Source organism: Cryobacterium sp. AP27, assembly GCF_056680495.1.
Genome location: NZ_CM155285.1, coordinates 859,536 through 972,286, shown reverse-complemented (window position 1 = coordinate 972,286; position 112,751 = coordinate 859,536). Strand labels below are relative to the sequence as shown.

Genomic DNA, 112,751 nt, shown 5'->3' with positions numbered 1-112,751 from the left:
GCTTCGACTGGCGGTGGTCGTCGCTGTCGGCTTTCTGCTCATCCTGCTGGCGTTCCCGCTGCTTCTGGCCTGGGTGCCCGGCATGGACGAGGCCACGTTTCTCGGGGTGCCCTTCGGATGGCTGTTGCTCGGCGTCGGAGTTTACCCGCTGATCGGGCTGAGCGCGTGGCTGTATGTGCGCACCGCGTCGCGTAACGAGGCCCGGTACCTCGATCTGGTTGAGGACGAATGAACCCGGCGGTGGGCTACGCGGGCCTGATCGGCGTCTTCGTCGTGACCGCGGCGATCGGCTTCTACGGCCTCCGGATCTCTCGCACCACCGAGGACTTCTATGTCGCCTCGCGCACGGTGCGGCCGTGGTGGAACGCGTCCGCCATCGGCGGCGAATACCTGTCCGCCGCGAGTTTCCTCGGGGTCGCCGGGTTGATCCTCATCTCCGGCGCGGACGCGCTCTGGTTCCCGATCGGCTACACGGCCGGGTACCTGATGCTGCTGCTCTTCGTGGCCGCGCCGCTGCGCCGCTCGGGCGCGTACACGGTTCCCGATTTCACCGAGGGGCGCCTGGAGTCGGTGGCGGCACGCCGAGTCACGAGCCTGCTCGTGGTGCTCGTCGGCTGGTTCTACATCGTGCCGCAGCTGCAGGGCGCCGCCCTCACGATCCGCATCGCCACCGGACTTCCTTCGTGGGTGGGGTCCGTGGCCGTGGCCGTCGTCGTCTGTGTCACCGTGCTGATGGGTGGGATGAGGGCGATCACCTTCGTGCAGGCCTTCCAGTTCTGGCTCAAGCTCACCGCGATCGCCGTGCCGATCGTTTTCGTGCTGATCGTGATGGCCAACAACGGACTGGCCATTCCCGCCGTCGCCGAGCCGTTTGCGTCCAACCCGGTCGGTTCTCCCCCGTCCGGCACCTACCGGAACATCTCGCTGGTCATCGCCCTGCTGTTCGGCACGCTGGGCCTGCCGCACGTTCTGGTGCGCTTCTACACCAACCCGGACGGCACGTCCGCCAGACGCACGACCCTCATCGTCCTGGCGCTGCTGTCGGTCTTCTACATTTTCCCGACGCTCTATGGCGTTGTGGGGCGGGCGTTCGCGCCGGACCTCGCGGTGGCTGGCACGGCCGATGCCCTGGTGCTGTTGCTGCCGGGACGGCTGATCCCCGGGCCGGCGGGCGACATGCTCACCGCCCTCGTGATCGCCGGGGCGTTCGCCGCCTTCCTGTCGACCACCTCCGGGCTTGTGGTCTCCGTCGCGGGCGTGATCAGCCAGGACGTGCTCGGCGGCCGGGTGCGCGGCTTCCGGATCGCGGCGGTGTTCTCCTCCATCGCGCCGCTGGGGGTGGCCCTGATGACGGACTCGATGCAACTGGCCGGCAGTGTGGGCCTGGTGTTCGCGTTCACCGCCTCGACCCTGTGCCCGCTGTTGTTGCTCGGCATCTGGTGGCGCGGCCTGACGGACGCCGGCGCGATAGCGGGGATGCTCGCGGGCGGCGCCTTGTGCGGCGGGTCCATCGTGCTGGGCCGGGTGCTCGGGTCCGGCACGGGTCTGCTGGGCGAGTTGCTGGCGCAACCGGCGGCCTGGACCGTTCCCACGGCCTTCGCGGTGATGATCGCGGTATCGCTTGCCACGAAGAGCCGACGTCCGGGCGGCATCACGAAGATTATGACCCGCCTGCACACCCCGGAACGCCGGTCGGCCGCTGCGACCCGCTGACACGTCCCGCAACGGCGGGGAAACGCGAAACGCGCGCGCCCCGAAGGACGCGCGCGTTTGTGCAGGCCGGCTGCTTAGCGCTTGCGCTTCTCGCGCACGCGCATCGACAGGTTGATCGGGCTTCCCTCGAAGCCGTAGAGCTCGCGCAGGCGACGCTGGATGTAGCGACGGTAACCCGGGTCCAGGAAGCCCGTGGTGAACACCACGAACGTCGGAGGGCGGCTGGATGCCTGCGTACCGAAGAGGATCCGCGGCTGCTTGCCACCGCGCACGGGGTGCGGGTGGGCCGAGGCGAGCTCGGCCAGGAAGGCGTTGAACTTGCCGGTGGCGATGCGGGTGTCCCACGACTCGAGCGCGAGCTCGAGGGCCGGAACCAGCTTCTCCATGTGACGACCGGTGAGCGCCGAGATGTTCACGCGCGGGGCCCAGGACACGTGTGCCAGGTCCTGCTCGATTTCACGCTCGAGGTAACGGCGACGGTCGTCGTCGATCTGGTCCCACTTGTTGAACGCGAGCACGAGGGCGCGGCCCGACTCGATCACGAGGTCGATCACGCGGATGTCCTGCTCGCTGATGACCTCGGTCACGTCGAGCAGCACAATGGCGACCTCGGCCTTTTCGAGGGCGGCGCTCGTACGCAGCGAGGCGTAGAAGTCAGCGCCCTGCGCGAGGTGCACGCGACGGCGGATTCCAGCGGTGTCGACGAAACGCCACACCTTGCCGCCGAGCTCAACCTGCTCGTCGACCGGGTCGCGGGTGGTTCCGGCGAGGTCGTTGACGACCACGCGCTCTTCACCGACGACCTTGTTCAGCAGGCTCGACTTGCCGACGTTCGGGCGGCCGAGGATGGCCACGCGGCGGGGTCCGCCGACTTCCTGCTTGGCGACGTTGGAAATCTCGGGGAGAACCTCGAGGATCGCGTCGAGCAGGTCGGCGACGCCGCGACCGTGCAGGGCGGAGACCGGCCACGGCTGGCCGAGTCCGAGCGCCCAGAGGCTGGCCGCTTCGGGCTCCTGGCGAACGTCGTCGACCTTGTTGGCGATCAGGAAGACCGGCTTGCCGCTCTTGCGCAGCATCCGCACCACGGCTTCGTCGGTCGAGGTGGGCCCGACGTTCGAGTCAACGACGAACATCACGAGGTCGGAGAGGTCGATGGCGATTTCGGCCTGGGCGGCAACGGATGCGTCGATGCCCTTGGCGTCGGGCTCCCAACCGCCGGTGTCGACGAGGCTGAACGTGCGTGCGTTCCATTCGCCCTTGTACGCGACGCGGTCACGCGTCACGCCGGGAGTGTCTTCGACGACGGCCTCGCGGCGGCCGAGAATACGGTTGACGAGCGCCGACTTGCCCACGTTGGGGCGGCCGACGATCGCGATCACCGGAACGGCCGGCAGGTACTGAATCGCGCTCGGGTCGTTGGTGACCGTCGACAGTACGTCGAAGTCTTCCTCGTCGAGATCGTAGTCATCGAGGCCGGTGCGCAGCGCTTCGGCTCGCTTGGCGGCCAGCTCCTCGTCGAGGTTCGCCAGCCTTTCCGCCAGCTCGTTATCGAGCGCGGAGCCCGTGTCGTCGTATTCCTCAGTCATTTGCCCTAGCCGTACGTGTGTGGATGACGTCGATGACCGCGGTAATGGTCTGTTCTAAGTCAAGGTGGGTGGAGTCAACGGTGGTGACACCGTCTGCGGCGCTCATAAAATCGACGACCTGTGAGTCAGCGCGATCTCTCGATCGCAGCTGATCTGCCACGGTTTTGGCCGACTGGGTAGTTATTTCCGCAGAGCGCCTAGCCATTCTAGCCTCCTCGGATGCGGTGAGTAGAATGCGCACGTCTGCGTCGGGTGCCACGACGGTCGTAATGTCGCGTCCTTCCACCACCACGCCGGGCCGATCCACGTTGCTCGCGAGGCTCTGGAACAGCTCCGTGAGGTGTGTGCGTACCTCGGGAACGCGGGCGACGGCGCTCACTGCAGCCGATACGGCGGGCGAACGGATGGCGTCGGTCACGTCGGTCTCCCCCACGAGCACGTAGTACTCGTCGGGGTCGGTTCCGATGGAGTAGTCGAACTCGACCAGCGCGGCCTTGACCGCGTCGGCGCTCTCGGTGTCGACCTTGCGGTCGAGCACGAGCCAGGCGAGCGCACGATAGGCGGCGCCGGTGTCGAGGTAGGCGAAGCCGAGCCGGCGGGCCGCGGCGCGGCTGACGCTCGACTTTCCGCTTCCGGCCGGACCGTCGATGGCGACGACGGTGGGGAGAGAATGACGAGCCATGCGTTTAACCAGCAATCCGCCAGCCGCGGGCGGCCAGCTCAGTCGTGAGGCGCGAAATGGCCTCGGGCAGAACAGAAATTTCAGCAAGTCCGATTTGGGCGCCCGGCGAGTGCTCCAGCCGGAGGTCTTCGAGGTTCACCCCGAGGTCACCGATGTCGTTGAGCAGCGCCGCGATCTGGCCCGGCCGGTCACTGACCATGACGGTCATCGATGTGAAGCGGCGGTCCTGGCCGTGCTTGCCGGGCAGCCGTGCCACCCCGGCGTTGCCGCCGGCGAGTTCCTCGGCGACCCGGCGCTGAGCGCCGGGAGCGGTGGGGTCGGCGAGGGCGTCAATGAAGCGGTCGAGGTCGTCGCGGTAGGCGACGAGGATCTCCCGCACCGGTGCCGCGTTGGCGCCGAGGATCTGCACCCACAGGTCCGGGTCGCTCGCGGCGACACGCGTCACGTCGCGCAGGCCCTGGCCCGTGAGGTTCAAGGAGGAGTTGGCGGCACCGGTCAGGCGCCGGGCCATCAGCGTGGAGATCACCTGTGGCACGTGGGACACCAGCGCCACGCCGCGGTCGTGTTCCTCGGGGGTCATTTCCACGAGAATGGCGCCGAGGTCGAGAATGAGGTCATCGATCGCCCCGGCCTGCTGGTAGCTGATCGCGTCGTGGGCGGCGACCACCCAGGGGCGTCCGATGAACAGGTCGGCCCGGCCCGAGAGCGGCCCGCTTTTCTCGCGGCCGGCGAGCGGATGCGAGCCGATGTAGCGACTGACGTCGGCTCCCCGGGCGCGCAGCTCGGCCAGCGGCGCGAGCTTGACGCTCGCGACATCGGTCACGATCGCGGTCGGGTACGCCTCGAGCTCGCGGGCGACGACCTCCGCGGTGACGTCCGGCGGAACGCACACGACGATGAGCTGCGGGGTGTCGCCGGGCGCGGCCGCCCGGCCGGCTCCGTAGTCGATCGCGATGCTCAGGTGCGTCGGCGACGCATCGGCGAGGATCACTTCGATGCCGCGGTTGCGCAGGCCGAGGCCCACGCTTGTGCCGAGCAGGCCAACGCCCACGACGCGCACCGGGCCGACGAGTCGGCTCTCGATGGGCGTGCTCGCGGTCGGGCGCGCGTCGGCGTCGGCCGACGTGCTCCCGGTGGCGCCGGTGGCGCGCTCGGCAGGTGCGGTCATCAGCGAGCGTCGCGGCGATCGTCGCGCGAGTCGCGGCGATCGTCACGGTCGTCGCGTGCGTCGCGCTGGTCTCCGGCGGGCTGGTCCGTCTCCGGCCGCTTGCTCGGCGCCTGACGCGACACGGTGAGGAGCTGTCCGAGTTCTTCGCGGGTCAGTTCGCGCACGGCGCCCTGGCGCAATGTGCCGAGGTGCAGCGGGCCGAACTGGCGGCGCACCAGGTCGATGACGGGATGTCCGACGGACTCCAGCATCCGTCGCACGATGCGGTTGCGGCCGGAGTGCAGCGTCACCTCGACCAGGCTCACACCGTCGCCGGGAGGGCTCGTGAGGAGACGGGCCTTGTCCGCCTTGATGGGGCCGTCGTCGAGTTCGATGCCGCTCTGCAGCTGGCCGATGGTCTGCGCCGAGACGCGGCCCTCCACCTTGGCGATGTAGGTCTTCATCACACCGAACGAGGGGTGCGCGAGCACGTGGGCCATGTCGCCGTCGTTGGTGAGGATGAGCAGCCCGCTGGTCTGGGCGTCGAGGCGCCCCACGTTGAACAGGCGCTCGTCGAACTGGTCCGTGAACTCGCGCAGGTCGGGGCGGCCGTTCTCGTCCATCATCGACGAAACCACGCCGACGGGCTTGTTGAGCATGATGTACCGACGGCTCGTGTCGAGCTGCACGGCCACGTTGTCCACGGCCACCTGGTCGGTTTCGGGGTGTACTCGACGACCGAGCTCCGTGACGACCTTGCCGTTCACCCGCACGCGACCCGAGGTGATCAGCTCTTCGGACACCCGACGCGACGCGACGCCGGCCCCGGCGAGCACCTTCTGCAGGCGGATGCCGTCGGCCGCGGCCTCCGGATTCGTGCCCGCATCGGGGTTGTTGGTGGTTTCATGATGGTCGTTCGTCATCGCAGATCCTCGAATCCGTCGGAGCCGTCGTCGAGCAACGGCGATATGTGTGGCAACTCGTCGAGCGAGTTGATTCCGAGCTGGGTCAGCAGCAAGTCTGTGGTGGCGTAGTTGATCGCGCCGGTTTCGGCGTCGGTGAACGCCTCGGTGATGAGTCCGCGGCCGAGCAGCGTGCGCACGACGGAGTCGACGTTCACCGCACGAATCGACGCAACCGCGCCGCGGCCGATCGGCTGCTTGTAGGCGATCACGGCGAGCGTCTCGAGCGCGGCCTGCGAGAGGCGGCTCGGGTTCTGGGTGAGCACAAAATCGGCCACGAGCGGGTCGTGGGCGGCGCGCACGTAGATGCGCCAGCCGCCGGCCACGGCGCGCAGCTCGAAGCCGCGGCGCACGGTGTCGAATTTTCCGTCGAAGTCGTCGACGAGCCGCGACACGGACGCCGCGACGTCCTCGGCCGGGCGGCCCACCGCCGTCGCGAGGTGCACGATGCTCTGCGGCTCGTCCGCCACCATGAGCAGCGCCTCAAGCTCACGGTCGAGGGCGAACGCGGCGGCATCCGGTGCGTGCACGCGCGGCGCGGCGCCGGTCGGTACGGGCTGCTCCACGGGCGGGTGGGTCTGGGTGTCAGTTGTCATAATCGGCTCCGAGATTCGCGAGGTTCTCGTCGGACCAATTGGAGGCGCTCCAGCGCAGGGTGAGCTCACCGAGCGGTTCGATCTGGTCGAAGGAAATGGCACCGTAGCGGTACAGCTCGAGCACCGCGAGAAAGCGCGCGATCACGATGCCCTTCTCGCCTGCGCCCGTGATGAGGTGGCGGAACGAGAGCGGGTCCCCCGGCATGAGCATGGCCACGATGTACGCGGCCTGTTCGCGGATGCTCACGAGCGGCGCGTGCAGATGGTCCAGGCCTACCGTCGGCAGCTCACGGGGCGTGAGTGCGAGGGCGGCGAGGGCACCGAAGTCCTGCAGCGACAGCGTCCACATGAGTTCGGGGGTCTGCTGGCGGTATTTCTCCTCCAGCCGCACCGACCGGCTGTGCCGGGCCGACTCGGTGTCGAGGCGGTCGCCGAACCAGGCGGACGCCTGCTTGAACGCTCGGTATTGCAGCAGCCGGGCGAAGAGCAGGTCCCTGGCCTCGAGCAGTGCCACGTCGTCGGCGTCGACGAGTTCGCCCTGCGGCAACAGGCCGGCCACCTTGAGGTCGAGCAGCGTCGCGGCGACGACCAGAAACTCGGTCGCCTGGTCGAGTTCTTCCGGGCCGGTGAGGCCGCGTAGGTACCCGATGAATTCGTCGGTCACCTGGCTCAGGGAGATCTCGGTGATGTCGAGCTCATGGCGCGAAATCAGGTTGAGCAGCAGGTCGAACGGGCCCTCGAAATTGCCGAGGGCGACCGAAAAAGCGGGCTTCTCGGCCGCGCTAGGCGACGGCGCCACGCTGAATCAGTTCCCGAGCCACGGAGAGGTAGGCCTTGGCGGCCGGGTGCTCCGGGGCGAATTCGGTGATCGGTATCCCGGCGACGCTCGCGTCGGGGAATTTGACGGTGCGACCGACCACGGTGTCGAGCACGCGGTCGCCGAACGCGTCGACGACCCGCTCGAGAACCTCACGCGAGTGCAGCGTGCGGGAGTCGTACATGGTCGCGAGGATGCCGTCGAGCTCGATGGCCGGGTTGAGCCGGTCCCGCACCTTGTCGATGGTTTCAATGAGCAGGGCGACGCCGCGCAGGGCGAAGAACTCGCACTCGAGCGGGATCAGCACGCCGTGGGCGGCGGTGAGCGCGTTCACGGTGAGGATTCCGAGGGAGGGCTGGCAGTCGATGAGAATGACGTCGTACTCGGGCGTGAGCTTGCGCAGCACCCGGGTGAGGATTTGTTCGCGGGCGACCTCGTTCACGAGGTGCACCTCGGCGGCCGAGAGGTCGATGTTGGCCGGGATCACGTCAAGACCCTCGACGGAGGTCTGCTGTACGGCATCCAACGGGTTGACCTTGCTGCTCAGCAGCAGATCGTAAATGGTGGTGACATCGTGCGTGGGAACGCCGAGGCCGGCGGAGAGGGCGCCCTGCGGGTCGAAGTCGATCGCGAGCACGCGTCGGCCGTAGCCGGCCAGGGCCGCACCGAGGTTGATGGTGGTCGTGGTCTTGCCCACGCCGCCCTTCTGGTTGCAGAGCGCGATGACGCGAGCGGGACCGTGACTGCTCAGCGGTTCGGGCGCCGCAAACTCCTGTTTCTCACGCCCCGTGGGACCAACGGGAGTCTCTTCCAATCCGGGTAGAGATATCCGTTCACCCTGCCGACGCGCCACTGATGTCCTCGATCCGCTTTTTGCCACCTGCCGATTCTACCGACAGCGCGGGCCGCGCGGGGCTCGCCGTGCCGCGCGCCCCGTATTCCGGCCCGCCACAGCCCGCAAAGGTGGCCGCTGCGGTCAAGTGTTGCCCGCGCTTCAGGCACTATCGTCCGGTTCGGCCACCTTTGCGCGGCGAACCTGGAAGCGGATGTTGTCCGCGCACAGGCGAGGCGGGCGCCAGTTCTGCACAGATCCCGCAGGGGTCCCCCGTTCTCGCGCTCCCCGCGCCCATGATTGCAGCATGATCGACAACCGCCTCGACCCCGAGACAGGACTTTTTCTCGTGAAGAGTCCGACATCGACCGAATCAGACAGCCGGCAATTTCGTCGCGAAAGTCACCACGGCACCGCGCGTTTTCTGCGGAGGGGTGTCGCCGTCACCAGCAGAGACTGGGCGGTGTGGACGCCCCGGGAGCGCTACCTGGCTCGCGTTCGGGCCGTCGTGGAGACCCGACAGAACCGGCCGGTGATCAGTCACGAGTCGGCCGCCGCGCTCTGGGAGTTCCCCGTCATCGACGACGTGTTTCCGGCATCCGTGCACGTACTGGCCCCACGCGCGACGAATCTGCGCAGCAAGAACGGCGTGATCGTGCACCGCGGGGACTTCGGCACCGCCGACGTCGCGGCGACCGGCGGCATCCTCTCGACAACGCCGGAGCGCACCCTGCTCGACATCGCCCGCGCGACCCCCTTCGTGAGCGCCGTGGCCGCTCTCGACCACGCCTTGAACTCAGATCGTGCCCAGCCGCCGGTGTGGACCACGCAGGCGGCGCTGCTCGAATTGCTGCAGACGTGTGGCTCGCATCGTGGGGTTGTGAGGGCCACGAAGGCGATTCTGTTTGCCCGACCGAACGCCGCCAACGTGGGCGAATCGGTCAGTCGGGTCGCGATCGCTCAGCTCGGATTCCCCCGCCCCGAGCTACAGACCCGTCACCGCAATCCTCGCGGGGGTTCCTACTACACCGACTTCGAGTGGCCGGAATTCCACGTTGTCGGGGAACTCGATGGCCTCAGCAAGTACGTGAAACCTGAGTATCTGCATGGAATGACGCCCGGCGACGCGGTCGTGAAAGAGAAAGTACGCGAAGACGACCTTCGAGCCGAAGGAAACACCGTGGCTCGATGGATTCCCGACGACGTGCGCAACCCTCGGCAGTTGTTTCGCATCCTCAGTGCGGCGGGGCTGCCCACCGTGCGCTGAAGCATTCTGCGTTCAGCGGCGGCCTATTCCTGAACGTGTCGAAGGTTCGACAGCGCGCGGACGAAGCACACCACGGCGGCGAAGGCAGCGGCGCTCGCGGTGACGATCGTGTACAGGTCGAAGGCGCCGAGGAAGAGAACCACGCTCGCGAGTGCAAGCGCCACCGCGCCGACCACCCACATCAAGGCGAATGTCTTGTGGCGGTTACGGGTCGGTTTCTCTGTTGCCATACTTCAACGGTATCGGGTCGGCGCTCCGCGCGCCGCTCGGATCCCGTCAGCCGCCTCCGAATCGGACAGCTGTTGCCCGCGCACCAGACACTGATGTCCGCAACTGGCACCAATGCGGGCGGGCGGGGCGGGCGGGGGTCAGCGAGCCCGGGGGTGCGCCGTCGTGTACATGTCGCGGAGGGTGTCCACGGTGACGAGCGTATAGATCTGTGTGGTGGCCACCGAGGAATGGCCGAGCAGTTCCTGCACCACGCGCACATCCGCGCCTCCGGCGAGCAGGTGCGTGGCGAACGAGTGGCGCAGCGTGTGCGGCGACACGGGAACGGTCAGCCCGGCCCGTTCCGCTGCCGCGCGAATGATCAGCCAGGCATTCTGCCGGCTCACCCGCTGCCCGCGCGCACCGAGAAACAGCGCCGGTGTGGCCTTTCCCCGGCCCGACAGCGTCGGCCGGGCACGCACGATGTAGGCGTTCACGGCGGCCCGGGCGTAGCTGCCAACGGGCACAACGCGCTGTTTCTCACCCTTGCCGGTGAGCCGCACCATTTCCTCATCGAGCACCTCGGCGAGCACGTCGTCCACGTTGAGACTCACCACCTCGGAGACACGCGCACCGGTCGCGTAGAGCAACTCCAGCAGAGCCTTGTCGCGCAGCTGCAGCACGTCGTCGCCATCCGTGGCCGCGAGCAGTGCCGTGACCTCCTCAATCGAAATGGCTTTGGGCAGTCGCATAGCGAGCTTGGGCGGCTTGGTCTCGTGCGCCACGTCCGTGTCGACGAGCGCCTCTTCGAGCAGGAACCGGTGCCAGCCGCGCACGGTCGAGAGCACCCGCGCGATCGACGCCGCGGTCAGCGGCGTCTCGTGGCGCGTGCCCAGAAACTGCACGAACGAGGAGATGTGCGCCGCCGTGATGCCGCGCGGCTCGGTCACCGGCACATCGTCGAGCCACGCCGCGTACACGGTGAGGTCACGCCGATACGCGGCGACGGTGTTCGCGGCCAGGCCGCGTTCAATCGAGACGTGCCGCAGGTACGAGTCCACAGCCGCCTCGATCGCGCGGTTCACTCCGCGTGCTTCCAATTGAGTGGATGCCCGGGCCACGGCGCATCACTTTCCGCGAGGGTGCTCCAGTCGCGGGAGCGCGACACCTGGGCGGCGAGCACACCGATGACGAGCGACGGGTTCTGCACCCGCCGGGCGAGAACCGCGTCGACGCACTCGTCGAGCGGCACCCAGCGAATCTCAATATCGGCCTCTTCCTCGGTGCGCGCGAAGACTTCGGCGCTGGCCGAGATACCGCGGGCGAGGTAGATGCGAATGGCTTCGCTGCTGCCGCCGGGCGAGGTGTAGAAGTCACTCAGCACGTTCCACCGGGTCGCGACCACGTCGGCTTCCTCCGCCAGTTCACGCCGGGCGCCGACGAGGGGATCTTCCCCCGTGATGTCGAGCAGGCCGGCGGGCAGCTCCCATTCGCGCATGCGCACGGGGTGCCTGTACTGCTTGATCAGCAGCACCCGATCCTGCTCGTCGAGCGCGAGCACGACGACGGCACCGGTGTGGTCCACGAATTCGCGCACGATCGAGGCACCGTTGTAGTCGAAATCATCCCGACGGATGCTCCACACCTTGCCGGTGAAAACCTGCTCGGAGTCCGTGACGGTGAAGTCGGCGGTATCGTCCTGCAGTGGTTCGCCGACCGGCGTGGTGGCGGTCGACGGGTCGACGCTCACGACGAGTCTCTCGACGGCTCGGTTCGGCGTGCCTCGACGGCGGCGGAATCGGCACTATGGTCAGCGTCAGCGTCAGCGCCGCCGGAGTCAGCGTCGGATTCGTCGGACTCGTCGGCCTCGTCGGCCTCGTCGGTCTCCTCCGGCCCTGTCACGGCGGCGCGCGTCGCCGCGACACCCGACCAGTCCGTGCGTGACAGCGGCGAGGTCCAGGGGTCGGGGCCCCCGAACGGCGGCATGCTGAGCAGGCTCGCGGAGAGGTCAGACATCCGCGTCCTCTTTCACCTCAAACAGGCGAGTCGACTGCTGGCGATCGAGCGCCGCGGCGATAAGACCACGGAACAGCGGGTGCGCGTGGTTGGGACGCGAACGCAGCTCCGGGTGAGCCTGCGTGCCCACGTAGAACGGGTGCACCTCGCGGGGAAGCTCCACGTACTCCACGAGCTTGCGGTCCGGCGAGACGCCGGAGAACCAGAGCCCGGCGAGGGCGATCTGATCGCGGTACGCGTTGTTGACCTCGTAGCGGTGACGGTGACGCTCGGAGGCGACATTGGCGCCGTAGAGCTCGGCGACGATGGAGCCCTCCGCGAGGTCCGCCGCGTAGAGTCCGAGACGCATGGTGCCGCCGAGATCTCCGCCGGCGATGATCTCGACCTGTTCCTCCATGGTGGCGATCACGGGGAACTCGGTCTCGGGGTCGAACTCGCTCGACGACGCGCCTGGCAGGCCGGCCTTGTCGCGGGCGAATTCCACGACCATGCACTGCAGGCCGAGGCACAGGCCGAGCGTCGGAATGCCGTTTTCGCGAGCGAATTTGAGCGCGCCGAGCTTGCCCTCGATGCCACGGATGCCGAAACCGCCGGGAACGCAGATTCCGTCGAGTTCGCCGAGCAGACGCGCCGCGCCCTCTTCGGTTTCGCAGTCGTCGGAGCCGATCCAGACGATCTTCACCTTCGCCTGGTTTGCGAAGCCCCCCGCACGCAGCGCCTCGGTCACCGAGAGGTAGGCGTCCGGAAGGTCGATGTACTTGCCGACGAGACCGATGGTCACCTCGTGCTTGGGGTGACGCACCGCTTCGAGCAGGTTCTCCCACGCCGACCAGTCCACGGTGGAGGCGGTGAGGCCGAGGGCGTTGACGATGTAGCGGTCGAGGTTCTGGTCATGCAACATCGTCGGGATCTCGTAGATGCTGGCCACATCGACGGCGTTGACGACCGCGTCCTCGTCAACATCGCACATCAGGGCGATCTTGCGCTTGTTCGACTCGGAGACCGGGCGGTCGCTTCGCAGGACCAGCGCATCGGGCTGAATGCCGATGGAACGCAGCATGGCGACGGAGTGCTGCGTGGGCTTCGTCTTCTGCTCGCCGGCCGCGCCGAGGAACGGTACGAGCGACACGTGCACGAAGAAAACGTTGTTGCGACCAAGCTCGTGGCGCACCTGACGCGCGGCTTCGATGAACGGCTGCGATTCGATGTCACCGACGGTGCCGCCGATCTCGGTGATGATCACGTCGGGGCGCACGTCGTCGTCGGCCTGCAGACGCATACGGCGTTTGATCTCATCGGTGATGTGCGGGATGACCTGCACCGTGTCGCCGAGGTACTCGCCGCGGCGTTCCTTGGCGATCACCTGCGAGTACACCTGGCCGGTGGTCACGTTCGCGCTCTGACCCAGGTTGATGTCGAGGAATCGTTCGTAGTGACCGATGTCGAGGTCGGTTTCGGCGCCGTCGTCGGTGACGAACACTTCACCGTGCTGGAACGGGTTCATCGTTCCCGGATCCACGTTGAGATAAGGGTCCAGCTTCTGCATGACGACGCGTACGCCGCGAGCAGTGAGCAGGTTGCCGAGGCTTGCCGCCGTCAGGCCCTTGCCGAGGGAAGAAACAACACCACCCGTCACAAAAATGTGCTTCACAGTTTTGTCGAGTTGGCTGTTGTCTGAATTGTCCGCGTTAATTTTATCCACCACGGGCTTCAATGCTATCAGGTCATTTCGACGCCCTGAGCGAGCTCCATCAGCTCCCGCGCGTGCACGAGCCCGCTGTGCGAGTCGGGCAGTCCCGACAGCAGCCGGGCCATTTCGGCGGCGCGGTCGTCTCCGTGCAGCTGGCGCACGCTGCTCGCGGTGACCGAGCCGTCGCTGTCTTTCACGACGCTCAGGTGGTTGCCGGCGAACGCGGCGACCTGCGCCAGGTGGGTGACAACGATCACCTGGGCGGTTTCGGCGAGCCTCGCGAGGCGTCGTCCGATCTCAATCGCGGCCGCACCACCCACTCCGGCGTCAACCTCATCGAACACGAAGGTGGGCACCGGGTCGGTGGCGTTGATGACGACCTCGATCGCGAGCATCACCCGGGAGAGCTCTCCACCCGACGCGCCTCGGCCGAGGGACCGGGGTTCCGCGCCGGCATGAGGCTGCAACAGGATCTTCACCAGGTCCTGGCCGCTGGCGCTGAAGTCATCGCGGGTCTCCACCTGCACGAGCAGACGGGCATCCGGCATCGCCAGGGCTGCCAGTTCCGCCGTCACGAGCGTGCCGAGCGATGCCGCGGCGCGCCCACGCAGGGCAGTCACGGTGCCGGCAAGAGTGGTCACGAGGGTGTGGTCGGCCTGCGCATCGGCGCCGAGCTGTTCGATGCGCTCCGAGTCGCCGTCGAGCTCCAGCAGTCGGATGCTGCCGCTTTCGAGAAACGCGATCGCCTCGTCGATCCCGCCCGCGTATTTGCGGGCGAGTGAACCCAGCTCGGCGCGGCGTTCCTGAACGATCTCGAGTTCCCGCGCCCCGTCCACGTCGACGCCGGCGAGGTACGTGGAGAGTTCGGCGGCGATATCGGCAACGACAAAGCCGGCGTTGGCGAGGGAAGCGACGAGCGGCGGCAGGGCGGCGTCGTGTGCGGCCACGCGATCGAGGGCGCGCCGGGCTCCCTCGAGCAGGGCCACCACGTCGGGGGCGTCGTCGGGGTTCTCCTCGGCGGAGAGCATCTCGCGGGACTGCGCCGCGGCGAGCCGCAGCTCCTCCAGGTTTCCGAGACGTTCGGCGCGCTCGGCGAGTTCGGCGTCTTCACCGGGCTGCGGGGCCACCGTTTCGATCAGGGCGAGGGCCACGCGCAGGTCTTCGGCTTCGCGTTCGCGAAGGTCGTGCTCGGCGGTGAGCCGGTCGAGTTCGAGCTGGTTGGCCTGCCAGCGGTGGAACGCGTGCTGGTACAGGCCGAGCGCCTCCGTCAGGTCGGGTCCGGCGAAACGGTCGAGGGCGTCGCGCTGGGCGACGGCTGAGCGCAGGCGCACCTGGTCGGATTGACCGTGCACGACCACAAGCGCGCTGCGCAGGTCGCTCAAGACTCCGGCGGGCGCGCTGCGTCCGCCGACGACGGCGCGGCTGCGGCCCTCCGACGACACGGTTCGTCCCAGGATGAGCTCGGGCCCGTCGAGGTCTCCCCCGGCTTCGCGTACCCGTTCCGCCACGGGACCGCTGGGGTCGATGACCCAGCGTCCCTCGACGGAACTCTGCGGCTGACCCTGGCGCACCGTTCCGGCATCTGCTCGGTCTCCCAGCAGCAGGCCAAGCGCGGTGACGACCATCGTCTTGCCCGCACCCGTTTCACCGGTGACGGCCGTGAAACCGGGGCCGAGCGGGAGGGTGGCTTCGGCAATCACTCCCAGGTCGCGGATGACTATTTCCTCGATCATGCGGATGCCTCACTCACGCCCGACCGGGCCTCGCCAGCCGGTCACGGGCAGATTGAACTTGTTGACCAGTCGGTCGGTGAACACCCCGCTGTGCAACCGGGCGAGTCGCACGGGCACGGGGGAACGGCGCACGATCACGCGCGATCCCGGCGGAAGATCGAACGTCCGTCGGCCATCGGCACACAGTACCGCCGAAACACCGGTGCGGGCCAGAACCTCCACGGCGAGCGACGAATCCGGCGCGACGACGAGTGGGCGGGCGAACAGGGCGTGCGCGCTCAGCGGCACGAGCATGAGGGCGTCGAGGGTCGGCCACACGATGGGGCCTCCGGCCGAGAAGGCATAGGCCGTTGAGCCGGTGGGGGTGGACATGACCACGCCGTCGCAGCCGAAGGAGGACAGCGGCCGGCCGTCGACCTCGACGACCACCTCGATCATCCGCTCGCGGCTGGCCTTCTCCACGGTGACTTCGTTGAGCGCCCAGGATTCGTAGACGACCTCGTCGAAGGCCTTCACCCGCACGCTGAGAGTCATGCGTTCTTCGACGACGTAGTCGCGCCGGAGCGCGCGGTGCACGGCCGCGCCGAGGTCGTCTCGTTCGCTTTCGGCCAGGAAACCCACGTGACCGAGGTTGATCCCGAGCAATGGCACCGGGTGCCCGCGCACGAGTTCCGCGGCGCGCAGAATCGTGCCGTCTCCGCCGAGCACGATCGCCAGCTCCACGTCGGTGGTCTGCACGGTGTCGCCGAGGATCTCGAGGTGTCCGTTCAGGTCGGGCCAGGACGCCAGCACGTCGTCGCGTTCATTCGACGCGAGCACGGGGATCGCACCGGCCGCGATGAGCTGCCCCGCCACGGTGACTGCCGCTTCGAGCGAGTCGGCCCGGCCGGTGTGAGCGACGATGAGGATGTGGCGCGGCGCCGGGGTCATCGGGTCACGCTCCGACCAGCGCGTCGATCCGGTCGATCCATTCGGTGGGGCTGCTGCCCTCGCCGACGTTCAGGTGGCAGAGGTACTCGCGGTTGCCCGCGGCGCCGGCGATCGGTGAGGCGATGAGGCCCTTGGTGCGTAGACCGAGATCCCAGGCTGCCCAGAGCACTCCGGCGACGGCGTCGGAACGCAAGGCGGCATCGTGCACGACGCCCTCCCGGATTCCGCCACGCCCCACTTCGAACTGCGGCTTGATGAGCAGCACGAAGTCTGCTCCTTCGGCGGCCGTGGCCAGAAGCGCCGGGAGCACGGTCGTGAGCGAGATGAACGAGAGGTCGGCGACGACGAGGTCGGCGCGGGTGGTGATTCCCGTTTCCCGCGCGAGCTTGTCCGCCGTCGAGTACCGCAGGTTGAATCCCTCGACCAGGGTGAGCTTCGGCTCGTCGGCGAGCTGGGGCGCCAACTGGCCGTGACCGACGTCGACGCCCAGCACCTGCGCGGCTCCGCGTTCGAGCACCACCTGGCTGAATCCACCGGTCGAGGCGCCCGCATCCAGCACCGTGCGTCCGGTCACCGGAATGTCAAAGGCGTCGAGCGCGGCGATGAGTTTGTGGGCGCCGCGGCTCACGTAATGGTCGGTGGCCGCGACCTCCAACACGGAGCCTTCGCTCACGCGGTGGGAGGACTTCACGACGGGAAGACCGTCAACGGTCACGAGTCCGCCGGTGATGAGTTTCGCGGCAACCGTGCGGGAACGCACGAGGCCGCGTTCGGTGAGCGCAGCGTCGAGGCGCAGCAGCTCGGGTGGCGCGATCGCGTGCAGTGCCGCTTCCGCGAGCTCCTCTTCGGTGAGGTCGTCGTCCTCGAACCCCGCCCGGTCCGGCGCGACGAGTTCGCTCTGCTCGGCCGCTCGTTCTTCATTTGATCGGTAGCCGCTCGTGCCGGTGTTGCTCATTCGTGGATGTCCTTCGTGGTCGCGATCGCGTCTGCGCCGAGGGGCGCGTCTGCATCCTCGAGGCGCGCGACCAGGTCCTCGTGCAGCTGCACGAAGGCCGCGGCGCGCGCCTCCAGGGGTTGTTCGTCAATCATGCTGAGGCGGGAACCGAGGTCGGTCTTGCCTTCAGCGTCGGAATTGCTGGTCTGGTAGGTCACCTACCTAGGCTACTGCGCGAGATACAACCGCTCGGGAACGTTGAGCCCATAAATCGGTCGGCCCGAGTTCCAGATGACGGCGCACGCCGCGCGCAACAGGTTGATTCCGTTGTCTCCGTCGCTCGTGACGACCACATCTGCTCCTCGGATGGCGACCGTGGCGCCGCCGACCGTGGCGGTGGTTCCGTCGTCGGAGAAGACCGTCGTCGGGTACGGCTCGTGCAGCTGGCGCAGGTCGTCGAGCAGGAAGGTCGGCCGCGAGTCGGCCTCGGCGGCCAGGGCCTGCTTCGCGCGGTCGATTCCGGTGAGCACCAGGACCGCCGGGATTCCGGCGCGGTTCGCGCCCAGAATATCGGTGTCGAGGCGGTCGCCGATGAAGAGGGCACGGTGCGCGCCGAAGCGACTGACTGCTTCGACGAAGATGGCCGCCTCGGGTTTGCCCGCCACGATCGGCAGGCGCCCCACAGCGGTGTGTACGGCGGAAACGAGGGTTCCGTTGCCGGGTGCGATCCCCCGGGCCACCGGAATGGTCCAGTCGGTGTTCGTCGCAATCCACGGGATGCCCGCGGTCGGTCCGGTGGGACTCAACGCGAAGGACGCCTCGGCCAGGTGTGCCCATCCGATGTCAGGCGCGAACCCCTGGATGACCGCGGCGGGGTTGTCGTCTGCGGATCGCGTCACGATGAATCCGGCCTTCTCGACCTCGGAGACGAGCCCGTCTCCGCCGATCACGAGAATGCGGGACCCCGCGGGTACCTCCGCGGCCAGCAGGCGCACGGCGGCCTGCGGCGATGTGACGACATCCGTTGCTTCCACCGACAGCCCGAGCTCGGTCAGATGATCGGCGACAGACTGGTCGGTACGCGAGGCGTTGTTGGTGATGTAACCGACCCGCACGGATTCCGCCGCGAGGTTGAGGCTCTCCACCGCGAACGGGATGGCTGCCGGGCCGGCGTATACGACCCCGTCCAAATCGGCCAGGAGAACGTCCACTCCGGTGAGCGGCGTAACCGGCGCGCGTTGATCCGCGGCTTCGCCGCTGACGGGACCCTCGCCGTTCGACTGGGTCAAGCCGGTCACGACGTCACCCGTCGCTTGCGTCGCGTCGGTCGACGCCACGCCCGACCCGAAGATGCCGCGCACGAAGCCTCCAACGCCGCCCCTAGTCGGCACGCTCGGAGCTGTCCTCGTCGTGCGCCTCAACAGGTTCCTCATCGGAGCGAGCCGCTTCGGCGATGCCGTCGGACTCGTCGTCGTCATCATCGCCGGCATCTGCGGCTTCCTCTGCCAGGGCGGCGTCATCGTCTTCTTCGATCTCGTGAATCTCGATCGTCTCGTCCACGTCACCGTTCGACGAGAGGGCAGCATCGGCACGCTCGGCGCGCTCCAGCCACTTCTCAGCCTCTTCGACGCGGCCGAGTTCGCCCAGAACCTCGGCATACGCCACGAACAGTTCCGGGCTGTAGGAGTAGGCCGTGTTCGGGTCGAGCTGCGGGATCTCAAGCTCGCCGAGCGCGGCATCCGTTTCACCGAGGTCAAGGCGGGCACCCGACATGGCGATGGCCAGTGACACCTGGACTCCGGCCGGCAGGGTGCTGCGGTCGACGGAACGGCCGAGCTCGAGGGCGCGGTCGGGGCGTCCGACGCCACGCTCGCTGTCCACCATGAGCGCGAGCTGGTCGTTGGAGCCCGAGATGCGTCGATAGGTCCGCAGTTCCCGAAGGGCCAACGCGAAGTCGCCCGTCGCGTACGCCGTGATCGCGAGGCTCTCACGAACAACGCCGATGCGCCCGGCTCGGCGCGCGGCGCTCATAACGTGGCGGTGCGCGAGCTCCGGATCCTCATCGATGACCCGAGCGGCCATGGCGAGGTGACGGCCCACGGTTTCGGCGTTCTCTTTGGTGAGCGTCTTGAGCTCGTTGCGCGCAATCCGATCGAGGTCCTGGCCCGAAATATCGTCAGGCAGTTCCGGGTCGTCATGACGTGGGCGAACGGAACGCAGCTCGCGCTGCATCCGCTGCTCTTCGGTCATCTCTTCTTCGACGACCCGTGCATCGCGGTCGTTGCGTGCGGGGGCGCCGTCGCGGGTCCAGAGCTTCTTGCCGTCCTCGCGCGGTGCGCCGGCGCGGTTCGGGCTTCCGCCGCGCTGCGTCGCCATGCCGCCGGGACGACGGTCGATGTCCTGACGGGGACGCTCGGAGCGCTCTCCGTCCTTGGCCCAGGGCTTACGCTCACCGGAACCGGACGGACGCTCGTTGTTGCCACGGTAGGGAGGACGCTCGCCGCCCGAAGACGGACGGTCGTTGTTGCCGCGGTAGGGAGGACGCTCGCCCTGCTGGGGACGGTCCGAGTTGCCACGGAACGGGGGACGCTCGCCACCCGAGGACGGACGGTCGTTGTTCCCACGAAACGGAGGACGGTCACCCTGCTGGGGACGGTCATTGTTCCCACGGAACGGAGCGCGGTCACCCTGCTGAGGACGGTCCGAATTGCCCCGGTACGGAGGACGGTCACCCTGCTGAGGACGGTCATTGTTCCCACGGAACGGAGCGCGGTCACCCTGCTGAGGACGGTCCGAATTGCCCCGGTACGGAGGACGGTCACCCTGCTGAGGACGGTCATTGTTCCCACGGAACGGAGCGCGGTCACCCTGCTGAGGACGGTCCGAATTGCCCCGGTACGGAGGACGGTCACCCTGCTGAGGACGGTCATTGTTCCCACGGAACGGAGCGCGGTCACCCTGCTGGGGACGGTCCGAGTTGCCCCGGTAGGGAGGACGCTCGCCACCCGACGACGGACGCTCGTTGTTCCCACGGTACGAAGGACGCTCGCCCTGCTGAGGACGCTCGTTGTTCCCACGGTACGAAGGACGCTCGCCCTGCTGAGGACGCTCGTTGTTCCCACGGTACGAAGGACGCTCGCCCTGCTGAGGACGCTCGTTGTTCCCACGGTACGAAGGACGCTCGCCCTGCTGGGGACGATCCGAATTGCCTCGGTAGGGAGGACGCTCGCCCTGCTGGGGACGATCCGAATTGCCTCGGTAGGGAGGACGCTCGCCACCCGAGGACGGGCGGTCGTTGTTGCCGCGGTAGGGAGGACGCTCACCGCCCTGGCTGGGACGCTGTGAGCGGCCTTCATTCCCGCCGGCTCGCGGGGCGCCCGTGGCGCCGTCGCGCGCACCGTGCGGGCGTCCGCTCTGGTTTCCGCCTGAATGGCGGTCGTCTCGGCCGCCGTTGCGCGCATCGTCGCCGTACGTTCCTGAAGGGCTCACTGTGTCTCCTGTGTAATTAATCCGTCATTTCGACGACTTTCAATAGCCTAAGCCTTAACGCAAAATGGCCACCCTTGAGGTGGCCATTTTGTGTTGTTTCTAAGTTAAGTCCGGCGGTGTCCTACTCTCCCACAGGGTCCCCCCTGCAGTACCATCGGCGCAAAGAGTCTTAGCTTCCGGGTTCGGAATGTGACCGGGCGTTTCCCTCTTGCTATAGCCGCCGAAACACCTGTGATGCGTGTTTCGAACCTATATTTTTTAGTTATAGTGCTTCCGTAGAAGCGGTTGTTCTCGACCGTACATCGAGAACCACATAGTGGACGCTAAAGCAGCTTCTTCAAACTGAGTGTTATCAAATTATCGGCTTATTAGTACCGGTCAGCTTCATGGGTCTTTAGTCCCCACTTCCACATCCGGCCTATCAACGCAGTAGTCTAGCTGCGAGCCTCTCCCCCGAAGGGATGGAAATCTCATCTCGAAGCTGGCTTCCCGCTTAGATGCTTTCAGCGGTTATCCATTCCGAACGTAGCTAATCAGCGGTGCTCCTGGCGGAACAACTGACACACCAGAGGTTCGTCCATCCCGGTCCTCTCGTACTAGGGATAGATCTTCTCAAATTTCCTGCGCGCGCAGCGGATAGGGACCGAACTGTCTCACGACGTTCTAAACCCAGCTCGCGTACCGCTTTAATGGGCGAACAGCCCAACCCTTGGGACCTACTCCAGCCCCAGGATGCGACGAGCCGACATCGAGGTGCCAAACCATGCCGTCGATATGGACTCTTGGGCAAGATCAGCCTGTTATCCCCGAGGTACCTTTTATCCGTTGAGCGACAGCGCTTCCACAAGCCACTGCCGGATCACTAGTCCCGACTTTCGTCCCTGCTCGACTTGTCAGTCTCACAGTCAAGCTCCCTTGTGCACTTACACTCGACACCTGATTGCCAACCAGGTTGAGGGAACCTTTGGGCGCCTCCGTTACTTTTTAGGAGGCAACCGCCCCAGTTAAACTACCCACCAGGCACTGTCCCTGAACCGGATCACGGTTCGAAGTTAGGTATCCAATATGACCAGAGTGGTATTTCAACGATGACTCCACCTGAACTAGCGTCCAAGCTTCAAAGTCTCCCACCTATCCTACACAAGCCACACCGAACACCAATACCAAGCTGTAGTAAAGGTCACGGGGTCTTTCCGTCCTGCTGCGCGTAACGAGCATCTTTACTCGTAATGCAATTTCGCCGAGTTCGCGGTTGAGACAGCTGGGAAGTCGTTACGCCATTCGTGCAGGTCGGAACTTACCCGACAAGGAATTTCGCTACCTTAGGATGGTTATAGTTACCACCGCCGTTTACTGGGGCTTAAATTCTCAGCTTCGCCTTGCGGCTAACCGTTCCTCTTGACCTTCCAGCACCGGGCAGGCGTCAGTCCGTATACATCGTCTTGCGACTTAGCACGGACCTGTGTTTTTAGTAAACAGTCGCTTCCCACTGGTCTCTGCGGCCTTCGAACGCTCCCGGAGCAAGTCCGTTCACGCCTCAGGCCCCCCTTCTCCCGAAGTTACGGGGGCATTTTGCCGAGTTCCTTAACCACGATTCTCTCGATCTCCTTAGTATTCTCTACCTGATCACCTGAGTCGGTTTGGGGTACGGGTGACTAAAACCTCGCGTCGATGCTTTTCTCGGCAGCATAGGATCACTGATTTCACCCTTACGGGCTACCCATCGGGTCTCAGGCTATATGAACGACGGATTTGCCTATCGTTCGCCCTACATCCTTAGACCGGGTCAACCATCGCCCGGCTCAGCTACCTTCCTGCGTCACACCTGTTAATACGCTAACCGCACCAGAATAGGGTCGTACGCTAGGCCCCACGCCTCACCCCGAAGGGATCGGTCTAGGGGATTCAGATACTTAGCATTACTGGATTAGCTTGGGCGGTTTTTCGTCAGTACGGGAATATCAACCCGTTGTCCATCGACTACGCCTGTCGGCCTCGCCTTAGGTCCCGACTTACCCAGGGCGGATTAGCCTGGCCCTGGAACCCTTGATCTTTCGGAGGACGGGTTTCTCACCCGTCTTTCGCTACTCATGCCTGCATTCTCACTCGTGTGGCCTCCACGGCTGGTTTACACCGCCGCTTCGCTGGCCACACGACGCTCTCCTACCCATCAACACGGCTGAACCAACACCACAAGGGTGCGGCTAACCAAAAATATCAATGCCACAACTTCGGTGGCGTGCTTGAGCCCCGTTACATTGTCGGCGCGGAATCACTTGACCAGTGAGCTATTACGCACTCTTTCAAGGGTGGCTGCTTCTAAGCCAACCTCCTGGTTGTCTGTGCAACTCCACATCCTTTCCCACTTAGCACGCGCTTTGGGACCTTAGTTGGTGGTCTGGGTTGTTTCCCTCTCGACGATGAAGCTTATCCCCCACCGTCTCACTGCTGCGCTCTCACTTACCGGCATTCGGAGTTTGGCTGACGTCAGTAAGCTTTTGGGCCCCATCGGCCATCCAGTAGCTCTACCTCCGGCAAGAAACACGCAACGCTGCACCTAAATGCATTTCGGAGAGAACCAGCTATCACGAAGTTTGATTGGCCTTTCACCCCTATCCACAGCTCATCCCCTCCATTTTCAACTGAAGTGGGTTCGGTCCTCCACGACGTCTTACCGTCGCTTCAACCTGGCCATGGATAGATCACTTCGCTTCGGGTCTAGGACATGCGACTGAATCGCCCTATTCAGACTCGCTTTCGCTACGCATTCCCCTCTCGGGTTAAGCTCGCCACATATCACTAACTCGCAGGCTCATTCTTCAAAAGGCACGCTGTCACCAGAATCAGACTGGCTCCAACGGATTGTAAGCAAACGGTTTCAGGTACTATTTCACTCCCCTCCCGGGGTACTTTTCACCTTTCCCTCACGGTACTTGTTCACTATCGGTCATGTAGGAGTATTTAGGCTTATCAGGTGGTCCTGACGGATTCACACGGGATTTCTCGGGCCCCGTGCTACTTGGGATACTCTTCGGGTGATTGCTGCATTTCGACTACGGGGTTCGCACCCTCTATGACCAGGCTTTCAATCCTGTTCGTCTATACAACGCTCTAACCCTTGCCATTCGGTAGAATCAGCTGAAAAGTCCCACAACCCCGACCATGCAACGCCTACCGGCTATCACACATGATCGGTTTAGCCTCATCCGGGTTCGCTCGCCACTACTAACGGAATCACTATTGTTTTCTCTTCCTGTGGGTACTGAGATGTTTCACTTCCCCACGTTCCCTCTACCCGCCCTATATATTCAGGCGGGAGTCACCAGGTCACCTCACGGGCCTGGCGGGGTTTCCCCATTCGGACATCCTCGGATCACAGTTCGTTTATCAACTCCCCGAGGCTTATCGCAGATTACTACGTCCTTCTTCGGCTCTACATGCCAAGGCATTCACCGTTTGCTCTTAAAAATTTGAAATCACATGAGTTTGAATCGATTGGTGCCACGAATAAATTCGCGGCAGAAATTGACCAATGATCTATAAATAGATCTTTGTAATTTGGGGACCGAAGTCCCACAAATTTAAGATGCTCGCGTCCACTGTGTAGTTCTCAAAGTACGGGCGGTACCCCTCGAAGCCGGCGATTAATGCCCACAACAAGAAGTCCAGAGGAAGGTCCAAACCACCGAAGTGATCCGTTCCGGTCCCTCAGGACCCAACAGCGTGCTCATGCAAGTCTCTCCACCCCAATCTTTTCCAACCTCCGAAGAAGCGTACTTGAACCGAACTGGCCGTTCTTACATCAATGTCAATGTTCCACCCATGAGCGCCATCCAAACCGTTCGGCCTGGTATGACTGGCAACCGTATTCCGCTGTATACAGACGGGATTGCACGTGCTCCTTAGAAAGGAGGTGATCCAGCCGCACCTTCCGGTACGGCTACCTTGTTACGACTTAGTCCTAATCACCGATCCCACCTTCGACAGCTCCATCCCTTACGGGTTTGGCCACCGGCTTCGGGTGTTACCGACTTTCATGACTTGACGGGCGGTGTGTACAAGGCCCGGGAACGTATTCACCGCAGCGTTGCTGATCTGCGATTACTAGCGACTCCGACTTCATGAGGTCGAGTTGCAGACCTCAATCCGAACTGAGACCGGCTTTTTGGGATTCGCTCCACCTTGCGGTATTGCAGCCCTTTGTACCGGCCATTGTAGCATGCGTGAAGCCCAAGACATAAGGGGCATGATGATTTGACGTCATCCCCACCTTCCTCCGAGTTGACCCCGGCAGTATCCCATGAGTTCCCACCATTACGTGCTGGCAACATAGGACGAGGGTTGCGCTCGTTGCGGGACTTAACCCAACATCTCACGACACGAGCTGACGACAACCATGCACCACCTGTATACCGACCTTGCGGGGCGACTGTTTCCAGCCGTTTCCGGTATATGTCAAGCCTTGGTAAGGTTCTTCGCGTTGCATCGAATTAATCCGCATGCTCCGCCGCTTGTGCGGGCCCCCGTCAATTCCTTTGAGTTTTAGCCTTGCGGCCGTACTCCCCAGGCGGGGAACTTAATGCGTTAGCTGCGACACGGAGACCGTGGAATGGTCCCCACATCTAGTTCCCAACGTTTACGGCATGGACTACCAGGGTATCTAATCCTGTTCGCTCCCCATGCTTTCGCTCCTCAGCGTCAGTTACGGCCCAGAGATCTGCCTTCGCCATTGGTGTTCCTCCTGATATCTGCGCATTCCACCGCTACACCAGGAATTCCAATCTCCCCTACCGCACTCTAGTCTGCCCGTACCCACTGCAGGCCCGAGGTTGAGCCTCGGGTTTTCACAGCAGACGCAACAAACCGCCTACGAGCTCTTTACGCCCAATAATTCCGGACAACGCTTGCACCCTACGTATTACCGCGGCTGCTGGCACGTAGTTAGCCGGTGCTTTTTCTGCAGGTACCGTCACTTCCAGGAAAACCCAGTCACTTCTTCCCTACTAAAAGAGGTTTACAACCCGAAGGCCTTCGTCCCTCACGCGGCGTTGCTGCATCAGGCTTGCGCCCATTGTGCAATATTCCCCACTGCTGCCTCCCGTAGGAGTCTGGGCCGTGTCTCAGTCCCAGTGTGGCCGGTCACCCTCTCAGGCCGGCTACCCGTCGTCGCCTTGGTGAGCCATTACCTCACCAACTAGCTGATAGGCCGCGAGCTCATCCTTGACCAAAATTCTTTCCACCCCAGAAGATGCCTTCCAAGGTCGTATCCGGTATTAGCTACAGTTTCCCGCAGTTATCCCAGAGTCAAGGGCAGATTGCTCACGTGTTACTCACCCGTTCGCCACTGATCAAAGAAGCAAGCTCCTCATCACCGTTCGACTTGCATGTGTTAAGCACGCCGCCAGCGTTCGTCCTGAGCCAGGATCAAACTCTCCGTAAATGTTTGAATAGCTACCCAACCGAAATCGAGTGCCCATCTAGTGCACCAAGCCGCCGGAATAGGCGAACAAGATGCAAGTTTGAAACTAGCAAGAACAAATCATTACTGACTTGCTTTTGTTATTTTGCGTGATCGAAACCACGACTTTCAATTCATATTCCAAAGGAATCTCCCGGCTGCGTACCCGCTAGAAACGGGACAACAACCACGAGGTATTTGGCATTTGACATTGTGCACGCTGTTGAGTTCTCAAGGATCGGACGCACCCAGCTTCACACCCTAACGGGCACTCTCGCTGAGGCACTTCACTTACCAGGCCAGAGACGCGACAGAACCGCGATATCTTGACCCAGAATTTGTCCCGCATGAGGCCGGGAAGCTGAGCAGCTTTCCGCACCTGTGGGGTGACTTAGATGACATTACGGTGAATCCCGGGGGGCTGCAACTCTCGCCCTCATCCCGGGCGTGTCGCGCCGGAAACTCGTCTGAAACCTGCCCGAAACGCGCCGGGGCGTGCCCCGGCGCGTTTCGACCGCGGTATTCCACGCCGCTATTCGACGAAGACGCCGGCGAGCGTCTTCTTGCCGCGACGCAACACCGCCACTCCCCCGGGCAGCACGTTGCCCTCAATCGTGGTGTCTTCGCCGGCCACCTTCACGTTATTGAGGTAGACCCCACCCTGCGCCACCGCGCGACGGCCCTCGCCGAGACTCTTAGTGAGTCCGGTGTCGAGCAGCAGCTGCACCACCGAGGCGTACGGGGCGGTTGTCGTGTTCGGCAGTTCGCGCAGGGCCGCCTCGAGAGTCGCCGGGTCCAGCTCCGCCAGCTCCCCCTGGCCGAACAGGGCCTGTGCCGCGTTGATCGCGGCATCCGTAGCGGGAACGCCATGCACGAGACTCGTCACCTCGAAGGCCAGGGTGCGCTGGGCCTCGCGCTTGAAGGGTGCCGTTGCCACGGCTTCGGCGAGACGCTCGATCTCAACCTTGCTGAGGAAGGTGAACACCTTGAGACGAAAGACCACGTCGGCATCGTCGGTGTTCAGCCAGAACTGGTAGAACGCATATGGGCTTGTGAGCGTGGGGTCGAGCCAGATCGCGTTGCCCTCGCTCTTGCCGAACTTGGTGCCGTCACTGTTGGTGATGAGAGGCGTGCCGATCGCGTGCACGCTGCCCCCCTCGGCGCGACGAATCAGGTCGGTGCCGCTGGTCAGGTTGCCCCACTGGTCGCTTCCCCCGGTCTGCAGTACGCACCCGTAGCTGCGGAAGAGCTCGAGGTAGTCGAGTCCCTGGAGAATCTGGTAGCTGAACTCGGTGTAGCTGATGCCGGCATCCGAGTTGAGGCGCGCGCTCACAGCATCCTTCTTGAGCATGGTGCCCACGCGGAAGTACTTGCCGATCTCGCGCAGGAAGTCGATTGCCGACAGCGGGGCCGTCCAGTCGAGGTTGTTCACCATGGTGACGGCATTCGTGCCTTCGGCGCTGAGGAAGCGCGATACCTGGGCCTGCAGGTATCCGACCCATTCGACGACCGTGTCGGCGGGGGTGAGCGTGCGTTCGGCGGTCGGCCGCGGGTCACCGATCAGGCCGGTGGACCCACCGACGAGCCCGAGGGGGCGGTGGCCGGCTAGCTGGAGTCGGCGCATGAGCAGCAGCTGCACCAGATTGCCGAGGTGCAGGCTGGGCGCCGTGGGGTCGAAGCCGCAGTAATACGTGATCGGGTCGCCCGAGAGCAGCGTGCGCAGCTCATCGTCGTTGGTCGACACGTGCACGAGGCCGCGCCAGTTGATCTCCTCCCATACGTTATCGAAGGAGGAATCGTTGGTCTGCTGGGTGAGGATCACGGGGTCTGACACAGGCCCCAGATTACCAGCGAGACCCGGCGCCACTTATTAAGGGTTATAACTTATTTTGGGTAAATTCATGCTGTAGCCTTGATTGTCTTGGATTAGGGGTGGAGACTTACGACATGTTCGTGATTACCGCAGACCAAATCGACAGCCGAAACGACCGTGACCGTGCCGGCGACATGATCGAGGCCTTGCAGGAGCAGTTCGGCGACGCCTTCGCCCTGCCCGCCGATCAGACCTCCGGCGACGAAATTCAGGTGATCGTCACCGACGCCGAGGCCGCCCTCGGCGCAATTCTCCTTCTGCATCGCTCCGAACACTGGAGCGCGGGCCTCGGCATCGGAACGGTGCGCACTCCCCTGCCGGCATCCACGCGTCAGGCCGCCGGCGCCGCCTTCATCGCCGCCCGGCACGCGGTCACCCGGGCGAAGAAGACGGATGCCCACGTGGCGATCGATGCGCCCCTCACCGACGATCCACCCGCCGACGCGGCCCGCGGGGATACCTGCGCCCTGACGGTGGACCAGGTGGAGGCGCTACTCGCGATGCTGCTTCTTTTGAGGCAGCGCCGATCCGCGGAGGGGTGGGAGGCCGTGGACCTGCTCGACAGCGGTCTCAACCAGGTGGACATCGCTGCCACCCTCGGCATCTCTACCGCCGCCGTGAGCCAGCGAATCAAGGTCGCGCAGCATCACCTGGAGCAGACGGCGCATCCGGCGATCGTTAGGCTGCTAGAGCATCTCGACCGCGCCACAAGCGAAACGGACACCCCGGCATGAACATTCAAGCGACCTTCACGATCCTCACCTTCCTCTACTGGGTCGTGCTCCTGCTCACCACCCTCGGCTCCCTCGTCTTCGCCGCGCTGGCGTTCAAGCTGCAGCGGCAGATATTCGCGATCGGTTCGATCGCCGCGCTGGTGGCGGCCCTGGTCATGGCCAGCGTTCCCACCCCGGCGGGACCGTCATCGTTCGGGATCGTTCTCGGCATGCTCGCCCTCGGGCTCTCCGTCGTCGGCGGTGGTCCGATGGCCGTACTCGCCCTCCACCTCGCCACCCGCGGCAGCGTCGCACCCGGCACGCACGGCGGCATCCTGGTCGACGACCAGACGGCGCTCGGCACACCCGGTGCGGCCGGTACCGCCGAGACGACCGTGCACGAAGTGCTGCGCGGCGGCCTCGCCATCGGCATGCTGGAGCGCTTCGCCGTGACCGGGGCCATCCTTACCGGGTTTCCCGAAGCCATCGCGGTGGTCGTTGCCATCAAGGGCGTCGGTCGCTTCACAGAGCTGGCCTCCGCCGAATCGCGCGAGCGCTTCATCATCGGCACCTTCGCCAGTCTCATCTGGGCGTGCGCCTGCGCCGCCCTCGTGCACCTGGCCCTCAGCTGAACGACGCTCGCCGACCCGTCAGGACGCGGCTCGGGGGTGCGCCCGGTACGGCGAAACGGAGAGCTCCCCGGGCATCCAAAACCGCCACGGGAACGCCGCTCCCCCGCCGTCACCACCCACACCGGTGCGCGGTCCGGTCAGAAACGCCACGGGCATCTGCGGCAACTCCAAGCTGAACGGAGCCTCGGTCACGGGCGCGCCATCATCGGTCAGCAGAATGCCGAGCGCCTTCGTCAGCCGCGCCGGTCCCCTGGCGAGGTCTCGGTCACGCACCGCGGTGGGGCGTCGCGCGCGCGCCACGTCCAGGCCCGCCACGATCTCCCCGCCGCGCAACAGCACCGCGGATGCCTCCCCGTCCGGCGAGCACACCACGTTGGCGCACACGTGCATGCCGTAGCTGAAATACGCGTAGACGTGCCCGGGAGGCCCGAACATCGTGGTCGTGCGTTTGGTCGGCCCGCGGAAAGCGTGGGACCCGGGATCCGCGCCGCCCAGGTACGCCTCGACCTCGGTCAGTCGAACTGACACCCCGTCGCGGGTGAGTATCGCCCCCAGCAGCAGCGGGGCCACCTGCAGGGATGGCCGCGCGAACTGCTGGGGGTCGGTGATCACTCGGTGAGTGCGACCGCCAGCTTGCGTACGCGCTCCACGAGCGCGGCGCGCTGCTCGGCGACGCGCACGGGGGCGGTTCCGCCGATGCCGTCACGGCTGTCGACCGATCCGCGAATGGTCAGAACCTCACGCACCTGGGGAACGAGGTGGGGCGAGATCGCCAGCAGAGCCGCGTCATCAACCTCATGCAGGTCGAGGCCGTTCGTCTCGGCGAACTTCACCAGCGAACCGGTGATCTCGTGTGCATCGCGGAACGACACGTGCCGTTTCACGAGCCACTCGGCGACGTCCGTTGCCAGGGAGAATCCCTGCGGCGCGAGCTCGGCCATGCGATCGGTATGGAAGTGCAGGGTGGCGATCATGCCCGCGAACGCCGGCAGCAGCACCTCGAGCGTTTCGATCGAGTCGAAGACGGGCTCTTTGTCTTCCTGCAGGTCACGGTTGTACGCGAGCGGCAGACCCTTGAAGGTGCTGAGCAGACCGCTGAGGTTTCCGATCATGCGGCCGGACTTGCCACGCGCGAGCTCGGCAATGTCGGGGTTCTTCTTCTGCGGCATGATGGACGACCCCGTGGAGTACGCGTCGTCGAGGGTGACAAAACCGAACTCTTTGGTGTTCCAGAGGATGATTTCCTCGGCCAGACGCGACACGTCGATGCCGATCTGGGCCGTGATGTACGCGAACTCGGCGACGAGGTCACGGCTGGCGGTGCCGTCGATGGAGTTCTCGACGACGGCGCCGAAGCCGAGGTCGGCGGCCACCATGTTCGCGTCGAGGCCGAGCGTGTTGCCGGCCAGGGCGCCGGCGCCGTACGGCGAGAAGTCCGCACGCTTGCTCCAGTCAACGAAACGGTCCAGGTCGCGCACGAGCGGCCAGCAGTGCGCCAGCAGATGATGCGCGAGCAGCACCGGCTGGGCGTGCTGCAGGTGGGTGCGCCCCGGCATGATCGCGGTGTCGTGCGCCTCGGCCTGCGAGGCCAGGGCGTCAATGAGTTCGATCACGTTTCCCGCGAGGATGGCCGCGTGGTCACGCAGCATCATCCGCACGAGGGTGGCCACCTGATCGTTGCGGCTTCGACCGGCGCGAAGCTTGCCGCCGACCTCCACCCCGACCCGGTCGATGAGGCCGCGTTCCAGGGCGGAGTGCACGTCCTCGTCGCTTTCGGCCGGCACAAACCGGCCCTCGGCCACGTCGAGGGCGAGAAGGTCCAAAGCGGCGATCATCTGGTCGAGTTCGTCCGCGGTCAGGTATCCGGCGGACCGCAGGGCGCGGGCGTGTGCCCGCGAGCCCTGCAGGTCGTACGTGGCCAGCTGCCAGTCGAAGTCGGTTGACTTGCTCAGACGCGCCAGCTCCGGCGACGGTCCGCCGGCGAAGCGACCACCCCAGAGGGCGCCCGCCTTTCCGGCCCGGTTTGCGTTCTTCTCGCCCGACACGCGCGCCCTACTTCGCGGCGGCGGCGTCGCGTCGTGCGGCCACCTTGCTCGGCAGCGACCACAGCTCAATGAATCCCTTGGCCATGGACTGGTCGAAGGAGTCGCCGGTGTCGTAGGTGGCGAGGTTGAAGTCGTACAGGCTCGTGGTGCTGGAGCGCCCGGTGACGACGGCGGAGCCGGCGTGCATCTTGAGGCGGATGTCTCCGGTCACGTACTTCTGGGTGTCCTCGATGAACACGTCGAGGCTGCGCTTCAGACCGGAGAACCAGAGTCCGTCGTACACGAGCTCGGCCCACTTGCTTTCGACACCGCGCTTGAAGCGGGCGACATCGCGTTCCAGCGTCATGTTCTCGAGCTCTTCGTGCGCGGCGATGAGGGCCATGCCGGCGGGTGCTTCGTAGACCTCACGGCTCTTGATGCCCACGAGGCGGTCTTCGACGATGTCGATCCGGCCGACACCCTGGTCGCCGGCGAGGCGGTTCATGAGCTGGATGACCTGCAGCGGGGTGACCTTCTTGCCGTCGATCGCAACGGGCACGCCCTGGTCGAAGGAGACGACGACCTCGGTCGGTGCACGCGTGATCGAGGGATCCTGCGTGTAGGTGTACAGGTCCTCGATCGGCGCGTTCCATGGGTCTTCGAGGAACCCGGTTTCAACGGCCCGGCCCCACACGTTCTGGTCGATCGAGTACGGGCTCTTCTTCGACTGCACAATGGGCAGGTCGTGCGTTGACGCGTATTCGATGGCCTTGTCGCGGGTCAGTGCGAAGTCTCGCACCGGCGCGAGCGAAGTGAGCTCCGGCGCGAGGGCGGCGACGGCCGCTTCGAAACGCACCTGGTCGTTGCCCTTGCCGGTGCAACCGTGGGCGACGCTGTCGGCGCCGAGTTCGATGGCGGTGGAGGCGAGGTACTTGGCGATCAGCGGACGGCTGATGGCCGAAACCAGCGGGTAACGCTTCTGGTACAGGGCGTTGGCCTTGAGTGTGGGAACGATGTAGTCGTTCGCGAACTCGTCCTTCGCGTCGATGACGATCGACTCAACGGCACCACAGTCGAGTGCTCGCTGGCGGATGACGTCCATGTCTTCGCCCTCTTGTCCGACGTCGACGGCGAGGGCTACAACCTCCTTGCCGGTGGCGTCTTTCAGCCAGCCGATACCCACAGAGGTATCGAGTCCACCGGAGTATGCGAGCACAACACGTTCAGCCATGGTTCTCCCTAAAATCTTTGATCTGGTTCAAGTTTACGTGAGCGAGCGGGTCGAGGTCTCGACCCCCCGTTCAGTGGGACGCGGTGTTCTGCGCGAGCAGCCACACGAGCAACGCCTTCTGGGCGTGCAGGCGATTCTCGGCCTCGTCCCAGATGATGCTCTGCGGTCCGTCGATCACGTCGGCGGTCACCTCGTACCCGCGGTCGGCGGGCAGGCAATGCATGAAGTGGGCGCCGGGCTTGGCGAGGGCCATCATGGCCGCGTCGACGCGGTAGTGACCGAGGTCGCTCAGCCGGGACGCCTTCTCCTCTTCCTTGCCCATCGACACCCAGGTGTCGGTGATGACCACATCGACGCCGGCAACGGCTTCGAGGGGATCTTCGAAGAGGGCAACGGAGCCGCCGGCGCGTAGGGCGATGGCCGTGGCATCCGCTACCACCGCGTCGGTGGGCGTGTAGCCGACCGGCGAGGCGATGCGCACGTGCATGCCGGCGGTGGCGCCGGCGAGAAGGTAGGACTGGCCCATGTTGCAGGCTCCGTCGCCGAGGAAGACGAGCGTCTGCCCGGCGAGGTCGCCGCGGTGTTCACGAATTGTGAGCAGGTCGGCGAGCAGCTGGCACGGGTGAAAGTCGTCGGAGAGCGCGTTGATGACGGGAATGGTCGTTCCGTACGCCATCTCTTCGAGGCCGAGCTGGCCGTAGGTGCGCCACACGATCGCCGCGACCTGGCGTTCCAGAACACGCGCGGTGTCCGACGCGGTTTCCTTGCCGCCCAGCTGACTGTTCGCGGTGCTGATGATGAGCGGGCTGCCGCCGAGGTCGGCGATGCCGACCGCGAAGGACACCCGGGTGCGCGTGGATGACTTGTCGAAGATCACGGCGACGGTCTGCGGGCCCTCGAGGGGGCGCACCGCGAATCGGTCTCGCTTGAGCTTCAGGGCCAGATCGAGAATTTCGGCCTGTTCGGCCGGGGAGAGGTCATCGTCGCGCAGGAAATGGCGGGTCACGGTGTCACTTTCGATCGTTTGTGGAATCTGTCAACTCTAGAGCGTGGCCAGTGCCTGCCCGAATCGTCGTTCAAACTGCTCCAGTTCGGCGTCACCGATGATCAGCGGCGGCGCGAGGCGGATGGTGCTCTCGTTGGCCGCATTCACGATGAGTCCGGCATCGAGGGCGGTTGCAGCGAGCTCGCGTGCGACGGGCCGGTTCAGCCCGATGCCGAGCAGCAGGCCCCGGCCGCGCACCTCGGAGATGAGGGGTGAGTGCAACCGGGCGATGATCTCCCGCAGTTGCTCGCCGCGGCGGGCGGCGTTTCCCACCAGGTCGTCGCGTTCGATCGTGTCGAGCACGGCGTTCGCGGCGGCTGTGACGAGCGGGTTGCCGCCGAAGGTCGAGCCATGCTGTCCGAGTTGGAAAAGGGCGGATGCCGCACCGAACGTCACGAGGGCGCCGATGGGCAGTCCTCCGCCGAGTCCCTTGGCCAGCGTGAGCGCATCCGGTGTCACGCCCTCGTGCTGATACGCGAACCAGTCGCCCGTACGCCCGACCCCGGTCTGGATCTCGTCGATGATGAGCAGTGCTCCGTGTCGGGTACACAGCTCGCGGGCGCGTGCCACGAACCCGTCGGGGAGCCCGATCACTCCGGCCTCACCCTTGATGGGCTCGAGCACGAGGGCGCAGACGGTATCGTCGATGCTCGCTTCGAGGGCGTCGAGCGTGGCGTCGATGTGCTCCACCCCGCCGGGCATGGGCTCGAAGGGGGCACGCATGGCCGCCTTGCCGGTGAGAGCGAGGGCGCCCATGGTGCGGCCATGGAATGAGTCGGTGAGCGCGAGAATTCGCGTGCGGCGCCCCCCGGCCACGTTGAGACGCGCGAGCTTGAATGCGGCCTCATTGGCTTCGGTGCCGGAGTTGCAGAAGTAGACCCGGCCCGCAGACCCCGCGCCGGTGAGGCGCTGCAGGTGTTCCGCGAGCGCAATCTGCGGTTCGCTCGCAAAATAGTTGGAGACGTGCGCGACCGTTCCCATTTGCCGGGTGACGGCATCCACGAGGTCCGGATGAGCGTGGCCGAGCGAGTTCACGGCGATGCCCGCGAGAAAGTCGAGGTACTCCTTGCCGGTGTCGTCCCAGGCGTAGCAGCCGGAACCGCGCACGATCTGGGCGAGGGGCGGCGCGAAGGTGCCCATCATCGAAGCGCTGTAGCGGTCCTGCCAGGTAGTGGGGGTCATGCGGGTACTACCTCCGTACCGATGCCGCTTCCGGTGAAAATTTCGAGCAGGATCGAGTGCGGAACCCGACCGTCGATGATCGCGGCCTTGGCCACACCGCCTTCGACGGCGTCCAGGCACGCGGTCATCTTGGGGATCATTCCCGACTCCAGCTCGGGAAGGAGCGCGCGCAGCTCGGGCACGGCGATGATCGAGACAAGGGATTCGCGATTCGGCCAGTCGCTGTAGAGCCCGGCGACGTCGGTCAGGATCACGAGCTTGGCGGCGCCGAGCGCGATGGCGAGGGCCGCCGCCGCCGCGTCGGCGTTCACGTTGAGCGACTGCCCGGCAACATCCGCGTCGGGGGCGATCGACGAGACCACCGGGATGCGTCCGGCGGCCAGTTGGGCGTGCACGGCCTCCGGGTCGACACCCACGACATCGCCGACGAGGCCGAGGTCGATCTGTTCACCATCGATCACAACCCCACGTCGCTTGCCTCGGAACAGGCCGGCATCTTCGCCCGACAGGCCGGCGGCGAGCGGGCCGTGCTGGTTGATGTGGCTCACGAGGTCGCGGTTGATCTGTCCGGTGAGCACCATACGCACGACGTCCATGGCCTCGGGGGTCGTCACCCGGTAGCCGCCGCGAAATTCGCTCTCGATACCGAGGCGGGCGAGCATGGCGGAGATCTGTGGTCCGCCGCCGTGCACCACGACGGGACGCAGCCCCGCGTAGCGCAGGTAGACGATATCTTCCGCGAAGGCGCGCTGCAGCTCTTCGCTGACCATGGCGTTGCCGCCGAATTTGACGACCACGATCTGGTCGTGGAAGCGCTTGAGCCAGGGGAGCGATTCGATCAGGGTCGCGGCCTTGATTTCGGCCTCGGCCGTGGTGGTCGCCGGCGCGCTCTCGGGCGTGTGCGCACCGTCGATCGCCGCGGCTTCGTGCTCGTTCGCCATCAGCTGGAGTATGCGCTGTTCTCTTCGACGTACTCGTGCGTGAGGTCGTTGGTCCACACGGTGGCGCTCTCGCTGCCGGCGTGCAGGTCGATGACCACGGACACCGCGCGAGGCGTGAGGTCGACGAGCTCACGCGGCTGGTCGGGTTCACCCGCGGTGCACACCTGCACATCGTTGATGGCGACGTCGATGCCGTACGGGTCGAAGGCGGCGGAGGTGGTGCCGACGGCGGCGAGGACGCGGCCCCAGTTGGGGTCGTTCCCGTAGATCGCCGTCTTGAACAGGGCGCTGCGCGAAACGGCGCGGGCGACGGACACGGCATCCGCTTCGGTCTCGGCGTTGCGTACCTCGATGGCCACATCGTGCGCGGATCCCTCGGCGTCGCTCTGCATCTGCAGCGTGAGTTCCTGGCACAGCGCTATCAGGGCGGCGGTGAACTCGGCCATGTCGGCCTCGACGCCGCTCGCACCCGAGCCGAGCAGGCTCACGGTGTCGTTGGTGGACATGCAGCCGTCGGAGTCGAGCCGGTCGAAGGTGAGGCGGGTGGCTTCCCGCAGGGCGACGTCCAGCTGCGCGGAGGTCAGCACGGCGTCGGTCGTGATCACGACGAGCATCGTCGCCAGCCCGGGGGCAAGCATCCCGGCGCCCTTGGCCATGCCTCCGACGGTCCAGCCGGCCGGTGAGGTGACGAACGCCTGTTTCGGGGTGGTGTCGGTGGTCATGATGGCCTGAGCGGCCAGCAGGCCGGCCTCCGGCGAGGTGGCCGTATCCGTCTTGAGCGCGCGGGTCGCTTCGAACACACCGGCCTTCACGAGGTCGAGGTTCAGCTGCTCACCGATGAGACCTGTTGAACACACGACCACGTCGACGGCGGAGATGTCGAGTTCGGTCGCGACGGCCTCGGCCGTTGCGTGAGTCGTCTGGAAGCCGATCGAGCCGGTGTAGCAGTTCGCGCCGCCGGAGTTGAGCACGATGGCTCGAACGACACCGTCTTTCATCACCTGCTGGCTCCAGATCACCGGGTTGGCCTGGCACCGGTTCGTGGTGAACACGGTGGCGGCGCTGGTGAGCGGGCCGAGGTTGGACACGATGGCGAGGTCGAGTCCGCCGGATTTCTTCAGGCCGGCGGTGACGCCGGAGGCGGTGAATCCGGCTGCTGCGGTAATGCTCATGGGGCAACTCCATTCGTGGTCAGTCCCAGCGTCTGGGGCAAACCGAGGGCGATATTGGCCGATTGGATGGCAGCGCCAGCGGTGCCCTTGACAAGATTATCCACGGCGGTGATGGTGACGACCCGCCCGACAGCTTCATCGACGGCGAGGCCGATGAGAGCCGTGTTCGCGCCGAGAACGTCGGCGGTGCGGGGAAAATGGCCGGGCGGCAGCACGTGCACGAACGGCTCGTCGGCGTAGGTGTCTTCCCACGCCGCGCGTACCGCGGCGGCCGACGTGCCCGGCACGAGGCGCGCCGTTGCGGTGGCGAGGATGCCACGGGCCATGGGCACGATGATGGGTGTGAACGAGATGGTGGGGTTCTCCGCCCCCGCCCAGCGCAGGCTCTGCTCGATCTCGGGGATGTGGCGGTGCGTGCCGCCGACGGCGTACGGGTTCGCGGAACCGAGGATCTCGCTGGCGAGGTTGGGGAGTTTGAGGCTCTTGCCGGCGCCCGACGGACCGACGGCGAGAACGGCCACCAGGTCGGCTTCGTCGATCACTCCGGCACGGATTCCGGGCGCCAGCGCGAGCGCCACCGTGCTCGCGTTGCACCCCGGCGCCGCGATGCGCCGTGCGCCGGCCAGCCGGTCGCGGAGTCGCCCGGATGCGGTTGGAAGCTCGGGCACGCCGTAAGCCCAGGCACCGTAGTAGTCGCCGCCGTAGAAGGCGGCCCAGTCGTCTTCGCTCTGCAGACGGTGGTCCGCTCCGCAATCAACGACGAGAGTCTCGGCGCCCAGGTGAGCGGTGAGCTCGCCCGATTTACCGTGCGGAAGGGCCAGAAAAACGAGGTCGTGTCCGCGGAGCGTCTCCGGGGTGGTGTCGACAAGCGTGAGGTGCGCGAGCGACCGGAGGTGCGGTTGCGCGTCCACGAGCGGCTGTCCGGCGTTGCTGTGTGCGGTGACGGTTCGCACCTCGAATTCGGGGTGCCCGGCGAGCAGTCGCAGCAATTCTCCGCCCGCATAGCCGCTCGCGCCCGCCACCGCCACCGAAAATGCCATGCATCAAACTTAGCGCGCCGCTGCCGCCCCCAGTTTCGTCGCTCGCCCTCGTGGCACTCGTTTGAGCAGGCGGCACTCGTTTGAACGAGTGCCGCGTTTCTCAGGGGGTGCCACGAGTCTCGGGTGTCTCCCCCACAGCGCTGGGCCGGGCACGTTCCGCACCGCGCGGGCGCTGGGGCCGGTCCGGCGGGGCGGTTCGGGACAAGGTGAGTGCATGCTGGAGATACTTGAAACGTGGGATTTGCTCAACGACGGGCTCATTCCCGCCGAAGCCCTCCGCGCGTCCGGGATGAATTCCTACGCCATCGGCGTGCTGCTGCAGCGCGGCGAACTCCGGCGCGTGCGCCGTGGCTGGTATGTCTGCACGTCGAGGTGGGAGGCCGCGGGCGCCGACGGGCGCTATCGCTACTTCGTGCGGGCCACCGCGGCTCAGGCAGACCACCCGCTCGTGCTCTCGCATCATTCCGCCGCGGTCCTGCACGGTCTGCCGCTGATCGGCGCCTGGCCGGCTACGACTCACGCCCTGTTTCCCGACGCCGGAGGCGGCAGTAGCCAACGGATGCTCACGGCACATCGCGGGATACCCGATCCGGATTCGATAGTCATCGCGGGAGTGAGGGTGACCAGCCTGCCCCGCACACTCGTCGATATCGCCGCGGGCTCGAGTTTTCTCGTCGGCGTGGCCATGATCGATCACATGCTCCATCAGGAGGCACTGCGCGCGGACGCTGAGGCTGCCGCCGGTGTTCGCGGGGCGCCGCCGATCACGAAGGACATGCTCCTCACCGAGTTGGCCGCGGTGCACCCGCGGGTGGGGTGGCGCGCGGCGGAAAGGGCCATCGCGTTCGCAAACGGACTCTCCGCAAACGCCGGCGAGTCCCTCGGCAGGGTGCGTTTCGAGGAGCTGGGCTTCGAGATCCCCGAGTTGCAGGTGCGTTTCGACGTGCGGGGGCACTCGTATTATGTGGACTATTTCTGGCCCGGCGTACGCAAAATCGGCGAGTTCGACGGTCACATCAAATACACCCGAGCGGCCGTGATGAACGACAAGGACATCGCCGGGGTCCTGCGGGCGGAGAAGGAACGCGAGGACCTGCTGCGACCACTGGTGAACAGCTTCGATCGTTGGGGGTGGGCGCTCGAGCTCAACACGCGCGCGTTCTACTGGTTCCTGTGCGAGAGGGGCGTGCCGCGAGCTGGCACGCGCCCACCCGTCGTGGCACTCGTTTGAGAGGCTGGCCCTCGTTTGAACGAGTGCCGGCCTGCCCAACGAGTGCCGCGAGGCGACGGGGCTACTCGCGGAGGGTTGCCCCGAAACGAGCGGATGCCCGTGCGACGCCGGCCAGGCGGGCGTCGCTCGCCTCGGCCGCGGTGAGCGTGCGGTCGGGTGCGCGGAAGCGCAGCGCGAAGGTGAGCGACTTCTGGCCGGGCTCGATGCCGGTACCGCGGTAGTCGTCAACGAGGTCGATGCGTTCGAGCAGCGCGCCGGCGCCGTCGACGACGGCGGCACGCAGCTCACCGGCGGGCACGGCATCCGCCACCACAAGCGACAGGTCCTGCGTGGCGGCGGGTTTGGTGTGGATGACGGTCGCCGACACCACGGAGTTCGCCTGGGCGATGACGGCGTCGAGGTTGATCTCGGCGACGGCAACGACCGCCGGCAGGTCGTAGTCCTTGGCCACGGTGGGCAGCAGCTCCCCCGCGAAGCCGACAACGAGGTCGGCGGCATCCGTCGTGGTGACGAAGAGCTCGGCGGTGCGGCCCGGGTGCATGCCCGGGCGTGAGCCCTGACGTACCTGGATCGTCACGCCTGTGGCGAGGGAAACCTGCTGCACGGCGGCGAGGGCGTCCTGCCAGCCGGCCGGTGTGGCCGGGTGCCCGGGTTGGTGGCGCCGCGTGTTTCCGACGAGGACAACGCCGAGGTACAGCGGCTGCGGCGGGATTCCGGCGTTCAGCGCGCCCTGCACCTCGATGCTGGGCTTCTGAGCTCCCGGGGGGACGACCGGGATGCCGTAGACGACGCCCGCCTCGGGCCGGAAGACGAGGCCCTGTTCGAACAGGGACACGTCGACGAGGCCGCGTGAACGGTTGCGGTGCGCGATCTGCATCAGGCCGGGAAGCAGGGTGGTGCGCAGGAACGGCGCCGCCCCATCCATCGGGTTGGCCACGCGCACCTGGGCGACGTCCGCACCGTTGAACGCGGTGTTGGCCTTGGCCGGCACGAACGGGTACGCGAGCACCTCGGTGTGGCCGGTGGCGGCGAGGGTCTGCGACACGGACCGGCGCAAGGTCTGCGCGCGGGTTAATCCGCGGCCGGGGGGCGCGACGGGCAGCACGGAGGGGATGCGGTCGTACCCGACGATGCGGGCCACCTCCTCGGCGAGCGTCCACTTGTCGGTGAGGTCCGGGCGCCAGGTTGGCGGGGTGACCAACAGGCCACCGTCGGCCTCCTGCACCGTGGTTCCGATTTCCAGCAGCGAGGTGCGCACCTCGTCGCCGGTGTAGTCGAGTCCGATCAGTCCGGAGATGAACCCGGTCGGCAGGTGGATCGGCGCGGGTGCCCGACTGTCGTCGTGGGTCGATCCGAGACCGTCGGCCACTCCCCCGGCGAGGTCCACGAGCAGCTGCACGACGCGTGCCGCGGCCACGGAGGCAACCGCGGGATCGACGCCGCGTTCGAAGCGCCGGGACGCTTCGCTGGGCAGTTTGTGTCGGCGAGCGGAGCGGGCGATCGACACCGGGTCGAAGTTGGCGGCTTCGACGAGCACGTTGGTGCTCGTCGCGCCGATCTCGGTCGTGGCACCGCCCATCACGCCGGCGAGCCCTATCGGCCCGGACCCGTCCGTGATCAGCAGGTCTTCCCGCACGAGCGTGCGCACCGCGCCGTCGAGGGTGGTGATCTTCTCGCCCACGTCCGCGCGGCGGACAACGAGGCCGTCGGTGAGCTTGTCCAGGTCGTAGCCGTGCAACGGCTGGCCGAGTTCCACCATGACGTAGTTGGTCACGTCCACGATGAGCGAAATCGAACGGATGCCGGCCAGTCCGAGCCGAGACACCATCCAGGCGGGAGTGGGCCGGGTCGGGTCGATGCCGCGAACGACGCGGGTGACGAAGACGGTGCAGCCGATGCGGCCGCGGATCGGGGCCTGGTCGTCGATGGTGACGGGGAAGTCGGTGGACGGGGAGAACGTTGCTCCGGTGAGCGCCGGGTCGCGGAACGTGGCTCCGGTGGCGTGCGCGTATTCGCGGGCGATGCCCCGGATGGAGAACGCGTAGCCGCGGTCGGGGGTGACGTTGACCTCGACGGCCGAATCGTCCAGTCCCAGCAGGGCAATCGCGTCGGTTCCCACCGGCGCGTCGAGCCCGAGCGAAGCCAGCAGCAGAATGCCGTCGTGCTCGTCACCGAGCCCGAGTTCCCGGGCCGAGGCGATCATGCCGTCGGACACGTGGCCGTAGGTCTGGCGCGGGGCGATCGGGAACGGGCCGGGGAGCACGGCGCCGGGCAGGGTCACGACGACCTTGTCGCCGACCGCGAAGTTGTGCGCTCCGCAGACGATGCCGTGAACGGCCGGTCCGCCGTCGGCGGCGAGTTCGCCATCGGCGGCGACACGCACCTGGCACCAGTTGATGGTCTTGCCGTTCTTCTGCGGTTCGCCCACGAATTCGAGCACCTCGCCGACAACGATCGGACCGGTCAGCTCGAAGCGGTGGATGTCTTCCTCTTCGAGGCCGACACTCACCAGGGCGGCGTGCACGTCTTCGGGTGTGGTTCCCGGGGCAAGGTCGACGAATTCGCCCAGCCAGCTCAGTGGTACGCGCATCAGATGGTCATCCCGTACTGCTGGCTGAACCGGGTATCGCCCTCGACCATGTCGTGCATGTCCTTTACATCGTTTCTAAACATCAAAGCTCGCTCCACGCCAACACCGAACGCGAACCCGGAGTAGACCTCCGGGTCGATCCCGGCGGCGCGCAGCACGTTCGCGTGCACCATGCCGCAGCCGCCCCATTCGATCCAGCGTGCGCCGTCCTTGAACGTGGGGTGCCACACGTCGAGCTCGGCGCTCGGTTCGGTGAACGGAAAGTAGTTGGGGCGCAGGCGCACCTTGGCCTCCGGGCCGAACAGTGCCTGCACGAAGTGGTCGAGCGTGCCGCGCAGGTGGGCCATGGTCAGGCCCTTGTCGATGGCGATGCCCTCGATCTGGTGGAACACGGGCGTGTGCGTGGCATCGAGTTCGTCCGTGCGGAAGACCCGCCCGGGCGCGACGACGTATACGGGCAACTCGCGGGAGAGCAGCGCGCGCAGCTGCACGGGCGAGGTCTGGGTGCGCAGCACCAGGTGGGCATCCGTCGGCTCCACGAAGAACGTGTCCTGCATCGCCCGGGCGGGGTGGTCCTCGTCGAAATTGAGCCCGTCGAAGTTGAACCATTCGCTTTCGAGCTCCGGCCCCTCGGCCACTTCCCAGCCCATGGCCACGAAGACGTCGGAGGCACGCTCGGTGAGTAGCGAGATCGGATGCCGCGCCCCAGGCTTCCAGGTTGACGCCGCGGCGGTCACGTCCACGGTTTCGGCGGCGAGCCGGGCGATCGCCTCGGCCTCGCCGATCGCGGTTTCCCTGGCGGTGAACGCCTGGGTGACGCGCCCCTTCGCCTGCCCGAGCAGCTTGCCGGCGGCGGCCTTTTGGTCGCCCGGCACCGTGCGCATCAGGGCGTTGAGCCTGGAGATGGGGGAAGACTCCCCCACATGCTCGGCTCTCACCGACCTGAGGTCTGCGGAGGTTTCGGACAGCGAAATGGCGGTGAGGGCCGCGTCAACCGCAGCGCTCACCGCCTCTTCGGTAATGGCGGGCGGGTCAAGGGGACCAGAAGTTTCAGACACAGTCCCTGAGTTTAGCCGCCTCAGACACCCTGGCTTCTGCTCTGGGCACCCAGCGCTCGCGGGTCGACCAGGTTCGGGTCGACGGGCGGGGTCTCGTCCGGCTTGATCAGCTTGCCCGCCTGCGGGCCGGTGCGCTTGGCGATCCGGCGCGCAACCCAGGACAGGGACAGGTTCATCGTCAGGTAGATGGCCAGCACGATGAAGAAGAACGAGAACTGGTACTGATTGCCGAAGAAACCGCCGAGGTTGTTCAGTCCGGAGCGGAGCAGTTCGTTGTAGCCCACGACGAAGGCCAGCGAGGTGTCCTTGAGCAGCACGACCAGCTGCGCGATGATGATCGGAAGCATCTGCCGGAATGCCTGGGGAAACTCGATCCGGAACCGGGTGGCGACGGGGGTGAGACCGATGGCGAGGCCGGCCTCGCGCTGTCCGCGTGGGAGGGCATTGATGCCGGCACGGAGGGCTTCGCCGATGATCGCTCCGTTGTACACGGAGAGCGCGGCGACGCCGGCCCAGAACGAGCCGGTGCCGAATACCAGCAGAATGAACAGCATCATGAGCAGCACGGGCATGCCGCGGAAGAATTCAAGGATCACGGTGGTTGGAACTCGGATCCAGGCGGTGTCAGACGCACGCCCGAACGAGAACAGCACCCCGAGGATGAGCGCGAACGTCGCGGCGACCGCGGCCATCCGCAACGTCGCCAGGGCGCCGAGTCCGAGGGTGCGCCAGACCAGCAGGTCGCCGAAGACGTCCCAGCGGCTCACGTCCCAGAGGCCGGGCTGCACCGCGCCGTTGGCGCTTGTCTTGGGCAGGCCGAGCACGAAAATGAGGGCGACCAGGCCGCCGGCGATGACGATCGCTCCGACGATCGAGAGCGCGCGCGAACGCGCCCGAGACTTCGGTCCGGGGGCGTCGTACAGTACAGAACTCATCGGAGCACCGCGACCTTCTTCTCGATCCTGCCGGCGACGATGCCGAGAGGAATGGTGATGATGAGGTAGAACGCCGCGACGGCAAGCAGGATGGCGATGGTGGCGTCCCCGCGGTCGTTGGTGATCTTGCGGGCCGCCCCGAACAGTTCGAAGACGAAGAAGGCGCCGGCCACCGACGTGTTCTTGGTGAGGGCGATGAACACGTTGATCAGTGGCGGGACCACCATGCGGATGGCCTGGGGCATGACCACGTAGGAGAGCGTCTGACCGAAGGTGAGTCCCACGCTGCGCGCTGCTTCGGCCTGTCCGACGTGCACGCCGTTGACACCGGATCGCAGTGCCTCGGCGACGAACGGGGAGGTGTAGACCGTGAGGCCGATGGCGGCCAGCTGGAAGTACCCGGGCGTGAACTGCAGATACGGCAAAAGGTAGGCGCAGAAGAACAGCACCAGGGTGAGCGGAGTGTTGCGTACAAGCTCCGTGTAGGCGGTGGCGAAGATGCGGAACGATGCGATCGGTGAGATGCGCATGGCGGCGACGATCATGCCGAGCAACGATGCGCCGACTCCGGCGATGGCGAGCAGGCCCAGGGTGTTCCGGAAGCCTTCCAGGAACAGCGGCAGGTTGTCGATGACTGCGTCCACAACTCACCTCCTCTTCTTCTTTGTCTGTCTGCGGTGGCGCAGGGGGCGTACGTGGAACGTGCTGGGCCGCATCGCCGCAGCGACCCGCCCGTCGGGGTGGGCCACTGCGGCTCAGTGGATTACTGCGATTTGGTGCGGGCTACCGACGAGACGGTCGACCTAGTAGCGGTCGACGGCCGGAGGCGTCGGAGTCTTGAGCACAGAGCCCGCCGTGGCTTCCCACGCCTTGACCCAGCTGCCGTCGTCGTACGACTCTTCAAGCGCATCGTTGATGAAGTTGCGGAACTCGGTGTCGTCGTGCGCGAGGCCGATGCCGTAGGGCTCCTCGGTGAAGGCGTTGTTGACGACCTCGAACTCGCCCGGGTTCTGGTCGGCGAGGCCGGCGAGAATCACGTTGTCCGTGGTGACGGCGGCAACCTCGCCGCTACGCAGCGGGCCGAGGCAGTTGGAGTACGTGTCCGTGGCGATGATGTCCGTCGTGTACGCGGCGATGTTCTTCTCCGACGTGGAACCGCTCACGGTGCACACCTTCTTGCCGGCGAGGTCCTCGGGACCGGTGATGCCGTCCGGGTTGCCCTCGAGCACGAGCAGGTCCTGACCGGCCGAGTAGTACGGTCCGGCGAAGGACACGACCTCCTTGCGGGTGTCGTTGATCGTGTACGTCGCGATGACGAGGTCGACCTCGCCGTTTTCGATGAACGGTTCGCGGTTGGCGGAGACGGTCTCGCTCCAGTTGATGCCACTGGCGGGGATGCCGAGCTTGGCCGCGATGATCTTGCCGATCTCCACGTCGAAGCCTACCGGCTTGCCGTCGGGTCCACGCAGGCCGAACAGCGGCTGGTCGAACTTGGTGCCGATGTTGATGCTGCCCGCTTCGGCCAGTTTCGCCATCGTGGTGCCGGCTTCAAACTCTGTGGCATCGGCTACCGGCGGCTCGTCAGACGACGATGCGCCGGAGTCGCTGCAGCCGCTGAGAACGAGCGCGCTGATGGCAAGGGCCGAAATCACTAGACCTTTTTTGAGTCTCATGGTTTTTCTCCTGATTGCTGGTGTTGCTGCTGTGTGGGGCTTGCTCACGATTTGTTAGTGGGCAAGTATTTTGGAGAGGAAGTCTTGCGCTCTCGTGCTTTGGGGATTGGTGAAGAACTGCTCGGGAGTGGCTTCCTCCACGATCTCGCCCTCGGCCATAAAGATCACTCGGTCGGCAGCCTTGCGGGCAAAGCCCATCTCGTGAGTGACGACGATCATGGTCATGCCGTCGTTGGCGAGGTCGACCATGACCTCGAGTACCTCGTTGATCATTTCCGGGTCGAGTGCGCTCGTCGGCTCATCGAGCAGAATGACCTTGGGGTCCATGGCGAGGGCCCGCGCGATGGCGACGCGCTGCTGCTGCCCGCCGGAGAGCTGTGCGGGCATCTTCTTGGCCTGGTTCGCCACCCCCACACGGTCGAGCAGGGCCATGGCCCTCTTCTCGGCGTCGGCCTTCTTCATGCCGCGCACCTTGATCGGTCCAAGGGTGACGTTCTCGAGCACGGTCTTGTGCGCGAACAGGTTGAAGGCCTGGAAGACCATTCCCACGTCGGCGCGCAGGTGGGCGAGGGCTTTGCCTTCCTCGGCGAGCTTGACCCCGTCGATGGTGATGAGCCCATCGTCAATGGTTTCGAGGCGGTTGATCGCCCGGCAGAGTGTCGACTTGCCCGAACCGCTCGGCCCGATCACGACGACAACCTCACCGCGGTTGACCGTGGCGTTGATGTTCTTGAGAACGTGCAGTTCTCCGTAGTGCTTGTTGATGTCTTTTACGACGACCAACGGTTCGCCGCGACGGACCGTGATGTTTGACGTGGCCGGCGTGGCGTTTGTAGGCTCCATAAGCCCAACTTAGAACAAAATTCGATCGGGGACGCACCAAACCCCCGACGGTAACCGAGTTGTAACAGTCGGCACCGCCGGGGGCGGGATAAAACGGGTCGGAACGGGGGTTTCTCCCGCCGATTTAGCTGCGCTGGGCGAAGGCGCTCTCGTACAGGCACACGGATGCCGCAGTGGCGAGGTTCATCGACTCGGCGTGACCGTAAATCGGAACGCTGATGACGCGGTCCGCCTTGGCCAGGTCTTCATCGGTGAGCCCGCGGGCCTCGTTGCCGAAGAGCCACGCCGTCGGCGCGGCGAGGAGCCCCTCGGTGCGGGCCGTGAGCAGGTCCTCGCCCTTGATGTCGGCGGCGAGCAGCTGAAGCCCGGCAGTGCGCACGCGGTCGCGCACATCCTCGAGGCTCGCGGCGATCGCGACGGGCAGGTGGAAGATCGAGCCGGTGGATGACCGAATCACCTTGGTGTTGTACAGGTCGACGCTGCGACCGCAGAGGATGACGGCGTCGGCACCGGCGGCATCCGCTGCCCGAATGATCGTGCCGGCGTTGCCCGGGTCGCGCACCTCTTCGAGGATGACGACAAGTTTCGGTTCGGCGTTGAAGATCTTCCGCACCGAGGTGGGGAACTGGTGGCAGACGGCGACGAAACCCTGCGGCGTGACCGTGTCGGCCATGGCGTCAAGTACTTCTTCGGAGACGAACTCCACTTCGACACCCGCGGCAACGGCGGATTCGGCAAGGTCGGTGTAGCGTTCGAGGGCTGTCGGCGTGGCGTACAGCTCCACGACGAGTTCGGGGCGGAACGTGAGCGCCTCGGAGACGGCCTGCGGACCTTCGAGAAGGAACAGCCCCGTCTCGGTGCGCGCATCGCGCTTCGCAAGTTTCGCGACGGCTCTAACGCGCGGTGAACGTGGGTTATCAAGCATGTATCAAGCCTACTTGCAGAAAACGTGCGCAGATGCAGAAAAAGGGAGTGGGCGCTGTCGCGGCCACTCCCTTTTCACTGTTCCAGCGAAGCTGCTGGTCTGACTACGCTGCTGCAACCTTCGGTGCCGACGTGTCGGCGGGAAGGGCACCCTTGGCGGACTCGACGAGGGCCGCGAAGGTGGCGGGCTCGTTGACGGCCAGTTCGGCGAGCATACGACGGTCAACCTCGATGCCTGCAAGGCCGAGGCCCTGGATCAGACGGTTGTAGGTGAGGCCGTTGGCGCGCGATGCGGCGTTGATGCGCTGGATCCACAGGCGACGGAAGTCACCCTTGCGTGCACGGCGGTCACGGTAGCTGTAGGTGAAGGAGTGAGTGAGCTGCTCCTTCGCCTTGGTGACCAGGCGTGAACGCTGTCCGCGGTAGCCCTTGGCGCGTTCGAGAATAACGCGACGCTTCTTGTGGGCGTTTACAGCCCTCTTGACTCTTGCCATTTTTCCGGTTCCTTAAAAGTGTGTGGTCGTCGGCCGTTTAGAGACCGAGAAGCTTCTTGATGACCTTGGTGTCCGACTTGGCCAGAACCTGGTCCTGGTTGAGGCGAGCCTTGCGCTTGGTGCTCTTGACCTCAAGGTTGTGTCGCATACCAGCCTGCTGCTTCATGATCTTGCCGCTTCCGGTGACCTTGAACCGCTTCTTCGTGCCGGAGTGAGTCTTCATCTTAGGCATCTTTTTCCTCCAGTTTTGCTGCCTTATCGGCAACCTTGTCTGCCTTATCGGCAACCTTGTCTGCCTTTTCAGCAGCCTTATGTGCGTTAGTCTCCGCCTTGGCCTCTGACTTGTTCTTCAGAGGTCCGATGACCATGACCATGTTTCGTCCGTCAATGGTCGGAGTCGATTCCACGGAACCGAACTCGGATACATCCTCGGCAAATTTTCTGAGCAGTCGCACACCCTGGTCGGGACGGGACTGTTCACGACCACGGAACAAGATCATGGCCTTGACCTTGTCACCGGCCTTCAGGAAGCCTTCGGCGCGTTTGCGCTTGGTCTCGTAGTCGTGGGTATCAATCTTGAGGCGGAATCGAACCTCTTTGAGGATCGTGTTCGCCTGGTTGCGCCTGGCTTCTTTAGCCTTCTGCGCAGCCTCGTACTTGAACTTGCCGTAGTCCATGATCTTCGCCACGGGAGGCTTAGCTTCAGGGGCAACTTCGACAAGGTCGAGGTCGGCGTCCTGCGCCAGTCGCAGGGCAACATCAATGGCCACGACCCCGACCTGCTCGCCGTTGGGACCAACGAGACGAACTTCGGGGACGCGAATACGGTCATTTGTACGGGGATCGCTGATGCGTCTCTCCTCTTGGTTAACTTCGTGGTTACAACCGGCCAACGGATGTCGGCCGGGGACGAAGAGAGGAAAATCACGAGCATTTGTTCGAGCGCGATGCTCGTCCAACCACACGGCACCCTGGCTGCCTTCGCCCTCTGGAAACCAGCGGACGACGACGGAGTGCGAACTACCCGGTAACCTTTATGAAGCGGTCAAGCGCGGGTGGGAGATTCTCCACTTTCGTACCGAGACTAATGTCTCGGAACCGACATAACTCTAGCAGAGGATAGCAGTGAGCACCAATTACGACGAAGAGACCGCCCAGGCCACACGGGACATCGCGGATGTCGGAGCGGTGGAGATCATCACCACCGCGGCCGTACATTTGCTGAGCGCGGCGGCCGTGAAATGCGGGCTGGCCGATGATCCGGGCACCCAGACCGACCTCGATGAGGCCCGTAAACTCATCACCGCCCTCGCCGGTCTCGTGACGGCAGCCGCGCCCGAAATCTCCGACATGCATGCGCGCAGCCTGCGCGACGGCCTGCGGTCCGTGCAGCTCGCGTTCCGCGAGGCATCCGCCATTCCCGACCCGATCGGTGAGGGCCCGGGCGAGAAGTTCACCGGCCCGGTCAACTAGCCCGTGGATTTTCGCCTTCTGATTCCGTTCCGTCGCGACGCGAAGCGCGCCCAGATGGCCACACCCGAGAGACGACGGATCTTCTACATCCTCTTCATCGGGTACTTCGTGGCTCTCGTGGTCTCGTTCACGATTCTGCCCGGCCCGTGGCTGTGGTTCGTGCTGATCGGCGTCGTCGCCCTCACGGTTCTCGGCAATTACTGGGCGCGGGCGGATGCGCAGGACGGCTCCCGGCCGTAGCCTCCCGGGCGCGGCGCCCACCGCCGCACAGGTGGTGGGCGCCGCCGATGCCGGGGCCCGTCAGGTCTGACAGCGGGGGCACCAGTACGTGTCGCGCAGCTCGAGTTCGCTGCGTCCGATCTGCGCCCGGATGATCCGTGTCCCGCAGCGGCGACACGGCTGCCGATCCCGGGAATACACCCACAGCCGGCCGCCCCTTCGGGTGTTGCCCGTCGTCGTGCGTTCGGCTCGGTGCCGGTTGGCCTGGATCAGACGATGAGCCAAGTAGACAAGCGCGGGAAGGTCCGCCACGTCGCCGATCATCCTGGTTGGAAGCAGCCCACGCAGGAAACACAGTTCGTTCACGTACACGTTGCCGAGGCCCGCGAGGTTGCGCTGGTCGGCCAGCGCCACGGCCGCCGGCACGCTCGGCCGGGAGGCCAGCCGGCGTACCGCTTCGTCGGCGTCCCAGTCGGCGCCGAGCAGGTCCGGTCCCAGATGGCCCAGGCGGTTGTTCTCCTCCGCGCGCGGCATCAGCTCGAGCACGCCGAGGTCGAAGCCGACGGCCGCCCAGTCGAGCGTTTCGAGCACGATCCTGGCCTGGAACGCCGGCCGCTGCCACGTCGTTCCGTGCCGGTAAAGGTGCCAGGACCCTTCCATTTTCAGGTGGGAGTGCACGCTCACGCTGTCGGTGCGGATCAGGATGTGTTTGCCGCGACTGGCGACGTCGCGCACGGTCTGCCCGGACAGGTTGACGGTGGCCCATTCCGGAACCCGAATGTCGCTGCGGGTGAGCTCGCTCCCCCGCAACGCGTCGCCGAGCGAGCGCGCCTCCCGGAAGACGGTGTCACCCTCAGGCACTGAGCCTCAGCCCTTTGGGGGTGAGAGTGAAACCGGCCGCCTGCAGCTGCTCACCGACGGTCGTGCCGATCACGAAGGCTCCGTTGACGGTCTCCACGGCGACCCTGTCGATTCGTCCGGCTTTCACCACGGCGGCCAGACTCGCCGCGGCGGCGGCGAGCGGTGCGTCCTCCGACGAATATGCCAAAACGGTCTTGCCACCCCGTTCGATGTACAGCACGAGAATGCCGTCCACGAGCACCACAACGGCACCGGACTTGCGTCCGGGTCGGTGGCCGGTGCCCTCCGCGAGCGGCGGCCAGGGCAATACGGCGCCGTAGGGATTGGCCGGATCGGTGGCGGCGAGCGTGAGGGCGACCGGGTGCCTGGGTGCGGCGCCGTCGGCCGCGGCGGCGAAGGACCGCAGTCGGTCGATGGTTCCCCCGCCCGCGAATTGGGCGGCGCCGAGGCCGTCGACGAAGTATCCGCGGCGACAGCGTCCTGTCTCCTCGAATCCGCTGAGCGTGCGGTAGACGAGGGCGAAACCGCCGACCACGCCCTCGGCCTGAACCGCACCGCGGGTGACCACGCCGTACCGTTCCAGCAGGGTCTCGCCGAGGGCGTGGGCGCGCCGCGTCGCGACGGAGTCGGCGAGCGGCAGGAGCGACCACCGCCCCGACACCGTAGGCGGGCCGCTTCGTGTCGGAAGCGCCGAGCGCGGCACCGACCGGCCGCGGTGCATGCGGGCGCGCGGGGCCGAGCGGCTCGGTTTGTGGGACGGTCGTCCGCCGTTCAGGCGGGCCCGCATGGGAGCGAATGTGTCGTTGGTGATCAGTCCCGCCCAGACGAAATCCCAGAGGGCATCGACCAGGTCGGCATCTACTGTGTTGCCCACGGCATCGGACAGCTGCCGGAAGAAGTACCCGCCTCCGCCGCCGAGGGTGGCCAGGACGTCGTGCTGCAGCACGGTCAGATCCCGGCCCGGCGCGGGTGGCAGGGTCAGGGGCGCCGTCTCGGCCAGGTGCAGGCTGATCCAGCCGTCGTTCCCGGCGAGGGATCCGGCTCCGGCCCAGATCACCTCCCCCGCGTTGGTCAGTTCGTCGAGCATGCCGGGCAGGTACCCGGTTATTCGCGCTGGCAGGATGAGTGATTCCCAGGCGGAGGCGGGGATGCGGGCGCCCTCGAGCTGTTCGATGACCGCGGCGACGCCGTCCACGCCGCGCAGGCGCCCGCCGACGTGCTGCCATTCCGGCAGGAACCGCGCCATCGTCACCTGATCGACGGGTTCGACTTCGTGCCGCAGCGCCGCGAGCGAGCGCCGACGCAGCCGGCGGAGCACCTCGGCGTCACACCACTCGCTGCCGGTGCCGTTGGGCCGGAACTCGCCCTCCACAACGCGGCGGGAGTCGGCGAGCCGACGCAGCACCTGCTGCATGACCGCGGTGCCGAGTCCGAAACGATCCGCGGCCGCCTCCGTCGTGAACGGGCCGTGCGTGCGAGCGTAGCGGCTCACCAGGTCGCCGAGGGGGTCGGCGACGGCCTCGCTGAAGACCCGTGGAATGCCCAGCGGGAGCGGGACTCCGAGGGCGTCCCGCAGCCGGCTGGCGTCTTCAGTCACCGCCCACCAGTCGCGGCCGGCGAAGCTGGTGTAGACGATCCGTTTGGCGTCGACGAGTGCCCCCAGGTGTGCGGCCCGCTCGGCCTCGTCGCCCGCCGACATTCGGGGACCGAACTCGTCCCGGGTGAGGGGGCCGAGCCCCCGTAGGAGGTCGAAGATGCCCTCAATACCCTTCACCTTCCGGTCGGGCGCCAGGCGCTGCAGTTCTCGGTCTGTCGCCTCGATCACCGCGGGGTCGAGGAGTTCGCGCAGCTCGACCCGGCCGAGCAGTTCCGCGAGCAGGCTCGAGTCGATGGACAGGGCCGTCGCGCGACGTTCGGCGAGAGGAGTATCGCCCTCGTACATGAACGCTGCCACGTAGCCGAACAGGAGGGTGCTCGCGAACGGGCTCGCGGCATCCGTGTGCACCTCCATCAGCCGAATGGAGCGGGATTCGATTTGGGTGGCCAGCCGGGCCAGCGCCGGCAGGTCGTAGACGTCTTGCAGGCATTCACGCACGGTCTCGAGGATGATCGGGAACGTCGGGTATTCCCGGGCCACATCGAGTAGTTGCGCGGCCTTCTGGCGTTGTTGCCAGAGCGGGGAACGCGCGCCGGGATTGGAGCGCGGCAGGAGCAGCGCGCGTGCGGCGCATTCTCGAAAGCGTGCCGCGAAGAGGGCGGACCCGCCCACCTGCTCGGTGACGATCTGCTGCAGGTCATCGGGTTCGAAGACGAACAGTTCGGCCCCGGGCGGCTCGGCTCCCGTGTCGGGGATGCGCACCACGATGCCGTCATCGCTCGCGACGCAGTTGCCATCGAGGCCGAACAGCTCCCGCACCCGAGCGCCCACGGCGAGGGCCCAGGGCGCATGTACCTGCATGCCGTACGGGGAATGCAGGATGACACGCCAGTCCCCCAGCTCGTCGGTGAACCGTTCGACGACGAGGGTCCGGTCTGTCGGCAGGTGACGGGTGGCGGAGCGTTGCTCGTTCAGGAAGGCGAGCAGGTTGGTGATCGCTCGCTCGCCGAGGCCCGCGGCGGCGCAGCGTGCGCGGGCCTCGCGTGCGGGCAGCGCGGACACCTCACGCACGAACACGCCGATCGCCTCGCCGAGTTCGGCGGGCCGGCCCTGCCCGTCCCCCTTCCAGAACGGCAGCCGGCCCGGTTCCCCGAACGCCGGGAGCACGAGGACGCGGTCGTGGGTGATGTCCTGGATGCGCCAGCTCGTGGTGCCGAGGGCGAAGACGTCGCCCACCCGGGATTCGTAGACCATTTCTTCGTCGAGTTCGCCGACGCGTTTGCCGCCCACCTCGTCGCCGCCGACCATGAAGACGCCGAAGAGTCCGCGGTCGGGGATGGTGCCGCCGCTGGTCACGGCGAGCCGTTGCGCGCCGGGCCGGCCGGTGAGGGTGCCGGCCACCCGGTCCCAGATGATGCGCGGGCGTAGTTCGGCAAACTGGTCGGACGGGTAGCGACCGGCGAGCAGGTCGAGGGTGGCCTCATAGAGGGAGCGGGGCAGGCTCGCGAAGGGTGCGCTGCGGCGGACGGTGTCGAACCATTCCTCCACGTCGATCTCGTCGAGGGCGACGGCGGCGACGGTCTGCTGGGCGAGGATGTCCAGCGGGTTGGTGGGAACGCGCAGGGCTTCGATCCGGCCACTGAGCATCTGCTCTGCGGTGACGGCGGCGTGGATGAGGTCGGCGCGGTGCTTGGGATAGATCACCCCGCGGGAGATCTCGCCCACCTGGTGGCCGGCCCGACCCACTCGCTGGAGGGCGCTGGCGACCGACGGCGGCGACTCCACCTGCACCACGAGGTCGACCGCGCCCATGTCGATGCCGAGTTCGAGGGTGGAGGTGGCGACGACGCACCGCAGCCGTCCGGATTTCAGGTCGTCCTCGATGACGGCTCGCTGTTCCTTGCTGACCGAGCCGTGGTGGGCGCGGGCGAGCACCGCCTCGGCGCCTGCGGTCTGTCCGCTGGCTCCGAGCAGTTCTGCGGGTGGGCGCTCGCGTGGGGCGGATGCCGGGGTGCCGAGCGGTGCATCCGCTCCCTCGCCGTCGTCGCGGGCCGCGAGCCGTTCGGTGTAGATCTCGTTGAACCGGGCGGTGAGGCGTTCGGTGAGCCGGCGGGAGTTCGCGAACACGATCGACGAGGAGTGCGCGAGCACCTCGTCGACGATGGCTTCCTCGACGTGCGGCCAGATTGACCCGGTCTGGGCCGACGACGCCGCGGTGGATCCTTCGCGCGGCGCCACCGGCCCCAGCTGGCTCATGTCGTCGACGGGCACGACAACGCGCAGGTCGAACCGTTTCGGCGAGGCCGGGGCGACGATGTGTACCGGGGCGCTTCCGCCGAGGAACCGGGCCACCTCGCTGTGCGGCCGCACGGTGGCGGAGAGGCCGATGCGCTGGACCGGTGTGGCCAGCAGGGCGTCGAGGCGTTCGAGGGATACGGCGAGGTGCGCGCCGCGTTTGCTGGCCGCGACGGCGTGCACCTCGTCGATGATGACGGTGTGCACCCCGCGCAGGGACTCGCGTGCCGCGCTCGTGAGCAGCAGGAAGAGCGACTCCGGTGTGGTGATCAGGATGTCGGGCGGTGTTTTGACGAGGTGTCGGCGTTCGGCGGCGGGAGTGTCTCCCGACCGCACCCCGACGGTCACCTGCGGGACGGGCAGGCCCAGGCGTTCGGCCGCCCGGGTGATGCCGACGAGGGGCGCACGCAGGTTGCGCTCCACGTCGACACCGAGCGCCTTGAGCGGCGAGATATAGAGCACCCGCGTGGAGGCGGGCTCCGCCGCGGAGAGCGAAGAGGGTGTGGCGGCGAGCCGGTCGATGGCCCAGAGAAACGCGGCCAGTGTCTTACCCGAGCCGGTCGGCGCGACGACGAGCGCATGGGAGCCCGCGGAGATGGCCTGCCAGGCGCCGAGTTGCGCTGCGGTGGGCGCCTCGAATGCCTGGTCGAACCACGCGCGGGTCGCGGGCGAAAAGCGATCGAGCACCGTCATGGTCCTATTGTCGCGCGCCGCACCGACATCCGCTCGTCGCTACTTCAGGAGATCCGCCGGTGCGGGCATCCGGGCCCCTGCCAGGACGCGGATGCCGGTGGGTGCGGTCCCGGATCTCCTGAAGTAGGCACCATACGCGGCACGGATGCGCCGGCGCCGAGGCCGGTGACGCGGGGCTACGCGGAGGCGACGAGCTGCACCGTGAGGGAATCGACCTGGGTGGCGATCACGTCGCTCGCGGCCCAACGGGTGGCGAGGCGTCCGAGGGTCGCGTCGAGCTCCGCCCGGGTGAGACCGACGACGAGTTCGAGCCGCACGATGAGTTCGGGCCCGCTCAACCGGCCGTGCGGGTCCCCGTCGACGAGGTCCACGCCGAGAACGGAGAGTTCGGTGCTGACCGTGGCGTCGAACGCGGCTCGTACCGGTGCGCTCGCGTAGCTCGGCGTCCACGGCAGTGCTTGCGCTATCGACCACAGGGCGGGGCGGCGAATCACGAATTCCGTCGGGGACATCGGGTCGAGTACGACGAGGTCGGTGTTCTCCTGTGCCGCGGCGAGGGCCACCCGAACCGCGTCGGCCGGAACGGGCCGGGCGTCCGGGTTCCAGAGCGCCATGGCCGCCGCGGAGCTGAACGCCGGCAGCACATTTCGTCCGTCCGGACCGGCGACGGTGATGATCGACAGTTCCTGGGTCTTGTCGATCGTCACACCGTGGTCGTTGGTGCCGGACTCACCGAGCGCGGTGACCAGGGGAATCAGCAGCCGTGAGGCGCGGACCGCGTCGATGACGCCCTCCTCGCCCGCTTCCCGGGCGTGGAATCGACGCAGCGCCTCCAGGAGAGGCGTCGGGGCGAGCCCGTCGTCGTCCGCGCTCTCGTTCGGCTCGAAGTCCCGTCCGGCCCAGGGCTGACCGGCGGAATCGGCCGTGTTGCCGGCGTCGCCCGGGCCGGATGGCAGGCCCGTGGATCCGAGGTTACGAGCCCGAGACATCCAGCGCCTCGGCGAGGGTGAAGGCTCCCGCGTACAGCGCCTTGCCGACGATGGCTCCCTCCAGGCCGAGGGGCACGAGTTCCCGCAGGGCGATCAGGTCGTCGAGGCTCGAGACACCACCGGAGGCGATGACGGGCTTGCGGGTCTTGTCCAGGATCTGACGGAGCAGGTCGATGTTGGGTCCCTGCAGGGTGCCGTCCTTGGTGACGTCGGTCACCACGTAGCGGGCGCATCCGGCCGTCTCGAGCCGCTCCAGCACCTGCCACAGGTCGCCGCCGTCCTTGGTCCAGCCGCGAGCGGCCAGGGTGGTTCCGCGCACGTCGAGGCCCACGGCAACGGCCTCGCCGTACTGGGCGATGACGCTCGCCGCCCACTCGGGGTTCTCGAGCGCGGCCGTGCCGAGGTTGATGCGCTTCACGCCGGTGTTGAGCGCCGCCTCGAGCGACTCGTCGTCGCGGATTCCGCCGGACAGTTCGATGTTCACGTTCTTGACCTGGCGGATGACCTTCTTGATGACGCCCGTGTTGTTTCCGCGGCCGAAGGCCGCGTCGAGGTCGACGAGGTGGATCCACTCGGCTCCCTGGCGCACCCAGTCCGCCGCGGCATCGTCGGGGGTTCCGTAGTTCGTCTCGGTGCCGGCGCGGCCCTGCGTCAACCGCACGGCCTTGCCGTCGGCGACGTCGACGGCCGGGAGCAGAACGAGACGCGGGGTGGTGTTGAACTCACTCATATGTTTCCTCGATTGACATGGCCGCTGAGGCAGCCGACTTGAACACAAATACTGTGGGGGTGATGCGCTACTGGCGCAGGCTGGTCAGCCAGTTTTTCAGCAAACGGATGCCGGCCTCACCGGATTTCTCCGGGTGGAATTGCGTGGCCGAGAGCGGCCCGTTTTCCACGGCGGCGAGAAACGGTCCGCCGTGCTCGGCCCAGGTCAGGCGGGGCTGCGGAAACGGCGGCTGAACATCGAGCGTCCACGACTGGGCGGCGTAGGAGTGCACGAAGTAGAACCGTTCCTCCTCGATCCCCCGAAACAACAGGGAATCGGGGTCGGGGGTCACGGTGTTCCAGCCCATGTGCGGCAGCACCGGCGCGGGAAGCTCCGTCACCGTTCCCGGCCATTCGCCGAGGCCCTCGGTGTCGACGCCACGCTCGACCCCATGTTCGAAGAGCACCTGCATGCCCACGCAGATTCCGAGCACGGGGCGTCCTCCGGCCAGCCGGCGGTCGATGATGTCGTCGCCGCGTACCGCGGTCAGGGCGGCCATGACCGCGCTGAACGCACCGACGCCGGGGACCACGAGTCCGTCGGCCTCAAGCGCGACCTTCCGGTCGTGGGTGAGGGTGACGTCGGCACCGGCAAGTTCGAGCGCCTTGACGGCGGAGTGTACATTGCCGGTTCCGTAGTCGAAGACCACAACAGAGGTCACAGGGCGCCCTTCGTGGAGGGGATGCCGCTCACGAGCGGGTCGAGGGCCTTGGCGAGTCGGAAGGCGCGGGCGAAGGCCTTGAATTCCGCCTCCGCAATGTGGTGCGCATCCCGACCGCCCAGAACAGTGACGTGCACGGTCAGTCCGGCGTTGAAGGTGATGGCCTCAAACACGTGCCGCACCATGGAACCGGTGAAGTGCCCGCCGATCAGGTGAAACTCGAATCCGGCTGGTTCTCCGCCGTGCACGAGGTACGGCCGACCGGAGATGTCCACGACCGCCTGCACGAGGGCCTCGTCGAGGGGAACCAGGGCGTCGCCGTACCGAGAGATACCGGATTTGTCGCCGAGTGCCTGTTTGATGGCCTGGCCGAGCACGATCCCGATGTCTTCGACGGTGTGGTGCACGTCGATGTCGGTATCGCCGTGCGCGCGTACGGTGAGGTCGGTGAGGGAGTGCTTCGCGAATGCCGTGAGCAGGTGGTTGTAAAACGGCACGGTCGTCTGAATGTCGCTCACCCCGGTTCCGTCCAGGTTGATCGACAGCTCGATGCTCGATTCGCTGGTCTCGCGCTGCAGGTGGGCGACGCGCGGTGCAACCGGCGTTGAAGGTGAGCTCATGAACCCAGCTTATTCGCCCGCGGCCGACGTCGGTCGACCGAGGCGCTCCAACGCCTCGAGGAACGCCGTCGTCTCGGTGCGCGTACCGGCCGTCACGCGCAGGTGCCCGGCGATCCCGACGTCGCGGATCAGGATGCCTTCGGCCAGAAGCGCCTCGAAGGTGGCGCGGGGATCCGCTACGCCGCCGAAGAGCACGAAGTTGCTGCCGCTCTCGTACGGGGAGTAGCCCAGGCGGGCGAGTTCGACGACCAGTCGGTCGCGCTGACCGCGGATGTCGTCGACCATGGCCAGCATGTCGTCCGTGTGGGCCAGGGCCGCGTTGGCCGCCGCCTGCGTGAAGGCCGACAGGTGGTACGGCAAGCGAACGAGGCGCAGGGCGTCGGTCACGGCCGGGTCGGCGGCCAGGTACCCCACCCGTGCGCCGGCGAACGCGAAGGCCTTGCTCATCGTGCGTGAGACCAGCAATCGTTCGCGTCCCGGAAGCAGGCTGAGGGCGCTCGGCGTGCCGTCGGGTTCGAATTCGGCGTACGCCTCGTCGACGACGACGATTCCGCGGCTGGCGTCATAGACGGCGCTGATCGTGTCCAGGGACAGGGTCGTGCCGGTCGGGTTGTTGGGGGAACACAGAAAGACGAGGTCGGGGTTCGTGCGCGTCACCCAGTCCGCTGCGGTCTCCGGCGACAGGGTGAAATCGACATCGCGCCCGCCCGCGATCCACTCGGTACCGGTGCCCGAGGCGAGTATGGAGTACATCGAGTAGGTGGGGGCGAAGCCGAGCACGGACCGGCCGGGACCGCCGAAGGCCTGCAACACCTGCTGCAACACCTCATTGGAGCCGTTGGCGGCCCAGATATTCTCCGGGGTCAGTCCGTGGCCGAGGTACCCGGCGAGTCGTTCCCTCAACTCGGTGAACTCCCGGTCGGGGTAGCGGTTCACGGTGAGAACCGCCTGCGCCAGGGCCCGCACGATGTCCAGAGCCACCGGCTCCGGTATCGGATGCGTGTTCTCGTTCACGTTGAGGGCTACCGGAACATGCAGTTGCGGAGCTCCATAGGGGATTTGACCGCGGAGGTCGGCGCGCAGGGGAAGGTCATTGAGACTGGTCACCCGCCAATGCTACGGCGACGAGGGCCCTCTGCCCCAACCGGCGGCGCCCGTCCGCTGCGGGAGGGGAAAGGATCAGTACCCGGCGGGCAGGGCCAGACGTTGACCGGGCTGCAGGATTTTGCCCTGCAGGTGGTTCAGATCGACGATGTCGACGATGACGTCTCGCGGGTCCGCGGTGGGCGCAATCTGCTGGGCGAGGTTCCACAAGGTCTGGCCGGGCGCCACCGTGACGTAGCGGAACGACACGAGTTCCGTCTGCAGAACGGAGCCGGACGCGGCACCGGACGCGGTTGCCGCGTCGATTCCGCCGCCGAGGGCCAGCATGACCGCCGCGATGACCACCGGGGTGGCCACGACGGTGGTGAGCACGAGACGTCCCCGCCGGGTGAGTCGAAATCGCGTTGTGGCCGTCGGGGCCGCACGATCGGGTGCCGTGCTCGTGTGCGCGGCGGAGCTGATGTCTACGGTGCTCATGCCTGCTGTGCTCATATCGAGTGTGCTCATGCGTACTGTGCTCATGTCGAACCTCCGGGTGATCTCATTCGGCGAGTTGCGCATCCGACTCTCGGCCGGGAGAGCCGGATGCGAAACTATGTTCCGAATATAACTTCGAATATTCGAACAATCAACCCTTTCGCTCTCAATTTTCTCAAAGTGATCGCGACACCCTCGAATAGATGTTTGTCTTACCGGCGGAAACTGGATAAAGTTTCGATAGGAAGTTGTTCAATCCGAACTCAACCAGATACCACCGACATTCCCGTCGCAGGGCTTATGTCCACCGGCGGGACCGACTCGAGGAGCGAAAGCGTGACGAAAGACACCAGCGGTTCCCGCGACAAGGGCGGCACCCGACGCCGCAAGAGCCTGAGTGAACGCCAGCTCGCCATCCTTGACGTGATCCAGCGCTCGGTCAGCCAGCGCGGGTATCCGCCGAGCATGCGGGAGATCGGCGACGCGGTGGGCCTGGCATCCCTCTCCAGCGTCACTCATCAGCTCAACCAGCTGGAGCTGAGCGGCTACCTGCGCCGTGACCCCAACCGCCCCCGAGCGCTTGAGGTACTGATCGAGGTTCCCCGGTCACCGGAAGACCCGATCGTGCGGGAGAGCGCTGCACTCCCTGCACAGATCGGCGACGCGGCCATGGTTCCGCTCGTCGGGCGCATCGCCGCCGGCGTTCCCATCATGGCCGAGCAGCAGATCGACGAGATTTTCCCGCTTCCCCGGCAGCTCGTAGGCAAGGGCGAGCTGTTCATGCTCAAGGTCATCGGTGAATCGATGATCGACGCGGCCATCTGCGACGGGGACTGGGTCGTCATCCGGCAGCAGAAGACGGCCGAGAACGGCGAGATCGTCGCCGCCATGCTCGACAATGAGGCCACCGTGAAGGTCTTCCGGCAGCGGGACGGCCATACCTGGCTCCTCCCCCGCAACTCCAACTTCGAGCCCATCGTGGGCGACTTCGCCGAAATCCTCGGCAAGGTCGTCGCCGTTCTGCGCTCCGTCTAGTCACGACAAGAACGGCGCCGCGCCGGGACGTGCACCGTATGTGCACTTCCCGGCGCGACGCCGTGTTGTGGGTTAAGCCGGTACGGCCGCGCCGATTCTCGCGCGCACGATCCGGGTCGCTTCGAGCATATTGTTCAGCGACTCGACCGTTTCGGCGTAGCCGCGGGTCTTGAGACCGCAGTCGGGGTTCACCCAGACCTGGCGAACGGGGATGGATCCGACCGCCGTTTCGAGCAGCTCCGTCAGTTCGGTGACGCTCGGAACCCGCGGGGAGTGGATGTCCCACACGCCCGGTCCGATGCCGTGGTCGAAGCCGCCGGCCTTGATGTCGTGAACCACCTCCATCCGGGACCGCGCCGCCTCGATGCTCGTCACGTCGGCGTCGAGGTTCGCAATCGCGTCGATGACGACGCCGAACTCCGAGTAGCAGAGGTGCGTGTGGATCTGCGTGGCGTCCGCGACACCGGCCGTGGCCAGGCGGAATGACCCGACCGACCAGTCGAGGTAGTCCGGCTGCTGCTCCGTCTTGAGCGGCAGGAGTTCGCGCAGCGCCGGCTCATCCACCTGCACGATACCGATTCCGGCGGCCTCCAGGTCCCCGATCTCATCGCGGAGCGCGAGCGCCACCTGGCGGGCGGTCTCGCCCAGGGGCTGGTCGTCGCGCACGAACGACCAGGCGAGGATCGTCACCGGGCCGGTGAGCATGCCCTTGACCGGCTTCGTCGTGAGGCTCTGCGTGTACAGGGACCAGTCCACGGTGATCGGCTTGGGCCGGGACACGTCGCCCCAGAGGATGGACGGGCGCGTGCAGCGGCTCCCATAGGACTGCACCCAACCGTTCTCGGTGACGGCGAAACCGTCAAGGTTCTCGGCGAAGTACTGCACCATGTCGTTGCGCTCGGGTTCGCCGTGCACGAGGACGTCGAGTCCGATCTCCTCCTGCAGTTGCACGACCCGGGCGATTTCGGCCTTCATGAGCGCGCGGTATTCGCTCTCGGCCAGCGTTCCCTTGAGCAGCTGGGCGCGCGCGCGGCGGATCTCGCCGGTCTGCGGGAAGGACCCGATCGTGGTTGTCGGCAGCAGGGGCAGCCCGAGGGCCTTCTCCTGGGCGGTGAGTCGGTCGGCGTACTCGCCACGGGAGAAGTCGGCGGCGCTGAGGGTAGCCGTGCGCGCGCGCACCGCGCCGTCACGCACTCCGGGGCTGGCCTGGCGGGATTCCAGTGCGGCGGCGGCCGCGGCCAGCTCCGGAGCGATCGCGGCGGACCCCTCGGCCAGCCCGCGAGCCAGTACGGCCACCTGGGCGACCTTCTGATCGGCGAAGGCCAACCAGCTGGTGAGGTCCGCACCGAGAGAGGACTCGTCCGTGACGTCATGCGGCACGTGCAGCAACGAGGTCGACGTCGAGATGCTCACCGACGGGGACAGCGTGCGCAGGGCCACGGCACGGTCCAGAGCATCCTGCAGGTCACCCCGCCAGATGTTGTGCCCGTCGACGACACCGGCCACGAGTGCCTTCGTGGCCAGTCCCGGTGTCGGTGCCGGAAGGGTCCCGCGCACCAGGTCGAGGCCGATGGCTTCCACCGGGGAGTCGGCGAGCACCGGGAGTGCGTCGTCGAGGCTGCCGTAGGGAGCGGCGACGAAGATGGCGGGACGACGGTCCAACTGTCCGAGAGTCGCGTAGGTCGCGGCCAGCGCGGCGAGGGTCTCCACTCGGGGCACGTCGATGCTTTCGCTCACGAGGCCGGGCTCGTCCAGCTGTACCCAGTCGGCTCCGGCCGCCGCGAGGCGGGCGAGCAGTTCGGCATAGACGGGAAGTAGGTCATCGAGGCGCGACAGCGGCTGGAATCCCGCCGGTGCTTCGTCGCTCGGCTTGCTCAGCAGCAGGAACGTGAGGGGGCCGACAATGACGGGCCGGGTCGTGAAGCCCGCCGCGCGGGCCTCCTCGAATTCGCGCACAATGCGGTCGCTCGCGAGCGAGAAGACCGTTTCCGGCCCGATCTCGGGCACGAGGTAGTGGTAATTGGAGTCAAACCATTTGGTCATCTCCAGGGGCAGCTTGTCTCCCTCGCCGCGAGCCAGGGTGAAGTAGCCGGCGAGGTTGATTCGGCCGTCCCCGCCCACGAGCGACGCGAAGCGTGCGGGCACGGCCCCCACGGTCACGGCGGCATCCAGCACCTGGTCGTAGAACGAGAAGGACTCGGGGATCGAGGAGTCCGTGCGGCCCAGGCCGAGAGCGGCCAGACGTTCGCGGGTGCCCTGGCGCAGGGCACCCGCCGTGCTCTCCAGCTCGTCGGCGGTGATCGCACCGCGCCAGAAGGCTTCGACGGCCTTCTTGAGCTCACGGCGACGACCGATCCGCGGGTAGCCGAGGATCGTTCCGGACGGGAATTCGGGGGTGGTTGTCATGCTGATTTCCTGACTGGATAGGCCGCCGAGAAGGCGGGATAGCGCGAAGGTGAACGGGGGGAAGCGGGGTGCGGTTCATGGGTGTCGAGGGCGCCGCATCGGCGCAGCACCTCGAGCACGGTCTCGTGCTGGTTGAAGGCATAAAGGTGGAGGCCGGGGGCGCCGCCGTCGAGCACCTGCCCTGCGAGCTGAGTGGCGTGCGTGATACCGATCTCCCGCTGGCCTTCCGGGGTCGGTTCGACCTCGAGTTGGATGGCCAGGTCGGACGGCAGCTGCTCGCCGGAAAGCTCGAGGATACGCCGCAGCCGGCCCGGGCTCGTGACGGGCATGATTCCCGGCAGGATGGGGAATTCGACGCCCGCGCGGCGGGCCCGCTCGATGTACACGAGGTAGTCGTCGGCGTGGAAGAAGAGTTGGGTGATCGCGAGGTTGGCGCCTGCGGCCTGCTTGGCCAGCAGCGTGTCAATGTCCTGCGAGGTACCGCGGGACCGGGGATGCCCGTTGGGGAATCCTGCGACGGCGATGCGCACCTTGTCGCGCTCCGTCTTCACGCCGCGCGCGCCCGGCAGGCCGGGGATGACCGTCTCGCGGTAGGGCACACGTTCGGCCTGCACCCGGTGAATCAGCTGTACGAGCTCGGCGGCACTGTTCAGGTCACCGAGGAAGGGCTCTCCCTCGTTGACGCCCTGCGGCGGGTCGCCGCGCAGCGCGAGGTAGCTGCGAACCCCAGCGTCGAGGAATTCACGGATCAGCACACTGGCTTCGACGTTGGACGACCCCACACAGGTGAGGTGCGCCATCGGGTCCACCGTTGTGTGCTCGAGAATGTAGCGGAGCACGTCGAGCGACGCCGAACGGGACGAGCCGTTGGCTCCGTACGTCACGGAGAGGAACTCGGGACCGGCCGCAGCGAGGTGGTTGATGGTGGAGTGCAGGGCGGATGCCGCGGCATCCGTTTTCGGCGGATACAGCTCAAACGAGAACGGCACGTGCGCCCCGCGCGGTGTCGATGTCGTCGTCTCGGTCATCGGGATCCTCATTCGGCAGAAGCGGTGGAAGGTGCGGCCGGGCGGCCGCGGACCATCAGCGGAGCTGACAGTAACTCGCGGGCGGGTGCCGGGCTCGGCTGTCGCTCCATGCCACGGGCAGAAATCCCCGGGCAACGATTGTGTAGAAATCTACAACACTCCCGCGCGGCCCGCCGGAGTGTGACGCCGCGTGACTTGCGAGGGTTCACACTGCCGTGTGGGCGGCAGAAAAGGAGCCGCCGGCCGGCCGACGATTGTCGGCGGGCGGGCGGCTCGGTGGCTCTGGCCGGGTCAGGCGCTGACGGCCGGGCGCTGTACGAAGGGAGTGAACTGCGGTTCGATGTCCGCCGTGACAAATGCCGTGATGAGCGTTCCCGCCTCGACATACTCGGTCGAGACGACGCGTCCCTGGTCGTGCAGCAGGGCGATGAGGTCTCCGCGCTCGTACGGCACGAGCAGGTGCAGTTCGATCTGCGGTGTGGGGAGCAGATCGGAGATGGCGGCGAGCACGGTGTCGATGCCCTCACCGCTTCGCGCGGACACGAACGTGGCGTGCGGCTCCAGGCCGCGAAGCACCAGGCGATCGTCGTCGCTGATGAGGTCGCTCTTGTTGAACACCACGAGCTCGGGAATGTCCCGGGCGCCGACCTCGCCGATGACGTCGCGTACGGTGGCGAGCTGGCTCACCGGGTCGGGGTGTGACCCGTCGACGACATGCACGACGACGTCCGCGTCCGCGACCTCCTCGAGCGTTGACCGGAATGCCTCCACCAGTTGGTGCGGCAGGTTGCGTACGAAACCGACCGTGTCGGTGAGTGTGTACAGGCGCCCGTCTTCGGTCGTGGATTTGCGCACCGTCGCGTCGAGGGTCGCGAACAGCGAGTTCTCCACGAGCACACCGGCGCGGGTGATGCGGTTGAGCAGACTGGACTTGCCCGCGTTGGTGTAGCCCACGATGGCGACGGAGGGAACGGCGTTGCGCTTGCGGTTGGCCCGCTTCGCGATCCGCGCTGGTTTCATCTCGATCATTTGCTTGCGCAGGCGGGACATTCGGGTGTGGATGCGGCGGCGATCGAGTTCGATCTTCGTCTCACCGGGTCCACGCGAGCCCATTCCGGCTCCCGCACCACCGACCTGGCCACCGGCCTGGCGGGACATGGAGTCTCCCCATCCGCGCAGGCGCGGAAGCAGGTAGGCGAGCTGGGCGAGTTCGACCTGGGCCTTGCCCTCCCTGCTCGTGGCATGCTGGCTGAAAATGTCCAGGATGACGGCGGTGCGGTCGATGACCTTGACCTTCACGACGTCTTCGAGCGCGCGCCGTTGGCTCGGGGCCAGCTCGGTGTCGGCGATCACGGTGTCGGCGCCCATCACCTTGACGATATTCGCGACCTCCTCTGCCTTGCCCTTGCCCAGGTACGTGCTGGGGTCGGGCGTGGCACGGCGCTGCAACAGGCCGTCGAGCACCGTGGCACCGGCCGTCTCGGCGAGGGCCGCGAGTTCGCGCATGGAGTTCTCGGCGTCGGCGACCGTGCCGTGCGAATACACGCCGACGAGCACCACGTTTTCGAGGCGCAGCTGCCGGTATTCGACCTCGGTGACATCCTGGAGCTCGGTGGAGAGCCCGGCGACGCGGCGGAGCGCGTTCCGGTCCTCACGCTGGCTCTGGTCGCCATCGAAGTCGTTGCTGTGTTGCACGCCGGAGGCAGGTTCGGCCTGCAGCGCCTGCGCGGTGCCGGTGCTGAAAAGTGAGTAGCCGGCGGCACGACTTTCGGCGCTCGCAAGCACCCGGGCTACTACATCGTCGTCTTCATGGGGCACGATTGAATCAATCATTCCTTTAACTCTAGTTCAATGAACTCGGATAGGTTCCATTTATGTCATCCGACCACTACTTCTCCCCCGCACCGGGCACCGAATTGCGCACCCGCACCATTGAGGTCGAGCTCAACGGGGTCACCCGTGAGGTGACGACGGCGAACAATGTGTTCAGCCCCGGGCACATTGACACCGGCACCGAGGTGCTGATCAAGTACGCACCGGCCCCTCCGACGACGGGCGACCTTCTCGACCTCGGATGCGGCTGGGGCCCGATCAGCCTGCATCTCGCCCTCGCCTCCCCCGAGGCCACCGTGTGGGCCGTCGACGTGAACGAGCGCGCCCTGGACCTCGTACGCACCAACGCCGCCAGGTTGGGACTGACCAACATCCGGGCGGTTCAACCGAGCGACGTGCCCGCTGACATCCGTTTCCGCACGATCTGGTCAAACCCGCCCATCCGAGTGGGGAAGGACGAGCTGCACAACCTCATGACGACCTGGCTGCCGCGCCTGGAGTCCGAAGCGGATGCCTGGCTCGTCGTGCAGCGCAACCTCGGCGCCGACTCCCTCCAGCGTTGGCTCGCGGCCGAACTGAGCGACGAGTACACCGTCTCCCGCGAGTCCATCAGCAAGGGCTTCCGCATTCTGCTGGTCTCCCGGGACTGACTCCGACCGGGTCGGCTTCACGCTGATCACGACGCAGCAGACGGACGAGCACCGGCGGCGGCCGGCTGGACCGGAGAGCCGCTAACCGAGCGCGAGCACTCCGTCGAAGACGAGCTCGGCCGGCCCGGACAATGAGACGTGCTCCCCGTCTTCGGTGGGGAACATGCGCACGCCGAGCACGCCGCCGGGAACGTCGACGCGCCACTGGTTCGGCGCGCCCGCTCCGGCCCAGTGCCGGGTCGCGAGGGCGGCGGCAACGGCACCCGTGCCGCAGGAGAGCGTTTCGCCGCTGCCGCGCTCGTGCACGCGCATGCGGATGCGCCCGACTCCGTTCACGACGAGCGGGTCGAGCGGCACGACGAGTTCGACGTTGGCGCCGTCGGCCGCCTCGGGCTCCAACTGAGGAATGAAGGTGAGGTCGGCAGCGTCGAGTTCCGCATCGTCGGCGAGGGCGACGACCACGTGCGGGTTGCCCACGTTGATCCCCAGGCCGGGGCGGGCGATCGACAGGTTCTTCACCCGCACGAGCGGTTCGCCGCCGTCGAGCCGCCAGCGCCCGAGGTCGACCTGGTACCCGGTGGCGTTGCGTTGAACATCGCGCACGCCGGCCCGGGTGCCGATGGCAAGGGTGTCTCCCACCCCAAGAGTGGTGAGGCCGTTGTCGAGCAGAAAACGCGTGTACACGCGGATACCGTTGCCGCACATCTCGCTGACAGACCCGTCGGCGTTCCAGTAGTCCATGAACCACTCGGCGTGCTCATCCTCGGCGAGGGCGGCCGCACCGTCCGCGAGGTTCGCGGACCGCACCGCACGAATGATGCCGTCGCCGCCGACGCCGAACTTACGGTCGCAGACGGCGCGGATCTGCTCGGTGCTCAGCTCCATCTGCCCGTCCGGGTCCGCAAACAGCACAAAATCGTTGCCGGTGCCGTGACCCTTGGTGAAGTTCAGATTGATGCCCATGTGCCAAGTTTAGTCGGCCGAACCACCGTCGGCCGGTGCAGCGGCGGCGACCGGCACGGACGCGCCGGGAACGGCGGGCGCGGGGTCGGTGATGCCGCTCCGAATGCATTCGAGCGCCCGGGTGAGGCGATCGGTCGCGTCGGCGTCGATCCAGGACGTGGGGTACCGCTTGAACCAGCTCACCTGCCTGCGGGCGTAGCGGCGCGTGAGCTGCTGCGTGCTCTCGACGGCCTCGGCCCGCGTCATCGTGCCGTGCAGCTCCCCGAGGGCCTGTGCATAGCCGATGGCTCGGCTCGCGGTGACTCCGCGCTCGAGGCCACGCGCGAGAAGACCTTCCGCCTCCGCGACGATCCCATCCGCCCACATGCTCTCAACGCGGGCGTCAAGTCGGGGGGTGAGGTCTTCCCGCGGCACCCGAAGCCCCAGGGTGACGGTGGGGCGCCAGTACACGGGGTCGGCGGGGAGCACCGCGAGGTGCGGGGCGCCGGTGAGTTCGACGACCTCGAGGGCTCGCACGAGACGCCGCCCGTTGCTGGAGCCGATGCGCGCCGCCGCGTCCGGGTCGACCGCCTTCAGACGCGCGTACATGCTGCCCGGGCCGGTCGCCGTGAGTTCGGCCTCCAACCGGGCGCGCAGCTCCGGGTCGGTGCCGGGGAATCGGAAGTCGTACACGACGGACGAGACATAGAGCCCGGAACCGCCCACGAGGATGGGTGTCGCACCCCGCTGCTGAATATCGGAGATGACGTCGCGCGCATCGCGCTGGTAATCGGCGACGGTGGCTTCGTCGGTGACGTCGAGTACGTCGAGCATGCGGTGCGCAATGCCGCGTCGCTCGGTCACCGGGAGCTTCGCGGTTCCCACATCCATGCCGCGATACAACTGCATGGCGTCGGCGTTGACGATCTCGCACGGTTCGCCGCGGGCGGCGAGGTGTTCGGCGACGTCGAGGGACAGCGCCGATTTGCCGGTTCCGGTGGAGCCGACGATCACGATCAGCGGATGGTCGGCGGCGCCGATCACCGCTCTAGCGCTTCCCGTCATTGACGTCGTAGATCGGAACGGTCGACGCGCCGCCGGGCAGGCCAGGCGTCGTCACGTCGTTGCTCGCGTCACGCACACGCAGCGTGGGTAGCCACACGGCACCGTCAGAGGCAGGAGCGTGCGCGGGAACACCGCAGGATTCGGCCTCGCCGCGGTCCCAGGCGTCGCCGGCACGGGTAGCGCGGATACGCAGCGCCGCCTGGTCGCTCGAGTCCGCGATGAGGTGGAAGGGCGCCGCCTCCGTGATGACGACGGTTACCATGTCGCCGGGGCGGGGGCGTGCCGAGCCGGACGGCACATCAAAGTGCACGAGACGACTGTCGGGTGCACGGCCGCTCATCCGGTGCGTGTCTGCGTCTTTGCGGCCCTCTCCGTTGGCGACGAGCAACTCGACCTCGGTGCCGATCAGTGCCTTGTTCTCTTCCCAGGCGATGCGGTTCTGCAGCAGGGCCAGTCGTTCGTAGCGTTCCTGCACGACCTCTTTCGGCACCTGATCGGCCATGGTGGCGGCCGGCGTGCCGGGGCGAATGGAGTACTGGAACGTGAAGGCCGTGGCGAATCGAGCCTCTTCCACGACGCGAAGCGTCTCCTGAAAGTCTTCCTCGGTTTCGCCGGGGAAACCCACGATGATGTCGGTGCTGATGGCCGCGTTCGGCATCTGCGCGCGAACACGCTCCAGGATGCCGAGGAACTTCGAGGAACGGTAGGAGCGACGCATCGCCTTGAGCACGCGGTCCGATCCGGACTGCAGCGGCATGTGCAGCTGCGGCATCACGGCGGGGGTGTCGGCCATCGCGTCGATCACGTCGTCGGTGAACGCGGCCGGGTGCGGGCTCGTGAAGCGGATGCGTTCCAGTCCCTCGATCGTGCCCGCGGCGCGGAGCAGCTTGCCGAAGGCGAGTCGGTCACCGAATTCGACGCCGTACGAGTTCACGTTCTGCCCCAGCAGCGTGACCTCGATGGCGCCGTCATCGACGAGCGCCTGAATCTCCGCGAGGATCTCACCGGGGCGGCGGTCCTTCTCTTTGCCACGGAGCGCGGGCACGATGCAGAACGTGCAGGTGTTGTTGCAGCCGACGGAGATGGACACCCAGCCGCTGTAGCTGGAGTCTCGTTTGGTGGGCAGGGTCGACGGGAAGGTCTCGAGGGATTCCAGGATCTCGAGTTGGGCCTCGCCGTTGTGGCGGGAGCGTTCGAGCAGGCTGGGAAGCGCCCCCATGTTGTGGGTGCCGAACACGACGTCGACCCAGGGGGCCTTGTCGAGGATGGTGTTCTTGTCTTTCTGGGCGAGGCAGCCGCCCACGGCGATCTGCATGCCGTCGTGGCGCCGTTTCACCGACGCGAGGTAGCCGAGGTTCCCGTATAGCTTGTTGTCGGCGTTCTCTCGCACCGCGCAGGTGTTTATCACCACGACGTCGGCTTCCGCGCCGTCGGCGGACACGTACCCGGCGGCCTCGAGCGAGCCGCTCAGGCGTTCCGAGTCGTGCACGTTCATCTGGCAGCCGAAGGTCCGCACTTCGTAGGTGCGCGCTCGGCCCTCGGCATCGACCGCTGCCGCCGACGGGGTGATCACGGTGCGGCGGGCGAGCTCGGGGGCGGGGGCAATGCTACTCATAGTGACTCCAGTTTACGCGAGCATTGTGTGAACTGGGCCAGAGCCCTCCCCGGCGGCCGTCAATCAGCGAAACCGCACCCCGGAGGAGCCGCCGCCGCGCGAGGCGAGTGCTGCCTTCACGGCGTCCCGAACCACCTGGAAGTTGTAGCCCTTGCGCATGAGGAACGCGTTGAGCCGACGGTCAATGGTCTGGTCATCGAAGCGGCTGAGCTGCTGGATGCGTTTGATCGCCTCCTCGTTCGCGCGTTCCTGCTCGTCGTCCGGCAGCTCTTCGAGCTTGTCGAGCATCACGGCGGGGTCGAGTTTGCGGCGACGCATCTCGGTCTCGACGCCGGCGCGCCCGAGTCCCTTGCGTTCGTGATGCGTGTGGATGATCTGATCGGCGAGTTTCACGTCGTCGAGATACTCCAGTTCCACGAAGCGTTCCACCACGTCGTGCGCCTCACCGGCATCCAGATCGAGGTCGGTGAGTACGGCGAAGGCCTCCACAAGAGAGAGTGAACGCGCCCGGAGCCGCTGCAGGAGCACGGACTCCGCCCTCGCCCGCAGTTCCGCAGTGTCGGGTTCGGCCACAACCTCATCGTCTTCCCCGTCGGGCGACTCGACCGGGTCCGTGTGCCCGATCGGTTCCGTGTTCTCGGCTCGCTCGTCGAGGGCGCGCCCGATTTTCACGGGCGCTGGCGGCACCGTCGCGGACGCGGCCGTGCCCTGCGAAGCACCGCCCGGGTCGCGTGGTTCCAGGGGAGAACGGCGCTTCATTCCGGGCCCGGCCCCCGGAAGATAGGTCACGGGCGCCACCGTTTCCGTGCTCGGTGTCGTTGCCTCATCGGCGGGTTCGAAGTGAACCATTCCCGTGACCTGTCTCTCGTCGTGTTCGGTGGGGTGAAGCGCGCGCTACGCGGTCTTGCGCGAGTTGGCCTTGACCGGCACCGGCGGCGTCACAACCCCGGCCTCGGCCGCCTTGGCCTTCTCCTCGGCCTCTGCCGCGTCGAGGGCGGCCTTCTCGGCGGCCTTGAACGCGATACCTTCCGCACCGACTCCGAGCTTGTTGAGAATCTTCCGCTCGATCTCGTTGGCCATGTCGGGGTTGCGCAGCAGGAAGTTGCGTGAGTTCTCTTTTCCCTGGCCGAGCTGATCGCCGTCGTAGGTGTACCACGCGCCGGACTTCTTGACGATGCCCTGGTCGACGCCGAAGTCGATAAGACTTCCCTCGCGGGAAATGCCGATGCCGTACATGATGTCGAACTCGGCCTGCTTGAAGGGCGGCGCCATCTTGTTCTTCACGACCTTGACCCTGGTGCGGTTTCCGATGGCGTCGGTGCCGTCCTTCAGCGTCTCAATGCGACGAATGTCGAGTCGGACGGAGGCATAGAACTTGAGCGCCTTACCACCGGAGGTGGTCTCGGGGCTGCCGAAGAACACCCCGATCTTCTCTCGCAGCTGGTTGATGAAGATCATGGTGGTGTTCGTCTGGCTGAGCCCACCGGTAAGCTTTCGCAGCGCCTGCGACATGAGACGAGCCTGCAGTCCCACGTGAGAGTCACCCATCTCTCCCTCGATCTCGGCGCGCGGCACGAGCGCGGCCACGGAGTCGACGACGATCAGGTCGATGGATCCGCTTCGCACGAGCATGTCGGCGATTTCGAGCGCCTGCTCACCGGTGTCGGGCTGGGAGACGAGGAGTGCGTCGATGTCGACGCCGAGCTTTTTGGCGTATTCCGGGTCGAGGGCGTGCTCGGCGTCGATGAAGGCCGCAATGCCACCGTTCTTCTGCGCGTTCGCGATGGCGTGCAGCGTGAGGGTGGTCTTACCGGATGACTCCGGCCCATAAATCTCGACGATACGGCCGCGCGGCAGCCCGCCAACGCCGAGCGCGACGTCCAGCGCAATCGAACCGGTGGAGATGGTCTCAACGGGTGCGCGTTCGTCGCTGCCCAAACGCATAACCGAACCCTTGCCGAACTGGCGGTCGATTTGGGCGAGGGCGGTCTCGAGCGACTTTTCGCGATCTGCTGCTGATGCCATGATGTGGTCTCCTTCGGTCGTGCGTTTCGGCGCCTATAGGCTGTCGTGGCAGCATCGGGAAGACCCCGGCGCTTGCTGTCGACAAGGCAATTGCTGCGTTGTGCTGACGTTTGTGACTGTACGCCGACCCTCTGACATTGCGTCTGACGGCCCGTGCACGGTGCACAGAATCGAACACTCCGCGCTGTGGAGGAGTCTATCAACGACCGAACACTTCTTCGAGCAGGCTTGCCGTATTACTACCGGCGTGTCGAAATGCCGGGGCGTCAGTGGCGGGCGGCGGGAAGACCTGCACCGTGCCGGCGGCTCGCAGGAACGTCCGTTTCGGCGCACAACGCGAGCCACACCTCGCGCGCGGGCACGCCGGCTTCGAGGGCGGCGTCGGCTGTTCGCCCGCTCAACGGTCCGAGAACCAGGTCGCGGGTGAGCACGCTGCCGTAGGCCTGGCCGAACTCGTCGGCGACGGCACGACGGAATTCACTCAAACGCACGGGTCACTCCTTGCTGCGGGCATGAAAAATGCAGTGCGCGGCTTGCGGCGCACTGCATTCGTCGATGGTGAATCTTCAATGGGGAACGAGGCGACTATCGCACCAGGAGCCCGGGGTCGTAGGCGACCCCGAAGTCGTCGGGAACGGTGTCGGGGAACGTATCGATCCCCTCGATGACGGCCAAACGATCGCCGACCTCGCGCATGATGACCGAAATGGGCGTATCAAGTGCATCCGCTACGGATGCGAGGATCTCTGACGAGGCCTCTTTCTGTCCGCGCTCCACCTCGCTGAGGTAACCGAGCGCGACACTTGCCTTACTCGCGACCTGCCGCAGGGTTCTACCTTTTTGCAGGCGGAAGTCCCTGAGCACATCGCCGATTTCCTGACGTACAAGAATCATCGGAACCTCCTTCTCTTGCCTGTCAACCTACTGGATAGAACCGTGTGGTGGTACATAGAGCATTTTACGCCGGTTCGCAGTTCCGACAACACGAGACTACCGAGGGTGACTGATCTTTTCTTGTTAATGTGCTCGATGTAACCGAGCCGTAACAACATCTATTCCTCGGTGTCTCTGGCTAACAGCTCACGTACAGCCTCAATGGCGCACGACACCGTCTCCGCGCGGATCTCATCGCGTGTGCCGGTCAGGTGCAGAGGCACCGCCCACGAACCGGTTCCCTTGCAGAGCCCGATGAAAACGGTTCCCGCCTCCTGGCCGCCCTCGGGTCCCGGGCCGGCGACGCCGGTCGTCGATACTCCGATCGACGCACGCTCACCGTTCACCGCGAGGGCCGTACGCGCCCCGATGGCCATGAGCTTCGCCACGTCGGCGTGAACGGGTCCGTGCACGTTGAGAACGCTCGAGTCCACGCCGAGAAGCGTGCGTTTGAGTTCGGTGTTGTAGGCCACGATGGCGCCGTTGACGACGACGGATGCCCCGGGCACACGCACGAGCTCGGCTACCAGCAGTCCGCCGGTCAGCGACTCGGCGACGGCAATGCTGTAGTGACCGGCGGTCAGCTCGGCGATCAGCTCGGCGGCCGCATCCTCGTGCTCAGGCACTCGTGGGCTTCGTTGAATCCTGGCGTCGCGCGGCGATGAGGTAGTCGAGCCCCGAGTACACGGTGAGCGCCAGGGCGATCGACATGGCCACCGTGTTCACCCAGTGCATGACGTCGTCGCCGACGATGAGCCAGAGTGGAAGCAGGGCGAGCGAGAGCGCAACGGACTGTGCGATCGTCTTGAGTTTGCCGCCGCGGGACGCGGGGATGACGCGGTCGCGCAGCATCACGAAACGGAAGACCGTGATGCCGATTTCTCGCACCAGGATCACGATGGTGACCCACCACGGCAGCTCATTGATGATCGACAGGCAGACGAGGGCGCCGCCGGTGAGGATCTTGTCGGCGATCGGGTCAAGCAGCTTGCCCAGGTCTGTGACGAGGTTGTGCTTGCGGGCAATCGCCCCGTCGATGCCGTCGGTGGCGATCGCGAGGATGAACAGCACAGCGGCCGCCCAGCGCAGAGCGCCGTCGGCGCCGCCGTCGGCGAGAAGCATCCAGATGAACAGCGGCGCCAGCAGAATGCGCACCACGGTAATCGCGTTCGGTACATTCCAGTTGCCGGGGCGGACGAGCGGATCGTGCGGTGTCGCCATTGCGTTCAGTCCCTGTCCGTAAGGTTCCAGGCATCCTCGTCTTCAGAACTACCCTCGACTTCAGGATACCCCTGTGACATTTTCTGCACCGGGTCGTCGGCGTACCGTGCGTCGGGACGCTCGTTGCTCGGCGGAGCCGCCTGCTTGGCGTGCTGCTCCTCGTCGGAACCCCGCAGGCGTGCGATCACGCTCGGGAGCTGCTCGGCCGACACCAGAACATCTCGGGCCTTGGACCCCTCGGAGGGGCCGACGATCTCGCGGGACTCCATCAAGTCCATCAGGCGGCCGGCCTTCGCGAACCCGACCCGGAGCTTGCGCTGCAACATCGACGTCGAACCGAACTGGGTCGAGACGACAAGCTCCGCGGCGGCCAGCAGCACCTCGAGGTCGTCGCCGATGTCGGAGTCGATCTCCTTGCGCGGCTGCACCATCGCCACGTCGGGCCGGTAGTCGGGCCTCGCCTGATTGGTGACGTGCTTGACGACCTTCTCGATCTCTTCCTCGGTGACCCACGCGCCCTGCACACGGATCGCCTTCGACGCTCCCATCGGCAGGAACAGCGCGTCACCCTGACCGATGAGCTTGTCGGCACCCGGCTGGTCGAGAATGACCCGGGAGTCGGTGACGCTCGTCACGGCGAAGGCGAGGCGCGACGGCACGTTCGCCTTGATCAGGCCGGTGACAACGTCGACGCTGGGTCGCTGGGTGGCCAGCACGAGGTGAATTCCGGATGCTCGGGCAAGCTGGGTGATGCGCACGATCGAGTCTTCGACGTCGCGCGGGGCCACCATCATCAGGTCGGCGAGCTCATCGACGACCACGAGCAGGTACGGGTAGGCCTTGAGCTTGCGTTCGCTGCCCACGGGCAGCACGATTTCGCCGCCGACGACGGCCTTGTTGAAGTCGTCGATGTGGCGGAAGCCGAAGCTCGCCAGGTCGTCGTAGCGCATGTCCATCTCTTTCACGACCCACTGCAGCGCTTCGGCCGCCTTCTTCGGGCTCGTGATGATGGGGGTGATGAGGTGCGGCACGCCGGCATACGCGGCGAGTTCCACGCGCTTGGGGTCGATGAGCACCATGCGCACGTCGCTCGGCTTGGAACGCATGAGCAGACTCGTGATCATGGAGTTGACGAAGCTGGACTTGCCCGAACCGGTTGAACCGGCCACGAGCAGGTGGGGCATTTTGGCGAGGTTGGCGAGCACGAAGCCGCCACCCACGTCTTTACCGACTCCGATGGTCATCGGGTGGGTGCTGCTGGTGGCCACCGGCGAACGCAACACGTCACCGAGCGTCACGATCTCGCGGTCGGTGTTGGGGATCTCGATGCCGATGGCGCTCTTGCCGGGAATCGGGGAGAGGATGCGCACCTCGTTCGACGCGACCGCGTAGGAGAGGTTCTTGCTCAGCGCCGTGACCCGCTCCACCTTCACTCCGGGGCCCAACTCGATCTCGTACTGGGTCACGGTGGGGCCGCGGGAGAATCCGGTGACCTTGGCATCGACTCCGAACTGGCGCAGCACCTCGCTGATCGACTTGACGATCACATCGTTGGCGGCGGAGCGTGCCTTCGCGGGCGGGCCGGCGGTGAGAGTGGATGCCGCCGGTACGACGTAGGGCAGGTCGGACTCCGGTTCACTCGGCCGCAAGGATTCCGTCGACTCGTCGGCGGCGGGCTCGCCCTCAGCGGGCCGCACGGCGTTGACCGCGGGAATGACTTCGGTGGCGCGAGTGGGGTCGTCGGACTGCAGGCCGGTCGACCCGCTCTGAGCCACGTCGATTTCGCCGGTGAATCGCTTGACGGCAAGCTCGGCACGGCGCAGGTCTTCGAGCACCTCGGTGCCGTAGTGATCACCGGGTGCCGGGGCATCCGCCTCGCCTTCGAGGGGGGTGTCGAAGCCGCCCCGTGACACGTCGCCGCCGAGCAGAACACCAAGCGGGTCGGCGGCGTGACCGCCGTCGTCGTCCGGGGTCTTGTCGGCCGCCTGCCCGGCGTTGAAGTCGGGGTCTTCCTCGCGCTGACTGGTGTTGCGTCGCCACCACGGCAGCGCGGCGGTGTCGCCGTCCACGCCGTCCAGTTCGATCTGTTCGGTCTTCTCTGCCTTGCCGGTCTTGTCCGCCTTGTCGGGCTTGCCTGCCTTGTCGCTGCGGGTGCTCTTGCCCGCCACGCGCTCGGCCTCGTCGGGCAGCGGAGCGCCGAACAGCCAGGCATAAAGTTCCCGGGACCGGGTGGGGATGCGGTTCGGCGGCGTCTTGGTGATGATGAACAGGCTCAGGATGAGCAGCAGGATCACCACGATGGAGGCACCGACCGACGTGGTGAGCAGGATGAGCGGGGCCGCGATCATCCAGCCGATCACACCGCCCGACAACGCGAGCACGTTCATGCCCTCGCTGGGTTGCGGCTGGCCGCCGAAGATGTGGCAGAGCCCGGAGACGGAGACGAGAAGCAGGGTGAGTCCGATACCGATGCGCCCGTTGTCGTGCACCGAGCTCGGTTTGCGGAACAGCCAGACGGCGAAGATCAGCATGATCACCGGCAGCGCGAAGGCGACCCGGCCGAAGATACCACCGAAGGTCCACGCGTCGAGGTTCTGCGCCACGGCGTTGTTGATCAGGAACCACTCCACCACGGCACCGGCAATCGCCAGCAGCACGAGGAAGAAGGGCAGGCCGTCGCGTCGCTCCTCTTTCGAAAGCTGCTCGGGGCCGAGGGCGCGCGCGGCACCGCCGGTGATGTGCGCCAACCCCATCCACAGTCGCGCGCCGGCGCTCGGTTTAACCTCGGTTTCGGTGAATTTTACCGTCTTGGCCGTGCTCGCCTTGCTGGCAGGGCCGCGCGCCGGAGCACCCCGCGCGGGGGCGCTGCGGGTTCGACCGGTCGATTTCGTGCTCGTTGCCATACTCCAACGGTACCGCCGCCCCGCCGGATCGGGGTGATCCCACGCCCACGGCCCCCACGGTTGACCGCGAGACGGTGCCACCCGCTCGACGCGACCTGCCCCTGTTTGCCGGCTGGAGGTCGGACTAGATTGGGGGCGAACGGGCCCCGCCCGGGGCCGGATGCACACGCTGGGAGACCAATGAACATCGAACGAGTTGACCTCACGCCGCGCACGCTGATCGGGGTGCGCGCCGTCGTGCGGATGGACGAACTCACGGACTATTTCGGTCCGGCGCTGGACGGCGTGTACAACGAGCTGGACGAGCACGGGGTACAGATCTTCGGCCCACCCGTCGCCGTCTACCGCGGCGAGATCACCGACACGGCGGACCTCACGGTGGGTTTTCCCGTCGCCGATCTGGCGACGCCGCGGACGGGATCGATCGCCGTCACGCTGCCCGGCGGTCCTGCCGTCGCGGCGTTGGCGGTCGGCCCGTACGACCTGCTCGGCGCGGCACACGCGGAGGTGCTCGGCTGGCTGGCCGAGCACGACCTCACCCCGGCCGGGTTCCTGTGGGAGGAATACCTGGTCGGACCGGGCGACTCCGACGACCCGGCGGCCTGGCAGACCAAGCTGGTGTATCCGCTCTCCTGAGCGTCACGCCACCGCCGGCAACCAGGCGCCGAGTGCGGCTCCCTGCCCCACGTGCCCGTATCGCGTGACGGGCATCTGTCAACCCCTTTTCGCACGGCGGGCGGCTGCCTAGCGTGTAGGTGCAACACGGCATCTGTGCCGACAACGAAGGGATGCATCATGTCACGCACGAAGACGTCAGAGCCGATCAGCGCGGTGGGGAACAACTGATGGCCCAGACATCCGCCGCACCGGAGCGCAGCGGATCACGGCAGACACGCAAACAGAACGCCGAGCAGGGATTCGTCGCGTCGAAGGCGCTGATCGACAATCTCCAGAAGGTGCTCGTCGATCTGCTGGAATTGCAGCTGCAGGGCAAGCAGGCGCACTGGAACGTGGTCGGCAAGAACTTCCGGGACACGCACAAGATGCTCGACGAGATCATCATCGATGCCCGCACATTCAGCGACACGGTGGCCGAGCGCGTGCGTGCGCTGCATGGTGTCCCCGATGGCCGGAGCGGCACCGTGGCGAACACCACGACCCTGCCGGAGTTTCCGCACGGCGAGATCGACACGACCGAAACCATCGACCTGGTGACGGAGCGCCTGGAGGCGACCATCATCACCATGAGAGGCGTGCACGACGAGGTTGACGCCGAGGATCCGACGAGCGCGGATGTGCTCCACCAGGTGATCGAGCGTTTGGAGCAATTCGCCTGGATGGTCTCCGCAGAAAACCGCACCCCCGCCACCCGGAAGAACGCGTAGCGCCCGGGCGGTATCGGCGGCCGGCGCAATCGCCGGCCCCGGACGGCAGACGCAGGAACGCCCGCCCCGTCGAGGGGCGGGCGACCCCGGGTCGTAACACGCTTCGGTTGCTACGCGCTTCGGTTGCCGGTCATCGCGCGGATCAGGAAGGCGATCACCGCCAGAACGAGGAGCACCACCCCCACCCAGAGCAGGAAGTTCAGCGACTGCACGAATCCGCCTGTTACGAGCAGAATCACGGCAATCACGCCAATGACGATCAATAGGGTATTCATTGCTTGTCCTTTCCCGGTGAAGCCAATTCCAGTCAGGTACTACTTGCGGAAGGCATCCTTCACCTTTTCGCCGGCCTGCTTGAGATCAGACTTCGCCTGGTCTTTTTTGCCTTCGGCCTCCAGCGACTGATCCCCGGTGAGCTTGCCCGCACCTTCTTTGAACTTGCCGCCGATGTCCTCGGCCGCATTCTCGGCTTTGTCCTTGTCCGCCAACGTGCACGTCCCTTCGCTGTATGTGCGAATCCTGCCCCGGCTGAAGCAGGTGTGTTGCCTGTTCTGCGGAGAGAATACCCCCGTGTGCGGCATCCATCAAGCATCGACGGGGGCGTCGCCGCGGGCGGGAGCCGCTACCGCGTGGTACCGGCCACCTTGGGCAGCGACCCGCCGGCGGCAGCGTTGCGGTCGGGGCGGAAGTTGCTGAAGTCGACCCCGGGGATGTTCTCAACCAGGTCGATTTCCGCTTCGATCTGCGCGGCTTCGGATTCTTCCGGCCCCACGAGCGGAAGGCGCACGCGGGGGCTGCCGATGCGACGCAGGCCGTGCAGGATGTACTTGACGGCAACGGTTCCGGGCACATGCGTCATGACGGCACGAACCAGGGGCTCGAGCTGCATATGGGACGCGGTGGCGGTGGCCATGTCGCCGGCGTTGACGGCGTCCACCATGGCCCGATAGGGAGTGGCCGTGATGTTCGCGGTGACACCGATGAGCCCGGTGGCGCCGATGGAGAGGTGCGGCAGGACGTTGGCGTCGTCGCCGGAGAAATACATCAGGTCCGTCTGGTTGAGCACCCGGCTGACCTGGGCGAAATCGCCCTTGGCGTCTTTGACGGCGAGGATGTTGGGGTGCTTGGCGGCGCGGAGAATTGTCTCGTACGCGATGGGCACTCCGGTGCGACCCGGGATGTCGTAGAGAATGACCGGCAGGTCGGTGGCATCCGCAATCATGCGGAAGTGGGTGAGAATGCCGGCCTGCGTTGGCTTGTTGTAGTACGGCGTGACGATCATGTTGCCGTCGGCGCCGGCCTTCTCGCTCTGTCGGGCGAGCTGCATAGCGTGCGCGGTCTCGTTGGACCCGCCGCCGGTGATGATTTTGGCGCGGCCGCCTGCGACGGACTTCCCCACCTCAACCAGACGGATCTTCTCCTGGTCGGTGAGGGTGCTGGTCTCCCCCGTGGTGCCGGTGACGACGATGCCGTCGGCGCCGGCGTTGATCACATCATCGATGTGCTTTTCGACGCCGGCCCAGTCCACCTCGCCGTCGAAAGTGAAGGGTGTGACGAGTGCGACTAGCACCTGGCCAAAGGGATTCGTTGAGGAGCTCACACATTACAGGCTAGCGCCTACGGGGCAACGCGGCCGTTCTTGTTGAACGCGGCGTACGTGAGCGGCATGAGTTCCGCGAAGTGATTCTCCATCTGTTCCGCACACATTTCGATCTCGCGCTGCGGGAAGGAGGGGAACACCGAACCTTCGCGCTTGGTGCGCAGGCTGAGGAAATTCATCAGTGATCGCGCGTTGAGCGTCACGTACATGGACGAGTAGATGCTCAGCGGAAGAACGATCCGAGCGACCTCGCGGGCAACGCCGGCTTCGAGCATCCGCTGGTAGGCCTCGTAGGAATGCACGGCCGCCGCTCGCGTCTGCTGCTGCACGAGGGCCGTCTGCTCGGCCGTTCCCGGCAGGAAGTCGTAGGCGCCGGCCTTGCCGACCTGCACCAGGTTGCGCTCTTCGGAGGGCACATAAAAAACGGGATTCAGCTCCCGGTAGCGGCCCGATTCCTCGTTGTAGGAGGCGATGCGGTGACGCATGAACTCCCGAAAAACGAAGATCGGCGCGCGCACGTAGAACGTCATCGAGTTGTGTTCGAAGGGCGAGCCGTGCCGGTCGCGCATGAGGTAGTTGATGAGTCCGCTGCTGCGTTTCTCGTCGGCCTCGGTCTCCGCGCCGTCAAGCTGACTGGTCTCGAGGGTCTGCTCCCCCAGGGTGGACACACGGGCAGCGAACAACACATCGGAGTCGTGTGCGCTCGAACGCACCAACTCAACGGTCATCTCGGAACGGAACTCGATTTCAGGCACGGATGAAATTGTATCGCCCGTTTGCCGGGTCGGCGGGAGCACCCGGCCGTAACCTGTCGTCACAGTCGGATCGCCGCGGCGTTCCCCCCGTAACGTGGACGTCATGAATCCTCTCGCCGCCGCCCTGGTCCTGCTGGGCCTCGTGAGCGTGGCAACCGCGCTCGGCCTCCTGTGGCGGTCACGCCAGGGCCGCGTGTCCACCGCCGGAGGCGATGTGATCACGCCGGCGGATGTCGCGGCCGACATTGCGTTCGGCGATCACGCCACCCTCGTACAGTTTTCGACCCAGTGGTGCTCCCGTTGCCCCGGAACCGGGCGGCTGCTGGGCAAGGTGGCCGACGCCCGCACGGGTGTCGTGCACCTCGACGTCGACGTGTCGCATCGCGCCGACATTGCGAGCCGGTTCCAGATCGCGCAAACGCCGACCACGTTGATCCTCGACTCCGGCGGGCGCGTGCACGCCCGGATCGGCGGTGTCCCCCACGCGGCGGACATCGCCCGGCAGCTCGACGAACTCGCGGCCGCGCAGCGTGATTCGCTGACCGCGACCGGTGCCCTTGTCTAAGCCACGGGCCCCCATCGACCCGCGGGGTCCCCGTTTCAGCGCCATGATCACCGCGGTACTGCTGCTCGTGACGGTGTTCCTGGCGCTCGTGGGGGCATCCGTTGCGGCGCTCGTGCTGTTGACGGTGCTCGCCGGCCTCTTCGCCTGGGGCGCGGTCGCCGGTGCCGGACGACACCCGTACGGGCTGTTGTTCAAACGCGTCGTGCGCCCGCGACTGGCCCCGCCCGCCCAGCTGGAGGACCAGGCGCCGCCCACGTTCGCGCAGGCCGTCGGGCTCGTCGTGACCCTGGTCGGCGTGGTGCTCGGTGCGCTCGGCATTCCGGCGGCCGTGGGCGTCGCGGCCGCGGTGGCCTTCGTCGCCGCCTTCCTCAACGCCGTGTTCGACTATTGCCTCGGCTGCCAGATTTACCTGCTGGTGGTGCGCGCAAAAGGCGCCCGCGCGTAGACGGCGCCTTCAGGGCTTTCCCAGACGGGGCTTGCGCGGCGAGGCACCGGGCCGGATAGGGTGGAATTCCACCTTCAGGAGGTAACACAATGACCACGACGCTCACCAGTGAAGCAACCACAGTTTGGACCGGCACGCTCGCCGCCGGCAGCGGCACCGTTACGCTCGATTCCTCCTCCACCGCCGAATTCTCGGTGAACTGGAAGGCTCGTGCCGAGGGCGTCGCCAACACCACGAACCCCGAGGAGCTTCTCGGAGCGGCACACGCCTCCTGCTTCTCCATGGCGCTCGCCAACGCACTGGCCACCGCCGGTCACACGGCCACGAAGATTTCGACCACCGCTGCCGTGACCTTCGCCGCAGGAAAGGGCGTTCTCGGAAGCCACCTGCTGGTCAGCGCGAAGATCCCCGGCCTGACTGAAGAGGAATTCCAGGCTTTCGCCCAGGACGCCAAGGTCAACTGCCCCATCTCGAAGGCGTTGACCGGGATTCCGATCACGATTGAAGCCGAACTGGCCTGAGCCTGATGCGGGTACTGATCGCCGGGGCGTCCGGGCTGATCGGCAGTGAGCTGTCGCTTCAGCTGGGCGTCGCCGGCCATGACGTTCGGCGTCTCGTGCGCCGGGAGGCAACCCGGCCAGGCGAATTCCGCTGGGATCCCGCCGCGCTGTCCCTCGACCCGGCGGCACTCGACGGTGTTGACGCCGTCGTCAACCTGTCCGGCGCATCGCTGGCCCGCCTGCCGTGGACGCCGGGATACCGCAAAGAGATTCTGCGCTCCCGTGTGCAGGCCACGCGCACGCTCACAGACGCGGTGCAGCGCAGCACCACTCCGCCCGGCGTGCTGCTGAACGGCTCGGCCGTCGGTGTGTACGGGAACCGACCCGGCGAAACCGTGGACGAAACGTCGACGCCGGGCACGGATTTTCTGGCCCGCGTCGTCGGGACCTGGGAGCGAGAGGCGGCCCGCGCGTCGGATACGACCCGCGTCGTGATGCTGCGCACCGGGCTCGTCCTCGCCAAGGGCGGCGCGCTGGGGCCCCTGTTGCCGATCACCAGGCTGGGTCTCTCGGGCCCGTTGGGCGCGGGAACGCAGCACTGGCCGTGGGTGAGCCTGCACGATGAGGCTGCCGCAATCGTTCACCTGCTCACGTCGACGCTGAGCGGGCCGGTCAACATTGTGGGGCCGACCCCCGCGACCGCGAACGAGGTCATGGGGGCCCTCGCCCGACGCCTGCACCGACCGTTCAGGATTCCGGTGCCGCAGACGGTGCTGACGCTTCTGCTGCAGGATGCCGCTCGCCAGCTGCTGCTCGCGGACCAGAACGTGAGCTCCACTCTGCTGCAGGAGGACGGCTTCACGTTCATGCACGCGACGGCCGGCAGCGCCCTGGACTGGATGCTGCGGCAACCCTAGGACCGCAGCATCATCGCCCCCGTTTTCGGCGCTCGCTACGGTAACCGGCGTAGCGACCACCGACATCGGGGGCGGTGACGGGTCAGGCCTCTGCGGCACGCTCCAGGGCGATGGCCGTGCGGATGGCACCGCGGGCGCGGCGGCGGTCCCCGGAGGCGTCATAGGCCAGCCCGAGGCGCAACCAGACGCGCCAGTTGTCGGGTTCGGCATCCGCTTCTGCCTTGTACTGCGGGAACTCGGCGTCTGCCGCCGCACGGATCGGACGTCCGCTCGCGCGCCGCGGAAGATCGTCGACCGGGAGGCCGCCCTGCTCCCCGAGCAGACGCACGAGCCGTTCGGATCGCATGCCGAACATGATCTCCCTGGCCAGCGCCCAGAAGCCGATGATCGGGAGCACGAGCAGCGACACGCCGATCACGACTCCGACCGGTTCCCCGCTCTGCATGAACAACACCGCCCGCCAGCCCATCAGCACGAGGTAGAGCACGAGCAGCAGCGACATCAGAACAACGGCGATGCGGCCCTTCATACGGCGGCTCCGGGGGTGAGCCCCAGATCGACGATCTGGTCAAGTCCGACGGTCACGCCGCGCGCCTCGCGCGTGGCGGCGAGGGCGAGCAGGATTCCCTTGATGTAGGCATCCGTGGACAGCGTGTTGTGGCTGATGGTGAGGGTCTCCCCCGTGCCGCCGAGAAAGACGTCCTGCCGCGCCAGCAGTCCTTCGAGGCGCAGGCTGTGCACGGGAACGTTCGACACCTGCTGGCCCCGAGCGCGCTGGTCGGTGTGCGGCGCCGACACGGGGCCGCGGCCGGCACGAGCGGCACCGATGAGTTCCGCGGTGCGCACGGCCGTTCCGGACGGCGAATCGACCTTGCCGGCCTGGTGGGCCTCCACAATCTCGATCGACTCGTAGAAGCGCGCGGCCAGCGCCGAGAAGGCGGTTGCGAGCACGGATCCGATGGAGAAATTGGGGATGATGATGACACCGACATCGTCCCGATCGGCCAGGCGATGCGCGAGCGACCCGATGCGGTCCTGTGACCAGCCCGACGTTCCCACGAGCACCCGCAGGCCATGGTCAAGCGCGAAGTCGACGACGCTCTGGCTCACTCCGGGTCTGGTGAGATCGAACGCAATGTCGGCGCCGATCATCTCGTCGAGCGAACTCGTCGAGTTCAGCTGAGCCGCCAGCTCATACCCCTCGGTCCGCTCAATGAGCCCGCACACCAGGCGCCCCATCTTGCCCGTTGCGCCGATTACGGCCACCCTCGTTGTCATACATCCAATCTATCAAGCCGCGGCGGGGGCGGCCCACGGCGACCTCGCCCCGTGTGTGTCGCTACTTCAGGAGATCCGGCCGTCGGCATCCGCTCTGCCGCGTGTTTGCGGAGTCGACAGACGCCCCGGCACGCGGATCTCCTGACGTAGCCACGGACGCTCGGGGAACCGAGGGCAGGGGCCCTAGCCTTGGGGCATGCCCTTCTTCACGGATGTCCCGGTGTCTGACCCGCGTGCCGTCGCCCTGCTCACCGAGTACTTCGGCGACCGGGAATTGTCCTTTCCCGCTGCGCAGGGGAAATACCGGCCGACGTATCCCACGCCGGAGCAGTTCGTGCCGCCGCGGGGCGTGTTCCTGCTGCTGATGGACGGTGATGATCTCGTCGGGTGCGGCGGCATCCGTCGCCTCGGAGACACCCCGGACGGCACGGCGCGCTTCGAGGTGAAGCACGTGTGGCTGCGGCCGGTCGCGCGGGGACGCGGGTGGGGACGGTTGCTGCTCACGGAGCTGGAGCGGCGGGCGGCGGGCTTCGGCGCGGCCGAGGTCGTGCTCGACACGAACGCGAGCCTGGAGTCCGCCGCGGCGCTGTACCGGCGTTCCGGCTACGTGAGCATCGCGGCGTACAACGACAACCCCAATGCCACGAACTGGTACCGCAAGGCCCTGCCTCCGGCCTAGAACATGAAAGTTTCGGGCAGACCGGTGCGCAGTTCGACGGGGAGGTGGCCGAGGTCGTTGTGGGTGACGAGGGTCCACGGTCGGCCGGGCTTCTGCTGCAGAACGGTGAGCCCGCAGTGTGCCTGATTGATGCCGACCCAGCGCCAGTCGGGCGCGCCGAGCACCTCACGCACGAACCACGCGATCACGAAGTTGTGTGTGATGAGCAGGTCATGGCGCTGGCTGCGGCGGGGCTGCAGGAACTCAGCGACGGCGTCCTCCATCTGGGCACGTCCGGCGTCAATGTCTTCCTCGGTGACCGCACCGAAAAAAGGATCGTAGGCCGACGGGGTTTCCGGTGCCCGGCCCGACGGAATGCAGTCCATCAGCAGCGGCGAGGGCTGCGACGTGAGGGACGGCAGCCGTTCGGCGATGATAGCCGCCGTTTCCTCGGCCCGCTGCAACGGCGAATGCCAGGCGCCCGTGAAGGGCACGCCGCCGAGCCGCTCGCCGATCAGCTGCGCCTGCCTCTTGCCTCTCGGCGAGAGGGGGCCGTCCTGCATTCCGTGCTCGGCATCCATCTGCTCGCCGTGGCGAACCAGGTAGAGATACTGGGACATCTTCGACCCTTTCATTGTGTGCGCCCAGGGTCAGGCGAGGTTTGCGTGGGACTGGTCAGGAGACGACGGGAACGATCGAGGCGAAGGTGTCCTCGGCGAGGGCACCGACCGCCACGATCGAGACGGGCCCGCGCACGAGCTCCGCGGCCAGCTGCCGCACGTCTTCCGCCGTGACCAGGGCGAGGCGCCGCAGTGCCTCGTCGAGGTCGGAGAACTCCCCGAGGGTGATTTCCGAACGCCCGAGGCGCGACATGCGGGTGTCCGAGTCTTCGAGGGCGAGAGCGGATGCCCCGGAGAGCTGCCCGGCGGCGCGGCGCATCTCTTCATCGGTGACCCCATGTTCCGCGAGGCGGTGCAGTTCGCTCAGCAGGAGCTCGGCGACCTGGCCTGCCTTGGCCGGTGAACATCCGGCGTACATGCCGAACAGCCCCGCGTCGGAGTAACCGGGCGCGAAGGAGTACACCGAGTAGGCGAGGCCGCGCTTCTCGCGCACCTCCTGGAAGAGCCGCGACGACATGCCTCCGCCGAAGATGGAGTTCAACACGCTCATCGTGACCCGTCGGTCGTCCGTGGCGAGGATGCCCGGCATGCCGATGAGCAGGTTCGCCTGCTCCAGGGGGCGGTGCACGATCGTGACGGATTGTCCCTGGGTGATGGTGGCCGGCACGTCGGCGCGACGAACCACGGGGGTCGCCGGCACGCTGAGGTCCCAGCCGGCCAGTTCGAGGGCGCGCACGACGCCGGCGACGAGCTCATCGTGATCGACGGCACCGGCGACGGTGACGACAAGGTCCTGGGGCCGGTAGTTGGCCTGGTAATGCTCGTGGACGGCGCTGCGGGTGGCGCCGCGGATCGTCTGCGGGCTGCCGCCGATCGGGCGGCCGAGCGGATGCCCGCCGAGCACGGCCTCGAAGAAGCGTTCGTTGGCCACGTCGGCCGGATCGTCGTCGGCCATCGCGAGTTCTTCGAGAATGACCCCGCGCTCGGTTTCGAATTCATCCGCGTCGAGCGTGGACGACGTGAGCATGTCGGTGAGCACTTCGACGGCCATCGACAGGTCGCGGTCCTGAACCTTGGCGAAGTAGCAGGTGTATTCCTTGGCGGTCATGGCGTTGTGCTCGCCACCGACCTCATCGAAGGAGATGGCTATGTCGAAGGCGGTGCGGGTGGGCGTGCCTTTGAACAGCAGGTGCTCGAGGAAGTGCGTCGACCCGAAGTGGCCCGGGAGCTCATCCCGGGAGCCCACAGCCACCCAGTAGCCGATGGTGAGGCTGCGACTGCCGGGAACCCGCTCACTGAGAATTCGCACACCACTCGGGAGAACGGTGCGCCTGACCAGCGAATCACCGGCCGCTCGAAAGGAGAGTTCGGGTACGTCGAGGGGAAATTTAACTGCACCGTTCATATTCGATCAAGCTTACGGCAGCCCCAGCGGGCCGACGCCTGCGCGTCGATATGCCGACAGACAAGTCTGTCTAGTCTGTGCTACAGTCTGGGAATGCGGTTCCGGTCGACCCCTGTCTCCCCCGACGGAACACCCAGAGAACCGCTTCCGAGAATCAAGGAGTTGACCATATGACTGAGTTGACGGACACGCTGGCCAAGCCGGCCACCCACGCAAAGGTGCGGATCCTTGCCACGGCCGATCGTCTCTTTTACGCGGAGGGTGTACATACGGTCGGTGTTGACCGCATCATCAGCGAATCCAAGGTGACGAAGGCAACGTTCTACAAGTACTACCGCTCAAAGGACGCCCTGATCGTGGTGTACCTGCAGGGTCGGGACCGCATTGCCCGGGATTTCCTCACGTCCGTCGAGAAGCGCTACGACACGCCTGAGCAGCGTCTCCGCGGCGTCGTGGCCGAGATTTCCACGCAGGTCACCCGGCAGGGCTTTCACGGCTGCCCGTTCATCAACGCGGCCGCGCAGTTCGCCGACCCGAACCATCCGGTTCGCCAGGCCGTCACGGCGCACCGCGACTGGTATGGGGCCGCCGTGGAGGACCTGTTTCGTGGAATGGGGCACCCGCGTCCCGGCGATGCCGCCGACGACTTCTTCCTCGCGCGCGACGGCGCCTTCGCGGGGGCACACCTCGGCGATCCGGTCGGCGCCCACACGGCCCTGCTCCGGTCAGTTCAGCGCGTTCTGAACGAGACGGACGCCTGACCGCGCAGTCGCCCCGCCCGCGTTCGTGCGCTGTCGGCCGCGCTGGCCGCGTGACGCGGCGAGTTTGACCCGAGGTGAACCGGCCTATGTGGACAACCGGTCCAGGTCGAGCACGTCGCTGCGCGCCAGACGCAAACCCGCCGCCGCGACGAGGGCCTCCACCTGGTCGGGGTGACCGGCTCCGGCAACGGGTGCGAGCACGCCGGGCCGGGTGAGCAGCCAGGCGAGCGCGATCGTCGCGGGCTGCACGTCGTGGTCCGCGGCAATGCGATCCAGAAGCCCGATCAAACGCAGGTTCTTGCGGTTGAGATACCTCGCGGCACGCTGGGACCGGGTGTCGGTGCCGACATCCGCTTTGTTGCGGTACCGCCCGGCCAGAAAACCGTGCGCCAACGGGAAATACGGCATGACGGCCAGGCCCTGCGCCCGGGTCACCAGCGCCAGCGACGCCTCGAACAAGGGTCGGCGCACGAGGCTGTACTCCGTTTCGAGGGCGCTGAAGCGGGGAAGGCCGTTGGCGGCCAGTACTCGCGCCTCCATCAACCGTTCAGACGAAAAATTCGACGCCCCGAGGTAGCGCACCTTCCCGCTCTGCATGATGGTCGCCATGGCCCCCAGGCTTTCCTCGAGCGGAATCCGCGGGTCGTCGCCGTGAAAGTAGACCAGGTCGAGGTAGTCGGTTCCGAGACGTCGCAGGGACGCGTCGACGGCACCCATGATGCTGCGGGCGCTGAGCCCGGGATTGTCCAGATTGCGGCCGATTTTCGTGGCGATGACCATTCTGTCGCGGCCGCCGCGTCGGCCGAGCCACGCGCCGATCATGGTCTCGCTGCGACCGGCCGAGTAGCTGTCGGCCGTGTCGAGGAAGTTCCCCCCGAGGGACGCGTGCTCGTCGAGGATCTTTCGACTGGTTTCGCCGCTCACGGTCCAGCCGAAAGAACTGCAGCCGAGGGCGAGCGGATGCACACGCAGCGTGGTCTCGGGCATGTACCGGCGGCAGGGACTACACCCCACGTCGCGGTCCGTGACGTGTTCGCTGGAGCCGGCGCGGACGGGCGGCGGCTCTCCCATGATCGCGTGGGCCCCCGTGGGGTGGGACGGGCGCAATACGGCCAGTCGGGACATCCGTGTCTCCTCGCTCTCGGGGTGAGACTAACCCCGATCACACCCCAAGTCAGGCAAGACGCGACAATATGACGCAAAACGTGGCCAAGTCGACACCATTCATTCGGTTCACCCGCCGCCCCGCAGCATTGCGGGCAGCAGGCCGCGGGGCGCAAGTTAGGGTAGTAGGGAGAGCGAATTCGTGCGGAAGCCGATGTAGGGCCCACTTTTGGCCTGCCGAATCATTCGCCGGAAAGCACTAATGACTCAACTTGCTGACGTTGCCAACCCCGACGTGCCCGTCGAAGCCCGACGCCGCCGCACCTTCGCGGTGATTTCGCACCCGGACGCCGGAAAATCGACCCTGACCGAGGCACTGCTTCTGCATGCCAGGGCCATCACCCACGCCGGCGCCGTGCACGGCAAGGCCGGGCGCGGCGGTACCGTGTCCGACTGGATGGAGATGGAAAAGGCCCGCGGAATCTCCGTGACGAGCGCCGCCATCCAGTTCGAATACGACGATGCCGTGATCAACCTGGTCGATACTCCCGGGCACGCCGACTTCTCCGAAGACACCTTCCGGGTGCTCTCCGCCGTGGATGCCGCGGTCATGCTCGTGGACGCCAACAAGGGGCTCGAGCCGCAGACCATGAAGCTGTTCGCAGTGTGCAAGCAGCGCGGCCTCCCGGTGATCACCGTGATCAACAAGTGGGACCGTCCCGGGGCATCCCCTCTCGCCCTGATGGACGAGATCCAGAACCGCACCGGCCTGCTGCCCACGCCGTTGAACTGGCCCGTCGGCGAGGCCGGCAACCTACGCGGCGTGATGGATCGTCGCTCCGGGGACTTCCTGCGCTTCACGCGCACCCCCGGCGGCATCAAGGCGGCCCTGTCGACGCGGATGAGCGCGGCCGATGCGGCCGCCGAGGAGGGTGTGGAGTGGACGAACGCCACCGACGAGTCCGAACTTCTCGACGTGGAGGGCCAGAACCACGATTCTGAACTGTTCCTGGCCGGCGACACCACGCCCGTTCTGTTCTGCGCGGCCGTGGCCAACTTCGGCGTTCAGCAGCTGCTCGACACGCTCGTGGAGTTCGCGCCGCCGGCCGAGGCCCGCCCCGACATCGACGGCGTTCCCCGGCCCGTGGCCTCCGCTTTCTCCGGGTTCGTGTTCAAGGTGCAGTCCGGCATGAACACCGCGCACCGCGACCACGTCGCGTATGTGCGCGTGTGCTCGGGCGAGTTCCGCCGCGGCATGATCGTGACGCACGCCGCCACCGGGCGACCGTTCGCCACGAAGTATGCGCAGCAGCTGTTCGGCCGCGAACGCACCGTGATCGACCAGGCCTGGCCCGGCGACATCGTCGGCCTCGTGAACGCCTCGGCGCTGCGCGTGGGCGACTCGATCTTCGAGGACCAGCCGGTGGAGTATCCGCCGCTTCCCCTCTTCTCCCCGGAGCATTTTCGGGCCATCCGCCCGAAGGACAGCAGCAAGCACAAGCAGTTCCGCCGTGGGATCGAACAGCTCGACCACGAGGGCGTCATCCAGGTGATGCGGTCGGAGGTTCGGGGCGACCAGTCCCCCGTGCTCGGCGCCGTCGGTCCCATGCAGTTCGAGGTCGTCGAAGACCGGATGGTGCACGACTTCCACGCGGATGTTCGCATGGAAGCGCTTCCGTACCAGGTGGCCAGGCGCACGGACAAGGCCAGCGCCCTGCTGCTGGCCCCGATGAGGCAGGTGGAGGTGTTCACCCGGTCCGACAACACCCTGCTCGCCCTGTTCAGCACGCCGTGGCGCCTGCAGGCCATTCACCGGGAGAACCCCGACCTCGTGCTCATCGACATAGCGAACGCCACCGCCGACGACTTCCGCTAGTCGCAGCCGCGCGTCTGGTCGCTAGTTCAGGAGATCCGCCACAAACGGATGCCGCTGCCCGCCGTCCGGTGCGGGGGCTGGGCGCTGCGCGCCCGGATCTCCTGAACTAGGAACAGGGCGGCGGCATTCGCCGTGGCGGCAGAAAACCGGCCGCACCCCGAAGGGCACGGCCGGCTGTGTGTGACGGTGTCGCTTACGCGTCGACGACCACCGAGGTGATCAGCGGGCTGCGACGGTACTTGCGCTGCATCCACCGGCTCACGGACGAGGTGAAGAGGTCCTCGAGCTCGGCGCCGTTGACGGTCTTCACCCGGTTGGCGACCTTCATCGCTTCGTCGATGACCTTTGTCGCGCCGCGAACCCACTCGTCGTCGTGCACGAAGCCGCGAGCGAGGAATTCGACGGGCTCGGCGAGCAGGCCCGTCTTGGCGTTGAGGATTCCGAGGATGGTGATGGTTCCGTCCTCGGCGAGGCGACGACGGTCTTCCATCGCGGCTTCGGATGCGCCTCCGACGGTCATGCCGTCGACGAACACATAGTCGGCAGCGACACGGCCGGTGATCGAGGCACGGCCGTCGATCAGGTCGATGACGACGCCGTCCTCGGCGATGAGAACACGGTCCTCCTCCACACCGGTCTGCACGGCGAGCTCGGCGTTGGCCTTGAGGTGGCGCCATTCACCGTGCACGGGCATCACGTTGGTGGGCTTGACGATGTTGTAGCAGTAGACGAGCTCGCCGGCGCTCGCGTGGCCGGAGACGTGCACCTTGGCGTTGCCCTTGTGCACGACGTTGGCGCCCCAGCGGGTCAGCCCGTTGATGACGCGGTAGATCGAGTTCTCGTTTCCGGGGATCAGCGAGCTCGCGAGCAGAACGGTGTCGCCCTCGCCGATCTTGATGACGTGCTCACGGTTGGCCATGCGCGAAAGCGCCGCCATGGGCTCTCCCTGCGAGCCGGTGCAGATGAGAACGACCTTGTCGTCCTTCATGCGCTCGAGCGCCTTCATGTCGACGATCAGGTTCTTGGGAACGTTGAGGTAGCCGAGCTCAGTGGCGATGCCCATATTGCGAACCATGGAGCGGCCGACGAAGGCGACCTTGCGGTTGTGCTTGACGGCGGCGTCGATGACCTGCTGGATGCGGTGCACGTGGCTCGCGAAGCTCGAGACGATGATCCGGCGCTGGGAGGTGCGGAACACGGTGTCAATGGCCGGTCCGATGTCCTTCTCGGCGGTGGTGAATCCGGGAACCTCGGCGTTGGTCGAGTCCGTCAGGAACAGGTCGACGCCCTCTTCGGCCAGGCGCGCGAAGGCACCAAGGTCGGTGAGACGCTTGTCGAGCGGGAACTGGTCCATCTTGAAGTCGCCGGTGTGCAGCAGAAGGCCGGCCTCGGTGCGCACGGCGATGGCCAGCCCGTCGGGGATGGAGTGGTTCACCGCGATGAATTCGAGGTCGAAGACGCCGACGGTGCGGCGTTCGCCCTCCTTGACCTCGATGAAGTTCTGGCTGAGGCGGTGCTCCTGCAGCTTGGCGGCGAGGAACGCGAGGGTCAGCTTGGCGCCGATCACGGGGATGTCGCCGCGCTCCTTGAGGAGGTAGGGCACCGCACCAATGTGGTCTTCGTGGCCGTGCGTGAGCACGATGGCCTCGATGTCCTGCAGGCGGTCACGCAGGATCGAGAAGTCGGGCAGGATCACGTTGATGCCGGGCTGGTTGTCCTCGGGGAAGAGAACGCCGCAGTCGATGATGAGCAGCTTGCCCTTGTGCTCGAAGACGGTCATGTTGCGACCGATTTCGCCCAGACCGCCAAGCGGAGTGATGCGCAGGCCGCGCGAGGGCAAGGCCGGAGGGGCGGACAGGTCAAGGTCGTGGGTACTCATGAAACTCTTTTCTCTTGTGCGGTGGTGCAGGTCTCAGCATGAGGAGACGCAGGAATCCAGGGGTCTTTCACCGGGAAACCAGCGAGGTGAGTCGCATGAAGTTCAACCGGATGCCTGGCCTGAGTCAGAAAAATGGCGGGCACGAAGCCGTGCGTTGTGCCACTAGCTCTTCCAGTGTACCGGGGCCGGGGAAACCCCCGCACCGGGCGCACGACGAGAGGGCCCCGCCAACCGGCGGGGCCCTCTTGATACAGCTGTTGCGGGTCAGGCCGCGCGGCGACCAAACGTCCTGCCGGTCGACGACACGTAGCCACCCGCCTGCTCGTCGTGGCTCTGGTGGGTGACATACCCGGTGCCGATGGCTGTCCGGCGAGCGGTGAGGCTCACGTAACCGGTGGTGTCATCGGCGTGGAGGCTGTTGCGTGAGACGTAGGAATTCATGGTGCTCCTTATGTTGCTGCGGAAGCCGAACGGAACCGGGAAGCCTGGAGAAACACGGATGCTGCTCACACTCTGGGGCTCGGACGGCGGGAAGTCTGCGCTGCGCCGCGCGGGCCGGAACCGCGGGCTCACAATGAGCCTCCATCGATTCCGGGTGTCAGTCGAGAGTACGTCGTGTGTCCGAAAAACGTGCGGAAACGGGCCGATGGCCAGCGTCTGCACAGACGGCACACAGGCCCGGACGATGTGCTCGCAGGCACCGTGCAGCTGCCTCGCAGCTGCGGTCGAACCCGCGGCGATACGATCGGGGCATGGACAGCTCTTCTCTCTACGAGATTCCCCTCACCCTCATTGACGGCACCGAGACCACGTTCGGCGAGTTCCGCGGCAAGACCGTTCTCGTCGTCAATGTGGCGTCGAAGTGCGGCTTCACTCCGCAGTACGCCGGCCTGGAGGCGCTCTACGAGAAGTACGCGGCCGACGGCCTGGTCGTTCTCGGCATGCCGAGCAATCAGTTCATGGGCCAGGAACCGGGCGGCGAAGACGACATCGCGGCGTTCTGCGGCCTGACGTACGGGGTGACGTTCCCGATGTCGGCCAAGGTCGACGTTCGGGGAAAGCACCAGCATCCGCTGTTCGCCGAACTGACCAGGTTCAAGCGCGGCCTGCTGCCCGGGCTGGTGAAATGGAACTTCGAGAAGTTTCTCGTGAACTCCGACGGCCGGGTCGTTGACCGTTTTGCCTCCACGGTCGAACCGGAGTCTGCGGAGATCGTCACCGCGATCGAGAACGTCATCGCCGCCCCGTCAGCGGCGTAGCCGACGGGTACGCGCCGACCGGCGCACGCCGCTCAGCTGTCGGCGCGCCGCACGACGGTCTCGGCGTGCCGCAGCACGGGGCCGTCAATCATCCGGCCCTGGAATTGGAACACTCCCCGCTCGGTCACGGCCGCCGCGAGCAGCGCCCGGGCGTGGGTGACGGCGTCGGCCGTGGGAACGTAGGCCTCGCGAATGACTCCCACCTGACTCGGGTGGATGCAGGCGGTGGCCGTGAAGCCACTGGCCACGGCATCGGCGGCCTCGACGGTCAGCCCGGCCGTGTCGGGTATGTCGAGGTACACGGAGTCGACGGCTGCCTTGCCGGCGGCGCCGGCGGCCAGCAGAACCGTGCTGCGGGCGTGCCGTGCCACATCGCGGTAACGCCCGGAGCCGTCCCGACTCGACGTGCCGCCGAGGGAGGCGATGAGGTCTTCGGCACCCCACATGAGGGCGACGACGTTGCTCGCCGCGGCCAGCGCGGGCGCACCCTGGATGCCTGCGGCCGTCTCGCACAGGGCAATGACCCGATATGCCGCGAGCGCGGCCATCTGCTCGGCCGTCTCCGCCTTCGCGCACATGACGAAGCGGTACTCCGTCTGGTCCAGCGCGGCGACGTCGAGCGCGAAGTCCGGGGTTCCTACCGGGTTGACGCGCACAATCGTTCGATCCGGGTCGAGCGGATGCTCGAGGAGAGCGGCCCGGGCGTCCCCTTTGGCCGCCGGTGACACGGCGTCTTCCAGGTCGATGATCACGGCGTCGGAGCGCGCGGCGGCCTTGTCGAATCGTTCCGGCCGGTCGCCGGGGCAGAAGAGCAACGCCGGGCCGAGCGGAAACATCACGGTGCGGCGTCCTTGCACCAGACCATCACGGTGCGCACCGCCGTGGCGACCACGTCGTTGTACTGGTTCAGGCCGGTGTGGGTGAGGGTGATGATGCCCTGACCGGGTCGGGACGCCGACATCCGCTTACTGGTGACGACGGTCTCCGCGTAGAGGGTGTCCCCGTGGTGCATGGGGTGCGGGAACGTGACTTCGCTGAAGCCGAGGTTGGCCACGATCGTGCCCTGGGTCAGCTGGGCGACGGATGCCCCCACGAGCGTGGACAGGGTCCACATGGAGTTCATCAGGCGCTCGCCGAAGGGTTGGGTCGCGGCCCAGGCCGCATCAAGGTGCAGTCCCTGCGTGTTCATGGTCATCGTGGTGAACAGGACGTTGTCGGCCTCGGTTGCGGTGCGACCGGGGCGGTGCTGGTAGCGCACCGCCGGGTCGAATTCCTCGAAGAACAGCCCACGCTGCACGATCACCTGTCGTTCGTCTTTCATCGGGTGCCCTCCGCCGGGGTCAGGTCTACGGTGAGCGCGGCGCCGGTAGCGGCGATCACCTGATCCACGGTCACTCCCGGTGCCGTTTCGCGCAGCACGAGCCCGTCGGGGAGCACCTCGATCACGGCGAGGTCGGTGATGATGAGGTTGACGCAGCCCCGGCCGGTGAGCGGCAGACTGCACTGTTCGACGATCTTCGGTTGCCCGGTCTTGTCGGTGTGCTCCATCATGACGATAAGGCGTTTGGCACCGAAGACGAGGTCCATGGCGCCGCCCATCCCCTTGACCATCTTGCCGGGGACCATCCAATTGGCGAGGTCGCCGTTGGCGGCCACCTCCATGGCGCCGAGCACGGCCACGTCGACGTGGCCGCCGCGCACCATGCCGAAGGATGCCGCGGAGTCGAAGAAGGCCGCTCCGGTGTTCACCGTGACCGTTTCCTTACCCGCGTTGATGAGGTCGGGGTCGATGTTTTCCTCGGTGGGGTACGGGCCGACCCCGAGGATGCCGTTCTCGGAATGCAGCACGACTTCGATATCGTCCGGAATGTAGTTCGGGATCAGGGTGGGCATGCCGATGCCCAGGTTGACGTACTGGCCGTTTTCGAGCTCGGCGGCGACGCGTGCCGCGAGTTCGTCGCGTGTGAGGCTCACGAGGTTCCTTCCTCGGCTGCCGGTGCGGCGGAGACGGTGCGGCGTTCGATCCGCTTCTCCACCTGGCCGACGACCACGACCCGTTGCACGAAGATGCCGGGGGTATGAATGCTGGCGGGGTCGAGCTCGCCGGGTTCGACGAGTTGTTCCACCTGGGCGATGGTGATCTTTCCGGCCATGGCGGCGAGCGGGTTGAAGTTCGCGGCCGCCGCGTGGAAGACGAGGTTGCCGTAACGGTCGCCCTTGAGCGCGTGGACGAGGGCGAAGTCGGGCGTGACGGAGCGTTCCATCACGTAGTCCGCGCCGTCGAAGGTGCGTACCTCCTTGGGTTCCGAGGCGAGGGCCACGGTGCCGTCGGAGTGGTACCGCTGCGGTAGGCCGCCCTCGCTCACCTGGGTTCCCACTCCTGCGGGGGTGAAGAACGCCGGGATCCCCGCGCCGCCGGCGCGGAGCTTTTCGGCGAGCGTGCCCTGCGGGGTGAGTTCGACCTCGAGTTCACCGGACAGGTACTGCCGGGCGAATTCCTTGTTCTCCCCCACATACGAGCTGACCGTGCGCCGAATCCGGTGGTCGGCCAGCAGCCGGCCGAGCCCCCAGCCGTCGACACCGCAGTTGTTGCTGATGGTTTCAAGTTCGCTGGTTCCCTGCTCGTGCAGTGCTTCGATGAGCACCTCGGGGATACCGCAGAGCCCGAACCCGCCGACGGCGATGCTGGCGCCGTTGGGTATATCGGCCACCGCCTCCGCCGCGTTGCTGACAACCTTGTCAATCATTCAGTTCTCCCGTTCGGCGTGCGTCGACTACTGGTTGTGGAGCTGCTGGGCGCTAGCTGGCGAAGCCCAGCGACCGGGAGATGACCATGAGCTGCACCTCGGTCGTGCCCTCGCCCAGTTCCAGGACCTTCGAATCACGATAGTGCCGTGCCACCGGATTCTCGTTCATGAAGCCGTATCCGCCGAAGATTTGTGTGGCGTCCCGGGCGTTGTCCATGGCCGCCTCACTGCCGACCATCTTGGCGATCGAGGCCTCCATCTTGAAGGGCTTGCCGTTGATCATTTTCAGCGCAGCGTCGTAGTACGCGAGGCGGGCGGTGTGCACGCGCGCCTGCATCCGGGCGATCTTGAAGGCGATGTGCTGGTTCGAGCCGATGGACCGGCCGAACACGTTGCGGCTGTTCGCGTAGCGGATGGATTCCTCCAGGCAGCCCTGCGCGGCTCCGGTGCACAGTGCGGCGAAGGCGATGCGGCCCTCGTCGAGGGTCTGCACGAAGTTCGCGAAGCCGCGGCCGCGCTCGCCGAGCAGGTTGGCTTCGGGAACATGCACGTCCTCGAACAGCAGCGGGTGCGTGTCGGAAGTGTGCCACCCCACTTTGTCGTACGACGGGAGCGCCGTGAACCCGGGGGTGGGCGTCGGCACGAGGATGGCGGTGAGTTCCTTCTTGATCGAGCCGTTGGTGCGCGTGGACTCCCCGGTGACCGCGGTGACCGTGACCAGGCGGGTGATGTCGGAACCCGAGTTGGTGATGAACTGCTTCGTGCCGTTGATCACCCATTCGCCGTCCACGAGTTCCGCGGTGGTCTTGGTTCCCGCGGCGTCGGAGCCGGCATCCGCCTCGGTGAGGCCGAACGCGGCGAGCGCCGAGCCACTGGCGAGGCGCGGAACCCATTCCTGCTTCTGCGCCTCGGTGCCGCTGCGGTACACCGGCATGATGCCGAGTCCGACGCCGGCCTCGAGGGTGACGGCGATGCTCTGGTCGGCGCGGGCGAGCTGCTCAACGGCGAGGCAGAGGGCGAAGTAGTCCTTGCCCTGGCCGCCGTACTCCACCGGGAACGGCAGTCCGAACAGTCCCATCTCGCCCATCTCGGCGATGATGCCGTACGGGAGGCTGCGTTTCGTGTCGTATTCGTACGCGGCGGGGGCCACGACGGTGTCGGCGAAGTCACGAACCTTGTCGCTCAGGGCTTGGTATTCGGGGGTGAGTTCGTAGCTCATTCTGTGGCTCCCTTGTCTGAAGTCTGGTCTGGCGTAATGGTGGCGACGATCTGGTCGAGTTTGACGAGGTCGCCCGGCTTGACGTTCACGGTGACGAGTCCTGCGGTCTCGGTCACAAGTTTGTGTTCCATCTTCATGGCCTCGACAACGAGGATGGTCTGGCCGGCCTCGACCGTGTCACCGCTCGCGGCGTTCACGGCGATGACGGTGCCGGGCATCGGCGAGCGCACGTCGGGGCTGACCGCTCCGGGCGCCCGATCGCGGCTGCGCAGGTGTTCGGCGAGCTGTTCCGCACGGGAGCGGTTCCGCAACTCCATCGTGAAGCCGTGGGCGCCGATGTGCAGTTCGGCGCCGCGCTGCGCCACCGCGTAAACGCGGGTGATCCCGCGGTAGGCGACGCTCACCGTTCCGTCGGCGGAGACGCAGAGTCCGGCCGCGACCGGGGAGCCGTCTCCGACCGTGACGGATGCCCGGCCGGGCTCCCCGACGACGCCGACGGTCACCGAGTCGGTTGCGGACACCCCCAGGCAGTAGCGGCTGGCCCGCGCCGCGCCGAGCCGCCACCCGGTGGGGCGAGCCCAGACGCCGTTCGCCTCCGCCTCGGTGGACGCGCTCAGTGCCCGTTCGTGCAGGAACAGCGCCGCCGCCGCGAGCAGGTGGTCGTCGGCCCCACGAAAGGCGAGGGTCGGCAGGCGTCGTTCGATCAGGCCCGTGTCGAGGTGGCCCGCGCGCACGTCGTCGTCCTGCAACAACAGGCGCAGGTACTCGATGTTCGTGTGCACCCCGAGCACCACCGTGTCGCCGAGGGCCCGGTCGAGCCTGGTGAGCGCCTCCAGGCGGGTGGGCGCCCAGGCGATCACCTTGGCGAGCATCGGGTCGTAGTGGGAGGCGATCTCGAGGCCGTCGGTCAGTGAGCTGTCCACGCGGATGCCGTTGCCGGTCGCTTCACGCAGCCGCAGTACCGTGCCGGTGGTGGGCAGAAACCCGCGCTCCGGGTTTTCGGCGTAGACGCGTGCCTCCACGGCATGGCCGGTGAGGCGCACGTCGGACTGCGTCACGGTGAGTGCCTCCCCGCCGGCGATGCGCACCTGCCAGTCGACGAGGTCGATGCCGGTCACCATTTCGGTCACCGGGTGTTCCACCTGCAGCCTGGTGTTCATCTCCATGAAGAAGAACTCGCCGGGAGCGGCATCCGAGACCAGGAACTCCACCGTGCCGGCGCCGCTGTAGCCCACGCTGCGGGCGGCGGCGCAGGCGGCCTCGCCGATGCGGGCGCGGGTGGCCGGATCGAGCAGTGGTGACGGGGCCTCTTCGATGACCTTCTGGTGGCGGCGCTGAAGCGAGCACTCGCGCTCACCCAAATGGATGACGGCACCGTGGTTGTCGGCGAGCACCTGCACCTCGATGTGTCGGGGCGTGTCGATGAGGCGTTCGATCAGCAAGGTGTCGTCGCCGAATGCGCTCTGCGCCACGCGCCTGGCGGTGTCCAGCGTCGCCGCGAGGTCTTCTTCCCGGGTGACGACGTGCATCCCCTTGCCGCCGCCGCCGGCCGAGGGTTTGATCAGCATCGGGTACCCCACCTCGCCGGACGCGGCAATGAGTTGCTCATTGTTGAGGCCCGCCTCACTGATGCCGGGGATGGTGGGGACCCCGTAGCCGGCCACGTGGTTCTTCGACGCGATCTTGTCGCCCATCATGGTGAGCGCGTGCACGCTCGGCCCGATGAAGACGATGCCCGCATCGGAGCAGGCCTGCGCGAAGGACTGGTTCTCGCTCAGAAACCCGTAGCCGGGGTGGATCGCCTGGGCGCCGGTTTTGGCGGCGGCGTCGAGCACCGCTCGAACGTTGAGGTAGCTGTCGGCGGCGGCCGGGCCGCCGAGGCGCACCGCGGCATCCGCCAGCACCACGTGACGGGCGGTACGGTCGGCGTCGCTGTACACGGCGATGGAGCGGATGCCCCGCTCGCGCAGGGTGCGGATGATGCGGCACGCGATCTCGCCGCGGTTGGCGACGAGGACGGTGTCGAAGTGGGTGATCTGTGGCTCTGTCATGGTGTCGCTCACATCCGGAAGAGGCCGAAGGCGGAGTCGCCGAGCGGCGCAGTGGCGCAGACGGAGAGGGCGAGGCCCAGCACCGTGCGTGTGTCGGCAGGGTCGATGACGCCGTCGTCCCAGAGCCTGGCGGTGGAGTAATACGGGCTGCCCTGCCGCTCGTAGGTGTCGACGATCGGCTCCTTGAAGCTGCTTTCGTCCTCGGCGGACCATTCGTCGCCGCCGCCTTCGATCTGTTCGCGTTTCACGGTGGCGAGGACGGATGACGCCTGGGCGCCGCCCATCACCGAGATGCGGCTGCCCGGCCACATCCACAGGAACCGCGGCGAATAGGCCCGGCCGCACATGGAGTAGTTGCCGGCGCCGAAGGAACCGCCGATGACGACGGTGAGCTTGGGCACGCGGGCGGTGGCGACGGCGGTGACCATCTTGGCGCCGTTCTTGGCGATTCCGCCGGCTTCGTAGTCGCGGCCCACCATGAAACCGGAGATGTTCTGCAGGAACACGAGCGGGATACCCCGCTGGTCGCAGAGTTCAATGAAGTGCGCGCCCTTGACGGCCGACTCGGAGAACAGGACTCCGTTGTTGGCGACGATGCCGATCGGGTGACCGTGCAGGTGCGCGAAGCCGGTGATCAGGGTCGTGCCGTATTCCTTTTTGAACTCGTGGAAGTCGCTGCCGTCGACGAGGCGCGCGATGACCTCGTGCACGTCGTACTGCCCCTGCACGTCGGTGGGCACGGCCCCATACAGTTCGTCCTCGTCCGCGACGGGGTCGACAGTGGGGATCACGTCCCACGGCGCCGCGGCCGGGCGCGGCAGCGTGGACACGATGTCGCGCACGATCTGCAGGGCGTGCTCGTCGTTCTCGGCGAGGTGGTCCGTGACGCCGGAGGTGCGGGCGTGCAGGTCGCCGCCGCCGAGTTCCTCGGCGGTGACGATTTCGCCGATCGCGGCCTTCACGAGCGGCGGGCCGCCAAGGAAGATCGTGCCCTGGTTCCGCACGATCACGGTCTCGTCGCTCATCGCGGGCACGTAGGCGCCGCCGGCGGTGCAGGATCCCATCACCGAGGCGATCTGCGGGATCTTGGCCGCGGACATCCGGGCCTGGTTGTAGAAGATGCGGCCGAAGTGGTCCCGGTCGGGGAAGACCTCGTCCTGCATCGGCAGGAAGGCGCCGCCGGAATCGACGAGGTACACGCAGGGCAGGCGGTTCTCGAGCGCGATTTCCTGCGCGCGCAGGTGCTTCTTCACCGTCATCGGGTAATACGTTCCGCCCTTGACGGTGGCGTCGTTGGAGATGACAAGCACGAAGCGTCCGTGCACGAGGCCGATTCCGGCGATCACGCCGGCTCCGGGGCTGTCGTCGTTGTAGAGGCCGGTCGCGGCGAGCGGTGCGATCTCAAGGAACGGGCTGCCCTCATCGAGCAGCTGGTCGATGCGCTCCCGCGGGAGAAGTTTGCCCCGGGCCAGGTGGCGCTGCCGGGACTTTTCGGGGCCGCCGAGGGCGGCGCGGGCAAGGCGTGTCTTCAGGTCGACGACAAGCGCGCGCTGGGCGGCGTCGTTCGTCTGGAACGCCTGAGTAGTGGAGTCGAGCTGACTCGCGAGTGTCTCCATCGACATCTTCCCGTTGTGAAGCCGGATGGCCCGGATTCAAGTACAGTTAGTGTTCACTAACTGAAATTCAGGTTAGTCAGTATTAACTGGGAAGTCCAGTCAGAGACCTCACGCAGTCACAGAGTACAGGGAGAGCAGATGAGTAGCGCGGTCGAGTCTCCCGCCACACCCCGCAGCCGGGCCAAGGCCGATCGGCGCGAGGCTCTGCTGGGCGCCGCCGCGACGCTCTTCGCCCGCTCGGGCTTCAACGGCGCCTCCATTGAAGACCTCGGGGCGGCCGCCGGTGTGAGCGGGCCGGCCGTGTATCGGCACTTCAGCGGCAAGCAGGCCGTTCTCGCGGCGCTGCTGGTCGGCGTGAGCGAACACCTCGTCGCCGGCGGGCAGGGAGTCGTCGACGAGGCCACGGATGCTCCCTCGGCGCTCGGCGATCTCGTGCGGTTCCACATCGATTTCGCCCTGACCCACCCGGACGTCATTCGGGTGCAGGACCGGGACCTCGACAGCCTCGCCGAGGAGGACCGACACCTCGTGCGCGCCCTGCAGCGCCGCTATGTGGAGCTGTGGGTGGAAGTGCTGCGGCGCGTGCATCCCGAGGTGAGCGAGGTTCTGCTGCGCATTCGCGCCCACGCCACATTCGGGCTGCTCAACTCCACTCCGCACAGCGCTCGCGATTCCTCCGAGGCGGCCGTGCGTGACCTGCTTGAGGAAATGGCCCTCGCCGCGCTCGGCATGCCGGGCTCCTGACTCGAACCTTGACCTCGAGCGCGCTCCAGGGAGGCGTAAGCGCGGACATTTTCGCGACCGACCTCGTCCGCGCGTGCGAATCACGGTGTGTCGCGAGAAACTCCGAGGCTACGTGCGCCCGCGGCGGCCCGGGTCAGTGGCCGAGGGCGAGACGGATGCCGAGGGCCAGCATCACCACGGCGATGACGGCATCGAGCACGCGCCAGGCACTGGGGCGCGCGAAAAACGGGCGCAGCAGGCGCGCGCCGAAGCCGAGCGCCGCAAACCACACAAAGCTCGCGAGCACCGCGCCGGCGGCCCACCACCAGCGCTCCGCCGGCCCCTGCTGGTTGGCCACTCCGCCGAGAAAGAGCACAGTGTCGAGGTACACATGCGGGTTCAGCCAGGTCAGCGCGAGCACCGAGGTGACCGCCACCCGCAGGCCGATCTCCGCCGGTGCACCGGAGACGACGAGCGCTCCGGGACGGATGGCCCGCCGCGCGGCCCAGAGTCCGTACCCGATCAGGAAGGCGGAGCCCAGCACTCTAATGACGACGATCGCCACCGGCGCCGCGGTGATGACCGCGCCGAGCCCGACGACGCCGGCGAGGATCAGCACCGCGTCGGACAGCGCGCAGATGGCCACGACCGGCGCGATGACGCAATTGCGGCCTTCGATCCCGAGCCGGAGCACGAAGGCGTTCTGGGTGCCGATGGCGACGATCAGCGTCAGTCCGGTGATCAGGCCGAAGAAGGCAGGTACGAGGGTCGCAGAGAAGGTCACGGTTCAACGCTAGAACGATTCGGCAAATCAGTACAGCTATGGTTTCTTAGGCTGGATAAGCTGGGCTTATGCAGCGCTTCACTCTGGAACAGCTCGCGACACTCCTGGCGCTGATCGACGCTGGATCGTTCGACGCGGCCGCCGTACGGCTGCACATCACGGCATCCGCTGTGTCACAGCGCGTGAAGGCGATGGAGCACACGTGCGGGCGCGTTTTGGTGCAACGCACCGCACCGGTTCGCCTGACCGAGGCAGGTTCGGTGCTGCTGCGCTACGCCCGGCAGGTGGAGCTGCTCGAGGCCGACACCGTGCGAGAGCTTCAGGAGGGTCCGGGCGATGGGCGGCCGTTCCTCGTGTCCCTCGCTGTGAATGCCGACAGCCTCGCCACCTGGTTCTTGGAGGCGTTGGCCGGCCTCGGCGAGAGCCTCGGCGTGGCCTTCGACCTGCACCGGGAAGATCAGGAGCACACCACCTCCCTGCTGCGCGCCGGCACCGTGATGGCGGCCGTGACCGCGACGCGGGAGTCCGTGCAGGGCTGCGTCACGGAACCACTCGGGATGATGCGCTACCGCGCCGTCGCGAGCCCGGCCTTCGTCGACCGCGCCCTGCCGCACGGCCTCGCCGGCTCACCGGGCCTGACGGACGCACCGGTGGTGACGTACGAGCGTAACGACGACCTGCAGGAGGGATTCCTGCGCGGGCTGTTCGGCGCCGGTAGCACCGGCCCGACACACTTCATCCCCACCTCGAACGACTTCGCCCGTGCGATTCTGCTCGGCTTCGGGTGGGGCCTACTGCCCGAGCAGCAGTGCCTGACCGAGATCGCTGACGGTCGCCTGGTTGATCTGGCGCCGGAACGCGCCGTGGATGTTCCCCTGTACTGGCAACGGTGGAATCTGTCCTCGCCGTTACTCGATGCCGTGTCAACGGCGGTGCGCACCGAGGCGGCGCGCACGCTGGCTCCCCTCCGAGCCACTGGACCTGAGCCTTCGGTCTAGAACGAGGCGGTACAGACGCACATTTCGTTGCCCTCCACGTCGGCGAGCACCCACCAGTCCGGGGCATGCTCGTCGGTGAGCAGGGTCCCGCCTGCCTCGACAATGGTCTGCACACGGTCCTCCGCGTCGTCATTGGGCACGTAGACGTCGAGGTGGATCCGGTTGCGGTCGGTCCGCGCGATTTCCATGTGCTGGAACCACACCTTGGGATCTCTCCCCCGCGGGTCGACCAGTTCGATACCATCGTCGCCGAGCTTCTCTTCGTAGTCGAGCGCCGCCGCCCAGAACGGACGAATGGCGTCGGCGTCGGTGCAGTCGATCGCGATGTCGCACCGAGTCGGTTGCAGCGTGGCGACCTTCGCACCATGATCTGCGGCAAGCTCGTCGATCCGCGCGGCGAGCGTCAGGTCACGCGCGGTCACACCGCCGACGTCGTGCGAGCTGAGCACAAAGTCGATGCTGCCGTAGCCGAGCCGCACATCGGGGTGATGATTCATCGCATCCGCTTCCCCGGCCACGGCCGTGAGCAGCGCGACCGCCGTGGTGAAGTCGGCGGTCGTGAATGAGGCGTGCAGCGAGCTGTTGAAGTGCACGAACGCACTCTCCTGAAGCGCGTGAGCCGTATTGAAAGGGGCAAGGAGTCCGGCGCTGGATTTCATGCCTCCACTGTGCTCCGCGCTCCCCCACCGGTCAAGGGAGCGGGCTCGGACGGCGCTGGATATCAGGCGTGTTCTGAGCGGTTACCGTGCTTTCAGCGGTGGGTGTTCTCCGCCTGATCGTCGGAGAGCTCCGCGAACGACGCCGCGGATATACCCGACCGGGCCAAAGCCCCGGTCAGATAAACGAAAACACCGTCAATGGTGGTTGTCATGGAACAAGTGTGACAGCAGCCACCGACACTGGCCGGGGCCGGCGTGGCCGGAAACTAGACCATCGTGAGCACCATTGCCGGGTTGGCCAGGATTGTGCCGACATCGGCGAGGAATCGGGATCCCTGCTCGCCGTCGACGAGACGGTGATCGAACGACAGACTCAGGGTGAGCACCTGACGCAGAGCCACCTCGCCCCTGTACTCCCACGGCGTGCGACGAATGGCGCCCATGGCCAGGATGGCGGCCTCCCCCGGGTTGAGGATCGGCGTTCCGGCATCGATGCCGAAGACCCCGATATTCGTGATCGAGATGGTGCCGCCGCCCAGCGCGGCCGGCGTCGTTGTTCCCGCCCTCGCGGCCGTGGTGAGCTCGGCGAGCGCCGCCGCGAGCTCGGTGATCCCCATCGTGTCGGCGTCCTTGATGTTGGGCACCATGAGACCACGGGGTGTGGCCGCGGCGATGCCGAGGTTCACGTAGCCGAACTGCACGATTTCGCCGGCGGCCTCGTCCCATCGGGTGTTGACGCTCGGGTTGCGGGCGATCGCGATGCACACGGCCTTCGCCACGACGGTGAGGATGGAGATTCGCTGGTCGGCGAACGCCCGGTTGCTCTTCAGCGACTCGAGCAGGTCCATTGTGGGTGTCACATCCACGCTGAGAAACTCGGTCACGTGCGGCGCGGTGAACGCGCTCTTCACCATCGCGGCCGCGGTGAGCTTGCGGATGCTCTTGATCGGCGTGCGCGTCTCTCGAGCGGATGCGCCGGGCGCCGTTTCGTCGTCGGCCGGCGTCGGTGTGGACGCCTCGACCGGCGCGGCGTCGTTCTGCGCAGCACGCACATCGTCCCGGGTGATGAGGCCGTCCGGACCGGTTCCCGTGACGGTCTCAAGGTTGACACCAAGATCGCGGGCAAGCGCCCGCACCGGCGGCGTGGAACGCGGGCGCTCCCCCGTGGCCGTCTCGGCGGCCACGGACTGGGCGGTCGACTCGGCCGGCACCACAGTCTCCGGGGTCCCGTTTGCCGGGACGTCCGTTGTCGGCGCATCGGTTGACTGCGCAGCGGCTGCCGGTGCCGCGGTTGCCTGCGCCGACGCGGCGGCGGGAACGCCAACGCCGGAGCGTGCCCGTCGGGCCGGGCGTCCGCCGCGTTCGACGGCGGGGCCGTAGCCGACGAGATTCGCTTCACGCTCCTCGGTGGCCGGAGCCTCCGGTTCGCTCGTGGGCTCGGCGGCCGCTCCCGCGGCATCCGCCACATCGAAGGACACGATCGGCTCACCGACGTGCACGACGACACCTGCGGGCTGGTGCAGCTCGCTCACGACGCCGCTGAACGGCGACGGCAGCTCGACGACGGCCTTGGCCGTCTCCACATCGGCGATGTGCTGGTTGAGGCTCACGGTGTCCCCGGGCGCTATGTACCAGGCCACGATTTCGGACTCGGTGAGTCCCTCGCCGAGGTCGGGCAGCTTGAAGATCTTGAGCATGGTCACCGTCCCATCGCCGTGTCGATACCGTCGAGAATACGGTCGAGGTCGGGCAGGTGGTGGCTCTCAAGTTTCGCGGCGGGGTAGGGAATGTCGAAGCCGGTCACCCGCACCGGCGCGGACTCCAGGTAGTTGAAGCAGCTTTCGGTGAGGCTGGCAATGATCTCCCCGCCGATGCCACCGGTGCGGTTGGCTTCGTGCGTCACCACGAGGCGACCCGTCTTGCGAACGGATGCCTCCAGCGTGGGGTAGTCCACCGGTGACAGTGACCGCAGGTCGATGACTTCGATGGATACCCCTTCGTCGGCCGCGGCGAGCGCGGCATCCCTAGCGGTCGGCACGAGCGGACCGTAGGTGACGAGGGTCACGTCGGTGCCCGGCGCCACGATCGTGGCGCGTTCCATCGACGCCCCGAGCTCGGGGATGACCTCACCCTTCGCGTGATAGCGACGCTTCGGCTCGAAGTACAGCACCGGGTCGTCGCTCGCGATGGCCTGCCGAATCAGACTGTAGGCATCCTGAGGGTTGGAGACGGCGATCACGCGCAGCCCGGACGTGTGTGTGAAGTACGCCTCCGGCGATTCGGAGTGGTGCTCGGCCGCGCCGATTCCACCGCCGAAGGGTACCCGGATGGTGATGGGCATCTTCACCGCACCCTGGGTGCGGTAGTGCAGCTTGGCGACCTGGCTGACGATCTGGTCGAAGCCCGGGTAGATGAAACCGTCGAACTGGATTTCGGCGACCGGACGGTAGCCGCGGTAGGCGAGACCCACAGCCATGCCGATGATCGCGGACTCCGCGAGCGGCGTGTCCATGACGCGGCGGTGGCCGAACTCGGCGAGCAGGTCGCTGGTCACCCGGAAGACGCCGCCGAGCGCGCCGATGTCTTCACCGAGCAGCACGACCTTGGGGTCGTCGGTGAGTGCCCGGTGCAGGCCGGCGTTGATCGCCTTGGCGAGGGTGAGGGTCTTGGTGCTCGTGTCGGGCGTCATCTGGGTCGCCTCTGTCCCGGTCGTTGTTTCTGGATTTGGCATCGTCATGGTCATGACCGTTCCCCGGTGCTCTCGGTGTTGCTGGAGTCGAAGCTCGACAGGTAGGCGGCGTACCGGGCGCGTTCCCGGTCGAGCGTGGCGTTGGGCGTGGCGTACACGTTGTCAAAGACGGTGAGCGGCTCGGGGTCGGGCATATCGATGCAGCCGGCGCGAAGTTCGGCGGCGACCGTATCGGCCGTGACCTGGGTACGGGCCTCGAGTTCCGGGGTGAGCACGCCGCGCGATTCCAGCAGGCGCTGCACGCGCAGGATCGGGTCCTTGAGCTTCCACGCCTCGAGTTCCGCCTTGTCCCGGTAGCGGGTGGGGTCGTCCGCGGTGGTGTGCGGACCCATCCGGTAGGTGACGGCCTCTATGAAGGTGGGACCCTCGCCGCGTCGGGCGCGATCAAGGCCGATGCGGGTGGCCGCGATCACGGCCAGCACGTCGTTGCCGTCCACGCGCAGGCTCGGGATTCCAAAGCCCGGGGCCCGGTCGGCGATGCTCTGCACGGCCTGGAGACCCACGGGTTCCGAGATCGCCCAGTGGTTGTTCTGGCAGAAGAACACGACCGGCGCCTGGAAGCTGGCGGCGAAGATCATCGCCTCGTTCACATCGCCCTCACTGGTTGCCCCGTCACCGAAGTAGGTGACGGCGACCGAGTCGACGCCGTCGTGCTTGGCGCCCACGGCCCAGCCCACCGCGTGCAGGGTTTGGGCGCCGATGATGATGTTGGGGGCCGCGAGCTGATGCTCGTAGGGGTCCCAGCCGGACTGGGCGTTTCCGCGCCACACGCGCACAATATCGGCGAACGGAACCCCGCGCGCATAGGCGACGGCGTTCTCCCGGTAGCTGGGAAACATGAAATCATCGTCGCGGGTGGCCCGGGCGGAGCCGATCTGCGCGGCCTCCTGCCCGAGCAGCGGCGGCCACAGGCCCAGCTCACCCTGCCGCTGCAGGGCCGTCGCTTCGGTGTCGATGCGACGCACCACGACCATGTCTTCATACAGGGCGGCGAGCTGTTCGTCGGTGACATCGGCGACCCACGGGTCCAGCTCGGGGTTAGCAATCCGCACCCCGTCGGGGGTGATGAGTTGCACGAATTCGGGGGATGATTCAAGCATGGGGCCGCTCCTAGCGTCGCTGCTAAAGTTGTTTGAATCGTAAGCCGATGCGGCAAAGGGCACAACCACGTGGATGAATATTGAGCATTGTGCCCTATTCCACGACATCAGAGCGTGTTAGGTTGAGCAACATGTACACCCTCGACCAGACCGACACCCAGCTGTTGCGCGCGCTCACCGAGGAGCCGCGCAGCACCTTCGTCGCTCTCGCGCAGAAGCTCGGACTGTCCCGGAACACCGTGCAGGCCCGAATGGCGAGGCTCGAAGAATCCAACACCTTTCTGAGCTTCGATCGGCGGGTGAACACCATCGCCCTCGGCTACCCGCTCACCGCCTTCATCGACGTGCACGTGCAGCAGAAGCGACTCGCCCAGATCGTGGCCGAGCTCGCGCAGATTCCCGAGATCGTGCAGGCTCACGGCATGAGCGGTCAGTCCGACCTGCTGGTGCGGGTGGTCTGCACGGATGCCGACGATCTGTTCCGCATTGACGGCACCATTCTCGCCGTCGAGGGTGTCGATCGCACGGAGACGAGCCTCGCGATGGGTGAGGTGATCCCGTTCCGGGTGGCGCCTCTGTTGGAGCGAGCGCCGCACCGGCCCGGGCAATAATCTATTTGCTAAATCCTTCATATGGTTATATAAAGAAGTAATGATGTTTATGTGTGGGAGGTTCCGATTCGGGAACACGCACGAACACGCGGCCCCGGCATGAGCTTCCTTCGTCTGGCCACCCTCATCCGCCGCGGCGGCCGCATCGCGGAACCCGCCCCCGTGGCCCCGCCTCTGTTCCCCGGCGCCGAGGTCTTCGGCGGCAGCGTGCAGGTGCGTTTCATCAACGCCGGCGGCTGCAACGACTGCCCGGCCGAGGTGTCCGCCGCATTCGGCCCCGTCTACGATGTGGAACGCTACGGGGTTCGCCTCACCCCCTCCCCGCGCCATGCCGATGTGCTCGTGATCACCGGTGCCGTCACCCGCAACATGGCAGAACCCTTGCGCCGCACGATCGAGGCGACACCCGCACCGCGGTTCGTGATCGCCGTCGGCGACTGCGCGCTCACCGGCGGTATCTTCGCCGACGGTTACGGCCTGGCCGGCGTGGTGTCCGATTTCGTACGCGTCGACCTCGAGGTGCCCGGCAGTCCCCCCGCGCCCGACGCCATCGTGCGGGCCCTGCGCCGGATGACCGGCCGATGACCGTTCTTGGCGCGGGCCTGATCCTGCAGCTCGTGCTCGCGGGTGCCGCCGTGATAATAGCGTTCACGGCGGCACCCGCCCTGCGCGCCAGGGCCACGGGTATCCCGGTCACGCTGCTCGCCCTGGCCGGCGTGGTCACCGGCGCCGTGGCCATGAGCGGCGCCACCGGCGGCATCCGTCTTCCGCTTGCCCTGCCGATGGATCCCCTCGTCCTGGAGCCGGACCCCCTCGGCGGTCTGTTCATGGTGGTCGTGTCGGTCGTGGGCGTTCTCGTCACGACCTTCGGCATCGGCTCGGCCACGGGCCCCGCCTCGTCGCGCACGGCATGGGCCGCCCTTCCGGTGTTTCTCGTCGGCATGCAGCTCGTGCCGGCGGCCACGGACTCCGTCTCCTTCCTGCTGGCCTGGGAGGTGATGACTCTCGGCTCGACGGTGCTGTTGATGGCGGACCACGCGAGCCGGGCCTCGGTCGCTTCCGCCGGCGTCTGGTACTCGGCAATGTCCCAGCTGAGCTTCTTCCTCGTGCTCGCCGGATTCTCGGTGCTGGCCGCCGCGACGGGCGGTACGAGCTTCTCCACGCTCGCGACCGTCGAGCCCGGATCGGGCGCCTCAAACCTCGCCTTCGTGCTCTTCCTGCTCGGCTTCGGCGGCAAGGCGGAACTCGTGCCGCTGCACGTCTGGGTTCCCCGGGTGTTGCCGGAGGCACCGAGCCATGTGTCCGCGGCGATGAGCGGCGCCATGGTGAAGATCGGCGTCTACGGCGCCCTGCTCGTGTGCGTGCGCCTGCTGCCGGAGGCCCCGCCGTGGTGGGGAATCCTCATCATGATCCTCGGCGGCGCTTCCGCTCTCTACGGCATCCTGCAGGCCTCGGTCTCGAGCGACCTCAAGGTTCTTCTCGCGTATTCCACCACCGAGAACATGGGCCTCGTGTTCCTCGGCCTCGGTGCCTCGGTGCTGCTGCGTTCCTCCGACGCCCCCGAGGCAGCGGATGCCGCCCTCATCGCCGCCCTGCTGCTCGCCGTGAGCCACGCCCTGTTCAAAACGACGCTGTTCCTCGGCGCCGGTGCGATCAGCCATGCCACCGATGAACGCAACCTCGACAATCTCGGCGGACTCGGCGTTCGCATGCCCTGGACCGCGTTCTCGTTCGGTGTGGCGAGCCTCGGCGCCGCGTCCATCCCGATCACATCGGGTTTCGTCGCCGAGTGGATGCTGCTGCAGTCACTCATCCATGGCGGGCGACTGAACGGCGAGGTCGTTTCCGTCGCGGCATCCGTTGCGATGCCGCTCGCCGTCGCCGTGATCGCCCTCACGGCCGGCCTCGCCCTGCTCACGTTCGTGAAGGCGTACGGGATCGCGTTTCTGGCCAGACCCCGGTCGACCGCGGCCGCCCTGGCCCGCGAGGTTCCTCCGCTGATGCGGGTGTCGCTGGTGCTCGGAGCCCTGGCCGTCCTGGCCCTCGGCCTCGTGCCGGGCCCGGTGGCCGCCGTCGTCGCGGCGACCGTCGGCCCGCAGACCGCACTCGCGGCGGCGCCCGTCGGTCTCAATGGTGTGGCGCTTCCCGGCATCGACGCGGTGCTCGACCCGACCATGCTCCTTCTGCTCTCTGCTCTCGTGGCCCTTCCTATCCTGATCGTCATCGCGGTCTCGGCCCGCCGGCATCCGGCACGCAACAGCGCACTGCCATGGGGCGGCGGCGGTTCCCGTGCCCGGCCCCGCATGCAGTACACCGCAACCTCTTATGCCGAGCCGCTCGTGCGCGTCTTCGACGACGTGCTCAAGCCCTCACGAGACGTTCAGGTCACCCACGTGGGCGAATCACGCTATCTCGTGGAACGCGTCACCGTGCAGCAGAAAGTCTCCGACGTGATCGAGACCCGGCTGTACCGGCCAGTGCTCAACATGGTGCAGCGCTACGGCGTCCTCGCGCGGCACGCGGCCAACGGCAGCATCCACCGCTATCTCACCTACTCCTTCGTCGCCTTCGTGATCCTGCTCATTGTGGTGTCACTGTGATCTGGGCCGCGATCGTCATCGCGATCGCCCAGGTCGCGGTCTTCGTCGTTCTGGCTCCGCTGGTCGTGGGTGTGATGCGCCAGGTACGGGCTCGTCTTGAGGGGCGCGCCGGCCCCGGCGTCTGGCAGCCGTGGCGCGACGTGCGCAAGCTGCTGCGCAAGAACCCGGTGCGCGCCCAGGGCAGCAGCGGAATGCTCCGGGCCGGGCCGGTCGCCGTGCTCGTCTCGAGCCTGCTGCTCTGCGTGCTGCTCCCCCTGGTGGGGACGATACCGTTCGATCTCATCCCCAGCGACCTGTTCGTGATCGTCTCGGTCATGCTGATCGGCGTGGTCGCACTCGCCCTCGTGGGCCTGGACAGCGGCACGGCCTTCGGCGGCATGGGCTCGAGCCGCCACATGACCGTCGCTGCACTGGTGGAGCCGACCCTGCTGCTCGCCGTCTATGCCCTCTCGATTCCCGCCGGCAGCTCGACGCTGTCGCTCATCGTGCAGGCCAGGCTCGACACCCCCGAGATCATCATTTCGCCGGTGAGCGTGCTGGCCATCGTGGCCCTGACGATTGCGATCATGGCGGAGACGGGCCGGTTGCCCGTCGACAATCCGGGCACTCACCTCGAGCTCACGATGCTGCACGAGGCGATGCTGATCGAGGCATCCGGCAGAGATCTGGCCTGGCTCGAACTGGGTTCCTGGCTCAAACTCGCCGCGTTGCTCGGCCTCGTCGCCAATCTCGTCGTTCCCTGGGGAGTCGTCACCGACTTCGGTGCGTTCGCCCTGCTTCTCGGTACCGTGACCATCGCGGCCAAGGTGCTGA

Annotated in this window: 108 protein-coding genes and 3 rRNA genes (2 of these 111 cut by a window edge); 27 read left to right on the top strand and 84 right to left on the bottom strand. The window is 66.6% G+C overall.

Going from position 1 to position 112,751, the window contains the following annotated elements:
* A protein-coding gene (locus AC1MB9_RS04495) for a hypothetical protein (protein WP_479963845.1) crosses the window boundary here: on the top strand, window positions 1-232 show its 3' portion. The gene continues 164 nt to the left of window position 1, outside the view; the window shows 232 of its 396 coding nt (coding positions 165-396); its start codon lies off the left edge, out of view; it ends in the stop codon at window positions 230-232.
* Window positions 229-1,713 carry a sodium/solute symporter gene (locus tag AC1MB9_RS04490; RefSeq protein WP_479963844.1) on the top strand — a complete coding sequence of 495 codons (1,485 nt, stop codon included), beginning with the start codon at window positions 229-231 and terminating at the stop codon, window positions 1,711-1,713. The genes AC1MB9_RS04495 and AC1MB9_RS04490 overlap by 4 nt, the downstream gene beginning before the upstream one ends.
* A gap of 74 nt (window positions 1,714-1,787) precedes the next feature.
* On the opposite strand, the gene der is transcribed toward AC1MB9_RS04490, so the two are convergent.
* The 7 genes from der to AC1MB9_RS04455 are packed head-to-tail and all read right to left on the bottom strand — an operon-like array spanning window position 1,788 to window position 8,317.
* On the bottom strand, window positions 1,788-3,299 hold the full coding sequence (der, locus tag AC1MB9_RS04485) for a ribosome biogenesis GTPase Der (RefSeq protein WP_479963843.1): 1,512 nt from the start codon (window positions 3,297-3,299) through the stop codon (window positions 1,788-1,790).
* Complete coding sequence (gene cmk, locus AC1MB9_RS04480) at window positions 3,292-3,981, bottom strand: (d)CMP kinase (protein WP_479963842.1); 690 nt, start codon at window positions 3,979-3,981, stop codon at window positions 3,292-3,294. The genes der and cmk overlap by 8 nt, the downstream gene beginning before the upstream one ends.
* Window positions 3,982-3,985: 4 nt before the next feature.
* Complete coding sequence (locus AC1MB9_RS04475; RefSeq protein ID WP_479963841.1) at window positions 3,986-5,149, bottom strand: prephenate dehydrogenase; 1,164 nt, start codon at window positions 5,147-5,149, stop codon at window positions 3,986-3,988.
* Entirely contained in the window at window positions 5,149-6,051 is a 903-nt protein-coding gene (locus AC1MB9_RS04470; protein ID WP_479963840.1) for a pseudouridine synthase, read from the bottom strand. Before AC1MB9_RS04470 ends, AC1MB9_RS04475 begins: the two co-directional genes overlap by 1 nt.
* Complete coding sequence (gene scpB / locus AC1MB9_RS04465; RefSeq protein WP_479963839.1) at window positions 6,048-6,686, bottom strand: SMC-Scp complex subunit ScpB; 639 nt, start codon at window positions 6,684-6,686, stop codon at window positions 6,048-6,050. The genes AC1MB9_RS04470 and scpB overlap by 4 nt, the downstream gene beginning before the upstream one ends.
* On the bottom strand, window positions 6,676-7,485 hold the full coding sequence (locus AC1MB9_RS04460) for a segregation and condensation protein A (RefSeq protein ID WP_479963838.1): 810 nt from the start codon (window positions 7,483-7,485) through the stop codon (window positions 6,676-6,678). The genes scpB and AC1MB9_RS04460 overlap by 11 nt, the downstream gene beginning before the upstream one ends.
* Window positions 7,469-8,317: a ParA family protein gene (locus tag AC1MB9_RS04455; protein ID WP_479963837.1), complete on the bottom strand. Its 849-nt coding sequence runs from the start codon at window positions 8,315-8,317 to the stop codon at window positions 7,469-7,471. The genes AC1MB9_RS04460 and AC1MB9_RS04455 overlap by 17 nt, the downstream gene beginning before the upstream one ends.
* Before the next feature lie 325 nt (window positions 8,318-8,642).
* On the opposite strand from AC1MB9_RS04455, the gene AC1MB9_RS04450 reads away from it, so the two are divergent.
* Entirely contained in the window at window positions 8,643-9,602 is a 960-nt protein-coding gene (locus tag AC1MB9_RS04450) for a hypothetical protein (protein ID WP_479963836.1), read from the top strand.
* Between the two features lie 23 nt (window positions 9,603-9,625).
* Here AC1MB9_RS04450 and AC1MB9_RS04445 read toward each other — a convergent pair whose 3' ends face one another.
* The 11 genes from AC1MB9_RS04445 to AC1MB9_RS04395 all read right to left on the bottom strand — a co-directional run bounded on the left by AC1MB9_RS04445 (window position 9,626) and on the right by AC1MB9_RS04395 (window position 19,362).
* Window positions 9,626-9,832, bottom strand: a complete 207-nt coding sequence (locus AC1MB9_RS04445; protein WP_479963835.1) for a hypothetical protein — start codon at window positions 9,830-9,832, stop codon at window positions 9,626-9,628.
* A 138-nt stretch (window positions 9,833-9,970) separates the two neighbouring features.
* Window positions 9,971-10,894, bottom strand: coding sequence for a site-specific tyrosine recombinase XerD (xerD, locus tag AC1MB9_RS04440; protein ID WP_479963834.1), 924 nt, complete (start codon window positions 10,892-10,894; stop codon window positions 9,971-9,973).
* A complete protein-coding gene (locus AC1MB9_RS04435) occupies window positions 10,891-11,559 on the bottom strand; it encodes an NUDIX domain-containing protein (RefSeq protein ID WP_479963833.1) in 669 nt (222 codons plus the stop codon). The genes xerD and AC1MB9_RS04435 overlap by 4 nt, the downstream gene beginning before the upstream one ends.
* Entirely contained in the window at window positions 11,556-11,825 is a 270-nt protein-coding gene (locus AC1MB9_RS04430; protein WP_479963832.1) for a hypothetical protein, read from the bottom strand. The genes AC1MB9_RS04435 and AC1MB9_RS04430 overlap by 4 nt, the downstream gene beginning before the upstream one ends.
* Complete coding sequence (locus AC1MB9_RS04425) at window positions 11,818-13,530, bottom strand: CTP synthase (protein WP_479963831.1); 1,713 nt, start codon at window positions 13,528-13,530, stop codon at window positions 11,818-11,820. Before AC1MB9_RS04425 ends, AC1MB9_RS04430 begins: the two co-directional genes overlap by 8 nt.
* A 14-nt stretch (window positions 13,531-13,544) precedes the next feature.
* The gene (recN, locus tag AC1MB9_RS04420; RefSeq protein WP_479963830.1) at window positions 13,545-15,248 is read right to left on the bottom strand and encodes a DNA repair protein RecN; all 1,704 of its coding nucleotides are present in this window, start codon (window positions 15,246-15,248) and stop codon (window positions 13,545-13,547) included.
* A gap of 9 nt (window positions 15,249-15,257) precedes the next feature.
* A complete protein-coding gene (locus tag AC1MB9_RS04415; protein ID WP_479963829.1) occupies window positions 15,258-16,178 on the bottom strand; it encodes an NAD kinase in 921 nt (306 codons plus the stop codon).
* 4 nt (window positions 16,179-16,182) lie between these two features.
* On the bottom strand, window positions 16,183-17,133 hold the full coding sequence (locus AC1MB9_RS04410; protein ID WP_479963828.1) for a TlyA family RNA methyltransferase: 951 nt from the start codon (window positions 17,131-17,133) through the stop codon (window positions 16,183-16,185).
* Window positions 17,130-17,330, bottom strand: coding sequence for a hypothetical protein (locus AC1MB9_RS04405; protein WP_479963827.1), 201 nt, complete (start codon window positions 17,328-17,330; stop codon window positions 17,130-17,132). The genes AC1MB9_RS04410 and AC1MB9_RS04405 overlap by 4 nt, the downstream gene beginning before the upstream one ends.
* Window positions 17,331-17,339: 9 nt before the next feature.
* The gene (locus AC1MB9_RS04400) at window positions 17,340-18,473 is read right to left on the bottom strand and encodes an HAD-IIA family hydrolase (RefSeq protein WP_479963826.1); all 1,134 of its coding nucleotides are present in this window, start codon (window positions 18,471-18,473) and stop codon (window positions 17,340-17,342) included.
* A 19-nt stretch (window positions 18,474-18,492) separates the two neighbouring features.
* Window positions 18,493-19,362: a hypothetical protein gene (locus AC1MB9_RS04395; RefSeq protein ID WP_479963825.1), complete on the bottom strand. Its 870-nt coding sequence runs from the start codon at window positions 19,360-19,362 to the stop codon at window positions 18,493-18,495.
* Between AC1MB9_RS04395 and AC1MB9_RS04390 the strand changes: the two genes are divergently transcribed.
* Window positions 19,309-20,457: a hypothetical protein gene (locus AC1MB9_RS04390; RefSeq protein WP_479963824.1), complete on the top strand. Its 1,149-nt coding sequence runs from the start codon at window positions 19,309-19,311 to the stop codon at window positions 20,455-20,457. The two genes, AC1MB9_RS04395 and AC1MB9_RS04390, sit on opposite strands and share 54 nt — an antisense overlap.
* A gap of 252 nt (window positions 20,458-20,709) precedes the next feature.
* Here AC1MB9_RS04390 and rrf read toward each other — a convergent pair.
* The 4 genes from rrf to tyrS form a co-directional block, all read right to left on the bottom strand.
* A 5S ribosomal RNA gene (gene rrf / locus AC1MB9_RS04385) occupies window positions 20,710-20,826 on the bottom strand.
* Window positions 20,827-20,949: 123 nt separating this feature from the next.
* Window positions 20,950-24,077 (bottom strand): 23S ribosomal RNA (locus AC1MB9_RS04380).
* A gap of 430 nt (window positions 24,078-24,507) precedes the next feature.
* A 16S ribosomal RNA gene (locus AC1MB9_RS04375) occupies window positions 24,508-26,041 on the bottom strand.
* Together the 16S, 23S and 5S rRNA genes form the textbook arrangement of a ribosomal RNA operon.
* Window positions 26,042-26,591: 550 nt before the next feature.
* Window positions 26,592-27,893: a tyrosine--tRNA ligase gene (gene tyrS / locus AC1MB9_RS04370; RefSeq protein WP_479963823.1), complete on the bottom strand. Its 1,302-nt coding sequence runs from the start codon at window positions 27,891-27,893 to the stop codon at window positions 26,592-26,594.
* 113 nt (window positions 27,894-28,006) lie between these two features.
* Here tyrS and AC1MB9_RS04365 point away from each other — a divergent pair, with 113 nt between their 5' ends.
* Both AC1MB9_RS04365 and AC1MB9_RS04360 read left to right on the top strand, forming a co-directional pair.
* Entirely contained in the window at window positions 28,007-28,666 is a 660-nt protein-coding gene (locus AC1MB9_RS04365; RefSeq protein ID WP_479963822.1) for a DNA-binding protein, read from the top strand.
* Window positions 28,663-29,277, top strand: coding sequence for a hypothetical protein (locus tag AC1MB9_RS04360; RefSeq protein WP_479963821.1), 615 nt, complete (start codon window positions 28,663-28,665; stop codon window positions 29,275-29,277). Before AC1MB9_RS04365 ends, AC1MB9_RS04360 begins: the two co-directional genes overlap by 4 nt.
* An 18-nt stretch (window positions 29,278-29,295) precedes the next feature.
* On the opposite strand, the gene AC1MB9_RS04355 is transcribed toward AC1MB9_RS04360, so the two are convergent.
* From AC1MB9_RS04355 to argC, 8 genes are all read right to left on the bottom strand, one after another.
* Window positions 29,296-29,886, bottom strand: a complete 591-nt coding sequence (locus AC1MB9_RS04355) for a DNA-3-methyladenine glycosylase (protein ID WP_479964579.1) — start codon at window positions 29,884-29,886, stop codon at window positions 29,296-29,298.
* Window positions 29,886-31,322 (bottom strand): argininosuccinate lyase, encoded by a 1,437-nt coding sequence (gene argH, locus AC1MB9_RS04350; RefSeq protein ID WP_479963820.1) that lies wholly within the window; start codon window positions 31,320-31,322, stop codon window positions 29,886-29,888. Before argH ends, AC1MB9_RS04355 begins: the two co-directional genes overlap by 1 nt.
* A gap of 7 nt (window positions 31,323-31,329) precedes the next feature.
* Window positions 31,330-32,532, bottom strand: a complete 1,203-nt coding sequence (locus tag AC1MB9_RS04345; RefSeq protein ID WP_479963819.1) for an argininosuccinate synthase — start codon at window positions 32,530-32,532, stop codon at window positions 31,330-31,332.
* Window positions 32,533-32,602: 70 nt separating this feature from the next.
* Window positions 32,603-33,538, bottom strand: coding sequence for an ornithine carbamoyltransferase (gene argF, locus AC1MB9_RS04340; RefSeq protein ID WP_479963818.1), 936 nt, complete (start codon window positions 33,536-33,538; stop codon window positions 32,603-32,605).
* A gap of 36 nt (window positions 33,539-33,574) precedes the next feature.
* Entirely contained in the window at window positions 33,575-34,759 is a 1,185-nt protein-coding gene (locus AC1MB9_RS04335) for an acetylornithine transaminase (protein WP_479963817.1), read from the bottom strand.
* A complete protein-coding gene (gene argB, locus AC1MB9_RS04330; protein WP_479963816.1) occupies window positions 34,756-35,700 on the bottom strand; it encodes an acetylglutamate kinase in 945 nt (314 codons plus the stop codon). Before argB ends, AC1MB9_RS04335 begins: the two co-directional genes overlap by 4 nt.
* A complete protein-coding gene (gene argJ, locus AC1MB9_RS04325; RefSeq protein WP_479963815.1) occupies window positions 35,700-36,872 on the bottom strand; it encodes a bifunctional glutamate N-acetyltransferase/amino-acid acetyltransferase ArgJ in 1,173 nt (390 codons plus the stop codon). The genes argB and argJ overlap by 1 nt, the downstream gene beginning before the upstream one ends.
* Window positions 36,869-37,912, bottom strand: coding sequence for an N-acetyl-gamma-glutamyl-phosphate reductase (gene argC / locus AC1MB9_RS04320; protein ID WP_479963814.1), 1,044 nt, complete (start codon window positions 37,910-37,912; stop codon window positions 36,869-36,871). The genes argJ and argC overlap by 4 nt, the downstream gene beginning before the upstream one ends.
* Before the next feature lie 214 nt (window positions 37,913-38,126).
* Between argC and AC1MB9_RS04315 the strand changes: the two genes are divergently transcribed.
* Window positions 38,127-39,143: a hypothetical protein gene (locus tag AC1MB9_RS04315; protein WP_479963813.1), complete on the top strand. Its 1,017-nt coding sequence runs from the start codon at window positions 38,127-38,129 to the stop codon at window positions 39,141-39,143.
* Window positions 39,144-39,204: 61 nt separating this feature from the next.
* Here the strand turns inward: AC1MB9_RS04315 and pheT are convergent, their stop codons facing one another.
* The 10 genes from pheT to infC all read right to left on the bottom strand — a co-directional run bounded on the left by pheT (window position 39,205) and on the right by infC (window position 48,511).
* Window positions 39,205-41,733 carry a phenylalanine--tRNA ligase subunit beta gene (gene pheT, locus AC1MB9_RS04310; RefSeq protein WP_479963812.1) on the bottom strand — a complete coding sequence of 843 codons (2,529 nt, stop codon included), beginning with the start codon at window positions 41,731-41,733 and terminating at the stop codon, window positions 39,205-39,207.
* Window positions 41,733-42,791: a phenylalanine--tRNA ligase subunit alpha gene (gene pheS / locus AC1MB9_RS04305; protein WP_479963811.1), complete on the bottom strand. Its 1,059-nt coding sequence runs from the start codon at window positions 42,789-42,791 to the stop codon at window positions 41,733-41,735. The genes pheT and pheS overlap by 1 nt, the downstream gene beginning before the upstream one ends.
* 20 nt (window positions 42,792-42,811) lie before the next feature.
* Window positions 42,812-43,726, bottom strand: a complete 915-nt coding sequence (locus tag AC1MB9_RS04300; protein WP_479963810.1) for an amino acid ABC transporter permease — start codon at window positions 43,724-43,726, stop codon at window positions 42,812-42,814.
* Window positions 43,723-44,370, bottom strand: a complete 648-nt coding sequence (locus AC1MB9_RS04295; RefSeq protein WP_479963809.1) for an amino acid ABC transporter permease — start codon at window positions 44,368-44,370, stop codon at window positions 43,723-43,725. The genes AC1MB9_RS04300 and AC1MB9_RS04295 overlap by 4 nt, the downstream gene beginning before the upstream one ends.
* 159 nt (window positions 44,371-44,529) lie before the next feature.
* Window positions 44,530-45,399 (bottom strand): glutamate ABC transporter substrate-binding protein, encoded by an 870-nt coding sequence (locus AC1MB9_RS04290; protein ID WP_479963808.1) that lies wholly within the window; start codon window positions 45,397-45,399, stop codon window positions 44,530-44,532.
* Window positions 45,400-45,453: 54 nt separating this feature from the next.
* Entirely contained in the window at window positions 45,454-46,242 is a 789-nt protein-coding gene (locus AC1MB9_RS04285; protein ID WP_479963807.1) for an amino acid ABC transporter ATP-binding protein, read from the bottom strand.
* A gap of 124 nt (window positions 46,243-46,366) precedes the next feature.
* A complete protein-coding gene (locus tag AC1MB9_RS04280) occupies window positions 46,367-47,167 on the bottom strand; it encodes a TrmH family RNA methyltransferase (RefSeq protein WP_479963806.1) in 801 nt (266 codons plus the stop codon).
* A 103-nt stretch (window positions 47,168-47,270) separates the two neighbouring features.
* Window positions 47,271-47,660, bottom strand: a complete 390-nt coding sequence (gene rplT, locus AC1MB9_RS04275) for a 50S ribosomal protein L20 (protein ID WP_479963805.1) — start codon at window positions 47,658-47,660, stop codon at window positions 47,271-47,273.
* A 37-nt stretch (window positions 47,661-47,697) separates the two neighbouring features.
* Window positions 47,698-47,892 (bottom strand): 50S ribosomal protein L35, encoded by a 195-nt coding sequence (gene rpmI, locus AC1MB9_RS04270; protein ID WP_479963804.1) that lies wholly within the window; start codon window positions 47,890-47,892, stop codon window positions 47,698-47,700.
* The gene (infC, locus tag AC1MB9_RS04265; RefSeq protein WP_479964578.1) at window positions 47,885-48,511 is read right to left on the bottom strand and encodes a translation initiation factor IF-3; all 627 of its coding nucleotides are present in this window, start codon (window positions 48,509-48,511) and stop codon (window positions 47,885-47,887) included. The genes rpmI and infC overlap by 8 nt, the downstream gene beginning before the upstream one ends.
* A gap of 274 nt (window positions 48,512-48,785) precedes the next feature.
* Between infC and AC1MB9_RS04260 the strand changes: the two genes are divergently transcribed.
* Complete coding sequence (locus AC1MB9_RS04260) at window positions 48,786-49,133, top strand: DUF1844 domain-containing protein (RefSeq protein ID WP_479963803.1); 348 nt, start codon at window positions 48,786-48,788, stop codon at window positions 49,131-49,133.
* 3 nt (window positions 49,134-49,136) lie between these two features.
* Complete coding sequence (locus tag AC1MB9_RS04255) at window positions 49,137-49,373, top strand: hypothetical protein (RefSeq protein ID WP_479963802.1); 237 nt, start codon at window positions 49,137-49,139, stop codon at window positions 49,371-49,373.
* 60 nt (window positions 49,374-49,433) lie between these two features.
* Here AC1MB9_RS04255 and AC1MB9_RS04250 read toward each other — a convergent pair whose 3' ends face one another.
* The 8 genes from AC1MB9_RS04250 to AC1MB9_RS04215 form a co-directional block, all read right to left on the bottom strand.
* Window positions 49,434-50,213, bottom strand: a complete 780-nt coding sequence (locus tag AC1MB9_RS04250) for a DNA-formamidopyrimidine glycosylase family protein (RefSeq protein ID WP_479963801.1) — start codon at window positions 50,211-50,213, stop codon at window positions 49,434-49,436.
* The gene (locus tag AC1MB9_RS04245) at window positions 50,206-54,798 is read right to left on the bottom strand and encodes an ATP-dependent helicase (RefSeq protein ID WP_479963800.1); all 4,593 of its coding nucleotides are present in this window, start codon (window positions 54,796-54,798) and stop codon (window positions 50,206-50,208) included. Before AC1MB9_RS04245 ends, AC1MB9_RS04250 begins: the two co-directional genes overlap by 8 nt.
* Before the next feature lie 176 nt (window positions 54,799-54,974).
* Entirely contained in the window at window positions 54,975-55,787 is an 813-nt protein-coding gene (locus tag AC1MB9_RS04240) for an SseB family protein (protein WP_479963799.1), read from the bottom strand.
* Entirely contained in the window at window positions 55,771-56,517 is a 747-nt protein-coding gene (priA, locus tag AC1MB9_RS04235; RefSeq protein ID WP_479963798.1) for a bifunctional 1-(5-phosphoribosyl)-5-((5-phosphoribosylamino)methylideneamino)imidazole-4-carboxamide isomerase/phosphoribosylanthranilate isomerase PriA, read from the bottom strand. The genes AC1MB9_RS04240 and priA overlap by 17 nt, the downstream gene beginning before the upstream one ends.
* Before the next feature lie 67 nt (window positions 56,518-56,584).
* Window positions 56,585-57,217, bottom strand: a complete 633-nt coding sequence (gene hisH, locus AC1MB9_RS04230) for an imidazole glycerol phosphate synthase subunit HisH (protein ID WP_479963797.1) — start codon at window positions 57,215-57,217, stop codon at window positions 56,585-56,587.
* The gene (gene hisB / locus AC1MB9_RS04225) at window positions 57,214-57,837 is read right to left on the bottom strand and encodes an imidazoleglycerol-phosphate dehydratase HisB (RefSeq protein WP_479963796.1); all 624 of its coding nucleotides are present in this window, start codon (window positions 57,835-57,837) and stop codon (window positions 57,214-57,216) included. The genes hisH and hisB overlap by 4 nt, the downstream gene beginning before the upstream one ends.
* Window positions 57,838-57,846: 9 nt before the next feature.
* Window positions 57,847-58,944 carry a histidinol-phosphate transaminase gene (locus AC1MB9_RS04220; protein ID WP_479963795.1) on the bottom strand — a complete coding sequence of 366 codons (1,098 nt, stop codon included), beginning with the start codon at window positions 58,942-58,944 and terminating at the stop codon, window positions 57,847-57,849.
* A gap of 72 nt (window positions 58,945-59,016) precedes the next feature.
* Window positions 59,017-59,463 carry a LysM peptidoglycan-binding domain-containing protein gene (locus AC1MB9_RS04215; protein ID WP_479963794.1) on the bottom strand — a complete coding sequence of 149 codons (447 nt, stop codon included), beginning with the start codon at window positions 59,461-59,463 and terminating at the stop codon, window positions 59,017-59,019.
* Between the two features lie 255 nt (window positions 59,464-59,718).
* Between AC1MB9_RS04215 and lexA the strand changes: the two genes are divergently transcribed.
* On the top strand, window positions 59,719-60,453 hold the full coding sequence (lexA, locus tag AC1MB9_RS04210; protein WP_479963793.1) for a transcriptional repressor LexA: 735 nt from the start codon (window positions 59,719-59,721) through the stop codon (window positions 60,451-60,453).
* Between the two features lie 72 nt (window positions 60,454-60,525).
* On the opposite strand, the gene metE is transcribed toward lexA, so the two are convergent.
* From metE to hflX, 3 genes are all read right to left on the bottom strand, one after another.
* Entirely contained in the window at window positions 60,526-62,859 is a 2,334-nt protein-coding gene (metE, locus tag AC1MB9_RS04205; RefSeq protein ID WP_479963792.1) for a 5-methyltetrahydropteroyltriglutamate--homocysteine S-methyltransferase, read from the bottom strand.
* Window positions 62,856-63,887, bottom strand: a complete 1,032-nt coding sequence (locus AC1MB9_RS04200; protein ID WP_479963791.1) for a methylenetetrahydrofolate reductase — start codon at window positions 63,885-63,887, stop codon at window positions 62,856-62,858. Before AC1MB9_RS04200 ends, metE begins: the two co-directional genes overlap by 4 nt.
* Window positions 63,888-64,178: 291 nt before the next feature.
* Window positions 64,179-65,720 carry a GTPase HflX gene (hflX, locus tag AC1MB9_RS04195; protein WP_479963790.1) on the bottom strand — a complete coding sequence of 514 codons (1,542 nt, stop codon included), beginning with the start codon at window positions 65,718-65,720 and terminating at the stop codon, window positions 64,179-64,181.
* Window positions 65,721-65,761: 41 nt separating this feature from the next.
* Here hflX and AC1MB9_RS04190 point away from each other — a divergent pair, with 41 nt between their 5' ends.
* Complete coding sequence (locus AC1MB9_RS04190; RefSeq protein ID WP_479963789.1) at window positions 65,762-66,370, top strand: class I SAM-dependent methyltransferase; 609 nt, start codon at window positions 65,762-65,764, stop codon at window positions 66,368-66,370.
* Window positions 66,371-66,451: 81 nt separating this feature from the next.
* Here the strand turns inward: AC1MB9_RS04190 and dapF are convergent, their stop codons facing one another.
* From dapF to AC1MB9_RS04140, 10 genes are all read right to left on the bottom strand, one after another.
* Window positions 66,452-67,333 carry a diaminopimelate epimerase gene (dapF, locus tag AC1MB9_RS04185; protein WP_479963788.1) on the bottom strand — a complete coding sequence of 294 codons (882 nt, stop codon included), beginning with the start codon at window positions 67,331-67,333 and terminating at the stop codon, window positions 66,452-66,454.
* Between the two features lie 9 nt (window positions 67,334-67,342).
* The gene (gene miaA / locus AC1MB9_RS04180) at window positions 67,343-68,377 is read right to left on the bottom strand and encodes a tRNA (adenosine(37)-N6)-dimethylallyltransferase MiaA (protein WP_479963787.1); all 1,035 of its coding nucleotides are present in this window, start codon (window positions 68,375-68,377) and stop codon (window positions 67,343-67,345) included.
* Window positions 68,361-69,992, bottom strand: a complete 1,632-nt coding sequence (gene miaB, locus AC1MB9_RS04175; RefSeq protein ID WP_479963786.1) for a tRNA (N6-isopentenyl adenosine(37)-C2)-methylthiotransferase MiaB — start codon at window positions 69,990-69,992, stop codon at window positions 68,361-68,363. Before miaB ends, miaA begins: the two co-directional genes overlap by 17 nt.
* A gap of 63 nt (window positions 69,993-70,055) precedes the next feature.
* Entirely contained in the window at window positions 70,056-70,841 is a 786-nt protein-coding gene (locus tag AC1MB9_RS04170) for a regulatory protein RecX (RefSeq protein ID WP_479963785.1), read from the bottom strand.
* Window positions 70,842-70,886: 45 nt separating this feature from the next.
* The gene (recA, locus tag AC1MB9_RS04165) at window positions 70,887-72,017 is read right to left on the bottom strand and encodes a recombinase RecA (protein WP_479963784.1); all 1,131 of its coding nucleotides are present in this window, start codon (window positions 72,015-72,017) and stop codon (window positions 70,887-70,889) included.
* A gap of 266 nt (window positions 72,018-72,283) precedes the next feature.
* Complete coding sequence (locus tag AC1MB9_RS04160) at window positions 72,284-72,508, bottom strand: DUF3046 domain-containing protein (protein ID WP_479963783.1); 225 nt, start codon at window positions 72,506-72,508, stop codon at window positions 72,284-72,286.
* 94 nt (window positions 72,509-72,602) lie between these two features.
* Window positions 72,603-72,911 carry a helix-turn-helix domain-containing protein gene (locus AC1MB9_RS04155; protein ID WP_479963782.1) on the bottom strand — a complete coding sequence of 103 codons (309 nt, stop codon included), beginning with the start codon at window positions 72,909-72,911 and terminating at the stop codon, window positions 72,603-72,605.
* 158 nt (window positions 72,912-73,069) lie between these two features.
* Window positions 73,070-73,576, bottom strand: coding sequence for a CinA family protein (locus tag AC1MB9_RS04150; protein ID WP_479963781.1), 507 nt, complete (start codon window positions 73,574-73,576; stop codon window positions 73,070-73,072).
* Window positions 73,569-74,171: a CDP-diacylglycerol--glycerol-3-phosphate 3-phosphatidyltransferase gene (pgsA, locus tag AC1MB9_RS04145; protein WP_479963780.1), complete on the bottom strand. Its 603-nt coding sequence runs from the start codon at window positions 74,169-74,171 to the stop codon at window positions 73,569-73,571. Before pgsA ends, AC1MB9_RS04150 begins: the two co-directional genes overlap by 8 nt.
* Before the next feature lie 5 nt (window positions 74,172-74,176).
* On the bottom strand, window positions 74,177-77,074 hold the full coding sequence (locus AC1MB9_RS04140) for an FtsK/SpoIIIE family DNA translocase (protein WP_479963779.1): 2,898 nt from the start codon (window positions 77,072-77,074) through the stop codon (window positions 74,177-74,179).
* A gap of 180 nt (window positions 77,075-77,254) precedes the next feature.
* Between AC1MB9_RS04140 and AC1MB9_RS04135 the strand changes: the two genes are divergently transcribed.
* Both AC1MB9_RS04135 and AC1MB9_RS04130 read left to right on the top strand, forming a co-directional pair.
* A complete protein-coding gene (locus AC1MB9_RS04135; RefSeq protein ID WP_479963778.1) occupies window positions 77,255-77,710 on the top strand; it encodes a GyrI-like domain-containing protein in 456 nt (151 codons plus the stop codon).
* Between the two features lie 209 nt (window positions 77,711-77,919).
* Window positions 77,920-78,459, top strand: coding sequence for a Dps family protein (locus AC1MB9_RS04130; RefSeq protein WP_479963777.1), 540 nt, complete (start codon window positions 77,920-77,922; stop codon window positions 78,457-78,459).
* Window positions 78,460-78,569: 110 nt separating this feature from the next.
* Here the strand turns inward: AC1MB9_RS04130 and AC1MB9_RS04125 are convergent, their stop codons facing one another.
* From AC1MB9_RS04125 to thyX, 4 genes are all read right to left on the bottom strand, one after another.
* Window positions 78,570-78,734: a hypothetical protein gene (locus tag AC1MB9_RS04125; protein WP_479963776.1), complete on the bottom strand. Its 165-nt coding sequence runs from the start codon at window positions 78,732-78,734 to the stop codon at window positions 78,570-78,572.
* Window positions 78,735-78,773: 39 nt separating this feature from the next.
* The gene (locus tag AC1MB9_RS04120; protein WP_479963775.1) at window positions 78,774-78,947 is read right to left on the bottom strand and encodes a CsbD family protein; all 174 of its coding nucleotides are present in this window, start codon (window positions 78,945-78,947) and stop codon (window positions 78,774-78,776) included.
* 134 nt (window positions 78,948-79,081) lie between these two features.
* Window positions 79,082-80,059 (bottom strand): 4-hydroxy-tetrahydrodipicolinate synthase, encoded by a 978-nt coding sequence (dapA, locus tag AC1MB9_RS04115; protein ID WP_479963774.1) that lies wholly within the window; start codon window positions 80,057-80,059, stop codon window positions 79,082-79,084.
* A gap of 17 nt (window positions 80,060-80,076) precedes the next feature.
* Window positions 80,077-80,787 (bottom strand): FAD-dependent thymidylate synthase, encoded by a 711-nt coding sequence (gene thyX, locus AC1MB9_RS04110; RefSeq protein WP_479964577.1) that lies wholly within the window; start codon window positions 80,785-80,787, stop codon window positions 80,077-80,079.
* Between the two features lie 130 nt (window positions 80,788-80,917).
* Between thyX and AC1MB9_RS04105 the strand changes: the two genes are divergently transcribed.
* The 4 genes from AC1MB9_RS04105 (at window position 80,918) to AC1MB9_RS04090 (ending at window position 83,241) form a co-directional block, all read left to right on the top strand.
* Window positions 80,918-81,379 carry a thioredoxin family protein gene (locus AC1MB9_RS04105; RefSeq protein WP_479963773.1) on the top strand — a complete coding sequence of 154 codons (462 nt, stop codon included), beginning with the start codon at window positions 80,918-80,920 and terminating at the stop codon, window positions 81,377-81,379.
* Complete coding sequence (locus AC1MB9_RS04100) at window positions 81,366-81,824, top strand: DUF4395 domain-containing protein (protein ID WP_479963772.1); 459 nt, start codon at window positions 81,366-81,368, stop codon at window positions 81,822-81,824. The genes AC1MB9_RS04105 and AC1MB9_RS04100 overlap by 14 nt, the downstream gene beginning before the upstream one ends.
* Window positions 81,825-81,913: 89 nt before the next feature.
* A complete protein-coding gene (locus tag AC1MB9_RS04095; protein WP_479963771.1) occupies window positions 81,914-82,345 on the top strand; it encodes an OsmC family peroxiredoxin in 432 nt (143 codons plus the stop codon).
* Window positions 82,346-82,350: 5 nt separating this feature from the next.
* Window positions 82,351-83,241: a TIGR01777 family oxidoreductase gene (locus tag AC1MB9_RS04090; RefSeq protein ID WP_479963770.1), complete on the top strand. Its 891-nt coding sequence runs from the start codon at window positions 82,351-82,353 to the stop codon at window positions 83,239-83,241.
* An 82-nt stretch (window positions 83,242-83,323) separates the two neighbouring features.
* Here the strand turns inward: AC1MB9_RS04090 and AC1MB9_RS04085 are convergent, their stop codons facing one another.
* The gene (locus tag AC1MB9_RS04085) at window positions 83,324-83,770 is read right to left on the bottom strand and encodes a hypothetical protein (protein ID WP_479963769.1); all 447 of its coding nucleotides are present in this window, start codon (window positions 83,768-83,770) and stop codon (window positions 83,324-83,326) included.
* Window positions 83,767-84,519 carry a 4-hydroxy-tetrahydrodipicolinate reductase gene (gene dapB / locus AC1MB9_RS04080; RefSeq protein WP_479963768.1) on the bottom strand — a complete coding sequence of 251 codons (753 nt, stop codon included), beginning with the start codon at window positions 84,517-84,519 and terminating at the stop codon, window positions 83,767-83,769. The genes AC1MB9_RS04085 and dapB overlap by 4 nt, the downstream gene beginning before the upstream one ends.
* Window positions 84,520-84,715: 196 nt before the next feature.
* On the opposite strand from dapB, the gene AC1MB9_RS04075 reads away from it, so the two are divergent.
* Window positions 84,716-85,198: a GNAT family N-acetyltransferase gene (locus AC1MB9_RS04075; protein WP_479963767.1), complete on the top strand. Its 483-nt coding sequence runs from the start codon at window positions 84,716-84,718 to the stop codon at window positions 85,196-85,198.
* On the opposite strand, the gene AC1MB9_RS04070 is transcribed toward AC1MB9_RS04075, so the two are convergent.
* Complete coding sequence (locus tag AC1MB9_RS04070; RefSeq protein WP_479963766.1) at window positions 85,195-85,797, bottom strand: histidine phosphatase family protein; 603 nt, start codon at window positions 85,795-85,797, stop codon at window positions 85,195-85,197. The two genes, AC1MB9_RS04075 and AC1MB9_RS04070, sit on opposite strands and share 4 nt — an antisense overlap.
* A 55-nt stretch (window positions 85,798-85,852) precedes the next feature.
* Entirely contained in the window at window positions 85,853-87,202 is a 1,350-nt protein-coding gene (locus AC1MB9_RS04065; RefSeq protein WP_479963765.1) for a M16 family metallopeptidase, read from the bottom strand.
* 170 nt (window positions 87,203-87,372) lie between these two features.
* Here AC1MB9_RS04065 and AC1MB9_RS04060 point away from each other — a divergent pair, with 170 nt between their 5' ends.
* Window positions 87,373-87,963 carry a TetR/AcrR family transcriptional regulator gene (locus AC1MB9_RS04060; RefSeq protein ID WP_479963764.1) on the top strand — a complete coding sequence of 197 codons (591 nt, stop codon included), beginning with the start codon at window positions 87,373-87,375 and terminating at the stop codon, window positions 87,961-87,963.
* Between the two features lie 84 nt (window positions 87,964-88,047).
* Here AC1MB9_RS04060 and AC1MB9_RS04055 read toward each other — a convergent pair whose 3' ends face one another.
* Window positions 88,048-89,088 (bottom strand): aldo/keto reductase, encoded by a 1,041-nt coding sequence (locus AC1MB9_RS04055; RefSeq protein ID WP_479963763.1) that lies wholly within the window; start codon window positions 89,086-89,088, stop codon window positions 88,048-88,050.
* A gap of 241 nt (window positions 89,089-89,329) precedes the next feature.
* Between AC1MB9_RS04055 and AC1MB9_RS04050 the strand changes: the two genes are divergently transcribed.
* Complete coding sequence (locus AC1MB9_RS04050) at window positions 89,330-90,943, top strand: peptide chain release factor 3 (RefSeq protein ID WP_479963762.1); 1,614 nt, start codon at window positions 89,330-89,332, stop codon at window positions 90,941-90,943.
* Window positions 90,944-91,136: 193 nt separating this feature from the next.
* Here the strand turns inward: AC1MB9_RS04050 and AC1MB9_RS04045 are convergent, their stop codons facing one another.
* Window positions 91,137-92,822 (bottom strand): ribonuclease J, encoded by a 1,686-nt coding sequence (locus AC1MB9_RS04045; protein ID WP_479963761.1) that lies wholly within the window; start codon window positions 92,820-92,822, stop codon window positions 91,137-91,139.
* A gap of 264 nt (window positions 92,823-93,086) precedes the next feature.
* Window positions 93,087-93,263, bottom strand: coding sequence for a hypothetical protein (locus AC1MB9_RS04040; RefSeq protein WP_479963760.1), 177 nt, complete (start codon window positions 93,261-93,263; stop codon window positions 93,087-93,089).
* A 311-nt stretch (window positions 93,264-93,574) separates the two neighbouring features.
* Here AC1MB9_RS04040 and AC1MB9_RS04035 point away from each other — a divergent pair, with 311 nt between their 5' ends.
* On the top strand, window positions 93,575-94,081 hold the full coding sequence (locus AC1MB9_RS04035; RefSeq protein ID WP_479963759.1) for a glutathione peroxidase: 507 nt from the start codon (window positions 93,575-93,577) through the stop codon (window positions 94,079-94,081).
* A gap of 32 nt (window positions 94,082-94,113) precedes the next feature.
* On the opposite strand, the gene AC1MB9_RS04030 is transcribed toward AC1MB9_RS04035, so the two are convergent.
* From AC1MB9_RS04030 to AC1MB9_RS04000, 7 genes are read right to left on the bottom strand one after another with little or no spacing between them, the layout of a single operon-like run.
* Window positions 94,114-94,917: an HpcH/HpaI aldolase/citrate lyase family protein gene (locus AC1MB9_RS04030; protein WP_479964576.1), complete on the bottom strand. Its 804-nt coding sequence runs from the start codon at window positions 94,915-94,917 to the stop codon at window positions 94,114-94,116.
* Window positions 94,917-95,402, bottom strand: a complete 486-nt coding sequence (locus AC1MB9_RS04025) for a MaoC family dehydratase (protein WP_479963758.1) — start codon at window positions 95,400-95,402, stop codon at window positions 94,917-94,919. The genes AC1MB9_RS04030 and AC1MB9_RS04025 overlap by 1 nt, the downstream gene beginning before the upstream one ends.
* Window positions 95,399-96,055, bottom strand: coding sequence for a CoA transferase subunit B (locus AC1MB9_RS04020; RefSeq protein WP_479963757.1), 657 nt, complete (start codon window positions 96,053-96,055; stop codon window positions 95,399-95,401). The genes AC1MB9_RS04025 and AC1MB9_RS04020 overlap by 4 nt, the downstream gene beginning before the upstream one ends.
* Window positions 96,052-96,828: a CoA transferase subunit A gene (locus tag AC1MB9_RS04015; RefSeq protein WP_479963756.1), complete on the bottom strand. Its 777-nt coding sequence runs from the start codon at window positions 96,826-96,828 to the stop codon at window positions 96,052-96,054. Before AC1MB9_RS04015 ends, AC1MB9_RS04020 begins: the two co-directional genes overlap by 4 nt.
* Before the next feature lie 52 nt (window positions 96,829-96,880).
* Window positions 96,881-98,047: an acyl-CoA dehydrogenase family protein gene (locus AC1MB9_RS04010; RefSeq protein WP_479963755.1), complete on the bottom strand. Its 1,167-nt coding sequence runs from the start codon at window positions 98,045-98,047 to the stop codon at window positions 96,881-96,883.
* Window positions 98,044-100,098, bottom strand: a complete 2,055-nt coding sequence (locus tag AC1MB9_RS04005) for an acetyl/propionyl/methylcrotonyl-CoA carboxylase subunit alpha (RefSeq protein WP_479963754.1) — start codon at window positions 100,096-100,098, stop codon at window positions 98,044-98,046. The genes AC1MB9_RS04010 and AC1MB9_RS04005 overlap by 4 nt, the downstream gene beginning before the upstream one ends.
* An 8-nt stretch (window positions 100,099-100,106) precedes the next feature.
* A complete protein-coding gene (locus AC1MB9_RS04000; RefSeq protein ID WP_479964575.1) occupies window positions 100,107-101,714 on the bottom strand; it encodes a carboxyl transferase domain-containing protein in 1,608 nt (535 codons plus the stop codon).
* Between the two features lie 138 nt (window positions 101,715-101,852).
* On the opposite strand from AC1MB9_RS04000, the gene AC1MB9_RS03995 reads away from it, so the two are divergent.
* A complete protein-coding gene (locus tag AC1MB9_RS03995; RefSeq protein WP_479963753.1) occupies window positions 101,853-102,458 on the top strand; it encodes an SACE_7040 family transcriptional regulator in 606 nt (201 codons plus the stop codon).
* A gap of 133 nt (window positions 102,459-102,591) precedes the next feature.
* Here the strand turns inward: AC1MB9_RS03995 and AC1MB9_RS03990 are convergent, their stop codons facing one another.
* Window positions 102,592-103,221: a LysE/ArgO family amino acid transporter gene (locus tag AC1MB9_RS03990; protein WP_479963752.1), complete on the bottom strand. Its 630-nt coding sequence runs from the start codon at window positions 103,219-103,221 to the stop codon at window positions 102,592-102,594.
* A gap of 68 nt (window positions 103,222-103,289) precedes the next feature.
* Here AC1MB9_RS03990 and AC1MB9_RS03985 point away from each other — a divergent pair, with 68 nt between their 5' ends.
* Window positions 103,290-104,219 (top strand): LysR family transcriptional regulator ArgP, encoded by a 930-nt coding sequence (locus tag AC1MB9_RS03985; RefSeq protein ID WP_479963751.1) that lies wholly within the window; start codon window positions 103,290-103,292, stop codon window positions 104,217-104,219.
* Here AC1MB9_RS03985 and AC1MB9_RS03980 read toward each other — a convergent pair.
* The 4 genes from AC1MB9_RS03980 to pdhA all read right to left on the bottom strand — a co-directional run bounded on the left by AC1MB9_RS03980 (window position 104,216) and on the right by pdhA (window position 108,727).
* The gene (locus AC1MB9_RS03980; RefSeq protein WP_479963750.1) at window positions 104,216-104,878 is read right to left on the bottom strand and encodes a VOC family protein; all 663 of its coding nucleotides are present in this window, start codon (window positions 104,876-104,878) and stop codon (window positions 104,216-104,218) included. The genes AC1MB9_RS03985 and AC1MB9_RS03980 overlap by 4 nt on opposite strands.
* A 266-nt stretch (window positions 104,879-105,144) precedes the next feature.
* Window positions 105,145-106,575: a dihydrolipoamide acetyltransferase family protein gene (locus AC1MB9_RS03975; RefSeq protein WP_479963749.1), complete on the bottom strand. Its 1,431-nt coding sequence runs from the start codon at window positions 106,573-106,575 to the stop codon at window positions 105,145-105,147.
* Window positions 106,576-106,577: 2 nt separating this feature from the next.
* On the bottom strand, window positions 106,578-107,567 hold the full coding sequence (locus AC1MB9_RS03970; RefSeq protein WP_479963748.1) for an alpha-ketoacid dehydrogenase subunit beta: 990 nt from the start codon (window positions 107,565-107,567) through the stop codon (window positions 106,578-106,580).
* Between the two features lie 50 nt (window positions 107,568-107,617).
* The gene (pdhA, locus tag AC1MB9_RS03965) at window positions 107,618-108,727 is read right to left on the bottom strand and encodes a pyruvate dehydrogenase (acetyl-transferring) E1 component subunit alpha (RefSeq protein WP_479963747.1); all 1,110 of its coding nucleotides are present in this window, start codon (window positions 108,725-108,727) and stop codon (window positions 107,618-107,620) included.
* A gap of 131 nt (window positions 108,728-108,858) precedes the next feature.
* On the opposite strand from pdhA, the gene AC1MB9_RS03960 reads away from it, so the two are divergent.
* From AC1MB9_RS03960 to AC1MB9_RS03945, 4 genes are all read left to right on the top strand, one after another.
* Window positions 108,859-109,338, top strand: coding sequence for an Lrp/AsnC family transcriptional regulator (locus tag AC1MB9_RS03960; RefSeq protein WP_479963746.1), 480 nt, complete (start codon window positions 108,859-108,861; stop codon window positions 109,336-109,338).
* A gap of 99 nt (window positions 109,339-109,437) precedes the next feature.
* Window positions 109,438-109,923 (top strand): NADH-quinone oxidoreductase subunit B family protein, encoded by a 486-nt coding sequence (locus AC1MB9_RS03955; protein WP_479963745.1) that lies wholly within the window; start codon window positions 109,438-109,440, stop codon window positions 109,921-109,923.
* On the top strand, window positions 109,920-111,938 hold the full coding sequence (locus AC1MB9_RS03950) for a proton-conducting transporter transmembrane domain-containing protein (protein WP_479963744.1): 2,019 nt from the start codon (window positions 109,920-109,922) through the stop codon (window positions 111,936-111,938). The genes AC1MB9_RS03955 and AC1MB9_RS03950 overlap by 4 nt, the downstream gene beginning before the upstream one ends.
* Window positions 111,935-112,751, top strand: partial view of a respiratory chain complex I subunit 1 family protein gene (locus AC1MB9_RS03945; protein ID WP_479963743.1) — the 5' portion only. The gene runs 131 nt beyond the window's last position; the window shows 817 of its 948 coding nt (coding positions 1-817); its start codon is at window positions 111,935-111,937; its stop codon lies off the right edge, out of view. Before AC1MB9_RS03950 ends, AC1MB9_RS03945 begins: the two co-directional genes overlap by 4 nt.

Bases quoted from the DNA above. Each gene is read 5' to 3' on its own strand.
- AC1MB9_RS04390 (WP_479963824.1), top strand. From the start codon at position 19,309: ATGACGTGGGCGAACGGAACGCAGCTCGCGCTGCATCCGCTGCTCTTC.
- rplT (WP_479963805.1), bottom strand. From the start codon at position 47,660: ATGGCAAGAGTCAAGAGGGCTGTAAACGCCCACAAGAAGCGTCGCGTT.
- AC1MB9_RS04060 (WP_479963764.1), top strand. From the start codon at position 87,373: ATGACTGAGTTGACGGACACGCTGGCCAAGCCGGCCACCCACGCAAAG.
- AC1MB9_RS04105 (WP_479963773.1), top strand. From the start codon at position 80,918: ATGAATCCTCTCGCCGCCGCCCTGGTCCTGCTGGGCCTCGTGAGCGTG.
- AC1MB9_RS04430 (WP_479963832.1), bottom strand. From the start codon at position 11,825: ATGTCTGACCTCTCCGCGAGCCTGCTCAGCATGCCGCCGTTCGGGGGC.
- lexA (WP_479963793.1), top strand. From the start codon at position 59,719: ATGTCCACCGGCGGGACCGACTCGAGGAGCGAAAGCGTGACGAAAGAC.
- AC1MB9_RS04035 (WP_479963759.1), top strand. From the start codon at position 93,575: ATGGACAGCTCTTCTCTCTACGAGATTCCCCTCACCCTCATTGACGGC.
- AC1MB9_RS04240 (WP_479963799.1), bottom strand. From the start codon at position 55,787: ATGTCTCGGGCTCGTAACCTCGGATCCACGGGCCTGCCATCCGGCCCG.
- recA (WP_479963784.1), bottom strand. From the start codon at position 72,017: ATGGCATCAGCAGCAGATCGCGAAAAGTCGCTCGAGACCGCCCTCGCC.
- AC1MB9_RS04075 (WP_479963767.1), top strand. From the start codon at position 84,716: ATGCCCTTCTTCACGGATGTCCCGGTGTCTGACCCGCGTGCCGTCGCC.
- hflX (WP_479963790.1), bottom strand. From the start codon at position 65,720: ATGATTGATTCAATCGTGCCCCATGAAGACGACGATGTAGTAGCCCGG.
- rpmI (WP_479963804.1), bottom strand. From the start codon at position 47,892: ATGCCTAAGATGAAGACTCACTCCGGCACGAAGAAGCGGTTCAAGGTC.
- der (WP_479963843.1), bottom strand. From the start codon at position 3,299: ATGACTGAGGAATACGACGACACGGGCTCCGCGCTCGATAACGAGCTG.
- AC1MB9_RS04050 (WP_479963762.1), top strand. From the start codon at position 89,330: ATGACTCAACTTGCTGACGTTGCCAACCCCGACGTGCCCGTCGAAGCC.
- AC1MB9_RS04130 (WP_479963777.1), top strand. From the start codon at position 77,920: ATGGCCCAGACATCCGCCGCACCGGAGCGCAGCGGATCACGGCAGACA.
- scpB (WP_479963839.1), bottom strand. From the start codon at position 6,686: ATGACAACTGACACCCAGACCCACCCGCCCGTGGAGCAGCCCGTACCG.
- AC1MB9_RS03980 (WP_479963750.1), bottom strand. From the start codon at position 104,878: ATGAAATCCAGCGCCGGACTCCTTGCCCCTTTCAATACGGCTCACGCG.
- miaA (WP_479963787.1), bottom strand. From the start codon at position 68,377: ATGACGGGAAGCGCTAGAGCGGTGATCGGCGCCGCCGACCATCCGCTG.
- AC1MB9_RS03970 (WP_479963748.1), bottom strand. From the start codon at position 107,567: ATGACGCCCGACACGAGCACCAAGACCCTCACCCTCGCCAAGGCGATC.
- AC1MB9_RS04045 (WP_479963761.1), bottom strand. From the start codon at position 92,822: ATGAGTACCCACGACCTTGACCTGTCCGCCCCTCCGGCCTTGCCCTCG.
- miaB (WP_479963786.1), bottom strand. From the start codon at position 69,992: ATGAGTAGCATTGCCCCCGCCCCCGAGCTCGCCCGCCGCACCGTGATC.
- AC1MB9_RS03950 (WP_479963744.1), top strand. From the start codon at position 109,920: ATGACCGTTCTTGGCGCGGGCCTGATCCTGCAGCTCGTGCTCGCGGGT.
- pdhA (WP_479963747.1), bottom strand. From the start codon at position 108,727: ATGCTTGAATCATCCCCCGAATTCGTGCAACTCATCACCCCCGACGGG.
- AC1MB9_RS04000 (WP_479964575.1), bottom strand. From the start codon at position 101,714: ATGGAGACACTCGCGAGTCAGCTCGACTCCACTACTCAGGCGTTCCAG.
- AC1MB9_RS04085 (WP_479963769.1), bottom strand. From the start codon at position 83,770: ATGAAGGGCCGCATCGCCGTTGTTCTGATGTCGCTGCTGCTCGTGCTC.
- AC1MB9_RS04450 (WP_479963836.1), top strand. From the start codon at position 8,643: ATGATCGACAACCGCCTCGACCCCGAGACAGGACTTTTTCTCGTGAAG.
- AC1MB9_RS04095 (WP_479963771.1), top strand. From the start codon at position 81,914: ATGACCACGACGCTCACCAGTGAAGCAACCACAGTTTGGACCGGCACG.
- AC1MB9_RS04245 (WP_479963800.1), bottom strand. From the start codon at position 54,798: ATGACGGTGCTCGATCGCTTTTCGCCCGCGACCCGCGCGTGGTTCGAC.
- AC1MB9_RS04025 (WP_479963758.1), bottom strand. From the start codon at position 95,402: ATGAAAGACGAACGACAGGTGATCGTGCAGCGTGGGCTGTTCTTCGAG.
- thyX (WP_479964577.1), bottom strand. From the start codon at position 80,787: ATGACCGTTGAGTTGGTGCGTTCGAGCGCACACGACTCCGATGTGTTG.
- AC1MB9_RS04345 (WP_479963819.1), bottom strand. From the start codon at position 32,532: ATGGCTGAACGTGTTGTGCTCGCATACTCCGGTGGACTCGATACCTCT.
- AC1MB9_RS04005 (WP_479963754.1), bottom strand. From the start codon at position 100,098: ATGACAGAGCCACAGATCACCCACTTCGACACCGTCCTCGTCGCCAAC.
- AC1MB9_RS04140 (WP_479963779.1), bottom strand. From the start codon at position 77,074: ATGGCAACGAGCACGAAATCGACCGGTCGAACCCGCAGCGCCCCCGCG.
- recN (WP_479963830.1), bottom strand. From the start codon at position 15,248: ATGATCGAGGAAATAGTCATCCGCGACCTGGGAGTGATTGCCGAAGCC.
- cmk (WP_479963842.1), bottom strand. From the start codon at position 3,981: ATGGCTCGTCATTCTCTCCCCACCGTCGTCGCCATCGACGGTCCGGCC.
- AC1MB9_RS04010 (WP_479963755.1), bottom strand. From the start codon at position 98,047: ATGAGCTACGAACTCACCCCCGAATACCAAGCCCTGAGCGACAAGGTT.
- AC1MB9_RS04315 (WP_479963813.1), top strand. From the start codon at position 38,127: ATGCTGGAGATACTTGAAACGTGGGATTTGCTCAACGACGGGCTCATT.
- AC1MB9_RS03975 (WP_479963749.1), bottom strand. From the start codon at position 106,575: ATGCTCAAGATCTTCAAGCTGCCCGACCTCGGCGAGGGACTCACCGAG.
- pheT (WP_479963812.1), bottom strand. From the start codon at position 41,733: ATGCGCGTACCACTGAGCTGGCTGGGCGAATTCGTCGACCTTGCCCCG.
- metE (WP_479963792.1), bottom strand. From the start codon at position 62,859: ATGACAACCACCCCCGAATTCCCGTCCGGAACGATCCTCGGCTACCCG.
- AC1MB9_RS04200 (WP_479963791.1), bottom strand. From the start codon at position 63,887: ATGACCGAGACGACGACATCGACACCGCGCGGGGCGCACGTGCCGTTC.
- AC1MB9_RS04475 (WP_479963841.1), bottom strand. From the start codon at position 5,149: ATGACCGCACCTGCCGAGCGCGCCACCGGCGCCACCGGGAGCACGTCG.
- AC1MB9_RS04170 (WP_479963785.1), bottom strand. From the start codon at position 70,841: ATGGTTCACTTCGAACCCGCCGATGAGGCAACGACACCGAGCACGGAA.
- AC1MB9_RS04030 (WP_479964576.1), bottom strand. From the start codon at position 94,917: ATGTTTCCGCTCGGCCCGGCGTTGCTCTTCTGCCCCGGCGACCGGCCG.
- AC1MB9_RS03955 (WP_479963745.1), top strand. From the start codon at position 109,438: ATGAGCTTCCTTCGTCTGGCCACCCTCATCCGCCGCGGCGGCCGCATC.
- AC1MB9_RS03960 (WP_479963746.1), top strand. From the start codon at position 108,859: ATGTACACCCTCGACCAGACCGACACCCAGCTGTTGCGCGCGCTCACC.
- argB (WP_479963816.1), bottom strand. From the start codon at position 35,700: ATGGCGAACGAGCACGAAGCCGCGGCGATCGACGGTGCGCACACGCCC.
- AC1MB9_RS04290 (WP_479963808.1), bottom strand. From the start codon at position 45,399: ATGAGACTCAAAAAAGGTCTAGTGATTTCGGCCCTTGCCATCAGCGCG.
- priA (WP_479963798.1), bottom strand. From the start codon at position 56,517: ATGAGTGAGTTCAACACCACCCCGCGTCTCGTTCTGCTCCCGGCCGTC.
- AC1MB9_RS04360 (WP_479963821.1), top strand. From the start codon at position 28,663: ATGAACATTCAAGCGACCTTCACGATCCTCACCTTCCTCTACTGGGTC.
- AC1MB9_RS04065 (WP_479963765.1), bottom strand. From the start codon at position 87,202: ATGAACGGTGCAGTTAAATTTCCCCTCGACGTACCCGAACTCTCCTTT.
- AC1MB9_RS04410 (WP_479963828.1), bottom strand. From the start codon at position 17,133: ATGAGCAACACCGGCACGAGCGGCTACCGATCAAATGAAGAACGAGCG.
- AC1MB9_RS04015 (WP_479963756.1), bottom strand. From the start codon at position 96,828: ATGATTGACAAGGTTGTCAGCAACGCGGCGGAGGCGGTGGCCGATATA.
- AC1MB9_RS04155 (WP_479963782.1), bottom strand. From the start codon at position 72,911: ATGATTCTTGTACGTCAGGAAATCGGCGATGTGCTCAGGGACTTCCGC.
- AC1MB9_RS04285 (WP_479963807.1), bottom strand. From the start codon at position 46,242: ATGGAGCCTACAAACGCCACGCCGGCCACGTCAAACATCACGGTCCGT.
- dapF (WP_479963788.1), bottom strand. From the start codon at position 67,333: ATGGGCATCAATCTGAACTTCACCAAGGGTCACGGCACCGGCAACGAT.
- AC1MB9_RS04040 (WP_479963760.1), bottom strand. From the start codon at position 93,263: ATGAATTCCTACGTCTCACGCAACAGCCTCCACGCCGATGACACCACC.
- AC1MB9_RS04055 (WP_479963763.1), bottom strand. From the start codon at position 89,088: ATGTCCCGACTGGCCGTATTGCGCCCGTCCCACCCCACGGGGGCCCAC.
- AC1MB9_RS04335 (WP_479963817.1), bottom strand. From the start codon at position 34,759: ATGACCCCCACTACCTGGCAGGACCGCTACAGCGCTTCGATGATGGGC.
- AC1MB9_RS03995 (WP_479963753.1), top strand. From the start codon at position 101,853: ATGAGTAGCGCGGTCGAGTCTCCCGCCACACCCCGCAGCCGGGCCAAG.
- AC1MB9_RS04125 (WP_479963776.1), bottom strand. From the start codon at position 78,734: ATGAATACCCTATTGATCGTCATTGGCGTGATTGCCGTGATTCTGCTC.
- AC1MB9_RS04395 (WP_479963825.1), bottom strand. From the start codon at position 19,362: ATGACCGAAGAGCAGCGGATGCAGCGCGAGCTGCGTTCCGTTCGCCCA.
- AC1MB9_RS04365 (WP_479963822.1), top strand. From the start codon at position 28,007: ATGTTCGTGATTACCGCAGACCAAATCGACAGCCGAAACGACCGTGAC.
- AC1MB9_RS04090 (WP_479963770.1), top strand. From the start codon at position 82,351: ATGCGGGTACTGATCGCCGGGGCGTCCGGGCTGATCGGCAGTGAGCTG.
- AC1MB9_RS04280 (WP_479963806.1), bottom strand. From the start codon at position 47,167: ATGCTTGATAACCCACGTTCACCGCGCGTTAGAGCCGTCGCGAAACTT.
- AC1MB9_RS04070 (WP_479963766.1), bottom strand. From the start codon at position 85,797: ATGTCCCAGTATCTCTACCTGGTTCGCCACGGCGAGCAGATGGATGCC.
- AC1MB9_RS04470 (WP_479963840.1), bottom strand. From the start codon at position 6,051: ATGACGAACGACCATCATGAAACCACCAACAACCCCGATGCGGGCACG.
- AC1MB9_RS04300 (WP_479963810.1), bottom strand. From the start codon at position 43,726: ATGAGTTCTGTACTGTACGACGCCCCCGGACCGAAGTCTCGGGCGCGT.
- dapB (WP_479963768.1), bottom strand. From the start codon at position 84,519: ATGACAACGAGGGTGGCCGTAATCGGCGCAACGGGCAAGATGGGGCGC.
- AC1MB9_RS04215 (WP_479963794.1), bottom strand. From the start codon at position 59,463: ATGAGCACAGTACGCATGAGCACACTCGATATGAGCACAGCAGGCATG.
- pgsA (WP_479963780.1), bottom strand. From the start codon at position 74,171: ATGGCGACACCGCACGATCCGCTCGTCCGCCCCGGCAACTGGAATGTA.
- AC1MB9_RS04135 (WP_479963778.1), top strand. From the start codon at position 77,255: ATGAACATCGAACGAGTTGACCTCACGCCGCGCACGCTGATCGGGGTG.
- AC1MB9_RS04190 (WP_479963789.1), top strand. From the start codon at position 65,762: ATGTCATCCGACCACTACTTCTCCCCCGCACCGGGCACCGAATTGCGC.
- AC1MB9_RS04445 (WP_479963835.1), bottom strand. From the start codon at position 9,832: ATGGCAACAGAGAAACCGACCCGTAACCGCCACAAGACATTCGCCTTG.
- hisB (WP_479963796.1), bottom strand. From the start codon at position 57,837: ATGAGCTCACCTTCAACGCCGGTTGCACCGCGCGTCGCCCACCTGCAG.
- AC1MB9_RS04415 (WP_479963829.1), bottom strand. From the start codon at position 16,178: ATGACCCCGGCGCCGCGCCACATCCTCATCGTCGCTCACACCGGCCGG.
- AC1MB9_RS04490 (WP_479963844.1), top strand. From the start codon at position 229: ATGAACCCGGCGGTGGGCTACGCGGGCCTGATCGGCGTCTTCGTCGTG.
- argJ (WP_479963815.1), bottom strand. From the start codon at position 36,872: ATGAGCATTACCGCAGCAGCCGGATTCACCGCCTCCGGCGTCACCGCC.
- argC (WP_479963814.1), bottom strand. From the start codon at position 37,912: ATGGCATTTTCGGTGGCGGTGGCGGGCGCGAGCGGCTATGCGGGCGGA.
- AC1MB9_RS03985 (WP_479963751.1), top strand. From the start codon at position 103,290: ATGCAGCGCTTCACTCTGGAACAGCTCGCGACACTCCTGGCGCTGATC.